Origin of the sequence: Sodalis ligni, from assembly GCF_016865525.2 — a bacterium.
In the GTDB taxonomy this organism is placed as follows: domain Bacteria; phylum Pseudomonadota; class Gammaproteobacteria; order Enterobacterales; family Enterobacteriaceae; genus Acerihabitans; species Acerihabitans ligni.
The window spans coordinates 4324642-4439984 of sequence record NZ_CP075169.1; the positions used below are offsets into that span (position 1 = coordinate 4324642).

Here is a 115343-nt window from a genome sequence, read left to right on the forward strand (position 1 = left end):
GGAAAACTACGATTACCTCAGTACCTATAACGGCATGCCCGCCGCCGGCATGGGGGTGAAACTGGCCTCCGGCGCCAATGAGCTGGAAACCAACGTCAATGTCAAAAAGCGGCTGGCGGAGCTGGCTCCCTACTTTCCACGCGGTCTGAAAGCCGAAATCGCTTATGAAACCGCCCCCTTCGTCACCGCCTCCATTGAAGATGTGGTGAAAACCTTGCTGGAAGCCATTCTGCTGGTATTCCTGGTCATGTACCTGTTCCTGCAGAATTTCCGCGCCACGCTAATTCCCACCATCGCCGTGCCGGTGGTGCTGCTGGGCACCTTTGCCATACTGGCCTCCTTCGGTTTTACCATCAATACCCTGACCATGTTCGCCGTGGTATTGGCCATCGGCCTGCTGGTGGACGATGCCATCGTGGTGGTGGAAAACGTGGAACGGGTAATGAGCGAGGAATATTTATCGCCGCGGGACGCCACCCGAAAATCCATGGGACAAATCCAGGGCGCCCTGGTGGGTATCGCCTTGGTGCTGTCGGCGGTGTTTGTGCCCATGGCGTTTTTCGGCGGCACCACCGGGGCGATTTACCGGCAATTCTCCGTGACCATCGTCTCGGCGATGGTGCTCTCGGTTTTGGTGGCCCTGATTTTAACCCCCGCCCTGTGCGCCACGTTGCTAAAACCGGTGAAAAAAGAGGATCACCACGAGAAGAAGGGCTTCTTCGGCTGGTTTAACCGCTGGTTCGACAAAGGGGCCAACCGTTACCAGCGCGGCGTTACCAATATCCTCCAGCGCAGCGCCCGCTGGCTGCTGCTGTATGCCCTGTTGCTCGGCGGCATGGTGCTGCTGTTCCTGCACCTGCCCACCTCGTTTCTGCCCACGGAAGACCTCGGGGTATTAATGGCCCAGGTGCAGCTTCCCACCCAGGCCACCCAGCAACAGACGTTAAAAGTGGTGGGCAAGGTAGAACAGTATTTCCTGACCAAGGAAAAGGACAACGTCCTGTCGGTATATTCCACTATCGGCACCGCGCCCGGGGGCAATGGACAAAACGTCGCGCGGATGTTTATCCGGCTAAAACCCTGGGATGAGCGGGCCAGCAGTTCGACGCGCTCCGCCGCCGCCATCATCGAACGGGCCACCAAGGCCTTCGCCAAAATCCCGGAAGCCCAGGTGCTGGCCAACAACCCGCCGGCCATCTCCGGTCTGGGCAATGCCGCCGGCTTTGATATGGAACTGGAAGATCATGCCGGCCTGGGGCACGCTCAGCTGATGGCGGCTCGGGATGAGCTGCTGGCCAAGGCCAACGCCTCGCCTCTGCTTACCCGTATGCGGCATAACGGTCTGGATGACAGCCCCCAGCTGCAAATCGATATCGATCAGCGCAAAGCGCAGACATTGGGCGTTTCCATTGATGATATTAACGACACGCTGCAAACCGCCTGGGGGTCGACCTACGTTAATGACTTTATCGATCGTGGGCGTATCAAACGCGTTTATGTGCAGGCGGCGGCGGAATACCGGATGTTGCCCGGCGATATCAACCACTGGTATGTCCGCAATGGCAGCGGCACCATGGTGCCCTTTTCCGCCTTTGCCACCTCACATTGGGAATATGGTTCACCTCGTCTGGAACGCTATAACGGCCTCTCCTCGCTGGAAATCGTCGGTGAGGCCGCCGCGGGCGTCAGTAACGGTACGGCGATGGATCTGATGGAAAAACTGGTGGCGCAATTGCCCACCGGCTTTGGACTGGAGTGGACGGCAATGTCCTACCAGGAACGCCTCTCCGGATCGCAGGCGCCGGCGCTGTACGCCATCTCCCTGCTGGTGGTATTTCTGAGCCTGGCGGCGCTGTATGAAAGCTGGTCCATTCCTTTCTCGGTCATGCTGGTGGTGCCGTTGGGGGTAATCGGCGCGCTGCTGGCCACCTGGCTGCGCGGTCTGGAAAACGATGTTTATTTCCAGGTAGGATTACTCACCGTTATCGGCCTGTCGGCGAAAAACGCCATATTGATTGTCGAGTTCGCCAATGAGCTGCATATCAGAGGCCAGGGGCTGGTGGAAGCAACGCTGCACGCTTCGCGCATGCGCCTAAGACCCATCCTGATGACCTCGATGGCTTTTGTCTTCGGGGTCATGCCGATGGCGCTCAGCACCGGCGCGGGGTCCGGCAGTCAGCACGCGGTGGGGACCGGGGTTATCGGCGGCATGCTTTCCGCCACCATCCTGGCCATCGTGTTTATCCCGCTGTTTTTCGTTTTGATTCGCCGGCGCTTCCCGTCCCATACGCAGCCGCATCCCGAGTCAAACATTCAGCTGTTAACGGAAAGCAGCGAGCATCCGGAGCCGTAAGCTGAAAAAGCGTGGACGTAGAAATGATAAAGGCCGCTCCGATGGGGCGGCCTTTATTCTAGAGATGTTATTTTCAAGGTGTTCAAAATTACATAAATATAAAATTGGGGCCTTGTTTTCGGCATATGTTTACTTGCGTAACATTGCTTCAATAAAATCTTACCAGTTACCTAACTCTGTATCAATCATCACTGCCTCTCTGTTCTTGTGCGCTTATTATACAAATGCGCCGTGAAAAGAGAAGAGCCGTCGGGATAATTTTAGTATATTTCTCGAGCTGCTTCACAAAACGAATTTGCATATTAGAATTAATGCACTATCCTGATGCATTTTCATCATCCAGGTTACAGAACATATCACTACGGGTTAAGACTATGCTGCCGCAAACCCCATTGGCCGGTCAGTGTCAGCACGCGTATGCCGGGCTTCGGACCGCGTTTCCCGATAAAAACAGAGGGAGTGTATACATTGGCCCGATGAATGTCAGGCATTTGCCCTAAGGCGGTTATATTAATATTTCTAATCGAATGCCAAATTTACGCGTTTTTATTAACAATAAACAGCATTAATGAAAGTTATTTCATCTCCGTTTGCCGCGGCGGCCGATTTATGCGAAAAGCGACAATTATATTCCCTTACCTTTTATTACCTGATTAATAACACCACCGCCTGGCGGGGAAATATCATTGTATTTAATAAGGTCATTAGCGGGATTATGCCTGATGTAGGAATTAAATCAGTTTAAAACCCTGGTTATGACTCTTAGCGAAAGGCTATTGTCCTGAGAAAGACTTCTCCCCATTGACCGTCGAAAGCCGAGAGGTTCACCCTTGTCTGGATTCATACTCCGTTTTCACGCATTATGAAGGTCATTCTGATAAAGGTAGCCTTTCCCCATGCATGAGCAAGATGTCTCATTAACGATCTACGGAATTAAAAACTGCGATACGATGAAAAAGGCCCGACGCTGGCTCGACGAGGCGCAGCTTCCCTACCGGTTTCATGATTACCGGGCCGACGGCGTAACCGGCGAACTGCTGCAGGGCTTTATCCGGCGGACCGACTGGCGAGTGCTGTTGAATACCCGCGGCACCACCTGGCGCAAGCTCAGCGAGGAGCAGCGCAGGCAGGCCGAAGATGCCGCCGGGGCGTTGGCATTGATGTTAAGCCAGCCGGCCATTATCAAACGTCCGGTTTTGCAGCGGCAGGACGGCGCCCTGCTGGTGGGTTTTGACCCGGCGGAGTATCAGAAATTTACCGGCCGGGGGGTATAATATGGCCTGTCCGGTTCTGGAATTAACCCAACAGCTTATCAGGCGACCTTCCCTGAGTCCCGATGATGCGGGCTGCCAGGCGCTGCTGATATCCCGTCTTCAGGCTGCCGGTTTCACCGTTGAGCCGATGCCGTTCGGCGATACCCTGAACTTTTGGGCCTGGCGCGGCGAGGGGCGGACCCTGGCCTTTGCCGGCCATACCGACGTGGTTCCGGGCGGCAACGGGGAGCACTGGTTTACGCCTCCCTTCGAACCTGCCCTGCGCGACGGTATGCTATACGGCCGGGGCGCCGCCGATATGAAAGGTTCGCTGGCCGCCATGACCGTGGCCGCCGAGCGCTTTGTCGCCCAGCATCCGGATCATCGGGGACGGCTGGCGTTTCTTGTCACCTCCGATGAGGAAAGCACCGCCGTCAATGGCACGGTAAAGGTGGTGGAAGCACTGATGGCGCGCGGAGAACATCTGGATTATTGCCTGGTGGGAGAACCTTCAAGCCACCGGCATGTCGGGGATATCGTGAAAAACGGCCGGCGGGGTTCCCTGACCGCCAATCTGGTGGTCCAGGGTATCCAGGGCCATGTGGCCTATCCGCAATTGGCGGATAATCCGGTGCATCGCGCCATACCGGCGCTGAATGAACTGGTATCCACCGTTTGGGATCGGGGCAATGCGTTTTTCCCCCCCACCACGATGCAGATTGCCAATATCCAGGCCGGCAGCGGCAGCAATAACGTGATCCCCGGTGAGCTCAAGGTGCAGTTTAATTTCCGCTTCAGCACCGAGCTGACCGACGGACAAATCCGATCCCAGGTGGAGGCCTTGCTGCAGCGCCACGGCCTGCGCTACAGCCTTGACTGGTGGTTATCCGGCCAGCCTTTTCTTACCGCCCGCGGCGAACTGGTGGAGGCGGTGGTCAACGCGGTGGAGCATTACCAGGAATTCACCCCTTCCCTGGAAACCACCGGCGGCACGTCGGACGGCAGATTTATTGCCCGCCTGGGCGCCCAGGTGGTGGAGCTGGGGCCGGTGAACGCCACCATCCATAAAGTGAATGAGTGCGTCAGCGCCGCCGACCTGCAATTGCTGAGCCGAATGTATCAGCGCATTATGGAGCAATTGGTCCTATGATGACCCCGGATATGCTTACCGGCCAAACCGACCGGCATGTGATCCTCCTTTCCGAGGGGCATCGTCTGCAATCGGAGGCCGCGGCCGCGTTTAACGGCCTGCGGCAGGCCGGCAGATTGCAGGGATTCAATCTGCGGCCCGCCAGCAGCTTTCGCGATTTTGACCGGCAATTGGCTATCTGGAATGGAAAATTTCACGGTCGGCGACCATTATTAGATAAAGAGAGCCGTCCGCTGGACAGTCAAAGCCTGAGCGTACCGGAGCGTTGTGAAGCCATATTGCGCTGGTCGGCCCTGCCCGGCACCAGCCGCCACCATTGGGGCAGCGACGTTGACGTTTACGATCCCGATCTGCTGCCCGCCGGCCGCACATTGCAATTGACCCCGGCGGAGTATCAGCCCGGGGGCTATTTCGCCCCGTTGACCGAGTGGTTAACCGAACATATGGCGGACTATGGTTTTTATCGTCCTTACGCCCGCGATCGCGGCGGTGTCGCCATAGAACCCTGGCATCTGAGTTATCGTCCGCTGGCCTGCCAGGCCGAATGCTTGTTAACGCCGGACATTGTGTCGGCGTCATGGAAAGAGTATGAAGTGGCGGGGTCAACGTGGATTATTCCGCAGTTACCGGCCATTTTTCGCCGTTATATCGGCAATGTCGATAAGGAGTGATATCATGGAATGGTTGGCGAAATATTGGTGGATCATCTTGATTCTGCTGGCGGGCATGCTGATTTCCGGCATCAAGGAACTGCGCCGGGTGGATGTCAAGCGCTACCTTAAAGACAAGCCGGAGTTGCCGCCCCATCGGGACAATAACGCCAAATGGGATGAGGACGATGACTGGCCGAAAAAGAAATAGCCGCCGGCCGGGGAACCACCAGGACCTTTTAGATATCGCTTACGTCTGCCAGGTAGCCGCCGGGTTCACTTACCCGTCGCCAGATGCCGCAGGTTTTTTCATCCAGCGACAGCAGCGCCGCCGCGGTTTCCTCCCGCCGGCGGATCAATAACGCCTTTTTGCCGGTAACGCCGATGCGGGCCACCATCTCGGCGTCGCCGAGCCGCTGCTCCAACTCGCCGCGCAGGGCCGGCAGCGGCAGCGGGGAGAGCCGCAGCAGACGCAGCAACGCGGCCCGGCAGGCTTCCGGCGGCCGGTGGGCAAAGGCAAAACCGGCCAGATCCCGCCAGTCGCCATCATCCAGTTCCCATCCGCCATCATCAGTCGATAGCCTCTGTGCCCGGGCGAATCTCACCTCTGCCCGCTGCGTCATTCGCTGCCCGGCGGCGCTGAGGGGCAGCAGCGCCATGGCGCTATAGCATCCGCTGCTGGCCTCAAGACGGGATCCGATATGGACTAACCGAAATCCGGACGCCTGCCAGAATTGCCGCAACTCATCGGTGAGGCCGAAACTCACCGACAGGAAATCCAGGCCGTCTTCCGCCGCCCGCATACGCGCCTGGCGCAATAATTCCCGCCCCACGCCCCGGCGACGGTGAGCGGCGGCCACCGCGATCCGGCTTACCCGGCGGGATAGCAGCTGCGCCGCGGTCCGGATGCCGCCATGGGCCGCCAGGGACTGCGCCACCAGATTGCCCGGCGGGCGGCGTCGTCCCGCCCAAACCTCATGGGCCATCTCGGGCGTTAAACCGCCCTCGTCCACCGTCCATAGCCCGCCAATCACTGCATCCTGTCTACGTGCGACAATAAAATGCTGGCCGGGAGCATCCATCAGGCGGCGCAGATCCAGCGGCGAGGTGCGGTAGTGGGCGCCGGTAAGCAAATCGTAAAACGCCCTCAGGGCCTGCGGATGCCGCTCCCAGCTCTTCTGCCCCGGCTCGCTAAAAGACGGCGCGCCGCCATAATATCCGGATGAACGGTCTTGCGCCGGCTCGTCGCCATGATGATGTAGTGACGGGTCTTGCGCCGGCTCGACGCCACCAGGTTCCTGCGGAGTCGGGATGGGCACAGGTCCGGCGGAGTCCGGCGGGTTACACGATAAGAGAGGGTTGCCGCCGCCCCCGGATGAAACGGGATCCAGCAGCAGCGCCTCCGCCAGCCAGGATTCCAACGGATCGGCGGCGGCCCAGCGCAGCGGCTGTTGTAGTGTCAGACTGTGCCACTGCGGCAGCGAGGCGCAGAACTTCAGCAGAAACCCGCGGCCGGTGCCTTCGTAGCCCTGTACCGTGGTGGTCAGCAAGACCCGTGGAAAATAGCTTATCAGCTGCCGCAATAACGGCAGAGGAATGGCGGCGGCCTCATCCACCAGCAGCCAGTCCGCGGCCGGATGGGTGCGGCAGTGCTCCAGCAGCGCGTCGGGCGAGAAAAACCTGGCCCGGTTCGCCGCGTATTGCGCCAGCACATCGGCGGCCTGCCTGGCCGGGGCCGCCACCCAACAGCGTGCCTTGGTCCCGGCCGCCAGCATGCCGGCCAGGGTGGATTTGCCGCGCCCGCGCGGGGCGGTCAACACATAAATGCCGCTCTGCGCCGCCAGGAGCCGTTCCAGCAGGGCTTGTTGTTCAACCGTCGGTCCACCCTTGGGCGGCTGCCACCGGGGCCGCGCCGCCCACACCGGCAGCGAGGGGGTTTGATGCTGCCTAAACAGCGCCGTTTCATGGCAGTGCTGCAGGCTGTGCTGGAAATGATGAATAAATGAGGGGGTGGCGATAGGCTCGGGCTGTTCGCTCCAGCGCAGGGAATCCCGGTCGGGCAGAAAGGGCCAGTCATCCCAGGGGGGGGTGAGCAAAACCAGCCAGCTGCCGGCGGTGAGCATCCCGGCCAATGCCGCCAGGGCGTCCGCCGCCAGACCGGTGCGGGCGTCGAAGACCCCATGCTGAAACTCGCGTCCCAGCAGGGATTTAATGGCGGCCGGGGTAGCCGTGATACCGGCGCCGTCTTCCGCCCGGCCAACCCAAAGCCAATCGCCGGGCAACAGCAGGCGCAGCTCGCGGACCAGCGAAGCGCTCCAAAGCGGGTCGCCGCTTAATACCAGCAGCCGCCGGATGCCGGAACGGCGCATGGATGCCGCGGTCTCGGCCAACCAGTCCGCCATAGCAGGCGACAGGCCGGGCATATCAATGTTTGCCAATCACTAATGACAAAAGACCGGCGGCAATCAACGGGCCTACCGGCACGCCGCGCAGCAGCGCCACCCCAAGCACCGTGCCCACCAGCAGGCCGGCCACCACCGAAGGCTGGCTCGACATCAGGGAAACACCGCGGCCGCCCAGCCAGGAAACCAGCACCCCGATCAAAATGGCCAGCAGGGATTTCCAATGCAAAAAAGAGTGCATGACGCTGCTGGCGGAAATCGTGCCGCTGGCTATGGGGGCCATAACACCGATGGTCAGGATGATAATACCGAGGGTCAGTCCCTGCTTTTCCACCCAGGGAAAAAAATGGCTCAACGGGGTCAGACGGACGATAAGCAAGAACAGGATGGCCACTGTGACGGTGTTGTTATGGCTGATAATGCCCAGTGCCGCCAGCGCCAGTAAAATCAGTAGCGTCGGATCCAAAAAAGTCATGAGAATTTCATCCCGGATTATCATTCAGGGCAAAACGCCGCCAGCGCGGCGGCAACGGCCCGTCACTCTTGCTCTCCCGCCCGCCGGCGGGTCTGTTTATGCCGGTACCCGCCGGGGGAGCGCTGGGCTCAACGCGCCGGCGGTACCATTACGCCGCCTCACAGAGGGAGAGGGGAAAGAATGCGCGTCCGTCCCGCTCTACGCCGCTACGGTGTGCGACTTTCCCATAGGCTTCAATCACGCCGCCCAGACTTTGACGGAAACGATCCTTGTCCATCTTATTGAGAGTGGCTTTATCCCACAAACGGCTGCCGTCCGGTGAGAATTCATCACCGAGCACCACCTCACCCTGGAACAAACCGAATTCCAGCTTGAAATCCACCAGGATCAGGCCCGCATCGTCAAAAATCTTGCTTAAAACGTCATTGGCCTGATAGGTCAACTGCTTCATACGGGCCAGATGCGCTTCGCTCGCCCAGCCGAAGGTGGCGCAGTAAGATTCGTTAATCATCGGATCGTGCATGGCGTCGTTCTTCAAAAACATATCGAACAGCGGCGGATTGAGGATCTCGCCTTCTTTGATGCCCAGACGCTTCACCAGGGATCCGGCCGCGCGGTTGCGCACGACGCACTCTACCGGAATCATGGATAATTTTTTAACCAGTACCTCGGTATCCGACAATAGGCGGACCATTTGCGTGGGAATACCGGCTTCGGCGAGTTTGGTCATGATAAAATAGTTGAATTTATTATTAACCAAGCCCTTACGCTCGAATTGTTCAATACGTTGGCCATCCAATGCTGACGTATCATTGCGGAATTCTAAAATCAGCAAATCCGGATCCTGGGTGGTATAGACCGTTTTCGCCTTTCCGCGATACAACTCAGCTAACTTTTGCATCTTGATTCACTCCAATTGCAAATAACGCTTAACGATAAAAAAAGGGGCGCCGGCCCCTTTTTTGGATTAGTGGGTAGACGACTTGCTGAGAGCCGCCTGGAATACCTGCACCAGGGCGTCGTTTTGCGACTGGGTGAGGGTATGGCCTTTTGGATCGGTAAACTGCAGGGTGCTGCGGTTGCCCAGATCTCCCACCTGCAGCTTGTAATCGCCGTTAACCAGGCCGGGGTCTTTGGCGCCCAGGTCATCCCAGGTACCGCTGCTCGGAGAATCATAGGTGACGGAGATGGTCCCCAGCGGACGGCTGGTATCCTTCACCTTCATGCCGATCTTATCCAGCGCCGACGGCAGATGCTGCCACACCACCGCATAGGATGAGCGCACCACCAGCAGCGGCAGACCGGAGTCATCCGCCCCGCTTTCAACGCTTAAATCGGCGGTCTGGCCGGATATCCGGCTCTTGTCCTGATCCTCGTTGAGCTGTTCGAGCCCCTGCGCCACGCTGTTCAGCATCGACACGGTGTAACGCTGGACCATGGCCGGCGCCGCCACCGGGTTGTTTTGCTGTTCAAGCGCCAGTGATTTCACCATCAGCGAGGTTTGATAACCCTCGGTACGCAGGCTCACCTGGTAGCGGCCGCGATATTGCACATCCTCGTCGGCACGGGACCATTGCACCCAATCGGTGTTTAATGTCTGGTCGGCGTCCTGGCGGGAGGCGATGGTGTAGCCCTTGCTTTGCACCACACCCACGACCCGCGACCACAAATCACGGGCCTGCGCGCTGTTTTCAATCTGGATGACCGCGGTATCGCCGCTATACTGCGAACGGGAACCGTCCAACAAAGCCAATGGCTGCGCCGGCGGCCGGACATCCAGTTCCTTGCCTACCTGGCCTTTCAGCGATCCGGGGGGTACTTCGTAATCCCCGTTCTCAACGGGCAGAATCATACCGGATGGACTGTTAAGCGCGCTAAGTGCCGGTGCCTGCAGGTAATCTTCATTGCCGTTTACCTGACGTTTATAACGCTGATCGCTGGTACAGGCCGCAAGCAGCATGAACAACGACGCGCCCACCACTTTTGCCACCACCGACTTTTGTAATGAATAAGCCATCAATTCTCCCTAACAGAGTTACAGCAAACCGGCATCCGTTAACGCTTGTTCAACAACACGGCTATCATTCTCGGTCAGCGGCGTCATCGGCAAACGTAACGTATCGGTTGCCATTAATCCCAATGCTTTACAGGCCCACTTAACGGGAATTGGGTTGGATTCTATAAATAATTTCTGATGCAACGGCATCAGGCGCTGATTCAACCGGCGCGCTTCAAGAAAATTGCCCTGCGCCGCCAGCGCGCACATTTGCGCCATTTCGCGGGCGGCGACGTTCGCCGTGACGGAAATCACGCCCCTGCCGCCCAGTTGCATGAAGTCCAGCCCGGTGGAATCGTCCCCGCTGAGCAGGATAAAATCATCATCAACCAGCTCTTGGATCTGGCTGACACGGTTTAAGTTCCCCGTGGCTTCTTTTACCGCGACGATATTTTTAATTTTGGACAAACGCGCAATCGTGGGCGGCAACATATCACAACCGGTACGCGACGGCACATTATACAGGATTTGCGGCAAGTCTGTGTGTTCGGCGATCGCCTTGAAATGCTGGAACAGGCCTTCCTGGGTCGGTTTGTTGTAATAAGGCGTCACCGTCAGGCATCCCACCACGCCGCTGTTGTTAAAACGCTGCGTCAGGCAAATCGCTTCCGAGGTTGAATTGGCGCCGGTGCCGGCGATCACCGGGATACGGCCGTCGCTCAGTTCCAAGGTCCGCATCACCACTTCGCCATGCTCATCGTGGCTCAGGGTGGATGACTCGCCGGTGGTGCCGACTGAGACTATCGCCGACGTTCCGCTGGCGACATGATAATCGATTAATTTTTTTAAACTCGCCCAATCGACGGCACCCTTGTCATCCATTGGTGTAACCAGTGCAACTATGCTTCCCGTAAACATTGACCATCCCCTCCACAAACAGGTTATTCATGGTACTTTTGTCACCTATCCAAAAGCAAGCAAACATCGGTCATGTAAGCCCTTGGCAGCAGGTTTTTTTTAGGGTTACCATGTAAATCACATCTCGCTGGACAGGAAGCGCAATTTTGCCGCAGCAACAACAACATTATCTGGTCATCACCGCGCTGGGCACCGACCGTCCCGGTATTGTCAATACCATCACCCGGCATGTCAGCGGGTGTGGCTGTAATATTGAAGATAGCCGCCTCGCCATGCTGGGGGAAGAATTCACGCTGATCATGTTGTTATCCGGCAGTTGGAACGCCATCACGCTTATCGAATCCACCCTGCCCCTCCAGGGTGTCGACCTGGATTTGCTTATCGTGATGAAACGAACCGTCGCCAGTGAACAAAAAGAGACGCCCACCACGGTCTGGGTTAAGGTGGAAGTGGAGGATTCCCCCCACCTGATTGAGCGTTTTACCGATTTGTTCGACAGCCATCATATGAATATCGCCGAGCTGGTTTCCAAAACGCAGCCGGCTCAGGGTGAACATCCGCCGCGGCTTTATATCCAGATTACCGCCCATGGCTCGTCGGATCGGCCGGTGGGAGAGATCGAAGATACGTTTCATCAACTCTGTACAGAACTGAATGCGCAAGGCAGTATTAGTGTTGTGAATCATCCACAGAATTAATAGATAGATGGAGTATTGCAATGACGCCACTGAAAGCCGGTGATACTGCGCCGAAATTTAGCTTGCCCGATCAGGACGGTGAACAGGTTAGTCTGACCGACTTCCAGGGACAAAAAGTATTGGTTTACTTTTATCCCAAGGCCATGACTCCTGGCTGTACCGTGCAAGCCTGCGGGCTGCGTGATAATATGGACGAACTGCATAAATCGGGCGTGGAAGTTCTCGGCATCAGCACCGACAAACCGGAAAAGCTGTCGAAATTCGTTGAGAAAGAGCTGCTTAATTTCACCCTGTTGTCCGATGCCGATCACAGCGTGGCCGAAGAATTCGGCGTATGGGGTGAAAAATCCTTTATGGGTAAAACCTATGACGGCATACATCGCATTAGCTTCCTGATCGGACTCGACGGCAAGATTGAGAAGGTGTTCGACGACTTCAAAACCAGTAACCATCACGATATCGTGCTGGCCTACCTTAAAGGCGCCTGATTCATCATGCCGGCCATGATTGTCCGGCCTGCGGGCCGGTCGGTACTTGCCGGCGCGAAAAAAGCCAGAACGCTTAGTTGCCGTCGCTGTCAAAGACTGTATCGCTACGGCTCAGGTAGAGGATGGAGTTTATGCTACCAAGGATGAAAAACAGCCTTATCGCCGGCCTGCTGGCCGCCATGGCCCTGACCTATTGCCCGTTTCTGTTGGCTGATGATTCGGACCAGCTGCCCGATATGGGCACCACGGCCGGCAGCACGCTGAGCATCGGCCAGGAAATACAGATGGGGGATTTTTATGTCCGTCAGTTGCGCGGCAATTCGCCCCTGATTAACGACCCCCTGCTCGAGGCCTATATCAACCATCTGGGCAACATTCTGGTGTCCCATGCCCATTCGGTGAATTTCCCGTTTCACTTCTTCCTGATCCGCAACGACGAACTGAACGCCTTTGCCTTTTTCGGCGGCAACGTGGTGGTGCATTCGGCAATATTCCGCTATACCGATAACGAAAGCCAGCTAGCCTCGGTGCTGGCCCATGAAATATCCCATGTGACCCAGCGCCACCTGGCGCGCGCCATGGAAGATCAAAAACGCAGCGCGCCTCTGACCTGGGCCGGCGCGCTGGGGTCCATATTGCTGACCATGGCTAACCCGCAGATGGGCATGGCGGCGCTCAGCGGTACCCTCGCCGGGACGCAGCAGGGAATCATCAGCTTTACCCAGGGCAATGAGCAGGAAGCGGATCGCGTCGGCATTCAGGTGTTGCAGCGCTCCGGTTTTGATCCGCAGGCCATGCCTGATTTTTTGCAAAAGCTGGCGGACGATACCCATTATTCCACTACCCCGCCGGAAATGCTGTTGACCCACCCCCTGCCGATGAGCCGCCTGGCGGATATCCGCAACCGGGCCAACCAGATGCGGCATGTGGTGATGGATTCGTCACAGGACTTTTATCTGGCCAAGGCGCGGATTCTCGGCATGTACAGCACCACCAACAACGTCCTGGGGGACGACACCCTCACCCGCTGGAAAAAGGGCAACGCGCGTCAGCAAATCGCCGCGCAATATGGTGAAGCGGTGCTGTTTCTAGAGGCGAAAAAATACGACGATGCCCGCCGATCCCTGCAACCGCTGCTCAGCAAACAGCCGGCCAGTATCTGGTTCGTGGATTTGATGACCGATATCGACCTGGCGCAGCAGCGCGCGCCGCAGGCCATTGCCCGGCTGGAGGCGCTGGTAAAGGTACAGGACAATTCCGCCAATCCGGTTTTGCTGCTTAATCTGGCGAACGCTTACGTGGAAGGCCATCGTTATAATGATGCCATCCATCTTCTTAACCGTTACACCTTCAATCATCAAGACGATACCAACGGCTGGGATCTCCTGGCGCAAGCCTGCGCCGGCTTGGGAATGAGGGATCAGGAACTGGCGGCGCGCGCGGAAAGCCTGGCGCTGAACGGCCAGCTCGATCAGGCCGTCCGGGCATTAAGCAATGCCAGCTCGCTGGTGAAATTGGGCAGTCTGCAACAGGCCCGTTACGATGCCCGGATCGATCAACTGCGGGATTTGGAAAAACGCTTCAAGCCTTACCAGAAATCCTGAGCGCTGAACACGGCCTGAGCTTGCTGCAAAAGTGCTTGCACGGATCAGGCCGCCGGATCCTGGCCATACGGTAAACCTGCCGTGAACACGTCCCTGCCGGCTCGATCCGCGCCACGTTTACAAGTGAAGAATCTCTTTGACAAAGGGAATGGTCAGCTTGCGCTGGGCACTGATGGAGGCGTGATCGAGCTGATCCAGGGTTTGTGACAAGGTTCTCATATCCCGCTCCAGCCTTTTAAGCAGAAAACGGCTGACGTCTTCCGGCAGCTCGAAACCACGCAGTTTGGCCCGCAGCTGCAGGGCGGCGCCTTTCTCCTCGTCGGACAAAGGCTGAAGCCGGTAGATTTGTCCCCAATCCAGACGCGAGGCCAAATCCGGCAGGTTCAGTTTCAGCTGGCGCGGCGGGCAGTTGCCGCTGATGATGAGACGGGTTCGCCCGGTTTCCTGTATCCGGTTGTAGAGATTGAAAATAGCCATTTCCCAAGGCTCGTCACCGGCGATGCATTCAATATTATCGATGGTGACCAGCGCCAGTTGCTCCATGCCGTCCATTACCTCCGGCACGAACCAGGTCCGTTTATCCAGCGGCACATAGCCGACGGCTTCCCCGCGGCCGGAGAGTTCGGCGCAGGCGGCGTGCATCAAATGGCTGCGCCCGCCCCCCGTGCGGGACCAGAAGTAAAGATAACTCCCGTGCTCTTCGGTTAACATGCTGTGCAATGCCGCCAGCAGCGACAGATTTTCACCCGCATAAAAGCTGGCGAACGTTTCGTCATCTGGCAGATAAAGCGGTAAAGAGAGTTGTGCCGGCGTAGTCAGAATTACCTCAATGCAAACAGGCAGGATAACAGGTTTAGTTTAACATAAAATTCAAAAGGGGATAATATGGAAAGGACGGCTTGGCAAAGTTAATTTGCCTGATACATAATCCGTTTTTCCATAAGTAACTAGAAATCTTTTTTTATCATAACGCTCATTGGGAACGGCAAACCTCGTTTGTTCCGTGACAGGGGAGGCTTATCGTTCCCAGGGGATATAAATGTAATTGAAGTTTTTTAAAAACCATCCGATTAGCTATTTCAATGAATATTGCAGGGAGTGAAGAACATGAAACATCAGCCGTTGGAGTGCTCGAAAATCATAAATAACTAAAACAATCAGCCCACAGCGGCCGGCGCCCCGCCGTTATTAACGGTATTAATTATCCGGCTTGCCTACGTGAGCGGACATAGCAGGGAAGAGGTTGCCGCACTACTGCTTAAGCCGTATAAACAAGGGTTTATCAATACGAATGATGCTGAAAATATAACCCGGCATTTTCCGTTTTTAGAAAAGGTCGCCCTGAAACTGGATTTGATTAATTATACTATTACATTAATGGCCGCTTATATGGAAATAGAGGTGGCTTATGCCAAAGGAATAATCCTGCCAAGAAATATAGTGACGAATATTATGACAAGTTATCATTAATGGTCAGTCTGATAAAAGAATGAGTAATGTTTTATTCGACGACGGGCGAACGTAATGCCGTCAAGATACTGCATTCGTTCATGCGTTTTTGCCGGTAGCGGCGACGTAGCTCATAAAGCTTTATTTCCGGCACCGCCGGTGGGCTAATCCTTTCCTGCACCACGGCAAGATGCCGCTCCAGCGGAAAATCAATATCAGAACAGGCGCGCTCCCTTTAACATGTCCGCTTCACGCACGGTGATCGCGGGCCTACCGCGCCATGGGGCGCTCCGGCCGCCGCCGGACGGCGGCTTCGACCCCATTGTCACGGTCTCCCTTTAACACGTCCGCTTCACGCACGGTGATCGGGGGCCTACCGCGCCATGGGGCGCTCCGGCCACCGCCGGACGGCGGCTTCGACCCCATTGTCACGGTCTCCCTTTAACACGTCCGCTTCACGCACGGTAATCGGGGGCCTACCGCGCCATGGGGCGCTCCGGCCACCGCCGGACGGCGGCTTCGACCCCATTGTCACGGTCTCCCTTTAACACGTCCGCTTCACGCACGGTAATCGGGGGCCTACCGCGCCATGGGGCGCTCCGGCCACCGCCGGACGGCGGCTTCGGCCCCATTGTCACGGTCTCCCTTTAACATGTCCGCTTCACGCACGGTGATCGCGGGCCTACCGCGCCATGGGGCGCTCCGGCCGCCGCCGGTCGGCGGCTTCGACCCCATTGTCACGGTCTCCCTTTAACATGTCCGCTTCACGCACGGTGATCGGGGGCCTACCGCGCCATGGGGCGCTCCGGCCGCCGCCGGACGGCGGCTTCGGCCCCATTGTCACGGTCTCCCTTTAACACGTCCGCTTCACGCAGGGTGATCGGGGGTCTAGCGTTCCGGCTTTTCCAGATTGGCGGCGTCAAGGACCGGCGTGCTGTCAGCGTCGATTATCACTTCTTCACCGCGGACCAGGGTAATCACCTTGAATAGCAGGCTCAAGCCGATACCCACGACGGTAGCCAGGGCCATGCCCTTCAGTTCGGCGGCGCCGATATGTATTTTCGCGCCGCTGACGCCGATAATCAGGATGACCGAGGTCAGGATGAGATTTTGCGGCTTGTTATAATCCACCTTCGATTCAATCAGTACCCGGATCCCCGAGGCGGCAATCACCCCGTACAGCAGCAGCGAGACACCCCCCATCACCGGGACCGGCACCGCCTGGATCGCCGCAGCAAGCTTGCCGATACATGACAGTAGGATGGCGAATATCGCCGCGCCGCCGATTACCCAGGTGCTGTAAACCTTGGTGATGGCCATGACGCCGATATTCTCGCCGTAGGTGGTGTTGGGGGTGGAGCCGAAAAAGCCTGAAAGCATGGTGGAAACGCCATTGGCGAACATTGAACGATGCAGGCCGGGATCGCGCAGGAGATCGCGCTTGACGATATTGGCGGTGACCACCAGATGGCCGATATGCTCGGCAATCACCACCAGCGCCGCCGGCAGGATGGTCAGAAAGGCCACCCATTCAAAACGCGGTGTGTAAAAGGTCGGCATGGCAAACCAGTGCGCGGCCGCCACCGGCGATAAGTCTACCGCGCCCATAAACCAGGCCGGGGCATAACCCGCCAGTACCCCGATAAGGATCGGGATAATCGCCAGGAAACCGCGGAACAGTACGGACCCCAGCACCGTCACCGCCAGGGTCACCATGGAAATGATGACGGTGGAGTGATCAACGCTTGCCCCGTCGGCAGGCAGCAGCCCCGCCATATTGGCCGCAACGCCCGCCAGCTCCAGGCCGATAACCGATACGATGGCTCCCATCGCCGCCGGCGGGAATACCACCCCGATCCAGCCGGTGCCGGCCACTTTGACAATCCATGCCACGATGCAAAACAGCGCGCCGCAGGCGATAAAGCCCCCGAGGGCCGATTCGTATCCCATCGGCGGCAGCAGCAGCACCGGCGATATAAAGGCAAAGCTTGACCCCAGATAGGCCGGGATTTTTCCTTTGCAAATGAACAGATACAGCAGGGTGCCGATGCCGTTGAACAACAGCACGGTGGCGGGATTGATTTTGAATAAAATCGGAACCAGGACGGTGGCGCCGAACATGGCGAACAGGTGTTGTAAGCTCAATGGGATGGTTTGCAGTAACGGCGGGCGTTCATCCACTGCGATGGCGCGACGGGTCATGTGAGTTCCTCAATTTAAAATCAAAAACCGACCCTTCCGGTCGGCTTGATGTTATTTGGTACCGAATAACTTATCGCCCGCATCGCCGAGGCCCGGCATGATGTAGCCTTGCTCGTTGAGGCCCTCGTCAATGGCCGCCGTATAGAGTTCAATATCGGGATGCGCCGCTTCCAGCGCCGCCAGCCCTTCCGGCGCCGCCACCAGTACCAGCACCTTGATAGCTTTGCAGCCGGCCTTTTTCAGCAGATCGATAGTGGCAATCATCGAGCCGCCGGTGGCAAGCATAGGATCCACCACCAGGGCCATGCGCTCGTTGATATCCGACACCAGCTTTTGAAAATAGGGTACCGGTTTGAGCGTGGTCTCGTTGCGGTAGATGCCCACCACGCTGATACGCGCGCTGGGGACGTTTTCCAATACGCCGTCCATCATGCCCAGGCCGGCGCGGAGGATAGGCACGACGGTAATTTTTTTGCCCTTGATCTGATCGATTTCAACCGGACCGCACCAGCCCTCGATGGTGACTTTTTCAGTCTCGAGATCGGCGGTTGCCACATAGGTCAGTAAACTACCCACTTCCGATGCCAATTCGCGAAAACGCTTGGTGCTGATGTCATTTTCACGCATTAAAACAAGCTTGTGTTTAACGAGCGGGTGTTTTACTTCAACGATCTTCATCATTACTCTCCCCAGGAAGCATTGAACGGTCAAAAAAATCGCGAGATTATAACCCCTTTTTTTTGCCGCGCCCTATGAAAATAGCTGATCCCGATCAATGGATTATTAAAATTCACTATAGACAATGAAAAGCCAAATGGTTTGACAACACCACTCGCAAACGTTTGCCCGCGCTGTTAGAATTGCCGGCGCCCTATTTAAACCGCAACATATCATCTCCGTGGGGATCTTGCAGTGACCGAAAAACCTCTCTCAGCTATAAAGACGCAGGTGTGGATATCGATGCCGGCAACGCATTGGTAGACCGCATTAAAGGTGTGGTGAAACAGACGAAACGTCCCGAAGTCATGGGCGGGCTGGGTGGCTTCGGTGCGCTGTGCGCGATACCGCAGAAATACCGCGAGCCGATTCTGGTTTCCGGCACCGACGGTGTCGGCACGAAACTGCGTCTGGCGATGGATCTGCAACGTCACGATACCATAGGTATCGATCTGGTGGCGATGTGTGTGAATGATCTGGTGGTGCAGGGAGCCGAACCGCTGTTTTTCCTTGATTACTTCGCTACCGGAAAACTGGATGTGGATACCGCCGCCCAGGTCATCACCGGCATCGCGGAGGGCTGCAAGCAGGCCGGCTGCGCGCTGGTGGGGGGCGAAACGGCGGAAATGCCCGGCATGTACCACGGTGAGGATTATGATGTCGCCGGTTTCTGCGTCGGCGTGGTGGAGAAATCAGAGATCATCGACGGCAGTAAAGTCCGGGCGGGGGATACGCTGCTGGCTCTGGCTTCCAGCGGTCCGCACTCCAACGGCTACTCCCTGGTGCGTAAAATTCTGGAGTTCAGCCAGACCGATCCGCTGCAAACCCGGCTCGAGGGCGCGCCTTTGGCGGATCATCTGCTGCAGCCTACCCGCATCTACGTCAAGGCGCTGCTGCAGCTTATCGCCCAGACGGAAATCCATGCCATCGCCCATCTTACCGGCGGCGGTTTTTGGGAGAACATCCCCCGGGTATTGCCGGCGGATACCCGGGCGGTGATTAACGAAAGCAGCTGGCAGTGGCCGGCGGTATTCCATTGGCTGCAGCAGGCCGGCAACGTAAGCCGCCATGAAATGTACCGCACCTTTAACTGCGGCGTCGGCATGGTGATAGCGGTTCCGGCCGAGAGCGCGGACAGCGCGCTTGCTATGCTGGGCGCCCTGGGGGAAACCGCCTGGAAGCTGGGGGAGATCGAACCCCTTACCGGCGAGGACCGGGTGATCATCCGCTGATGAAAAAGATTGTCGTGCTTCTCTCCGGCGAAGGCAGCAATCTTCAGGCGGTAATGGATGCCTGCCGGGATGGTAAAATTCCGGCGCGGATCGCCGCGGTGTTCAGCAACCGCGCCGATGCCTACGGATTACAGCGCGCCGCCCAGGGAAGCCTGCCGGCCCATGCCCTTAATCCCGGCGATTATCCCCATCGGGCCGCCTTTGACCAGGCGTTGATGGAACGCATTGATGAACACCGGCCGGACGCGGTCATCCTGGCCGGTTATATGCGTATCCTGTCGCCGGCGTTTGTCAGCCATTATGCGGGCCGGCTGCTGAATATCCACCCTTCCCTGCTGCCGCGCTATCCCGGCCTGCACACCCACCGCCAGGTCTTGGCCAACGGTGATGATGAACACGGCACGTCAGTGCACTTCGTCACCGAGGAACTAGACGGCGGGCCGGTGATTTTGCAGGCGAAGGTGCCGGTGTTTCCGGACGATAATGAAGCGGAGCTGGTGGCGCGCGTCAAAACCCAGGAACACGCCATTTATCCCCTGGCTATCCGTTGGCTGCTGCAGGGCCGCCTGGAATTGCGGGGCGGCATGGCGCGGTTGGACGGACTGCCGTTGCCGCCGGCCGGCTACGCGGCGGAATAGGCCTAGCGCAGACGTCCGGTAATATACTCTTCGGTTTTACGTTCCGCCGGCGAGGTAAACAAACGATCTGTGGCGCTGAATTCCACCAGGCGGCCCTGGTGGATAAACGCGGTATAATCCGATACCCGCGCCGCCTGCTGCATGTTATGCGTCACCAGCACCAGGGTGAAATGCGCTTTCAGTGAGATCATCAGCTCCTCGATGGTCAGCGTGGTGATGGGATCAAGCGCCGATGTCGGTTCATCCAGCAATAAAATTTCCGGCTCGACGGCAATGGCCCGGGCGATGACCAGCCGCTGCTGCTGGCCGCTGGAGAGGCGGAAGGCGTTTTCCCGCAGACGATCCTTCACTTCATGCCACAGCGCGGCGGCGCGCAGCGCCTGTTCAGCCGCGATATCCAACGCCCGGCGATCGCGGATCCCCAGCAGCCGCAGGCCGTAGACCACGTTATCATAGATGGATTTCGGAAAAGGATTGGGGCGCTGGAATACCATGCCCACCCGCCGGCGCAAGGCCACCACGTCCTGCTGCGGATGATAGATATTTTCTCCTCCCAGACGGACCTCTCCCTCTACGCGGCAATCTTCGGTAAGATCGTTCATGCGGTTAAAACAGCGCAGCAACGTCGATTTGCCGCAGCCCGAGGGACCGATAAGCGATGTGATGTGCCGCTTGGGTATGCGCAGGCTGATATCCTCCAGCGCCGGCCGCCCGTTATAATACACCGCGAGGCTTTTCGCCTCCAGCGCCGTTTGCCCGACATCCAGCAGGCTGACATCCGGCACCGGCGGAAAAATATCCTGCTTTACCAATGACATGGCTTGTTCTCCATTAAAGCGTCAGCACGCGGTATTTTTCCCGCAGGCGGTGGCGCAGGCCGATGGCCGCCAGGTTCAGTCCGATGACAATAAGTATCAGCAACAGCGCCGTGGCAAACAGCAGCGGACGTGCGGCATCGCTGTCCGGGCTTTGAAACGCCATATCGTAGATCTGAAAGCCAAGATGCATAAATTTCCGTTCTGGATGTAGATAAGGAAAGACGCCGTCGATGGGCAGCATGGGGGCGGATTTTATCACGCCCACCAGCATCAGCGGAGCGGTTTCGCCCGCCGCCCTGGCCACCGCCAGAATCAGGCCGGTTATCATGGCGGGCGCCGCGCCGGGCAGCACCACGCGCCACAGGGTCTCCGCCCGGGTCGCTCCCAGGGCCAGCGATCCGTGGCGCAGTGAAGAGGGGATACGCTCCAGTCCCTCCTCGGTAGCGACGATAACCACCGGCAGCGTCAGCAATGCCAGGGTCAACGACGCCCACAGCAGGCCGGGGGTGCCGAAGGTGGGGTTGGGCAAGGCATCGGCATAAAACAGCTTATCCAGCGTCCCCCCCAGCACATACACAAAAAATCCCAGCCCGAAAACGCCGTATACGATGGACGGCACTCCCGCCAGATTACCCACCGAGATCCGTATCAGGCGGGTGAGCCAGTTTGAACGCGCATATTCATGCAGATAAATCGCCGCCATCACCCCCAGCGGCATCACCATCACCGACATCAGCATCACCAGCAACAGCGTGCCCACCATGGCCGGGAAAGCGCCGGCGCGGGCGTCGGCGTCTTCTCCCGAGCCACCGACAAACCGGCCCACCTGTCCGCTCCACAGCCGCACTTTTTCCAGGGTCGTCATATGGTTGGGATACCAGGCGCGTTCTATCTCCCGCAGCGGTATCATCCGCACGGCGCCCTCCACGTCCCGCAGCACCAGCTGATCCCGATCCAGCTCTTTCTCCACCGTCGCCAGTTGCCGGTCCACCTGGTCCATCCGGCGCGCAAGTTCAGTCTGCGCAGCGCCGAAGTCCGCCTGATTGCGGGCCGTCCATTGCCCGGCCTTTATCCATTGCCGCCGCTGGCTATCCAGGCGTTCCGCCCGCTGATCCAGTCCTGACCGTTCGACGCCGCGCAGTTCCCGTGCCAGCCGGCGCTGGGTCTCCATCAGCGCCAATCGTTGCCGCAGCGCGCGGGGCATATCGACGGCGGTCAGCGGCTGCCCGTCTTCCAGCATCCCTTGTAAATAACCATATTCCTTACTGTAAAAGCTCCGCTGCACCACCAGTACATCGGCAGGGCGTTGCCGTGCGCTCACCCGGTCAGCCGCCACGGTATAAAAGTCACGATCCGCATCCGTGCCGCCGATACGAATCACATATTTCCTCCCGTCCTCCGTCCGCGCCGCGCCGCTGCCGGCCGAAGCCCCTTGTCCCCTGACGGCGACTATTTCCCCCAGCAATCGGCCCGGTTGCCCGGCCATGGCGCTCAGCTGGAACTGGTAAACCGGCTGAGGCCAGAACAGCCGCATTGCCTGCCAGCTCAACAGCAGAACCAACGACAGCATGGCCAACAAACTGATACTGACCGAACCGGCGGTAAGCCAAATCCAGGGACGGCCGGAACGAAACCAGGCGTTCATCCGCTCTCTCCGTCCTGTTGCCGATAACGCTCGCGCAAACGCATTCGCAGCGCCTCCGCCAGGGTGTTAATCAGAAAAGTGAATACAAACAGCACCAGCGCGGTAAGCAGCAATATGCGGTAGTGGTCGCCGTTTTGCGCCGCTTCCGGGATTTCAATGGCGATATTGGCCGCCAGCGCCCGCAGCCCTTGAAACAGGCTGCCGTCAACCCGCGGCATATTGCCGCTGGCCATCAGCACAATCATGGTTTCGCCAATGGCGCGGCCCAGCCCCAGGATCAGCGCCGAAAACAGGCCGGCGCCGGCGGTGGGCAGGGTGACGCCCAACAAGGTCTGCCAGGGAGTGGCGCCCAGGGCCAGCGAGCCTTGAACCAGCCTCACCGGAACGTTGAACAAGGCATCCTCCGCCAGCGAGAACATCAACGGGATCAGGGCAAATCCCATGGCAATGCCCACCACCAGCGCATTCATCGGGTTGTAATGCTCACCCAGCCGCTCCGACAGGGGAACGCCGAACAGCACCCGGTCAATCCACGGCGATAAACGGCACATCAGGACGACGGTGAATGCCGCCAGGGGCAGCAATACCAGGCAATCCCAGCCAGGGGCAAACCGGTTGCGCCAACCGGCCGGCAGCCGGCTTATACCCCAGCCGGCGGCCAATATCACCGCCGGCAGCACCAGCGGCAGCAGCAAAACGCCGCTCAGCATCCGGGTAACATGGGGCGCCAGCCATACACCGGCAATCAGCCCGATAATCACGCTGGGCACCGCCCCCATGATTTCCATGGCGGGCTTGACCCAGCGCCTCAATACCGGCGCCATAAACCAGGCGGTATACATCGCCGCGGCCAGAGCCAGCGGGGTAGCGAACAGCATGGCGTAACCGGCGGCCTTCAGGGTGCCGGCCAGCAGCGGCACCAGGCTGAATTTACCGCTGTCACGGCCGTCTGCGGAGGTGGACTGCCAGGTCCAGGCCGGCGCGGGATAATGTCCGTACCAGACCTTTTGCGTCAGCGTGCGCCAGCTGACTTCAGGAGACCCCAGACTAAGGCGCCAGCTGTGCCATCCGTGGCCGTCCACCGCCACGATGCCGGCCTCCCGCGGCGCGAACGCGGCCTGTGCCCCGGCAAGAAGCCTGGCGGACCAGCGCCGGCTGCTTTCACGGGCGCTGAACAGCGAAAAGTCACCGTTGGGGGCCAGTACGCCAAACAGCGGCCGCTGCGGCGAAACCATGATTTGCGCGCCGGGCCGGATCGGGCCGGTAAAGCGCCGGATGGCGGTGAGGTAGTTCCCGCCGGGCGCCGGCACGTCGGACCATAACGTCAATTTCTCTTCACTGTCCCGCACCAGCAGCGAACCGTCTGCGGGCAAGGGCGTTATCTCCACCGGCCCGCCGGCCGCCAGCGCCACCTGCTCCCGCAGACGCGGCGTACCGTCATCCCCCCATTGATAAAGGCTCAGACGCGTGCCGGACACCACATAGAGCTGGCGTCCGTCGGCGGACAGGGATAATCCATCGACGGCGGCGTTAAGGGGCGGCGGCAGCCGGCGTATCATATACCGGGCGCCGATGCGGGCTAAGACAATTTCGCCGGAGGCCGATTGCGCCGCAATGGTCGCCGTATCGTCATCCGTTTGCGCCAGCGTCAAATGGCGCAGCGGCAGTCCGTCATCGCTGAGGGCGCGCAACCCCTCGCCGAAGGGGAAAGTCCATTGCGCCGTTTCGGCCGGATGAGGGCTGAACACCGGCCGCGTTACCCTGATATTGCCGCGGCGGTCGGCCATGATATACAGCGGCTGTCCGCCCGTGGCGGCCGCCAGGGAGGAAAAATCCGCCATCAGGGGCACCGCCGACGGCGTTTCTCCGTCCCGCAGCGGGATAAACCGCCCCAGGCCGCCTTTATCGATGCCATATCCCCAGGAAAGAGATTCATCGGCGCCCCATGCCAGTGGCGCCGATGACGCAGGCAACGCTACGCCGGACGCCGGTTCGATGGCCGGGGAGCGGAACAGGGGCAATACTGCATATAACAGATAGAAAAACATCAGCAGCAGCGCCAGCAGCACCAGTAAACCGCCGGCGCTGACAATACAAGGGTCAGACGGTCGTTTATGCGGCGATGGCGCGCTGTTTGCAGTGTGGAAAGCCGTTTTTCTGTCATATTATCCTGTTATATAGGAACAATCTCACCGATTAGGCGGATGAAGGAAGCCTATGTTGCCTGTAAGATATTATGATGACAATCTCTAGACAATTGTTGTTATGGACTTTACCCCTTAGGAGTCGATAATGATGACAACACAGGACCTTCCTTCCTGAACAAATTAACGGAGCGGCAATGGGTCAGGAAAAGCTATATAGCGAAAAAGAATTGAGTTGGTTATCTTTCAACGAGCGGGTACTGCAAGAAGCCGCAGACAAAACCAATCCCCTTATTGAACGCATGCGTTTTCTGGGCATTTACTCCAATAATCTTGATGAATTCTATAAAGTCCGGTTCGCCGAATTAAAGCGGCGGATTCTGATCAGCGAAGAACAGGGTTCGCAACTGGCGTCCCGTCATCTGCTTAATAAAATTCAGTCTAAAGTGCTCAATACCGAGCAGGAATTTGACAATCTTTATAATGATCTGCTGTTGGAAATGGCCCGCAACCAGATCTTTTGATTAACGAGCGCCAGCTTTCGCCGAACCAGCAGGAGTGGCTGCGTTCCCATTTCAAGCATCAGCTCCGCCAGCACATTACGCCCATATTAATCCAGCACGACACCAATCTGGTGGAATTCCTGAAGGATGATTACACCTACCTGGCGGTGGAAATCATCCGCGGACAGAAAACCAGCTATGCCCTGCTGGAAATACCGGCGGACAAGGTGCCCCGTTTTATCAATCTGCCTGCGGAACCGCCGCGCCGTCGCAAGCCGATGATCCTTTTGGACAATATACTGCGCTATTGCCTGGACGATATTTTCACCGGCTTTTTCGATTATGACACGCTCAACGCCTACTCGATGAAAATGACCCGCGACGCCGAGTATGATCTGGTGACGGAAATGGAATCCAGCCTGCTGGAGCTTATGTCCTCCAGTTTGAAACAGCGGCTGACCGCCGAGCCGGTGCGTTTTGTCTATCAGCGGGATATGCCCAACGACATGGTGGAAATGCTAAAAGACAAGCTCGGCATTTCCTCCTATGACTCGGTCATCCCCGGCGGGCGCTATCATAATTTCAAGGATTTCATTACCTTCCCCAATGTCGGCAAAGCCAACCTGGTGAATAAGCCCCTGCCCCGCCTGCGCCATAACTGGTTCGAGCATTTTCGCAACGGCTTTGACGCCATCCGCGAGCGCGATATCCTGCTGTATTATCCTTACCATACCTTTGAGCACGTGCTGGAATTGCTGCGCCAGTCTTCGTTTGACCCCAGCGTCATCTCCATCAAAATCAACATATACCGAGTCGCCAAGGATTCACGCATTATCGATGCGATGATCCACGCCGCCCACAACGGCAAGAAGGTGACGGTGGTGGTGGAACTGCAGGCGCGCTTCGACGAGGAGGCCAATATCCACTGGGCCAAGCGCCTCACCGAAGCGGGGGTGCACGTTATCTTCTCCGCGCCGGGGCTCAAGATCCATGCCAAGCTGTTTTTAATCAGCCGCCATGAAGGCGACGATATCGTGCGTTATGCCCATATCGGCACCGGGAATTTCAAAGAAAAACCCGCCCGGCTGTATACCGATTACTCCTTGATTACCGCCGATCCACGCATTACCAACGAAGTCCGCCGGGTATTCAACTTTATTGAAAATCCCTATCGCCCGGTGAGCTTCGATTATTTGCTGGTCTCGCCGCAGAATTCGCGACATATGCTGTACCAGATGGTGGATCAGGAAATCGCCAATGCCCAGGCCGGCATTCCATCAGGCATTATGCTAAAAATCAATAACCTGGTTGATCAGGGACTGATCGACCGCCTCTATGCCGCTTCCGGCGTCGGCGTACCTATCAATATCATGGTGCGCAGCATGTGTTCGTTAATTCCCGATTTACCCGGCATCAGTGAGAATATCCGCGTCATCAGCGTCGTTGACCGGTATCTGGAGCACGATAGGGTTTATGTCTTTGAAAACGGCGGCGATAAAAAGGTTTACCTCTCCTCGGCGGACTGGATGACCCGCAATATCGATTATCGGATTGAGGTGGCGGTGGGTTTGTTGGATCCCAGGCTGAAAAAACAGGTGCTGGATATCCTGGCATTGCTGTTCAGCGACACGGTGAAAGCACGATATATTGATGCCGAACTCAGTAACCGCTATGTCCCCCGCGGTAATCGGCGTAAGGTACGTGCGCAGACTGCCATCTATGATTATATTAAACGATTGGAACAATCCGGAGATCAGGCCTGACGTATGCCACTAAACAATTCAACCTCGTCCAAACCCGAAGAATTCGCGGCCATCGATCTGGGTTCGAACAGTTTCCATATGGTAGTCGCCCGGGTGGTAAACGGGGCGCTGCAGATTCTCAGCCGATTGAAACAGCGCGTGCATCTGGCGGACGGCCTCGATGCCGGCAATCGTCTGAACGAGGAAGCCATCGTTCGCGGTTTGAACTGTCTGGCGCTGTTCGCCGAGCGTTTGCAAGGTTTCCCGCCGCAGCGGGTTACCATGGTCGGCACCCACGCTCTGCGTGAAGCGGTTAACGCCGAGGAGTTTCTCAGCCGGGCGGCAAAAGTAATCCCCTACCCCATTGAAATCATTTCCGGCCATGAAGAAGCGCGGCTGATTTTCATGGGCGTGGAACACACCCAATCCGAGAAGGGCCGCAAGCTGGTCATCGACATCGGCGGCGGCTCCACTGAACTGGTGATTGGCGAAAATTTCGAACCGATACTGGTGGAAAGCCGCCGTATGGGTTGCGTCAGCTTCGGCAACCAGTTTTTTCCCGGCGGCGTCATCAGTCCGGTGCATTTCCGCCGCGCCCGGCTGGCGGCGGCGCAAAAACTGGAAACCCTGGCCTGGCAATACCGTCTGTTGGGGTGGCAGGTCGCCCTGGGCGCCTCGGGGACCATCAAGGCCGCCTGCGAGGTTTTGGCCGAGCTGGGGGAGAAGGACGGCGGCATCACCCCGGAACGCCTGCAGCTACTTTATGACAAAGTGATGAAATTCAAAAGTTTTAGCGCGCTTAATCTCCCCGGCCTGTCCGAAGAACGTAAAAGCGTTTTCGTGCCGGGGCTGGCTATCCTGTGCGGCGTGGTGGATACGCTGGCCATCAGCGAATTGCAGTTCTCCGATTGCGCCTTGCGCGAAGGCGTCCTGTATGAAATGGAAGGCAGGTTCCATCACCAGGATATCCGCAGCCGTACCGCGCGCAGCCTGGCTGAACATTATAATATCGACAGCGAACAGGCCAAACGGGTCAGCGATACCACCGATGAACTGTATCAGCAGTGGTACAACCAAAACGAAGATTTGCGCAACGAACAGTTGGAAGCCCTGCTGAAATGGGCGGCCCTGCTGCATGAAGTGGGTTTGGGCATAAACCACAGCGGGATGCAGCGTCATTCCGCGTATATCCTGCAGCAAACCAATATGCCGGGATTCAATCAGGAGCAGCAGCTATTGCTGGCCACCCTGGTGCGTTTTCACCGCAAGGCCATTAAGCTCGAGGAAATGCCCCGCCTGAATCTTTTCCGGAAAAAACATTTTTTGCCCTGTCTGCAGTTGCTCCGGCTGGCGGTTTTGCTCAATAATCAACGTCAGGCCACCACGCCCATGCAATTGCGGCTGACCACCGACCAGAATCATTGGACCTTGACGTTCCCGGCCGGCTTTTTTGCCCAGAACAACCTGGTGCAGCTGGATTTGGAACGTGAGCAGAGCTACTGGTCGGACGTTCCAGGCTGGCAACTGGACATTACAGAGGACACAGCACCCTGAGAGACAAAGACGGATTAATGAAGCTGGCTTATCCACGTAAACGGCGACGAACCTCGGTTCGGATGACCCGCTGGATTTTGCTTATCAGTTTTATTATATTATTCGGTCGCTTAATCTATGCCACCATCGGCGCTTGGCAGCATCAGCAGGATGGGACCGCGGAGCCGACGGAGCAAGTCGTTAATGACGATTCCCGGCCGGATAACTAAACCCTGGCATGAAATTTAACGTATGTGCCAGGGTTGTCGCGGCGAAAATTTCGTGTTTTGAGGCGCCCCTCCCCAAAGATAAAGGCGCCTTAAAATCAATTGATTATATCTTATCCGCTTGCATTGGTCCGCTGTAGGCAGGATTCAATATATCAAGTGGCAGAGAGTTCAGCTTGTTTTTTCAATTCTGCCCCGGTTAAAGCCCCCATTGCTTTAACAAGCGAATCATTTCCTCATTATTGTATCTTATAGCATTATCAAGCATAGTGTCTCCTCGGTTAGGACTTTCGAATATTTTGTTAACATCCACCAGCCCGCGCTCTAAGAAAGTCCTCAAAATCTCTGTATTTTCGGAAGGATAGCTAAGATCATATTCTATATCACGGAATTTGTTAGCTTTCATTTTTTAGATCTTCGGAAGAGAAATCCGTTTGTTTAAAAGTAAGTCGACAATGTCCTTTTGGATTTTTCAATTGCTGTGATCATAGCCTTACAGGCATCTTCCTTATTTTTAACCAGCTCACCCATTCTTTTAATATTTGACGCGATAACTGCATCTTTAAGGGGATATCCCTGAGCTTTTTCACTAAATTGAGGTGTAATTACCATCCGAGGCACATGAAATTCGGGTTCAAACACGAAATTAATCAGCCTGTCCAGTTCTTTATCCGTCATGTCCTTCTTCAGGCAGAATTCCTTAAAACCGCATCCTCGGAAGACCTGATGAAATTAATCAAGTGTAAACCTAATGCCAGCCTCATGTCTTTACTATTATACATCGGGACATCATGAACGCCTCTTTCACCATGAATAAGACGGAACGCTTCAAATTTGGCCTGCGGAAATTGTTGTACAAAATCTTGATGTTCATGTGTAGAAGGCGGAACCTGATGATTATGAAGGTGATCGGTTAATGTCATGTAACCATATGGAAAGCGCGCTTCCACCAGGTATGCATTCGCTCCAAAGTCACTATTTGAATGCAGTGTGTTTAGCGGGGCCTGAGACAGGTCTGCTGAAAATTCAACGCCGAGAAAAACAAAATCTTGGTTACTTAAGCATTCTTCATCTTCTGTTGTGGTGTTCTTCCCTGAGGATATACCTCGATTGAATAAGTAATCGTTGGAAAATATTTTAGCAATCCGCCTTCAGAAAGATTAGAGTTTGACTGATGTCTTAGAAGTATTTTTGCACTCAGCACTCTTTTTAGCAGCGCTTGTTCTTCGCTGCTTAAATCAGGCGTTTTGCTTTTATCTGTGCAAGATATTCCGCTGAGATCCTATCGAGATGCGTTAAAGAAGCAAAAGAAGATTGACCTGACACTTTTGGCAGCTCATTACCTATTTTCTTAAAATAGCTACCATTGGAAAACATGTTGTAATAGCTTCGAGCGGCTAGTACTCTTCGAAAGAATCGTTGAATTATTTTAGCGCTGTTTTCTTCACGTTCTATTTTATTGGGACAAATGGCCACATTGCCCATCATCTTTATATTACCAATTGCGTTTTCACTTTTTTATTCTCACATTGGGAAACAGATGGATGCGACTGCTGTAGCAAAAATTTTGCACAGCCAGTTGTCAATAGCGTGTCGGTTCTTTTCATAATGTCTTCTCTTGAAAATAAACACAATAATGCAGCGCCGGCTTAAGTTCTTTAAGAAATAGCTCTTTATGATTTAATGAGCTAAATAGGTGTGCCTATTAACGCTCCACTTTTGTTTGTCCATGTCCGTTGCCAGGAAATGGGGATGCTGCTTTCATAAACTGGGCCACATTTCTTAATAATTGCCACATGTATCGGCATTGATGATTGCGTGTCACCGTTTCATGAAGCGCCAGCCATAATAACTCTATCCGGTTTACCCAAGGTGAGTAAATAGGTTGATAAATAATGATAAATTTTGGATTTTCAGCCAGCCAATCCAGCGTTTTTGGCTCTTATGAATGACGTAATTATCAACGATTAGCGTGATAGTTTCGCGCTGCGGTAGGTACTTTTCAGGTGGCCCAGCATCTGGATAAATAAATCCGAGTTTTGCCTATGGCACTGACATAATCTACTCGCCCGGTTCCCGCGTGTAACGCCCCAGCCAGGTAATGTTTTCGTTTTACCCGGTGTCGGGATCCGCTTTTGGTGTCCTTTACATTGCCAGTCAGCGCCGATTTTGGATTAAGATCAATGTCCACTTCATCCTCATAAAGACCAGGTGGTCCGCGCAGTTCTTGGTCAACGCCTCTTCAATTGCAGCCATTTTTTCTTCTTTATGCGGATCCCTGATGTGCAGTGTCGGGGCAGACCTACGCCAGACCAGGCCGGCTTTCGGCAACCATTTACGCAGCGTTGCAGGATGGAGCGTAGAGTTGAATAGCTTATTGATTTCAATAGATAACAGTTCAGTACTCCAGCGTGAACGAAGATAACCAAAGTCTTGCGGGGAACGTTGAACCAGCAGGTTTAGCATGCGCATTATAGCTTCAACAGGCCAGCACTTTTGGCGTCCAGGCGGGAGACTTTTTAACCCCTCGACACCAAATAAAGTAAACCAGTTGATCCATCGACCTACCGATGAGCGCGCGGCACAAAGGCGACGGGCGACATCGGTAACTGAGTCGCCCTGATGCAGCATAAGCATGGCCATCAGCCGCCGGGCGTGATTTTTATCGCGCGTTTTATGTATCTCTTTTTGCATCTGGCGTCGTTCATTTCGGGGTATAAATGCTATGATCGGCATAACTCGTCCGGTTGGGTGAAAAGTTCTTTCTGGCGATTGATCAGATCGCTCAAACCGGATTGAGTTCCCTTCGGTGATCTACAATTTGGCACACCTATTTAGTTATGAAAATTGTATTTAAAATTTTTCCATACGAATGTGAATGTGCGGCCATGCGCCTTTCTTGGCGGGCGAGGCGGACCCAGCCTCCCGGTGTGATGACTTCCTGTTCGGAACCCATGGTTATGAAGCTCGGCATATTTACATTGCACGTTAGGCCAATAAATCCAAAATCATGACGGCGGCACTGGTATTATGTAAAACGGCAACCGGTCCGGCTTTATCATTTGGCGCGGGTTTGGCCGATGTTTGACGCCGAGTTTAGCCGTATCATTAGCCAATTTTGTCAACACCGTAACCTAAGGAATGTTGCCGTTATGCCCGTGGTGAAACATAATGCCTCGCAACCGGCGCAAGCAAGACATCAGGTCTTCTCGCTGTTACTGGACAACCGTCACCTGGTGGACAGCATCCTGGGCCGGCCCGGCGGCAAATCCACCGTTTCGCCGGCGAAACTTCTGGATCAAACCGCGCGGCTTGCCGATATACAACGACAACTGCGCGCGGCGGATGCGGCGGATATATTGGAAAGCCTGCCGCTGGACAAACGGTTGGCGTTCTGGCGTCTGATTGATAATGACAAACGCGGTAAAATCCTGGTGGAAATCTCGCCGGTCATCCGCCACCGCCTGATAGCCGACATGAACCCCGGCGATATTCTGAAAGCCGTCAGGCCGCTGGAGGTGGATGAGCAGGCCTGTCTGGCGCATTATTTGCCGCGGGACATCGTCAGCCGGATGCTCACCGCCCTGGAGCCCCGGCAACGGGCACAGGCGCGGGCGATGATGAATGCCGAGCGGGACAGCGTCGGCCGGTATATGGATGTCGAGCTGGCGACGGTTCGCCCCGATGTGACGCTGGCCGTGGTGCAACGCTATTTGCGCCGGCGCCGAACGCTGCCAAAGAACAGCGATAAACTGTTTGTGGTGGATCGGAAAAACCAGCTGGTGGGAGAACTGGCATTGACCGCGATTTTACTTAACCCGCCGGATAAACAGGTAGCCGAGGTCATGGAGGCCAACCCCGCCGCCTTCCTGCCGGATGATGCGGCCAGGGACGCGGCCGGCGCCTTCGAACGCTACGATCTCGTCACCGCCCCGGTGGTGGATATCAAGGGCAAGCTGGTAGGCCGGCTGGGTATCGAACACATGGTTGATGTGATTATTGCCGAAAACGACGAGACCCAGCGCCGTCTTGGCGGTATCAGCCCGGCTGCGGACATCTACGCCCCGATACGCAACACGCTGCGCGCCCGCTGGGGCTGGCTGGCGATAAATCTCGCCGCCGCGTTTATCACATCCCGCGTCATCGGCCTGTTTGAAGGCACGCTATCGGTCTTGGTGTCATTGGCCGCCCTGATGCCCATTGTGGCCGGTATCGGCGGCGCGGGGGGCAACCAGGCCATGACCATGATTGTGCGGGGACTGGCGCTCCGTCAATTGGCAAAGGGCAGCGCCGTTTTTCTGCTATTGCGCGAACTGGGCGCAGCCGTCATCAACGGCGTGTTATGGGGCGGCATCATGGGGTTGGCCACTTGGTTTTTATACCGTAATGCGGGGCTGGGAGGGGTAATAATGCTGGCTATGCTGTTTAACTTTATCCTGGCGGCGTTGATGGGGGTAATGATTCCCCTCGCCATGGCACGGCTGGGGCGCAATCCGGCGGCACGCTCCAGCGTCATGATTGCTGCGATAACCGATACCGGCGGTTATTTTATTTTTTTGGGACTGGCGACCGTTTTTTTAGCGCACCAAGCATAAGAGATAATCATCCTTTTCAGTAGTGAACTGCTATTCTAAATATAAGAATCCTCAGGATATAATTATGGGCGCCAGCAAAAAGCTCTCCATTAACCATAATAATTATTGGCCCATCATTACGGCAATCGCCCTGCTTGCTTTCATAATAACCCTGTGGTGTTTGTCCATGGGCAGCACGGACCTATCCGTTTCGCCATTGTGGTTTACCACGGCGATCCTGCTGGCGGCGCTATTCTCGCTGCCGTTGCGCCGCTGGGCAGCGCTGATACTCGCCAGCGCCCTGGCCCTGACGGCCGCAAATCTCCTGGCCGGCGCCGGCCCGGCCAGCGGCCTGCCGTTAACGGCGGCCACCCTGCTGGAAGCGGTATTCGGCGCCTGGCTGTTGAAATACGCACTGGATCCGCTGGACCCTTTAAACGGCATCGTCTCCTGGCTGAAGTTTTTCTTCATCGCCGTGGTATTGGTTCCCGCCATCGCCGCCGCAACCGCCGCGCTTTTTTTTCACGTTCCCCCGGCGCGCCTGGCGCCGTTTATTATGCATTGGCTTACCGCGGAAGGGGTGGGTATTCTCGCCCTGACTCCAGTGGGAATATTGTGCCGGCGGCCGGCCTTAATCCAGATGCTCAAGCAGAAAACCTGGATTGAAATGTTCATAACGGCGTTATTTACCCTTGCCGTGAGTTATCTGGCGATAAAATTACTGCCCTTCCCATTTACCTTCGCGGCCTTGCCGCTGTTCTTCGGCGCCATACGGTTGCCGCGTTTTGAAGCCTTCTGCCTGTTTCTTATCGTCACCCTGACGCTGTTTTTCGCCCTTATAACGGGTTTCCTGCATCTCAATATTCCACAAATTATCAATCCGGGATTATTACCGCAAATGCCCTTGTTGATAATATTGATTCCCGCCCACGCCATGGCCATGGTCATGTATGCCTTTCGGGTTGAACGCAGCAATATTTTGCAAAGCGAAACCCGCTTTCGCTATGCCATGGAATATTCCGCCATCGGCATGGCATTGGTATCCCTGGAGGGAACTTGGTTACAGGTAAATAAAGCCCTGTGCCGTTTTTTGAAATACAGCCCCCGGCAGTTGGAACAGCTCAGTTTTCAGGAGATTACCCACCCGGACGATTTGACCACCGATCTCGAGCAGCTCAATGACTTGATTAACGGGGTCATTGAGAGCTATACGCTGGAAAAACGCTATATCCGCAGCGACGGTGAAATTGTCTGGGCACTGCTGGCGGTTTCACTGGTGCGCGATCAGCATGAAGTACCGCTCTATTTTATCTCCCAGATTGAAGATATTACCGAAGTTAAACACAGCGAAATTGTCAACCGCCGCTTAATGGAGCGGATTACGCTGGCGAACGAGGCCGGCGGCGTGGGCATATGGGAATGGAATATTGTTTCCGATGATATGAACTGGGATAAGCGCATGGAGGAGATCTATTCCTTGCCGCCGGGCCAGAAAGCCACCTATGACTATTGGTTGGCCTGTATCATCGACGAAGACCGGGATATGGCGCTGCAGGTTTTCTATAAAGCGATGGACGAACGCAAACCCTTCTCCTTTGAATTTCGTATCCGCGGGCCTGATCAAGAATTGCGCCATATTCGCCTGTACGCCAATGTCCTGGCGGATGAAAACGATCGGGCCGTGCGTATGCTGGGCATCAGCCTTGATTTTACCAGTGAGGCCAGGCTCACCGACGCGCTGCATGAAGAAAAGGAACGGCTGCACATTACCCTGGACTCCATCGGCGACGCGGTCATTTCGATGGATAAACAGATGTGCATCAATTTCATGAATCCAGTGGCGGAAAAAATGACCGGCTGGCTGCAAAGGGAAGCCCACGGCAAACATATCGACAGTATCATACGGCTTACCCTGGGCCATGACGGACCGGCGCTGCCGACCTTATTGCAATCACAGATCGCGTCCAGGCAAAAGGGATCTTCCCTGCAACACTCCCTGGTGCTGCACAGCCGCGGCGGGCAGTTTTTCGATATCCAGCACAACTGCACGCCGCTGAAAAATATCAGCGGTTCCATATTGGGGGCGGTGCTGGTCATTAAGGATGTCAGCGAGTCCCGTCATTTGATGCAGCAACTGAGCTACAACGCGCTGCATGATGATTTAACCGGGCTGCCTAACCGCGCCAATTTCGCACAGCATCTGGACCAGGCGCTGCATACCGCCATTGCCCAAAAAAGGCGTCATGCGCTGGTATTCATCGATTTGGATCGTTTCAAGGAAATCAACGACCGGGCCGGACATGCGGCGGGGGATGCATTGCTACTGGAGCTGGGCCTGCTGATGCAGAAAAATATCCGGCAGTACGACTGCCTGGCCAGGCTCGGCGGGGACGAATTCGGCTTGATTCTGCCCGACTGTACCCAGGCGGATGCCAAAAAACAGGTCCAGCGCATCATAGATGCCATCAACAGCTATTCATTCCATTGGGAAGATAAATTATATTCTATCGGCGGCAGCGCGGGCATCACCGTGATAACGGAAGAGAATTTCCATACCAAGGAAGTGATGACCCAGGCCGATATCGCCTGTTATACCGCTAAACACAGCGGGCGCGGACAGGTCATCCTGTTCGAGCCGGAGCTCAAGCATCCCGGACTGGTCATGCAGACGCCGGCCATCAGCCGCGACCGGATTATGGCGATGATGAAAAACGGCGAGCTGGAAATTATGGCCGGTCCGGTGGCGCCGCCGGCGACGCCGCTCGCCGTCGGTTTTTACCAGCTCTCCGTCGCGGTGGGGCCGCAGGAGCATCGTTCATTGGCTCAGGATGTCTTTTATCAGTCGGCGCAGCAGCAGGATTTGCCGCTGCTGCTGGATCATTGGCTGGTGGATCAAATTATGGAGGTTTACGGCGCCGCCATCGCGCATAAAGGCATGGCCCTGGTCATTCCCCTCTCCCTGGCGGGTCTGAAGGACCAGGCACTGCTGGACAAACTGCTGTCCCGGTCGGGTTCAGGCACCAGCCCGGGGCCAAGCCCTTAATCATCAGCGTCAGCGGCGCGGCCTTCATGGAAAACTATCCGGCCATCCAAGCGCCATTGCAACGGCTGCGCCGTCAGGGTAATCAGCTTATGCTTGATCAATTCGGCGATAATTTCAGCGCCTTTAACAAATTACCCACCGGTACCATTGATTACATTAAACTGCCGAACCGGTTTGTCCACTCCCTGCACAATAGTCAAATGGACGAGATGATGGTGACCATCATCAATGGGCATATTCATCGCCTCAACGCCCGCTCCATTGCCGGGCCGGCCCATCTGCCGGCGGTACTGGAGAAGCTGTGCCTGCTGGGTATCGATATGGCGGAGGGGGACAGCATAAGCCGCGCCATACCCTTGACCGCCATGCTCGATAGCGGCTATGCCGCCATAGGCTGATGCCGCGCTCAAGTCGTCGCCATAATGTGCCGGGGACGCTCCCCCTAATAACATTGTTCACTTTCCACCCAGCAGAATTTACCGCTCGAGGCCGTTATCCGTTGCCTGCTTTGCTACATTATTGTAAAGTTTGCCGCCTCATTGGCATGGGGAGATGATAATGTTTATCGGATTCGATTACGGTACCGCCAATTGCTCAGTGGCGGTGATGGAGGGCACCCAGCCGCGCTTGCTGCCGCTGGAAGACACCTCGCCCTATATGGCGTCTATGTTATGCTCGCCGACGAGGGATGCGGTGAGTGAATACCTGCATCGCTTCTGGCAGGTGCCCGCCGGCAGCGACGAGAACCAGCAGCTGTTGCGCCGCGCCATCAACGCCAATCGCGAGGACGATATCATCCTCACGGATCAAAGCCTGCAATTCGGCCAGCGCGCCCTGGCCAACTACATCGCCGACCCGGAAGACGTCTACTTTGTGAAATCCCCGAAGTCTTTCCTGGGCGCCAACGGTCTGAAGCCGCAGCAAATCGCCCTGTTCGAGGATTTGGTCTGCGCCATGATGTGCCATATCAAAAGGCAGGCGGAAACGGCATTATCGGCTCCTATTACCCAGGCCATGATCGGCCGGCCGGTGAACTTCCAGGGCACCGGCGGGGAAGAGTCCAACCGGCAGGCGCAGAATATTTTGCAACGCGCCGCCACGCGCGCCGGCTTTTCAGACGTCGCTTTCCAGTTTGAACCGGTGGCGGCGGGTCTTGACTTCGAAGCCACCCTGCGGGAGGAAAAAATCGTCCTGGTGGTGGATATCGGCGGGGGCACCACCGACTGCTCCTTGCTACTGATGGGACCGGAGTGGCTCAAACAGCGTGATCGCCGGGCGAGCCTGCTGGGGCACAGCGGCTGCCGGGTCGGCGGTAACGATCTGGATATCATGCTGGCGTTTAAACAGCTGACGCCGAGCATCGGTATGGGAGGCATGACCAACAAGGGACTGGCGCTGCCGGCGCTGCCCTTTTGGCAAGCGGTGGCGATAAATGATATCCCGGCGCAAAGCGAGTTTTACAGTACCGCCAACGGACGCTTTTTGCGTGAGCTGATGCTGGGGGCCGCCGACCCCGATCGCCTGAGCGGACTGCTGCAGGTTTATCGGCAGCGATTGAGCTACCGGTTGGTGCGCAGCGCCGAACAGAGCAAAATCGCCCTCTCATCCGAATCGCGCACGGTTGCCCCGCTGGATTTTATCCGCAGCGGCATAGAGGTGCCCATCAGCCAGGCGGAACTGGAGGACGCCATCCGCCAGCCCATGAACCGGATTCAGCAGCAGGTGGACGAGGTCCTGGCGCAAAGCGGCGCCCCGCGCCCGGATGTGGTCTATCTCACGGGCGGCAGCGCGCGCTCCCCTTTGCTGCGAGCGACGGTGGAACGCAGTCTGCCGGGCATTCCCCTCACCGGCGGCGATGATTTCGGTTCGGTCACCGCCGGTTTGGCGCGCTGGGCGCAGCGGCAGTTCGCCGGATAACTCCGTACCGCATGGGCTTATAGCGAGGGGCTGTCGGCGAGCATTCCCTGTTTGAGGATAAAGGCTATCAGCGTTTCCAGCCCCTCGCCGGTTTTCAGGTTGGTAAAAGCCCAGGGCCGCTGCGGCCGCATCCGGTCGGTATCTGATTTCATTACCTCCAGGGAGGCGCCCACGTAAGGGGCCAAATCGATTTTGTTTATCACCAGGAAATCCGATTTGGTAATGCCCGGACCGCCTTTGCGGGGGATTTTTTCCCCTTCGGCGACATCAATAACGTATACCGTCAGGTCCGCCAGCTCAGGGCTGAAGGTGGCGCTGAGGTTATCGCCGCCGCTTTCCACAAAAATGATGTCCAGATTGCCGAATTTCCTCGCCAGATCGTCCACCGCCGCCAGATTCATCGATGCATCTTCACGGATGGCGGTATGAGGACAGCCGCCGGTTTCCACGCCGACGATACGCTCAGCCTCCAGGGCGCCGGCTTCGGTAAGAATGCGCTGGTCTTCCTTGGTATAGATATCATTGGTGACCACCGCCAGTTGATAGCGATGGCGCAGGGATTTGCACAACGCCTCCAGCAGCGCAGTTTTACCGGATCCCACCGGACCGCCCACACCTACACGTAACGGTTGTTTGTACTGTTGCATCATCTTTTCCTAAACGTTATTCGAACAATCAGCGGTCTTGCTCCTTCAGGAACGGAACAAGCGGGAATACTGGGTTTCATGGCAGGACGATGCAATAGCCTGCAGCGGAAAGCTGCCGCCCAATTCATCGTCCTCAAGGGTCATGGCCTTGGCAAACACCTCGGGCAGGGTGGCCGAAAGAACGCGCAGCAGGCTTTGGGCTTTCTGCTGGCCGAACGGCACCAGCTTGAGTCCCGCCATCACGCTGCTTTCCAGCCAGCTATAGCCATAACCCAGCGCCAACGCCCGTAGCGGAACGCCCCATTGCCATCCGAGCCAGGCGAACCCCGCCAACTGGCATTGGCGTACCGCCGGTTGCCACGGCGGGGTGAAAGGCAGGTCCGGCCATTCGGCGATTAACCGTGCCAAGGCTTGGCCCCGCTGCTTCTCTTCGTTGCGCAGCTCGCCGGTTTCCCGGTTCGCCAGCAAAAAATCGCTCCAGCAGGCAAACCCATGGCTATCGTTTTTTTCGCAGGCGCGATATAACCGCACCAGAACCGGCCAGTCTACGCCGCCGAGAGTATCCTCGATAATCCGCTGCTGCCAGCGGACAAAATCCGTATCCGAGGCGACCCAGCCCGCCTCCACCGCGTATTCAAGCCCCTGGGAGTAGGTGAATCCCCCCACCGGCAGGCTGGGACTGATTAACTGCAGCAGGCGCAGCAGCGCCAGATCAGGCATGTCAGTGATGATGATGGCCGTGCGGCGCGCTTTGGTACGCGCCGGCCTCCGGTTCAAAGGGCGCCTGTTCAGTGCTGACCTTCGCCCCCAATCCCCGCGCCATGTCATCCAGCACGTGATCGTGCTGATATCGTACCCAGCCCTGCTCGATTTGCAGAGGCACATGGCGGTTGCCCAGGTGATAACACAGGCGCGCCAGCAGCAGCGGGTTCGTGGCGTAGGCGGTGGAGACGGTTTCCACCGCGGCGATAATGCGCACCACCTCGGCGCCGTCCTCGGTGGACAGCAGCTCGCCGCCGCGCAGGATCTGCCCCCGTGGCAGCATCAAACCGGCCTCGCGGCCGTCATCGAGCATAACCTGCGCCCGGCTTTTCAACCGGGTATCCAAATCGATGGTCAGGGTAGCGGTGGTATCATGGGCATGATCGAGACGTTTTGTTAACACTATCATCCGGGTTCTCTGGCTCTGTTAAAAGTCGGGTATAAAAAGATCGAATCAACACGGTTTGCACAGGCAATCGCCGCACTCGAAAAAACGCATCAGAACAAAAAGTACCGTTGCGCCATGGGCAAAACGCTCGCCGGCTCACACACCAGCAGCTGTCCGTCGGCGCGCACCTGATAGGTTTGCGCATCCACATCGATGGTCGGCTGCCAATGATTATGGATCATATCGGCTTTCCTGACTTGCCGGCATGTCCGCACTTCCCCTATCAGGCTGGCCAGCCCCAGGCGACCGGCCAGTCCGTTGCCGCAGGCCGCCTGGGATAAAAAGGTCATGCGGGTGGCGTGGCGGGCATTGCCCAGCGTGCCGAACATCGGCCGGTAATGCACCGGCTGCGGCGTGGGGATGGAGGCGTTGGCATCCCCCATCGGCGCCATGGCAATCATGCCGCCTTTGATGATCAAAGCGGGCTTAACGCCGAAAAACGCCGGCGACCACAGCACCAGATCCGCCAGTTTCCCCGGTTCGATTGACCCCACCTCATGGGAGATGCCATGGGTAATGGCCGGGTTGATAGTGTACTTGGCGATATAGCGTTTTACCCGGAAATTGTCGTTACGCTCGGTATCCGGCGCCAGCGGGCCGCGCTGCACCTTCATCTTGTGTGCCGCCTGCCAGGTGCGCAGGATAACCTCCCCTACCCGGCCCATGGCCTGGGAATCAGACGACAGCATGGAAAAGGCGCCCAGGTCGTGCAGGATATCTTCCGCGGCAATGGTTTCCCGGCGGATGCGCGATTCGGCAAAGGCCACGTCTTCAGCGATGCCGGCGTCCAGATGATGGCAGACCATCAGCATATCCAGATGCTCGTCGATGGTATTGACGGTATAGGGCATGGTGGGGTTGGTGGAGGACGGCAGGATATTGCCGTAGCCGCACACCCGGATGATGTCGGGCGCATGCCCGCCCCCCGCCCCTTCGGTATGGTAGGTATGAATGGTGCGATCGCCGATGGCCGCCAGGGTATCTTCCACAAACCCCGCTTCATTCAGGGTATCGGTATGGATAGCCACCTGGACGTCGTATTCATCCGCTACCCCGAGGCAGCAATTGATGGCCGCCGGCGTTGATCCCCAGTCCTCATGCAGCTTCAGGCCGATGGCGCCGGCTTCCACCTGCTCCGCCAGGGCTTCCGGCCGGGAAGCGTTGCCCTTGCCGGTAAACCCGATGTTCACCGGCAAGGCGTCCGCCGCCTGCAGCATACGCGCCAGATACCATGGCCCCGGCGTACAGGTGGTGGCATTGGTGCCGGCCGCCGGCCCGGTGCCGCCGCCGATCATGGTGGTCACACCGGAACAAATGGCTTCTTCCACCTGCTGCGGACAAATAAAATGTATATGGCTGTCGATGCCGCCGGCGGTGACGATTTTGCCTTCCGCCGCCACCACTTCGGTACCCGGACCGATGGCAATGGTCACTCCCGGCTGTATATCGGGATTGCCGGCTTTGCCGATAGCCATAATACGGCCGTCTTTAACGCCGATATCCGCCTTGACGATGCCCCAATGATCGATGATAAGCGCGTTGGTCAGCACCAGATCGGCGCAAAACGCCGAGGTCATCTGGCCTTGTCCCATGCCGTCGCGAATCACCTTGCCGCCGCCGAACTTCACCTCTTCGCCGTAAACGGTGAAATCTTTTTCCACTTCAATCCACAGTTCGGTATCCGCCAGCCGCACCCTGTCGCCCTGGGTCGGACCGAACATTTCGGCATAAGCGCGCCGTGAGATTTTGCTCATGAGGATGGCTCCAGCTTGCCCATTATCTCGCCGCGAAAACCGTATACTTCGCGCCGGCCGTCATAGGCCACCAGTTCCACGTCCCGGGACTGGCCCGGTTCGAAGCGCACCGCGGTACCGGCGGCGATGTCCAGCCGGAAACCCCGAGTCGGCCCGCGATGGAAATGCAGCGCAGGATTGACTTCAAAAAAATGGTAATGGGAACCCACCTGCACCGGCCGATCGCCGTGATTGGCCACCGTTACCGAGATTCGCGGCCGGCCGGCATTCAGGTCGATGTCACCGGAGGCGATACGCATTTCACCTGGAATCATGATAAATATCCTGTCAGATAATGGGGTCGTGAACGGTCACCAGTTTGGTTCCGTCCGGAAAGGTGGCCTCAACCTGCACATCGGGGATCATTTCCGGCACCCCTTCCATCACATCGTCACGGGTCAAGACTTCACGGCCGGCGCTCATCAGCTCGGCCACCGTCAAACCATCGCGGGCCCCTTCCAGGATAGCCGCGCTTATAAGGGCCACCGCTTCCGGATAGTTGAGTTTCAAGCCGCGGGCGCGGCGGCGCTCCGCCAGCAGCGCCGCGGTAAACAGCAGCAATTTATCTTTCTCTCTCGGGGACAGCTCCATATCTTGCTCCTAAAGTCGCCCAATTGTTTTTTATGAGAAAAAACCTGTCGCGCCAGAACCCTGGCCAAAACCATAGCATTGCAAATATCACGCCAGCGATAACGGGCGGTTATCATCCCGCCAGGCACGATTTCAGGTCAGCCGCCGCACCATGGCGGCGCAGCGGCGACGATTTGCACCAGCCGGGGGCATATCACGCATTCAGGTGGACCAGATGCGCGGCGGCACCGCCTGCCGGTCCAGCATCAGCGGCCTTAGCAGGGCCCATATTCCGTGTAGAATTTCCTGCAAGCGCTGATTGTCATTATCCAGCAGCCGCACCATCAACAGCTGGTCCACCAGCGTGGCGCCCGCTGCCGGCAGCGCTGAGCGGGATAATAAAACGCGGACGTTATCCAGCATCTCACCGCTGGCGGGCGCGGCGAAAAAGGTACCGATCAGGGGATAACCGGCCAGTTTATCCAGTTTGCCCCCCTCGATGCCCAGCCGTTCATAAAGCCCCGCCGAACCGGGTAAGCGGATACGCAGCACGCTGTGGCATCGGCCGCGATGAAAACTTTCCCCCATCACCGGACGCCCCAGGCAAAAGGTCTCGAATCCCAGCAGACGCGCGCCGGCTTGCAGGGTAAATTCACTGTTTATCGCAACATTGGCGGCAGGAAATAGAATATTCCCCTGCGGCAGCCATTCCAGCACGCTGTCCTCTTCAAGGGAAAATTTTTGCGTCAGCCGTGCCTCGGCTCCGGCGCTGCGGTAAAATTTGGTCGCCCCCGGCATGGTCATCACGGCATGGCTGCGTTGTTCCAGGCGCACCGACAGCTCAAGCCGGTCGCCCCCCACCACTCCGCCCGGCGGATGCAGGAGATAGACATGGGGATGGTCCTCTTCCGGGTAAAACGCGCGCTGTACGGTGAAGGGGCCGCTATGGGCGCACCGGATCATCGCCGTACGCCGGCCGCGGCGAGCAAAGGTCAGATCCAACCGGCCAAGCCAGCCGGCCGCCTCGTCATCGGCCGTCTGATTCACCGGCATTTCATCATTTGCTGCGCCAGGGTGCATTTTGTCCTTAAGTCTCGCCTCGACTCTCGCCTCAACTCTTGTCTCAAAGAAAAGGTCTCAAAGAAGTCATCGCAAAAAGAGGGTTAATCATGTCCCCGGCAAACGGCCGGGGCTCGAGACACCGTACTCGCTGGGAAAGGGATTACCGCCAGGCGCTGGCCTGCTCCAGTAACGCATAGTCATCGTCACGCAGGGTCAGGGTCAAGGCATTCGCCACTTCCTCCAGCTGTTCGAGGGAGGTGGCGCTGACAATGGGCGCGGTGATGCCGGGCCGCTGTATCTGCCAGGCCAGGGCCACCTGGGTAGGCGTGGCCCGGTAGCGCTCGCTCACCGCATCCAGGGCGTGCAGGATACGCAGGCCGCGGGTATTGAGATAGGTGCTGATGACCTTCTCGCCCCGTTTGCTTTTTGCGGCGTCCTCTTTGGCGCGGTATTTGCCGGACAGAAAGCCGCTGGCCAGGGCGTAGTAGTTAATGACGCCGACGCCGTGGGCGGTGACAACGGGCTCCAAATCCTGCTCATACTCCTGCCGATCGTAGAGGTTATATTGCGGTTGCAGGGTTTCGTAGCGTGCCAGCCCGTTCTGTTCGCTGATGCGCAGCGCCTGCGCCAGCCGGGGGCCGGAATAATTGGATGCCCCGATGGCCCGCACCTTGCCCTCTTTGATTAACGCGTCGAACGCGCCCAGGGTTTCTTCCAAAGGCACGGATTCGTCATCGGAATGGGACTGGTACAAATCGATATAGTCGGTTTGCAGCCGGCGCAAAGAAGCCTCCACCGCCTGCTTGATATAGGCGGCCGACAGTCCTTCTTTACCCGCGCCCATCGGCTTGCCCACTTTGGTGGCGAGGATAATCCCGTCGCGCTTGCCGGTTTTCTTCAGCCAATTGCCGATGATAGTCTCCGATTCGCCGCCCTGGTTGCCGTCAACCCAGGCGGAATACACATCCGCGGTGTCGATGAAATTAAGTTCTCTTTCCGCCAAGGCATCGAGGATGCGAAAGGAGGCGGCCTGATCGATGGTCCAGCCGAAGACGTTGCCGCCGAAACAGAGTTTGGGAACGGCAATGCCTGAACGGCCCAGCGTTCTGGTTTTCATACTCTCTCCTTGATCTGTCATGTTGATATGGGAAGTGTAAAACGTTATTGCGCCCGCGGGTATTAATCTGTTTTACCAAGTATTACCGGCTATGGAAATGAGATTCTCGTCGTCCGACATATTATCCCGCTGGCGCTGCCGGCTGTGCAGCGCTTCCTGCTGCAGCCACTCCGTCAGCAGCCGCAACGCCGGCGATAGCGCGGATTGCTCGGGAAAGACCAGATAATAGGCCGCGCCGCTTCGCAGGCAGTGGGAAAATGGCGCGATTAAACGGCCGGCCTGCAGCTCATACTCAATCAGGCACAGATCGCCTATGGCGATGCCATAGCCTTGTATGGCCGCGGTCATAGCCAAATCAAGGGTATCGAAATGCTGCGCCTTGGCCGCCGGCAGGCCGTCCCGGCCGGCGGCCTTCAGCCACGCCAGCCAGTCGCGTCCGTCGCGGGTGGGATGCAGCAGGGTTTTATCCGCCAGTCCGTCCGCGATGGCGGCGTTTTCCCGCCAGAGTTCCGGCACGCACACCGGCGTCAGCACCTCGTCGAACAAATGGATGGCGCACAGCTGTTTATCCGCCGGCCGGCCATAGAGCACCGCCGCATCAAAATGCTCATGGCGAAAATCCACGCCGTGGGTGATGGAGGTGGTCAGCGCGATGTCGATTTCCGGATGCCCTGCCTGCAGTTGGATTACCCGCGGCAGCAGCCAGCGCATGACGCAGGTGGGACATTTAACCCGCAGCGTATCCGGCTTGGCGTTGAACCCGTCCAGGGCGGTATCGATTTGTTCCATAGCCTGCTGCAGCGGGGCCAATAATTCGGCGCCTCGCGCGGTTAACACCAGCCCGCGGGCCCGCCGGATAAACAGCGCGGCCCCCAGATGCTGCTCCAGGCCGGCAATCTGCCGGCTGACCGCCCCCTGGGTAATATGCAGCCGCTGCGCCGCATGGGTGAAGTTCAGCTGTTCCGCCACAATCACAAAGGTTTTCAATACATCCAGTGAAGGAAGTGCGCCCATGACCCTACCCGCTATAATTTTTCCATGACAATAAAGATCACCTCGGTCCAAGGCCATACTGCCATTGGAGCCATGATCCCGCAACATGGCAACCATGATGAATTATCCATTGTCCGCCGGTGGGATCTGTTGCTTAATCGTTGAACATTGTCCATTACACAACTTTACCCCCGGTATTTTGCCCCCGGCCGGTATCCATAGAGGGACCATTCCATGCAGAGCGTTATTCCCGCCCGCTCTAAGCTGCCTGACGTCGGCACCACCATATTTACCACCATCGGCCAGTTGAGCGCCGAACACCATGCCGTGAATCTCGCCGCGGGCTCGCCGAGTTTCGATTGCGATCCCCAACTGGTGGACTACACCGCCGAAGCCATGCGCGCCGGACATAATCAGTATTCGGCGATGACCGGCCTGCCGGCGCTGCGCGAAGCCTTGGCGGAAAAGGTGGCGAGACTATACGGCAGTCATTACGACCCCGCACGGGAGGTCACCATTATCGCCAGCGCCAGCCAGGGACTGTACAGCGCCATAAGCGCCCTGGTCCATCCGGGGGATGAAGTCATCTATTTCGAGCCGGCCTTCGACAGCTACGCGCCCATCACCCGCCTGCAGGGGGCGGTGCCGGTACCGGTGAAAATCTCCCTTGACGACCTGCGTATCGATTGGGACGCGGTGTCCGCGGCCGTTACGTCCCGCACCCGGATGATCATCGTCAACAGTCCCCACAATCCCACCGGCATGGCTTTTAGCGAAGAGGATATCCGTCGGCTCACCGCCTTGACCGAGAATACGGATATCCTGATTCTCTCCGATGAAGTGTACGAGCATATGGTATTCGACGGCCAGCCCCACCGGAGCATGGCCGCCTACCCGGCTCTCGCCGCGCGCAGCGTGGTGGTGTCGTCCTTCGGCAAGACCTACGGCGTCACCGGCTGGCGGGTGGGTTACTGCCTGGCGCCGGCGGAGCTCATGTGGGAGATCCGCAAAGTGCATCAGTTCATGGTATTCGCCGCCGACACGCCGATGCAATACGCCTTCGCCACTGCACTGGAAAACCCCGACAGCTATTTGCGCCTGCCGGCATTTTACCAGCACAAACGCGACCTGCTGACGCAGGCGCTGGCGTCCTCGCCTTTCCATGTGATGCCAAGCGCAGGGAGTTTTTTCCTATTGGCGCGCTTTCGCCATTTTTCCTCTATGAGTGATAATGACATGGCCGTGGGATTGATACGGGACGCGAAAGTCTCTTCCATACCCTTGTCGGCGTTTTACAATGACGGCACCGAAACCGGCATGATAAGGCTCAGCTTTGCCAAGGACGACGAGACATTGCTCGAAGGCGCGCGCCGGCTGTGCGCCTGGGGCACCGTCTGAGGAATCGCGATCTTTATCCAGAAGCATCGTATTTACCTTTGACCATTGACCTTTAACAGGACTTAAAATGAATAAATTTTCCGCCTTAGTGCTCATTACCTGTGGATTGGCCGTTTTGCCGGCGCTGGCCGCTGAAGGAACGATCCGTTTTGGCCTCGAAGCGCTTTATCCCCCCTTTGAATCGAAATCCCCCACCGGCGAACTGCAAGGTTTCGATATCGATTTAGGCAATGCCGTCTGCCAGGCCGCCAAGGCAAAGTGCCAATGGCTGGATACCTCATTTGACGGCCTGATCCCGGCGCTGCAGGGCCGCAAATTCGATGCCATCAATTCGGCGATGAACGTCACGGAGAAACGCAGACAGGCCATCGATTTCACCGATGTGATATATCGCGTGCCGACAAAACTCATTGCCCGCGCCGACAGCGGATTAACCGCCACCCCAGAGGCGCTGAAAGGCAAAAACGTCGGCGTCCTGCAGGGCTCCATTCAGGAATCCTATGCCAATGCCCATTGGGCAAGCCAGGGCGTCCATGTGGTGTCCTACCAGGATCAAAACCAGGTCTATATGGATCTGGCTTCCGGCCGCCTGGATAGCACGCTGGTACTGGCGCCGGCCGGCCAGTCCGGTTTCCTGGCCCAGCCGCAGGGCAAAGGTTTCGCTTTTGTCGGCGATGCGGTCAGCGACGATAACATTCTCGGCAGCGGCATCGCTTTTGGTATCCGTAAAGGCGATGATGCCTTGAAACGGCAGTTGAACGCGGCTATCGCCAAGGTAAAAGCCCAGGGTACGATTAAAATCCTGGCGCATAAATATTTCGGCGATATCGACGTTTCGGCGCCGCAATAATATTCCATCACTATCGCTTGGTCCCCATTGCCAACCCTTGCCAGAGGAATGGGGACACTACCGCCATGGAAATCGAATTTACTGAAAATAAATAAATTTTAAAGAGACACACTAATATTATTCATTTTCCAAGAAAATCGACCTTCATTTGAAAACCGTTAATCCCATACCCTGCGAAATAGCCCGCCGTCAATGAAGCGCGGCAGGTCAACCGGTTTTCCGAGCCCTTATCGTAATATTTCAGCAATCGATTCTATTTGTATAACCAGTTGGTAAAAATGCTGTTACTCCTACATTGGTCCCAGAGCGAGAGGGAATACACCGTCAATCCTGCCTTATAGGAAAAGGCGTTTCAGGATGGGCGAATGTGGTTCGGCAGTTAACCGTAAATGGTCAATGTTGGCATATATAATCGAGTTCATTTATAACTAACTGAACATTCTGACAAATATTAATAAGGACTGGTATATGTATACATTCTCTCGTTATCAGGCAAAAGAGCTGGCTTTAGCCTATATGAGCAGTAAACAGCATGTTCTGTCCCCAACTGAATTTTTACAGCAAATGAAAAAAATCGAGAGATTATTTGATGATTTACTCAAACAAAAGAGTGAAAGCATCAGCGCATAGCCACGGGCGACGACAATGTCATTATACTGAACGCAGCGTCCTCTGCCAAAACATCACTACCGGTTCGGCTGAAGCCGCCGCGCCGTTCCGGTAATAAACGCTTTTGTCAGCGCTTTCGGCGCGCCGCTGACAGATTCACGGCCTACCCTGACGGTACCTCCATACTTCCTCCATATTTACCGGCCCATTTCTGACTAAAATAACTATAGGAATTTCCCTTTTCGCAGGGACATGCGATCCTTGTGCCCTGCTCGCATGACGTGAAGGTAAAGATATCAATGAAGGGTAAACGCATTGGACGCTTACTTGGCTTAACAGTAGTGCTATTGATTATTGTCATTGGCGCCGTGGTGGTCTGGCGTCATTTCCATCAGCCGTCCATACCCGCGACGGCGGAAGGCGGACGCCATCACGGCGGCGAACGGCAACACGCCGCCCAGCAGGGCGGCGGACGGCGTCAGCAGCAGGCTTTGCCGCCGGTTCAGGCGGCGCAGGCGCAGCAAAAGTCAGTGCCCTATTATCTCTCCGGCCTGGGCACGGTTACCGCCGCCGCAACCGTGACGGTGCGCAGCCGCGTGGACGGCCAGCTTATGGCGCTGCATTTTGACGAAGGGCAGTGGGTGAAGGCCGGAACCTTGCTGGCTGAAATCGATCCCCGGCCGTTCGACGTGGCGTTGCAGCAGGCTAGGGGGCAGTTGGCCAAAGATCAGGCCACCCTCGCCAACGCGCGGCAGGACTTGACCCGCTACCGGAATCTGGTGAAAACCAGTATGGTCTCCCGCCAGCAGATGGATACCCAGCAATCCACGGTGAATGAATATGAAGGCCAGATCCAGGTAGACCAAGGGGCGGTGGCCAGCGCCGAGCTGCAGCTGGCTTACAGCCGCATTACCGCGCCTATCGACGGACGCGTGGGTCTGCGACAGGTGGATGTGGGCAATTATATTACCAGCGCCGATACCACCGGCATTGTGATAATAACCCAAACCCGGCCCATCGACGTGGTGTTCACTCTGCCAGAAAACGATATCCCTACGGTTATCAAGGGGCAAAAAAACGGCGTACTGCCGGCACAAGCCTGGGATCGCACCAATAAGCAAAAGCTCACCGACGGTAAATTACTGAGCCTGGATAACCAGATTGATACCGCCACCGGCACGGTGAAACTGAAAGCGCGTTTCGACAATACCGACGACAGCCTGTTCCCCAATCAATTCGTCAATATACGGATGAAAGTGGATACCCTGCAAAATGCGGTGGTGGTTCCTCCTGCCGCGGTGCAAATGAATAACGACGGGCATTTCGTTTGGGTGTTGAATGATGATAATCAGGTCAGCCAGCATCGCGTCACCACCGGTATGGAGGACAGCCGGCAGGTGGTGATTACCGCCGGACTGGAAGCGGGACAGCGGGTGGTTACCGATGGCATCGATCGCCTGACCGAAGGCGCCAAAGTTGAAGTGGTATCCCCGGTCAATACGGAAACATCCCCGGTTTATATACCGAAACACCGGGGAGAAAAGTCCTGATGGAGGTTTTGCCCAGCCACAACGGCGGTCCCTCAAGGCTGTTTATACTCAGGCCGGTGGCCACTACGCTGCTCATGATAGCCATTCTGCTGGCCGGCATCATCGGTTATCGGACGCTGCCGGTATCGGCGCTGCCGGAAGTGGATTACCCCACCATCCAGGTGGTCACGCTGTACCCCGGCGCCAGTCCGGATGTCGTGACCTCCGCCATCACCGCGCCGCTGGAACGCCAGTTCGGCCAGATGTCGGGACTGCAGCAGATGTCATCCCGAAGCTCCGGCGGCGCGTCGGTCATCGTCCTGCAATTCCAGCTGTCGCTGCCGCTGGACGTGGCCGAACAGGAAGTGCAGGCGGCAATCAATAACGCCACCAACCTGCTGCCGTCCGATTTGCCCAATCCGCCGGTGTACAGCAAGGTCAACCCGGCCGACCCGCCCATCATGACCCTGGCGGTCACCTCCACCTCCATGTCGATGATCCAGGTGGAAGACATGGTGGAGACCCGGGTGGCGCAAAAGATTTCCCAGGTTACCGGCGTCGGCCTGGTGTCCATATCCGGCGGGCAGCGTCCGGCGGTACGGGTAAAGCTGAACGCCCAGGCGCTGGCGGCCTATGGCCTGGACAGTGAAACGGTGCGCACCGCCATCGCGGCCGCCAACGTCAACACGCCTAAAGGCAGTCTGGACGGGCCTGAGCGGTCGGTGACCCTGTCCGCCAACGATCAGATGAAATCCGCCGATGATTACCGCCGGCTGATTATCAGCTGGCAGAACGGCGCCCCGGTCAGGTTAGGGGATGTGGCCACCATCGAACAGGGGGCGGAAAACGTCTATCTGGGCGCCTGGGCCAATCGCCAGCCGGCCATCGTAATGAATATCCAGCGTCAGCCCGGCGCCAACGTCATCACCACCGCCGACAATATCCGCGCTTTATTGCCGGCCCTTACCGCCAGCCTGCCCAAATCCGTTACCGTATCGCTGCTGGCGGATCGTACCGTCAATATCCGCGCATCGGTCAGCGACGTACAGTTTGAACTGCTGCTGTCCATTGCCCTGGTGGTCATGGTGATCTACCTGTTTTTGCGCAACGCCGCGGCAACGGTTATCCCGGCGGTGGCCGTGCCGCTCTCCCTGGTGGGAACCTTTGCGGTGATGTATATGCTGGGCTTCTCCATCAATAACCTGACGCTGATGGCGCTCACCATTGCCACCGGGTTTGTGGTGGATGACGCCATCGTGGTAATTGAAAATATCTCCCGCTACATCGAACAGGGGGAAAAGCCCCTGGCGGCGGCGCTGAAAGGCGCCGGGGAAATCGGATTTACCATTATTTCATTAACGGTTTCCCTGATCGCGGTGCTGATTCCGCTGCTCTTCATGGGCGATATCGTCGGTCGGCTGTTCCGGGAATTCGCCGTCACCCTGGCCATCGCCATCCTGATTTCCGCCGTTGTATCGCTGACGCTGACGCCGATGATGTGCGCTCGCATGCTGAGCTACGAATCGCTGCGCAGGCAGAATCGGTTTACCCGCGCCAGCGAGCGGCTGTTTGAACGGGTGGTGGCCGGTTACGGCCGCGCCCTGGAAAAGGTGCTTCGCCATCCCTGGCAAACGCTGGTGGTGGCCCTGAGCATGCTGGCCCTGACGATTTTGCTCTATCTGTTCATTCCGAAAGGCTTCTTCCCCACCCAGGACAACGGCGTCATCCAGGGAACGGTCCAGGCCGCGCAGAGCGTTTCGTTCAGCAACATGGCCCGGCGCCAGCAGGCCGTGGTATCCACCATCATGCGCGACCCGGCGGTTGAAAGCGTCTCTTCCCTTATCGGCGTGGACGGCACCAACGCCACGTTGAACAGCGGCCGGCTGCAGATCAATCTCAAACCCCTGGGACAACGGGCCGATCGTGTGGATGTGGTTATCGCCAGGCTGCAGCGGGCCGTCGACGGATTAACCGGTATCCGGCTCTATTTGCAGCCGATACAGGATCTCACCATCGATACCCAGCTCAGCTATACCCAATATCAGTTTACCCTCCAGTCCCTGTCCCTGGAGGATTTGAATAAATGGGTGCCGCGGCTGCTGGAACGCCTGCAGGCCCTGCCGCAGCTAAGGGATGTGGGCAGCGATTTGCAAGACCAGGGCCTGGAAGCCTATATCAGGGTGGATCGCGACAGCGCCAGCCGCCTGGGCATCAGCATGACGGATGTGGACAATGCCTTGTACAACGCGTTCGGCCAGCGATTGATTTCAACGATTTATACCCAGGCCAGCCAGTACCGGGTGGTGCTGCAACATGACACAGACGCCAGCCCCGGCCTGGCGGCGCTGGGGGATATCCGCCTGAAAGGCAGCGATGGCAATATTGTCCCCTTGAGCGCCATCACCAGCGTGCAGCAGCGCCTGGGGCCGCTGTCGATAAACCATCAGGAGCAGTTCCCTTCCGCCACCGTCTCGTTCAACCTGGCGCCGGGCTACTCGCTGGGAGAAGCGGTATCCGCCATCAAACAGGCCGAGCAGTCGCTGGAGCTCCCCGCCACCATCAGCACCCGCTTCCAGGGCAGCACCATGGCGTTCCAAGCGGCGCTGAACAGCACCGTCTGGCTGATTGTGGCGGCCATCGTGGCGGTGTATATCGTGCTCGGGGTGCTGTATGAGAGCTTTATCCACCCGGTTACCATCCTCTCCACCCTGCCCACCGCGGGGGTGGGCGCACTGCTGGCGCTGATTATCTCCGGCCACGAACTGGACGTCATCGCCATCATCGGCATTATCCTCCTGATCGGTATCGTCAAAAAGAACGCCATCATGATGATAGACTTCGCGCTGGCCGCCGAGCGGGAAAAGGGCATGACGCCTTACGATGCCATCTATCAGGCCAGTTTGCTGCGCTTCCGGCCGATTCTGATGACCACCCTGGCGGCGCTGTTCGGCGCCCTGCCGCTGATGTTCAGCACCGGGGTCGGCGCCGAGCTGCGCCGTCCGCTGGGAATCTGCATGGTAGGCGGCCTGGTGGTCAGCCAGGTGCTGACGCTGTTTACCACGCCGGTGATTTATCTGCTGTTTGATCGCCTGTCGCGCAACCGCCCCCAGGTGGAAGAAACGCCGGAGTCGGTATGAAATTTCTCGCCCTGTTCATCTACCGCCCGGTGGCCACGTTATTGCTGATGCTGGCCATTGCGTTATGCGGCGTGCTGGGTTTCAGGCTATTGCCGGTGGCGCCGCTGCCCCAGGTGGATTTTCCGGTGATTGTGGTATCGGCCTCGCTGCCGGGCGCATCCCCCGATACCATGGCCTCCTCGGTGGCCACGCCGCTGGAGCGGGCGCTGGGCCATGTGGCCGGGGTGAACGAAATGACCTCCAACAGCACCCTTGGCTCGACCCGCGTTATTCTGCAATTCGATCTGGATCGTGATATCAACGGCGCCGCACGCGACGTGCAGGCGGCCATCAACGCCGCGCAGAACCTGCTGCCAAGCGGCATGCCCGGCCGGCCGCAGTACCGTAAGGTCAATCCCTCCGACGCCCCCATCATGATCCTGACCCTCACCTCGGATACCTACAGCCAGGGTCAATTGTATGATATCGCCTCCACCGAGCTGGCGCAGAACATCTCGCAGATGGAGGGCGTCGGCGATGTCACGGTGGGCGGGGGTTCGCTGCCGGCGGTGCGGGTGGAGCTAAACCCTCTGGCGCTGTTCAACCAGGGTGTTACCCTTGACCAGGTGCGCGACGCCATTAGCCAGGCCAACGTCCGGCTCCCGCAGGGGGTGGTGGAAGACCGGCAGTCCCGCTGGCAAATCCGCACCAACGATGCCCTGCATACCGCCAAGGAGTATCAGCCGCTTATCGTGCATTACAGCGACAATAGCGCCGTGCGGCTGCAGGATGTGGCCCAGGTGAAAGACTCCGTGCAGGACGTGCGCAACGCCGGCATGGCCGGCGGCAAGCCGGCGATATTGATTGCCATCCAGCGTTCGCCGGATGCCAATATCATCTCGACGGTGAAAACCATCCGCGACTCACTGCCCGCGCTGCGGGCCTCCATTCCCGCCGGTATCGATCTGGCCGTCGCCCAGGACAGATCCCCCACCATCCGCGCGTCCCTGGCGGAAGTGGAACAATCATTGGTAATAGCGGTGGTGCTGGTTGTCCTGGTGGTGCTGCTGTTCCTGCGCTCCTGGCGCGCCACGCTGATACCGGCGCTGGCGGTGCCGGTATCGCTGATCGGGACCTTCGCCGCCATGTACCTGTGCGGTTTCAGCCTGAATAATATTTCGCTGATGGCGCTGACCATCGCCACCGGTTTTGTGGTGGACGACGCCATTGTGGTGATGGAAAATATCACCCGCCACGTGGAAAACGGCATAAAGCCTCTGTCGGCGGCGCTGCTGGGGGTGCGCGAAGTGGGGTTCACCGTCTTGTCCATGAGCCTGTCGCTGATTGCGGTATTTATTCCCCTGTTATTGATGGGCGGCTTACCGGGCCGGCTGTTTCGGGAATTTGCCGTGACCCTGTCCGTGGCCATCGTCATTTCCCTGGCGGTATCGCTGACGCTGACGCCTATGCTGTGCGCCCGGTTATTGCGCAGCCGTCCCCACGCCGCGGCCCGCCGCTACAGTTTCGCCGCTTTGCTGCAAGCCTTGCAGCTGCGCTATGCCCGCTCGCTGCAATGGGTACTGACCCACGCCCGCTGGGTATTGCTGCTGTTTATCGCCACCCTGGCGCTGAATATCTGGCTCTATATCGCCATACCCAAAACCTTTTTGCCGGAGCAGGACACCGGCCGGGTGCTGGGTTTTATCCAGGCCGACCAGAGCATATCGTTCCAGGCCATGCGCGGCAAGCTGCAGGATTTCATGCGCATCGTCCGGGAGGATCCGGCGGTGGACAACGTTACCGGTTATACCGGCGGTTCACGCCCCCACAGCGGCTCGATGTATATTTCACTGAAACCGCTGTCCGAACGCAAGGACAGCGCGCAGCAGATTATCGACCGCCTGCGGCTCAAGCTGGCAAAAGAGCCCGGCGCCAGCCTGTTCCTCATGGCGGTGCAGGACGTCCGTATCGGCGGGCGCCAGGCCAACGCCAGCTATCAATACAGTTTACTGGCCGACAATATCGAGGATTTGCGCGAATGGGAGCCGAAAGTGCGTAAGGCGTTGATGGCGCTGCCGCAGTTGGCGGATATCAGCTCCGACCAGCAGGATAAGGGCTCGGAGCTGGATCTGGTTTACGATCGCGATGTGCTGGCGCGGCTGGGGCTGTCAGTCTCCGATGTGAACAATCTGCTGAACAATGCGTTCGGCCAACGGCAGATCTCCACCATTTATCAACCCCTCAATCAATATAAGGTGGTGATGGAAGTGGCCTCGCCCTATACACAGGACCCTAGTACGCTGGAACATATGTTTTTGAATAACAGCGAAGGCCAGCCGATTCCCCTGTCGTCCTTCGCCCATTGGCAGCCGGCCAATGCGCCGCTGGCGGTGAACCATCAAGGACTGTCCGCCTCGTCCACTATCGCCTTCAATCTGCCGGACGGCGTGGCGCTGTCGGACGCGACGGCGGCCATCGAGCGGACCATGACGCAGTTGGGCGTGCCCCCCAGCGTGCGCGGCGGTTTTTCCGGCACCGCCCAGGCTTACGAGCAGAGCGAGCAAACCCAGCTGCTGCTGATTCTGGCGGCGGTGGCGACGGTCTATATTGTCCTCGGCATTCTGTATGAAAGCTATGTCCACCCGCTGACCATACTGTCGACGCTGCCCTCGGCCGGAATCGGCGCGCTGCTGGCCCTGGAGCTTTTTAACGCGCCGTTCAGTTTAATCGCCCTGATAGGCATTCTGCTGCTGATAGGCATTGTGAAGAAAAACGCCATCATGATGGTGGATTTCGCCCTCACCGCCCAACGGCAAAGCGGCATCAGCGCCCATGACGCCATTTTCCAGGCCTGCCAACTGCGCTTTAGGCCCATCATCATGACCACGCTGGCCGCGCTGTTCGGCGCGCTGCCGCTGGTTCTGAGCCGGGGCGACGGCGCTGAGCTGCGCGAGCCCCTGGGCATTACCATTGTCGGCGGATTAATCGTCAGCCAGCTGATGACGCTGTATACCACCCCCGTCATTTACCTGTTTTTCGATAAATTACGGATCAAGCGCCGTACGGTTCCTCATTTCTCAACCCCCAAAGAAGAGTAACGATCGCATGAGATGGCATCCTTTCCAACACCACGTAGCGACCGCCGATCCCCGCCCTTCCGCGTCGGTACACTGGCAACTTTGGACAGTCGCATTCGGCTTTTTTATGCAGACGCTGGACACCACCATCGTCAATACCGCCCTGCCCTCCATGGCGAAAAGCCTGCATGAAAATCCGCTGCATATGCATTCGGTAATCGTCTCTTATGTGCTGACGGTGGCCATGATGCTGCCGGCCAGCGGCTGGCTGGCGGACCGTTTCGGGGTCAAAAAGGTCTTCTTCAGCGCGATTTTACTGTTTACCCTGGGGTCGCTGCTGTGCGCCCGTTCCTCCACCCTGCATGAACTGGAGATTTCCCGGGTTATCCAGGGTATCGGCGGGGCGATGATGGTGCCGGTGGGGCGTCTGACGGTGATGAAAATCGTGCCCCGATCCCAGTATATGGCGGCGATGGCCTTTGTTACCATGCCCGGGCAGGTCGGCCCGCTGCTGGGACCGGCCCTGGGCGGTTTTCTGGTGGAATATGCCAGCTGGCATTGGATATTTTTGATCAACCTACCGGTGGGTGCCGTCGGCGCGGTGATAACCTGGCTGCTGATGCCCAATTATACCATGCAGACCCGTGGCTTCGATTTTTTCGGGTTTGTGCTGCTGGCGGTGGGCATGGCCACCCTGACCCTGGCCCTGGGAGGAAGCCGGAGTCTGGAGCTCGGCCCGCGGTATATCGCCCTGCTGGCGGTGGTGGGCGTTCTGGCGCTGCTGGGCTACTGGCTGCACGCCAGGCGTAACGAAGATGCCCTGTTCAATCTCAAGCTGTTTGAAACCCCCACCTTCTCTCTGGGTCTGCTGGGCAGCCTGCTGGGGAGAATCGGTAGCGGGATGCTGCCGTTCATGACGCCGCTGTTTTTACAGTTGGGAGTGGGTTTCGCCCCGTTTCACGCGGGGCTGATGATGATTCCCATGGTGATAGGCAGCATGGGCACCAAGCGCATGATCGTGCAGATCGTTAACCGCTTCGGTTACCGTGCCGTGCTGACCGGGGCGACGCTGGCGCTGGCGGCCGTCAACCTGGTTTTCCCGCTGGTGGCGCTGATGGGCTGGATTTATGCCATACCGGTGGTGCTGTTTTTCCAGGGCGTGGTTAACGCCATGCGTTTTACCTCCATGAACACCTTAACGCTGAAAGATTTGCCGGACACCCTGGCCAGCGGCGGCAACAGCTTGTTGTCCATGGTCATGCAGCTGTCCATGAGCCTGGGAGTCACCACCGCGGGGATTCTGCTCGGCCTGTTTGTCGCCTCGCACGCTCCCTCCACCAGCCCCGCCAATATGCACGGGGTGTTTATCGCCACCTACCTCTGTATGGCGGTGGTTATCGCCCTGCCGGCGCTGGTTTTTCTCAGGGTACCGCCGGATACCGTGAAAAATGCCGTACTGACGGAACAGGAAGACAAAAGCTAACGAGGTCATCATGAAATTCGGCGTTACCGCTAAATTGTTCCTTGCTATTTTCGCCACGTGCATGCTGGTGGTGATCACTATGCATTGGGGCGTAAGGCTGAGTTTCGAACGGGGCTTTATCGATTATATCAAACGCACCAATAACCAGCGGATTGCGCTGTTGGACAATGCCTTGACCGAGCAATATCAATTGCACGGCAACTGGGGTTTCCTGCGCAATAATGAGCGGTTCGTCTACCAATTGCTGCGTTCTTTTGAACAAAACCCCGATGAGGGGAGAAATTATCCCCCCCACGGCCTGCGCACCCAAATCTGGGTAGTTGACGGGGAATTGCACAAGCTGGTGGGTCCCGACGGCCCCCTGCCCGACGAAGGACCGCGCCTGCCCATTACCGTCAACGATGAAGTGGTGGGCTGGGTGATGTCGACCCCGGTGGAGCGGCTGACGCGGGAGGCGGATATCAGTTTTGACAAACAGCAGCAGCGCACCAGCTGGCTAATTGTCGCCCTGGCCGGCCTGTTGGCGGCAGCGGTGGCCTGGCTCACCGCCCGCGGTCTGCTGGCGCCCGTCAAACGGCTGGTAAAGGGCACCCACCAGTTGGCCGCCGGCAACTTTTCCGCCCGCGTCATGGCCGATACCCAGGATGAACTGGGGCGATTGGCCAGCGATTTTAATCAGTTGGCGGTATCGCTGGAAAAAAATGACGCCATGCGGCGGGAATTCATGGCCGACATCTCACATGAATTACGCACTCCGCTGGCGATATTGCGCGGCGAACTGGAAGCGCTGCAGGACGGCGTCAGAAAACCTACCGCCGACTCCCTGTCCTCGCTCCAGGGAGAGGTGTTGATCCTGACGAAGCTGGTGGACGATTTGCACCAATTATCACTGTCGGATTCGGGTGCGCTGGCCTACCGCAAAAGCCGGGTCGACGTCATACATCTTCTGCAGATTGCCGTGGCGGCCTGCCGGGAAAGGTTTAGTCTCAAGGGGCTGGATATTTCCCTGTCGCTGCCCGAACAGGCCTTGGTATTCGGCGATCCGGACCGCTTGACCCAACTGTTCCATAACCTGCTGGAAAACAGCCTGCGTTATACCGACCCGCCGGGACGACTGGTTATCAACGGTCTTATCCAGGGTGATTCACTGACCCTGCGCTGGCAAGACAGCGCGCCGGGGGTGGCGGAGTCGCAGCTATCGCAGATTTTCGAACGTTTTTACCGCGCCGAAGGCTCGCGCAATCGCTCCAGCGGCGGATCCGGCCTGGGACTGCCCATTTGCCAAAACATTGTTGAGGCCCACGGCGGCAATCTGAGCGCAGCACATTCAACTTTAGGCGGTCTGCAAATAGCGGTAGTATTACCTCTGGATTCCAGAACGGCCAGGATCTTATGACTGAACATGACGCCCAACCGTTGACCATTTTAATTGTGGAAGATGAGCCCAAACTGGGACAGCTGCTGGTGGATTACCTGCAGGCGGCCGATTTTCATACCCACTGGCTGACCCGCGGCGATAAGGTGGTGGATTATCTGCACCAGTCGCCGCCGGCGCTGATATTGCTGGATCTTATGCTGCCCGGCCGCGACGGCCTCTCCCTGTGCCGCGATATCCGGCATTTTTCCGATGTACCCATTGTCATGATGACCGCAAAAACCGAAGAAATCGATCGGCTGCTGGGGCTTGAGATCGGCGCGGATGATTACATCTGCAAACCCTATAGCCCGCGGGAAGTGGTGGCCCGGGTTAAGGCCATTATCCGCCGCAGCTACCGCCCCCTTGCCGCGTTACCCGTCCCCAGTCCATTGCTGATTGATGAAAACAGGTTCAAAGCCAGCTACCGCGCCATGCCGCTGGACTTGACCCCGGCGGAATTCCGGCTGCTGAAAATCCTGGCCAGCGAACCGGGCAAGGTTTTTTCGCGGGAAACCCTGCTCAACCAGTTGTACGATGATTATCGCGTGGTCACCGACCGCACCATTGACAGCCATATCAAAAACTTGCGCCGCAAGCTTGAAAGCCTGACGGAAGATGTCCCCTTCATACGTGCGGTTTACGGTATGGGATACCGTTGGGAAGCAGAGCCCTGTGAATTAATTTAACCGATTCAGCCACGGTATATTGTCGGACTTCTCCTATACTGATAAGTGAGCGCAAGTGCGTTCAGGCGGTTTAAAAGGAGGCCCGCTATGGCTACCGTGCATTATGAGCTGCAAAAAGTAAGGAACGGACACTATCTTTTCAAACTTAAAGGAAAAAATGGTGAAATCATTCTTGCCAGCGAAACGTTTTGCAGCAAAGCGTCCGCGGAGAATGCCATCACCTTCGCCCGCTATAACGCTCCGGACGAACACAATTACGAGCTTAAAAAGAGCACCGACGAGCACCCCTATTTTATATTACGGGGCAAAAATGAACAGATTCTCGGATTAGGCGGCCCCTACAGCAGCGAATCCGATGCTCGCCTAGGTATCAAAGCGGCCATGGAATGCGCCGCCACGGAAGAGATTATGGATTTGACTCATTGAGGGTATTTTGACGTTATGAGCATAGCTTCGCCGGGGCTCTCCTTGTGACTCCGGCGATATAACCTCCGTCTGCCGTTGTACTCTCTCGCCTCATCAGCGGAAAAACGCCCGGAAAGCTCAAGATCAGGGCGGTCAATGCATTTTTTGCTGATTTTTTCCCCTTCCGGGTCTAAAATCGCGTCCTTCCCACAGGCGCCCGGTCTTTCACCGGGCGCCGGGCAAACTGACTTGACATCAGACGAGATTAGACATGTTTATTCCGGAACTCCTCTCCCCCGCCGGCTCATTGAAAAATATGCGCTACGCCTTTGCCTATGGCGCCGACGCCGTATATGCCGGCCAGCCGCGCTACAGCCTGCGGGTGCGCAATAATGAATTTAACCACGAGAACCTGGCCATCGGCATCGCTGAAGCCCATAGCCTGGGGAAACAATTTTACGTTGTGGTAAATATCGCGCCCCATAACGCCAAACTGAAGACCTTTATCCGCGATCTGCAGCCGGTGGTGGCGATGGGCCCCGATGCGCTGATCATGTCCGATCCCGGCCTTATCATGATGGTGCGCCAGGCTTTTCCGGCAATGCCTATCCACCTGTCGGTGCAGGCTAACGCAGTAAACTGGGCAACGGTGAAATTCTGGCGGCAGGCCGGTTTAACGCGGGTGATCCTGTCTCGTGAACTGTCATTGGAAGAGATTGCCGAAATACGCCGGGAAGTGCCGGATATCGAACTGGAAGTGTTTGTCCACGGCGCGCTGTGCATGGCTTATTCCGGCCGCTGCCTGCTGTCCGGTTATATCAATAAACGGGATCCGAACCAGGGCGCCTGCACCAACGCCTGCCGCTGGGAATATAACGTCCGGGAAGGCAAAGAAGATGATATCGGCAATATTGTCCATCAATATGAGCCCATTCCGGTCACCGCCGTCGAGCCTACCCTTGGCATCGGAGCTCCCACCGACAAGGTCTTCATGCTGGAAGAAAAGCAGCGTCCCGGGGAATACATGACCGCCTTCGAGGATGAGCACGGAACCTACATCATGAACTCGAAAGATCTGCGGGCCATCGCCCATGTGGAACGGCTGACGGCGATGGGGGTGCATTCGCTGAAGATCGAGGGCCGCACCAAATCCTTCTATTATTGCGCCCGGACCGCCCAGGTCTATCGCCGGGCGATTGATGATGCGGCCGCCGGCAAACCCTTTGACCCGACACTGCTGCGCACCCTTGAAGGCCTGGCGCATCGCGGCTACACCGAAGGTTTTCTTCGCCGCCATGTCCATGAGGACCAGCAAAATTACGATTACGGTTATTCGGTATCCGACACTCAGCAGTTCGTGGGAGAATTTACCGGCCACCGCCGCGACGGCCTGGCGGAAGTGGCGGTGAAAAATAAATTCTCCCTGGGGGACAGCGTCGAATTGATGACCCCCCAGGGCAATATCACGTTTACCCTCGAACAGATTACCGATATTAAAGGAAACGCCGCCCAGGTCGCTCCCGGCAACGGCCATACCGTCTTTTTACCGGTGCCTGAAGCGCTGGATATCCGTTTCGCATTACTGCTGAGGAACCTGGACGGCACCACCACCCGCGATCCGCACGGTAAATCCGCTGCCCTGCCGCTTAAGGATCGTGAAATATCCGGAAGTTAGAATTGTGTCACAATACGCCTAGCCGGCAACGCGTATGATGCGCTTGCTGAAACCAAACGGATAATAACGACCCAGCTACACCAGGAACCACCTCTTTCGCCAGCTCATCCTCCCTTGAGCTGGCTTTTTATTTTGCATTGCCGTTCCTTTACGGTTTTGACCCGCCCGCGGCAAAACGCGTTTTGTTCCTCGACTTTCCCGACGCCGACGTTAGTATCTAAACTAGATAAAGGCACTACGCCCGCCGTTGAACATCGTGCCGGGCGGGGACCACATCTCTCCCGCCCTAAGATCAACAGACAGGATTAATGGAATCAGCCATGCCACCCGTACCCGCTTCATTGATTATTTTAAACGGCAAGAGCGCTGGCAACGAAGAGCTCCGGCAAGCCGTGCAGCAGCAGCGGCACGACGGCTATCCGCTGTATGTCCGCGTAACCTGGGAACACGGCGATGTGCATCGTTATGTGGAAGAAGCCGTCAAGCTGGGAGTGCAAACGGTGATTGCCGGCGGCGGCGACGGCACTATCAATGAAGTGGCGTGCGCGCTGGCGTTGTTGCCGGCGAAAGGCCGCCCAAGCCTCGGCATCCTGCCGCTGGGCACCGCCAACGACTTTGCCCAAAGCTGCGCCATCCCGGCGGAGCTGGATAAAGCGCTGGCGCTGGCCGTGCTGGGCAAAGCGACGGATATCGATCTCGCCCAGGTCAATCAGGATCGTTTTTTCATCAATATGGCCACCGGCGGCTTCGGTACCCGTATCACCAGCGAAACACCGGCGAAATTAAAATCGGTGCTGGGGGGCGCATCCTATTTCATCCACGGTTTGCTGCGCATGGACACCTTGAAAGCCGATAGCTGCGAAATCCGCGGGCCCGGCTTCAGCTGGACCGGCGACGCCCTGGTGATCGGTATCGGTAACGGCCGGCAGGCCGGCGGCGGCCAGGTATTATGTCCGGGAGCGCTTATCAATGACGGTAAGCTGCAGTTGCGTATCTTCGCCGTGGAAGAGTGGTTGCCTATATTGCTCAATAGCCTCTCCACCGACACCGAGAATCCGCATATCGTTTCCGCCACTCTGCCCTGGCTGGAGATAATCGCGCCCCATGAGGTCACCTTCAATCTGGACGGTGAACCGCTGAGAGGAAAAAAATTCCGGATTAAAGTGCTGCCGGCGGCGCTCTCATGCCGTTTGCCGCCGCAATGCCCGTTGTTGGCATAAAGATTTTGATCTTACGCACAATATTGGCCGTCAAAGGCGCTTGGGTAAAGAATTTGTATAACAACTTAAGGTAATCTATACGCAATAGATTTCGAGTTGCAGCTGTGCTGGCTGCAACTTGAAAGATGAAGGTTATATGGCATATCGCTGATCCAGGAAATTATAATGCAAGCTTTTTCACCCGACCTACCCATGCCAGAAAGCCTTTATTACAGCGCCAAAGAGACACATCCCCTGTCGACGTTAGACGAAAAGAACATTTGCTCCATGGTGGATGACCTGAAACTCACCGACAGCGATAAAGAACATTACGTCACCGGATGGATGGGTGAAGACAGCGTGGTGGTGATTCACAATTATCGCGAAAAGCGCGGTACCTCCAACGGCTTCGTGCTGTCCAAGGAGAATCAATACCGTCTTAGCGTGCAGTCCATCGCCTTTCGCATCCCCAAAATCTTTCTCTGGTTATCGCTGCGCCGCAAGCCGCGCAATGCCACCTTGATTACCTATGACACCATCGGTGAGCTGCGCAGTCCCATCGTCCAATACCGCAACCTGTTCGACAAGTCGTTGAAACTTAAATTGGAACAGGATTGGCAGGCGCTGAACGACTATATCGGCTTAGCCTGCTGGCAATTGGAAAACGGCTGCCCGCTGTGGAAACAGCTGGAACAGGCCATTACTCCTGCGGCATTGACCGCATGGGTCAACGCACCGGTTTTCGAAGAGAAGCGCCTGCAAAAGGACGGACCGTTCGAGGGCTTTTGGTCCGGCAACGTTTTTATCGCCCGTTCCAAACCCCCCTATCCATCATTGCAGTTATTATGGCGCGATGAAGACAACCGCCTGCAGCCGGGATATATCTTTACCGCGGTACCGGATAAAAAGCAGGACAAACTCGTACCTTCGCTGCGCATTCGTCCCCACCGCGCCGAGAAACACTATCCGCTTAACGTCTTCGACGCCCGCCATCTGCAATATGCCCGCTCGCTGCTGAGCTACGCCGAAGGTGTGTTAACCGGCATGTCACCACCACTGGTGGAAATGATGAACGGGTCCAATCCCCTGCCCGACCTCTAAATCATCGGCATGCAGCAACGCCTGCTGCAAATAGGCTTTCGCCGCCCGCAGGGTTTGCTCCCAGTCGTCATATTGCGGGCGCAACGCCGCCAACGCGGCGGACAGCGTACAGCCGGTGCCGTGGGTATGGCGGGTATTGACCCGCAGGGCATCGAACCGCAGCTCCCCGTCGGCGGTAATCAGCCAATCGGGGCTGGATTCTCCATGCAGATGGCCGCCTTTCATCACCACCGCCCGGCAACCCAACGCCAGCAGCGCCCGGCCCTGCTCACGCATGCCGCTTTCATCGTCTGCCGGCGGGCAGTTCAATAATGCCGCCGCCTCCGGCAGGTTGGGGGTGATGATGGATGCCAGCGGCAACAGTTCATCCCTTAGCGCCGACACCGCATCCGGCGCCAGCAGGAAATCACCGCTTTTTGCCACCATAACCGTGTCCAGCACCACGAAGGGGATGGGATATTGCCGGAGTTTTTCCGCCACTACCCGGACGATATCCCCCTGCCCCAGCATGCCGATTTTGGCGCTGTCGATACGCACATCGCTGAGCACCGAGTCCAGCTGTTCACCTACAAACTCAGGAGTGATGGGATAAATGGATTGCACGCCGCGGGTATTTTGCGCCACCAGGGCGGTAATTACCGTGGTGCCGTAAGCGCCGAGGGCCGAAAAGGTTTTCATATCGGCCTGGATGCCGGCCCCGCCGCTGGGATCGGTACCGGCGATGGTCAAGAGATTCCGGATGCGGCTCATTGCAGCTGCTCTCCCTGGAGAGTATAGAGTCTATCAAGGAAATCCACGGCAAAACTGCCGGGCCCCTTGACGTCAGCCGCGGTGAGCCGGCCGGCGCGGGCCATGACTTTGCAGGCGGCGGCCACGTGCGACAAACGATCCCCCGGCAGCGCGCAAAAGGCCGCCACCACCGCCGATAACGCGCAGCCGGTCCCCGTCACCCGGGTCATCAGCGGATGGCCGTCATTGATGGACCATATCCGCTCCCCGTCGGTGACAAAATCCACCCGTCCCGTTACCGCCACCAGCGTGTGATGGTCCGTGGCCAGCTTCCGGGCGGCGGACAGGGCCAGGCTGGAATCATCGGCACTGTCCACGCCGCGTCCCAGAGCGCTCTCGCCGGCCAAGGCCAGGATCTCGGAGGCATTGCCGCGGATGGCGGCCGGGCGCAGCGGCAGGAGACTATGGGCGAACCCGGTTCGATAGGCAAGAGGTCCCGCCGCCACCGGATCGAGTACCCACGGAGTGCCGGCCTCGTTAGCGGCCTGGACGGCGGCCAGCATGGCCTCCGCCTGGCGGCGGCGCAGCGTGCCGATATTCACCAGCAGGGCATCGGCCATGGCGCTGAATTGCGCCGCCTCTTCCGGATCGACCACCATTGCCGGCGCGGCGCCGAGCGCCAGCAGGGTATTGGCGGTAAAAGCCTGCACCACGTCATTGGTCAAGCAATGCACCAGCGGCGCATGCTGCCGAAGCAAATCAAGGGAGGCGGCCGCGGTCAGGCCGGGAAATTCCATAGGTTGTACAGTCATATTGCTCCCAGCCGGCGTTAAAGAAGACGGGATCCGGAGGAAGGGACGCCGTGACTTCCCTACGCTGGCATTATCCAGATCAGGTTATGCGGGTTAAATCTCAGTCCGCTGCGTAACAACGGACACCCCGAGTCAAGTCTGTTGATTATCCGGGTGCGGGAAGAAAAGATCAACGATCGCAGGGGACTTCTTGCAAGCCATGCCGCAACAGCATCCGGCCGATGCACCCATCGCCGGAGCGGGGCGAGGAAACTGCGCCGGTGGGGGTCAGCAGCCAGACGGGGCGATTATCAAGCCAGGCCGGCTGAACCAGCCCCGACTCGGCCAAGGCCTCGAGACGGCCCAAGAGCCAGGGATCGTTATCCACCGGCAGGGAGATTGGCCAGGCCGGATTGCCAAGGCACTCATGGGAAACGTTATTCAAAATGCGTTGCAGCACCTCTTTATCAACAACATTGGAGGCGAAGGCCATCAATGGGAATAAAAAAAGCAGATAAGGGGCAATAATTTTACACATGTAATATAATCAATCCTATTTGCTTCCTGCTATATTTTCAATGTCTACTACCGACACTGTCTACAACTTCGCGGCGCCGGTATCCCGTCCGATTAGATTAAAAGAGAGGGTATAAACGCAGCTACAATCAACATCAGGTTTTAGCTTTCCGAGGTGAAACCCTGAGAAAATGAATGTAATTAGTACATCAATATATGGATCTGGTTTAATAAAACAGAACACACAAGACCAGCGAAGATAATTTTATCCAACCTTATCGTTCATAAAGCATTAACTGAAAAGCTTGAGCTCCATGGCACGGCTAATGGCATGTTTAGCATTGACAACGCCAAGCTTATCAATAATATTTCTTATGTGAAATTTTACCGTTCCTTCTCTGATGGTAAGAATAGTGGCCACCTCGCCATAGGTTTTACCCGCGCTGGCCCAGAATAATACTTCTTTTTCCCTGGGCGATAGCAGCGCATGGGTGGGTGGGCCGCTGTAAGGCTGCATAGCGCGCGTTTCGGCGCGCATAAAATTGATCACTTTTTCATGAGTGGTAATCAACAGCATCTGGAATTTTTCCTTATTTTGCTCGATGATACGATAAAAATCCGAGCTGCCGGTGCGATTGGTGAGGCTCAGCGTCGCCAGGTTGTCGTCGCCGTCATGCAACGTGAAGGTATAACCGCTGTTCAGACGATAAAATTTCGACAGATTGAAAAACTGTGCTGATGGATTATCGCCAGATTGTCAGGCCAAATAAATGGCGAAAATTTCCGACATGCGATGATCATGACCGGATCAATTTTTGATAGCCATGGTTTTATATTGATTAATCCAGCCCGCCGGATAATCGGATATTATAGAGGCAGGAAAACTGTGTGATTTGTTCATCATTAAGTAAGCAAAACAAAAACATGAGTATTCTTGAAAATCTGGATAAGATAGAGCTTAAGTTCTTTTTCATGGCTGTGATAAAAACATCTTGGCTGTTTTCAACTGATTTTTCCATAATCTATGCCTGCAATATTAACTAATACTCATCATTTAATATTCCCGCCAGGTAATTAATGACTGGCTGAAAGGTTAATTTCAAGAGGATTTTCGATAATATAAGAGGCCAGGTATTGATGCAACTACTAATAGAACAAGGGATATCCTTATCTGTTAGGAAAATTGACCCACTGATACCTTAATGCCGTCGCCGCCGCCCGGCGGTCCGTTTTAACCGGCCGAAACCGCGGATTCGGTCCGGAAGGGCCACAACCATCAAAGTATTGACAAATTGTCTGATATAATTAAGCACCGAGTGCTTTCCCTAGAATCCATCCACTGCACCGGGTAGTTGCAGTAAGGAGAAGCTGTGCTTGTCAGGACTTATCGAGAATCGGACCGACCCTTTTTACGCACCCTGTACCTCTCTTCCCGCAAAAAATGCTGGACCTGGCTGGACGGCAGACAGTGGCATCTGGAGGATTTCGACGGTGCGACCTTTGGCGAAAAGATTTTGGTGGCCGAAGAGCAAAATCACCTTGTCGGCTTTGCCTCCCTTTGGCTGCCGGACAGCTTTTTGCACAATCTATTTGTTGATCCTGCCTGGCAGCGGCAGGGGGTGGCCACCGCGCTGCTGGAAGCCTGCTATCCGCTGTGCGGCGATAAGATGGCCCTGAAGTGCCTGACCAAAAATCGCCGAGCCCTGGCGTTTTACCAGCGTCACGGCTGGAAGATCATCTCATCGGGCATCGCAGAACACGGGGAATATTTCCTCATGCACCGCGCCATAGAGCAACACAAATTATTCTTTCGCTAAACAAAAGGGTAATTATTCAATATGTGCTCTATACCGCTTTGCGAAGCCGGGCAGCCAGTCCTTTAAGAAAGTAACGCAGGACCTGATCGCCGCATACCCGATAATTTTTATGCCCCGGAGACCGCAGCATGGCGGTCACCTCCGGCAGGGAGAGGCGAAAGTCCTGGGACTGGAGAATGTCCTGCAGGTCGTTGGTTTTCAGTGAAAAGGCAACACGCAGCTTTTTCAGGATAATATTATTGGTGATTTTTCGTTCAATTTTAGCTTCCGGCATCGATTCATCCCGGCCGCGTTTATGAATCACCAGGCCATGAAGAAAACAGCCCATCACCATGTCCGGACAGGGCGCATAGCCCTCTTCCTCTTCTTTTTTAACGAAGCCGGCCATCTGTTGCGGCGTAATGACGCACTCCGCTAACGCCAATATGCCCAGGAGCTGTTCATTATGCAGATTCAGCATATAGCGTACGCTGCGCAGCACATCGTTATTCATCATGACCCCGGTCCCTTATCGCGCAATTATCTTTATGGCCGGACAGTATAATGATATCCGGCGTTAAACATAGGGCTGATGAATACAACCGCCCGGCTTTTTATCCCGGGCGGTCATTCTCGTCCTCAAAACCAGTGTTCATGTTCCAGCCTGGCTTATGAGAAACCTACCACGCTATGGGGAACATACGGCGCCTCGAGCCGGGCTATCTCTTCGGCGCTCAATACCAGATCCAGGGCGGCGATGGCGTCGTCAAGATGACCCGGCTTGGAGGCTCCGACAATGGGAGCGGACACCGCTGATTTAGCCAGTACCCAGGCAAGGGCTACCTGCGCGCGGGGGACGTGGCGTTCCTCCGCCACCGCCGCCACCGCTTCGACGACCCGGCGATCGGCATCGGCGGTATGTTCATAAAGCGTCTTGCCGAACTTGTCGGTCTCGGATCGCTTAGTACTGTCATCCCATGGCCTCGTCAGCCGGCCGCGCGCCAGGGGGCTCCACGGGATCACGCCAATGCCCTTGGCCTCGCACAGCGGGAGCATTTCGCGTTCTTCCTCGCGATAGAGCAAATTGACATAGTTCTGCATCGTGGAGAACTTCGTCCAGCCATGGGCTTCGGCGACATGGAGCATGGTGGCGAATTGCCAGGCATACATGGAGGAAGCGCCGATATAACGGGCCTTGCCTGCTTTTACGACATCATGAAGCGCTTCCAGCGTCTCTTCGATGGGCACGCTGTAGTCGAAGCGATGAATCTGATAAAGATCGACATAATCGGTACCAAGCCGGCGCAGTGAATTGTCGATTTCCTGCATGATGGCCTTGCGGCTGAGACCCGCGCCGTTCGGTCCCGGATGCATGCGGCCGTGCACTTTGGTGGCAATCACTATCTCTTCGCGGCGCGCGAACTCTTTAAGCAGCCGGCCGACGATTTCCTCGGAAGTGCCGTCGGAATAAACGTTGGCAGTGTCGAAGAAGTTAATGCCCGCTTCCACCGCGCGGCGAATAAGCGGACGGCTCTTTTCCTCATCCAGCGTCCATTCGTGACCGCCACGGTCAGGCACGCCGTAGGTCATGCAGCCAAGACACAGCCGCGACACGTCGAGGCCGGTTCGGCCGAGTTTTATGTAATCCATGGTCTTCTCCTGAGAGCGTTGAATAATCCTGCCGGGTCGGCACCGGGCGCCCACCCAACAGAACCGGCCACACGGCCTTAACTGCGAGAACTGTAGGATAGTCCCTTCCGTTATGAATAATAATCCGCTATTTTTGAGAAACATATTCTCTGTGAATGGAATAATGGATGGACAAGCTCGAGGCGATGGCGATTTTCGTCGAAGTGGTGGATCGCGGAACGCTGTCCGCGGCGGCCCGTTACCTGCACATTCCGCTGCCGACCCTGAGCCGAAAACTGGGGGAGCTGGAGAATCACCTGGGAACGCGCCTGCTGGTTCGCACTACCCGACGCCTTGAGCTCACCGATGCCGGCGCCGACTACCTTCAGGCCGCCAAGCGCATACTTGAGCAGGTGAACGAGGCCGATCGCGGCGCCGTCGGCGAGTACGTCACCCCCAAGGGCGAGCTGTTGATCACGGCGCCGCTGACCTTCGGCCGTCTGCACGTGCTGCCCATCATCAACGCATTCCTGGCGCAGTATCCTGACGTGAACGTGCGCCTTGCCCTGTCGGACGCCCGGCTGGAACTTATCAGCGAACATATCGACGTGGCGGTACGCATAGGTCCGCCGGGGAATGGCAACCTCTCTTCAACGCGCATCGGCGAGCTGCGCTGGATGGTGGTGGCCAGCCCGGATTTTCTCAAGAAGCACGGCGCGCCCAAGACCCCGGCGGACCTGGCGGCGCGCCCTTGCGTGGGAGTGGATCACGTCAATTTGTCCACCCATTGGCGGTTTCGATCCCCCGCCTCCGGCGCAGTTGTCAACACCCCCATCCGTGCCCGCCTGTCGCCCACCTCGGCGGAAGCCGCGGTGGATGCCGCCATCGCCGGCGTCGGATTGACACAGGTGCTTCATTACCAGGCCGCCGACGGCCTGGCGGCCGGTAAGCTTTGCGTGGTGCTGGCGGAGTATGAGGCCGAACCGATGCCGCTGTGGCTGGTTTATACCGGACAATCGCGCCTGCCGCTGAAGGTGCGCAGCTTTCTCGATTTCGCCACGCCCAGGCTCAAGGAGACCATCCGGTTTACCGGCCGCTAGCGTTGGCCGGCAAGCTTATCCTGGGTTTTGGTCTCAAAATCGGCGGCGTCATGACGTTCGTGCAGTTGGCTTGACGGCTCGCCAAAGACTCGATTGACCATCCGCCCGCGCTGCACGGCCGGCCGTTGTCCGATGGTGTCGGCCCAGCGCTGGAGATGCTTATAGTCCTGAACGGCCAGAAATTCCGCCGCGTCGTATATCCAGCCCTTCACCAGGCCGCCATACCACGGCCAAATAGCCATATCGGCGATGGTATATTCACTGCCCGCAATATACTCATTGTCCGCCAGCCGCTTGTCGAGCACGTCGAGCTGGCGTTTTGCTTCCATCGCGAACCGGTCGATGGCATAGGCAATCTTGGTGGGGGCGTAGGCATAAAAATGGCCGAAGCCTCCGCCTATATAGGGCGCGCTTCCCATTTGCCAGAACAGCCATGACAGGCATTCGGTGCGCGCGCCGATCTCTTTTGGCAGAAATGCGCCGAACTTTTCGGCCAGGTATAACAGTATCGAGCCGGACTCGAATACCCTGATTGGCTCGGGGCCGCTGCGATCCATCAGAGCCGGGATCTTGGAGTTCGGATTTACCGCCACGAAGCCGCTGCCGAACTGGTCGCCGTCGCCGATCCTGATAAGCCAGGCGTCATATTCCGCGCCGCTGTGGCCAAGAGCCAGCAGTTCCTCCAGCATCACCGTCACCTTCACGCCGTTCGGTGTCGCCAGCGAATAGAGCTGAAGGGGATGGCGTCCCACCGGCAGCTCTTTGTCGTGGGTCGGCCCGGAAACCGGGCGGTTGATATTCGCAAAGCGGCCGTTGCTATCCTTGTTCCAGGTCCATACCTTCGGCGGCACGTAATCGGATTGATTGCTCATGCTCAATGCTCCTTTCGCTTTAGTTTTGGGAGATCGTGGTAAAAGTCATCATACCGTTCCTTGATCCGCGGCGATAGAAAAACAAAATGTCGATATATTAACCTGATGCCGGCATAGCGCCATGGCACTAAAGAGACGGACGACGGGCGTGGCCCGTTTCATCATAGGCTCAGGCGGTAAAACCACCGTTTACGTCCACAACCGAGCCGGTAATATACCCGGCGTCGGGTCCGGCGATGAAAGCGATCACCGCGGCTACCTCCTCCACGGTCGCAATGCGCCCAATGGCGTGAGTGTCCATAAACGAAGCAGGAAGATTGCCCGCCGAACCGGCCGCCATATCCGTGGCCATGACGCCGGGCTGGACAACATTGACGGTAATGTTGCGCCGGCCTAGGTCACGCGCGGCGCCCTTGGTATAACCCACAATGGCGGCCTTGCTCGCCGCGTAGTCGGCCGTCCCGGAGAATCCGACCCGGGTGCCCAGCCCGGAGCCGACCGAAATAATTCGGCCGCCGTCGGTGAGCACCGGCGCCGCGGCTCGAATGGTCGCCACCACCCCCGACACGTTAACCCTCCATTGCCGGTCAAGGGCCGCATTGTCTATCTGCGGATCGTCGATACGTTTGCCCTGGATGGCGAGGGCCGCGTTGTTCACCAGAATATCAAGCCGGCCGAAGCTGGACATCACTTCCTCAACAAGAGACCCGGCCGAGGTCAGATCACCCTGATCGCTCCTTAAGGCCAGCGCCCGTACGCCCTTTGTCTCAAGGGCGGCCACCACCGCGTCAGCCTTCTGCGCCGATGCCACATAGGTGATAATCACGTCCGCCCCCTGCTCGGCCAATTCCGCCGCTATCGCCGCCCCCAGGCCACGGGAACCCCCGGTAACCAAGGCAACCTTTCCTGTCAAACGCTTGCTCATTATCGACTCCTTAACCCATGGGAAGATGTATGGAATAATCTGTTACGCCCCCCTACCAGGGCAGCCGTTCCTCTAGGTAAAAGAAGCCCCCGGTGGGCCCCTCTTCCCCTAAGGTGGCATAACGGATCGCGGTGCGGGCGCCGTCTTCGAGACTCAGTTCGGCATGCTCGCTGCCCATCGCGGTGCGTACCCAGCCGGGATGAATGGCATTGATTTTGATGGGGCCGCCGCGAAGCTCTTCGGCCAGCAGGATGGTAAAAGCGTTCAGCGCCGCTTTGGATGTGTCGTAGGCCAGCGCCTTGATGGGGTAGACCGGAGAGGCGGGATCGGACAGATGCGCCAGAGAGCCGCGGATGCTTGATACATTAACAATGCGTCCGGCCGGTGAACGCCGCAGCAGCGGCAGCAAGCGCTGCGTCAGCAATAGCGGCGCGAAAAAATTGGCTTCGAACGTGCCGCGGATATCCTTCTCCAACGCCTGGCTTGGCGGCCTGTCTGGCGGCGTGGCGGCATTCGCGCTGTCCAGCCAGACGCCGGCGTTGTTGATAAGAATATCCAGCACGCCGTGCCTGCCGGACAGGTACGCATCGGCGGCTTCCCGATCCCTCTTCAATGTCACGTCAAGCCGCAGGGCCATGGCTTGATACCCTTGCTTTCGCAGCTCCTTGGCGGCGGCCTCCGCCTTTGTTTCGTCGCGGGCGGCGACAATGACCTGCGCGCCGAGTACCGCCAACTGCCGGCAAATCTCCAGACCGACCCCGCGCGCCCCGCCGGTCACCAAGGCAACTTTGCCGGTGAGGGTTCGTTTCACTTCTGCTGTCTTGTCACCCATGACGGCGCTCCTTTTCGAGTTTGATGGATTCATTAAAGCAGTTGTCACCGACCCGCGAAGTGATTCCCGAGCGGCTATAACCGGCCTTATCATGGTCTAAGGTTTAATTTAAGAATGATCGTTACTGTAATGAACGGTATTGTATTGAGTTCCCTGCGTCAAGGGTTTTATACTGAGCGTTACCGAATTTCAGAATCCACCAGGATGTGCTATGGGCCGTCACAGAGAGTTTGATGCGGAAGAGGCGCTGGAAGCGGCCTTATCCGTCTTTTGGCAAAAGGGATATGAGGGAACCTCGTTCGAGGACCTGACGCAGGCCACGGGCGTCGCCCGTCCCGGCCTCTATGCAGCCTTTGGCAACAAAGAGGCATTATTTTTTCAGGCGCTGGATCTTTACGATAAAAGATATTTGGGTTTTATGGCCCAAGCGCTTGATGAGCCGACGTCCTATAAGGTCGTGGAACGCATCTTGCGCGGCTGCGCCGTCCTGCATACCCTGTCCCCCAGCCACCCCGGCTGCCTGGGATTGAACGGCGCCCTGGCATGTTCCGACGGGGCGGAGTCCGTCAGGCAAGAGCTTATCAGGCGCCGCGCCGCTTCACAGCTTGCGCTTTGCCGCCGGTTGGAGCGGGCGCAACGGGAAGGAGATCTCTTGCCGTCGGCTGGCTGCGACACCCTGGCCGAGTACGTGATGACCGTGTCGCAAGGCATGGCGGTGCAGGCCAAAGCCGGGGTATCCCGGCAATCGCTGGAAAAACTTGCCGAGCATGTGTTGAGCACCTGGCCCGCGTCGCCCAGCAGGTAAAGGAGGACGGGCGGGGTAATTCCCCCGCACTCCGGCACTCCGGCACTCCGGCACTCCGGCACTCCGGCACTCCGGGACCAGATTCGCACATTCCCATGAGATCAAAACTCAGGTTTTATCCCTTGCCACCTTCTCATAGCCAAGCCGGCCGATAAAAGGCAAACGCAGCGCCGGGGACATCACATCAACGCCCATATTAAATCCCAAAATATTGACCTCGACCCCCTCTTCCACCCCCAGCGTCAATCCCAGCACGCCCAGTAACGACACCTGCACGCCCCGGCCTGACGGGGATAATCCAATGGGATGCAGCAACGTCCGATAATCCTTGCCGATGGCGTTGGCCGGCAGATCCAGCCCCAGTTCAGGCACTTCTCTGCCGATATGGGCCATAAAGGTATTGCTGTTGGGGCCGGGCCAGGCATGGTAGGTATGCGGATAGGGATAGCTGCCGATGGCGGCCTCAATACGCGGGATCATGGCTTCGGCGCGGGGCCCGCGATGATCCACCAACAGCTTGGGCCGGGAGCCGTACCAGTATCCGTCGGGGAGGGCGAAGTCACGGCGAACCACGTCATCACTGCCCCAACTGATGACATCATACCGGCTGAAGCGGGTTTCCCCCGCTTTTTTAAAGATGATCCAGGGATGAACCGCTACCAGGCCTCGCCATCCATAGGTGGGCGCGGCATAGATCTGCACTATCGCCAAATCGCGCAACTGCGCCGGATTCGGCGCAATGCCGGCGGAATCGCGCCGGGCCGTCCACCAATGCTGACCGGTAAATACCTCCCCGCCCTGCTTTGCCTTGGACCAGCTTTGCCCGAATGATAAAACCATGACGCAGATAAAACCGATAAAGAACGCTTTCAGGTAGGTCATATAAGCTTAGCCTGCTGGTTTACAATGGATTGACGGATATCCAGCAGCGTAATCCCCCCGGCAGACTTTGCTGTAGAGACTTTACAAAAGTAGACTCTCACGAAACCGCCGGCGACCCTGCTTTCACATCTGGGTCCGCTGTGAAGCAGGATAGCACCGGGCCGGATTTAGCGAGACAACGCGGTCTGCTTGGCAATGTCGTTAAAGATCTGCCACGCCGCCCGGGCTCGCTCGGTATTCGGATAGTTGCGGTTGGCAAGCATGACGATGCCGATTTTTTTCTCCGGAATAAACGCCACATAGGCGCCAAAGCCACCGGTAGCGCCGGTTTTATTGAGCAAAACGGCTTGCTGCGGGGTCTTGGGAGGGGTGATGGCTTTAACCGGATTGACTTTATAAGTCATGTCATTCGAGTTGCCCGCCATCACCGCGCTGAGCGCCACCGGCCAGGAATATTGTTCCCAGAGCATGTCCTGGGTGTAGAGCGCCGTGGAGAAATAACCCCGGTGTGTTTCAATAACGGCTTTCTGCACATCCGATCCCTCCCCCGCCTGCTTCATATTGGCTTCCACAAACCGAATCATATCAGCGGAGGTGGATTTAACGCCATAGGCTTCATCGCTCAATATGCCGGCACTGACGCGTACCGGCTCATCCTTGTTATCCCGTTCATCCCGCTTATATCCCCACGCATAGTTTTTCATCTCTTCATCAGGCACATTGATCCAGGTATGGTTCATGCCCAGCTCCGGCAGGATAACCTTCTGCAGCAAATTGGCATAGCTATCCCCCATTGTCCTGGCGGCGATAAGCCCCAGTGTGCCGATGCTGATATTGGAGTACGAACGCCCCTGGCCGGCCTTTTCCCGGGGATGCCACGCGCGCAGGTAGTCCATCAGTTTCGCCTCGGTGTTCACCTGGTCCGGAGCCTGCAGCGGCATTCCACCCGTGGTATGGGTAGCCAGATTGATAAGGGACAACTCGCCGAAAGAGGTATCCTTCAAAGAAGGCAGGTAATGACTGACTTTTTCCACCAGGGATAATTTTTTTTGCGCATCGGCATAGGCGGCCAGCGTCACGTTTAAGGTTTTGCTCACCGAACCCAGTTCAAACAATGTATCGGCCGTGACTTCCCTCTGAGGGGTTATAGAAGCCAGCCCGTAGTTATAAAAATACTGCCGGCCGTCAACCGTTAAAGCAACAGCCATCCCGGGGATATTATGCGCCTTTATTAAGGGAAGGATTGAACGGTCCACCTCGGCGCGATAAGCATCCGGCCCTTGGGTAGCAGCACACTGGGCGCCTGTTGCCGCGAGCAGCATGGATAGGGCAGCCAAGGGGACTGCCATTGTTTTATTCATAAATTTCTCAAAATTTTGTAAAAAAGATCGCTATTAATGGATTAGTAATAACCATCTTGGATTTTGGTTTCCAAAGAGAGATAGAGTTAACTACAATGGCGGTCGAGTCAAAATATTTTTTCTATGGGTTATGAATAAACATTCTGAAAATGATTATTTTGTAATTAATAAACTCAATAGAATATATGATAAGCATATATAATATAATTTCATCAACTAAAAAGCATCGTTACGTGAGGCGTGGCGGCTAATCTTTACCGATCGCTAAACACTCCAGTCTGATAACGGATAATTACTTTTTTAATTTCACAACGCCAAGTAAACCGCTCTTAACTTCCTCCCCATTTCAGAGGGAATTATCATGAGAAATATTGTTTATAGATTTTTATCGAGCTAACCTTTAACGGAAGTTCAAGAAGGCTAGAGTAAGTTTTGGTGATAGCAATGGAGGGCGAAATGAACATTAACCTTTCTACATTATTGAAAGCCATCATAGGTGGCGCTGGATTTGCCCTTTCCGGTGGACTTTCCTTGGCTGATCCCAACGCTTACTGCAACGGCGACTATCACAGATATCTTTGCTGCCCTTGGCGGCACAACCGTAAGTGCTTTGGCCGTAAAGGGAACAGTAAGCTAAAGTGCGGGAACAGCGTCAGCCAAGTTGGCTTTACGCAGTGAATTACGGGCCCCTTTCCTATTCCATGTTCTCCCGGTAACGAAAGCAAGCGGGATCGTGGTCGTTGACGATGCCCACCGCCTGCATCCAGGCATAGACAATCGTCGGCCCGACGAATTTGAAGCCCCTCCGCTTTAAATCCTTTGAAATCCTGGCGGACAGCTCCGTTTCCGTGGCAAAGCCCTTGCCCATCAGCGGCACGCCGTTGGTGTAAGACCAGCAATATTCCGCGAAGTCCTCGCCGTTTGCCTGCATCTCATTGAAGATCTGCGCGCCGCGAATCGTCGCCTGGATCTTTGCACGGGCCCGCACGATCCCCGAATTGCCCAGCAGGCGCTCGATGTCGTCGGCGCCATAAACCGCCACAGCCCGAGGATCAAAACCGTCAAAGGCCAGGCGGAAAGCGTCCCGCTTGCGCAGAATGATGTCCCATGACAGACCGGCCTGGAACCCCTCCAGCATCAGCGTCTCCCACAGCCTGCGCGGATCGCGTTCCGGGATGCCCCATTCCGTATCGTGATAATGCCGCATCAACGGGCCTGAATCAGCCCAGCTGCAGCGATGCTGTTTTTCCGACATCCGCGTCCTCCTGGATGATTACATTTCGTTGACTGCCGTGCTTTAATCATCATGCTATGGCGTTAACGTCCTGAGGCCGCAAGAGACGTGCCGATGTGGCGGGAACGCCCTGCCAATGAGCCGAATAGCGCCATAAGGACGGAAAGAACAACACCGATGGCCAGCGGAATATGCCAGTTTCCGGTAATATCGTGAGCCTTACCGGCAAGCGTTGGCCCGCAGGCCGCCAAGAGATAACCGATGCACTGCGCCATGCCGGAAAGCGCAGCCGATTGATGAACATCCCTCGCGCGCATACTCATGAACATCAGCGCTAGAATAATGGCGGCCCCCGATCCGAAACCAAATAGGGCCGACCAAAGCAGCGCCCAGGCCGGCGCAAACAGCAGGCCCAGTAGCGATATGCCCAGCATAAAACCGGTACCGGCGGCTATCAGCCGCTGATCTTTCAATCGGCCGACTACCAGGCTCAAGACCAATCCCGGCACAGCGCAGGAGAGCTGCATAACCCCATGTATCGAGCCCGCGGCGGCAGGGGTAAAGCCCGCATTGGTCAAAATGGTCGGCAGCCAGGCGACCATAATATAATACAACGTCGAATTCGCCCCCATGAACAGCGTAACCTGCCAAGCGATCATTGAACGCCAGACACCTCCACCATGGACAGGCGCCGCGGTTCCGTTTACCGGTGTTTCTGTTACGGGAATTCCTTTTAAGGGAGTTCCTTTTGGAGGAGTTCCTTTTAAGGGAACAATACGTCCGCCAAGTTCACAAGTCCAAACAGCAATGGCCGCCAAAGGAAAAACAATCACCATCCCTAACGCTATGCGCCAGCCAAACACGTCGGCCAAGGGGACCACGCTCATGGAAACCATCGCTGCGGCCACCCCCATCGTCACCGCGCAGACGCTGGTGATGACCGGCACCCTGCTGGGAAAATCACGCTTGATAAGGCCTGGCAGCAGCACATTGCCAAGGGCAATGCCGGTGCCGACGGTCGCGGTACCCAGGTAGAGGCCCACGACAGTCCCCGTCGAGCGAACAACCACCCCCGCCGCAATAAGCAATAATGCGCCGAATAAGCAGCGCTCAATCCCGTATTTCCGGGCAAACAGCGCCGCGAACGGCGATATGGCGGCAAAAGCGACAAGCGGCAACGTCGTCAATAAGCCCGCATCGGTGGGAGATAATCCCAGATGCGAACGGAGCAGGTCTAATACTGGCGCCACGCCGGTGACAGGACCCCGTAGCGTGGCCGCTACCAGCAGCAAGCCTGCGACAAGCAGGAACGAACGCGACGCGGTTGCGGTATGTCTGGCCATGAATAATATCCCGAAGAGCAATAAAGCAGAGCGACAATCTTACCCCTTTCGCGAATGCCGGAATTTGGATATATTGACAATAAATACTCAAAAACTGACAACCTGCATTGATGCTATCCCTTGAAGACTCGCTTCGCTACTTCGATCAAGACCAGCCTTACGGACTGGTGGCCGGCCTAAAGACGCATTCACCTGGCGCCAGTGAAGTGCCTGTCCACCAACATCGGCAAGGACAGCTGCTTTTTGCGGTCAAAGGCGGCATAACATGCGAAGTCGACGACGCCATTTGGATGGTGCCCCCCAACAGCGCCGTGTGGATACCCGGCCAAACCCGCCACAGCGTTCGCGCAACGGCGAACGCCGAGATAAGCTTTCTCTTCATCCAGCCGGGCGCCGCGCCGCTTCCCGCCACCTGCTGTACGCTCTTCATCTCCCCCTTGGTGCGCGAGCTCATTCTTCATATGGCGGGCCAGCCGCCGAAATATGCGCCGGACAGCCCCATCGGACGCAAGGCCGTCGTGCTGCTGGAGGAGCTTGCTCATATGCCGGTAGAGCGGCTGCATCTGCCTATCTCGGAAGAACCCCGTATGAGAAAGATTGCGAAAATACTCTCAGACGATCCGGCGGATCGCCGTACGCTTGCGCAATGGGGAAACATGGTGGCCATGAGCGAGCGTTCGCTGGCTCGCCTTGTGCGTCAGGAAACGGGATTGACTTTTGGCCGGTGGCGCCGGCAACTGCATTTGATCGTTGCCCTGCGCGAACTCGCCGCCGGCCAAAACGTACAGAACATTGCTGAAATTCTCGGCTATGAATCGGTGTCGGCGTTTATCATCATGTTCAAGAAATCCTTAGGGGAAACGCCGGCGAAATACTTTTCCTCCATTGCTCAGACGGCGGAACCTTGATCCGCGATCGGCGGCATTAACGATCCCCTTGCCGCCCGCCTCGGCTTGGCCAACCCTTGTCAGGCCCCCTTTAACGGCAGAGCGAGACGGGACGGGTCTTTGCCTCCGCAATGCACGGCGATCGTGGTTTTTCTCGATCTCGTCGCCATGGACATGCGCTCACCCAGCCCGAGGTTACGGGCATAGCGCGGAAAAGCACCGCCCGCGATAAGCAGTTGGAGCCGATGGCCGGCGGCGACGCGCCAATAGGCCGGCAGCAGCGGCAGCGTAACCGTGCGGCGCGTATCCGCAGCAAAGCCCGGCAGACGCTGATAGCCATCGGTTATGTTGGTCGCCCGGCCGTTTTCATCCACATCGCACAGGCAAATAAACAGGTCGTGTTCGGGCCCGTCAGCCGAAACGTTAATCGTCAAGACTGGCCGGCCGGCTATCTCGGTATCCTGGTCCAGGACCGGCCCGATAAAGCTAAGCACATCGGCGCGCGCCGCAAGGGGCCTCATGTCGCCACGCCCGGTGGCGTCGGACAATGTAGGACCGGCCAAACTCGGCGTAGGGTCTTTCGGATCGTAGACGAATCTTCGCTCGGCCTCGGCGATCTCTCCTTCGCCCAGCCCGCCGCTGCCGGTAAGCTGCAACGCGCGCGACACGCTACCGGCCGGCGGCCATGCGGTCTCGTTGCGCCATTCGTTAGCACCAACCACCCAGAGCTTGACGCGTTTTAACGCGTCCTTACCGGATTCCCGACCTTTGAGATGAATATCGAACCAGTCAAATGCATCGGCCATCGCGCCGGCCAGGCTTTTGAGAGAGGTGTGCGTCCACGGATCCACGGTAAGCCTTACCGTTTTGCCGCAGGCCTGCAGCTCGGCATAGTCGTGAAGCTGATGGCCAATAAAAGATCGGACCAACCCGCCACCATTGATACGGGGCGGTCACCCGCGCAAGCGTACGGCGGTCGCGGATCGGCTGCCAGAACGGATCGGCGGGATGGTCATGGGCCATCCACTCCCGCCAGCAGTCAATGGCGGCGCCGGACACCTGCTCATCCAACGTCTCAAGCGGCAAGGCGGCATAATGCCGGGCATGAGCATCGCCGAAAAAACGGCGCCTGAGGGCCTGGACGATAGCGTTGCTCTTCTCCTGGGCCTCCAACAGGCAGATCCAGCTAAGGAAATCCTCCAGCCGCAGGCCGTCGCCGCCCCAGATGGCGGCGGCGAAATCCGACGTACTGCGCACGATGGCGATGGCGGCGACCCGTTCCCCCAGTTCGGCGGCCATGGCCCAGTGCACCTGACCCATATAGCTCGCCCCCCAAAGCCCCAAGCGGCCGCCGTACCACGGCTGGCGCTCGATCCAGCCGACGGCGTCCAGCCCGTCGTCACGCTCCTGGAAGAACGGATGGAAACGCCCGCCTGAGCCGAATGTACCGCGCACGCTCTGGACCACCGCCGTGTAGCCGCGTTCGGCAAAAAGACGCGCGCACAAACCGACGATGTTTTTGCGCCCGTAGGGTGAACGCAGCAGCACGATGGGTGGCCGATCGATACCGATCGGATGATAGACATCGGTCATCAGCGCGACACCGTCCCGCGCGGTCACGGCAATGTCCCGCTCCACACGCACGGCGTTTTCCGCCGGCGGCAGCCGCCACAGGCGCCCGGCGAGGCGCGTCATTATCGTCATGGGCCGTAAACCTCCTGGACTATGCCGGTGAGGGCATCAGCGGTCTACATGATACGATATTTTTTTACTCATGGGCTTGGCCGGTAGCATCAGATCGTTAGGGGCGGCAATCGGCGAGTTTCTTTTGCCACATTGACCTGCATCGCTACCTCCGCCAGTTCCAGCATATCTTGCGCCAAGCGGTAGTTTCCCCTGCCCTGCAACCAAGACAAAATATCCGCCAGGTGCCAAATCGATGCGCTGCCTTCATGGACCGGCGCCGGAAAATTACCCGGATGGGCCAGCATCAGCTTGCGCATATTCTGCCTCGACACACCTACAATCTCCGCCGCATCTGTCAGTCCCACCAGATCCGGCGCCGCTTCGATAAGCGTCGCCGAGGGTACGGCGCGACGAACATCCGTCAGCGCACTGCGTACGGCGGCCTCGGCATTCCCGGCTTCTCGTGTGAATTCCAGCGCCAGCCTGCCCGGCAACCCTATACCCACCAGAGCATCGTCGCAACCGGCTTCCCCCAGACGTTCGACAATCGCATCCGTTTCGCAGTCTTCAGCGGCAAGCTGGTATTTTAAGGTAAAGGTATATTCCATCATTTCTCCTTGTCGTCAGGATCACGCTATTTGCGATGCTTTGTGCAGTTATCCACAACCCTGCGCAGGGCGCGAGCATGGTTGCCGGGATTCTTCGGCGTGCTCCAGACGCTGGTAATGCAAAACTCTCCGCAGCGACACTCATTTTCATTATAAGGGCAGTAGATCTTCCCCCATGCATGACTGCCGCCAACATCGATTCGCCAACGTTGTTCTTCAGCATATCTGAGCGCCTCTTCCACCTCTTTCTTCGAATGCGAGGGACGGGTCATCATTGACCTCCAAAATAGATTTTGCCGTTGAGTTGTCAAGTGACAACTCGATTATCTGGACTTGCCTATAAAGACGTCTCAGCACGAGTCCGTAATAATCTCCGGCAACGGCGTTTACCATGAGTTCCGGCAGCCGATTCGGTCTTTAGCAATGCTGGAAACACTGTTGCAAAATTTTCCCGCGGCTGGGCAGAAAGTGAGATTGTTTAACCAGATGACGATAAGCATGGGGGATTTTCATTCAGGGCTTGGTGGATTGTATGCAGACCAGCGGGGCTATTTGATGCTTAGGGTAGCCTGCACTTTACCGGAAATCGGCGATAGCTCATATTGATGCAAAATGATTCCCGGTTCGTTCATAGCGTGGCCTCCGGCATTTCTCTCTGGTACGCATGAGCCTCCGCCACCGTGGCCTCAATGGAAGGCCGCATCAGAACCCGCTTCATCCACCGTTGTGGAGATAAAGGGTCTATTTCTCTCACGCAATAGCAGCCGAACCTTTTGCGCATACGACGAGCGCGGGTACTCCAACAACACGATCTCGTTCATGACGAACCTTTTCCCCATGATATTGCTAGCGGGGTAACTCTATTCGTCGTCATCTTTGCCGAGCGCTAATCGACGTGGAGCGGCGGCGGCGCCCGGTCATCCCAATCGGCGCCGATGCGCGGATATAACCAGGCAAGGCAGATGCCGCGCGCCACCATGAACAACAGGAAAGCGCCCCAAAGCCCATTATTGTGCGCGACCGGGATCAGGAGCCAAGCCGCGGCCAGGAACACGGCGAGCGACAGAATCATGCTGTTGCGCAGTTCGCGCGCGCGCGTGGCGCCGATAAAGATGCCGTCAAACTGGAAGCCCCAGACCGAAGCGACCGGCAGCGCGATCACCCAGGGTAGGTAGGCCTTGGCCACGGCGCGCACCGGCTCTTGGTTGGTCAGCCCGTCAATCATCATCGGTCCGACCGCGACATAGGCGAGCGAAAATCCGAGCGCCCCAATCGCGGCCCACAACATGGAAATGCGGCTCGCCGCCCTAAGCGACGCCCGGTCGCGGGCACCGACCGCGAGTCCCACCAGCGCCTCCGCCGCATAGGCGAAGCCGTCGAGCCCGAAGGCGGTGAAAGTCTGGAAGTTAAGCAGCACGGCATTGCCGGCCAGCACTTTGTCGCCGAGCCCGGCGCCGAGGCGCGCGAAAAGCGCGGTGACGCCGATGATGCAGATGGTGCGCAGGAAAATGTCACGGTTGATGCCGAACAGCCTGAGCAGGGGTTCTCGCGCCCAGAGCGCCGCCTGAACGAGCCGCGGTAGCCCGCGCGGGCTGAGGCGCTTGAGCACAAGGAGGCCCAGGACCAGTCCTATGCCGTCGGCGAGCGCCGTCGCCGCCCCGATGCCGCCGACACTGAGGTGTGCGCCATAGACCAGGCCGATGGCAAAGCCCATGTTGAGGAAGTTCAGCACCAGTTGCAGGACGAATCCCAGCCTGGCTCGCTGGCGACCGATCAGGTAGCCCAGCACGACCGTATTGCCGAGCGCCGCCGGAGCCGACCAGATGCGTGCGTCGCAGTAGATGCGCGCCGCACGCTGCACCTCGGCACCACCGCCGAGCAGGTGGAGCGCGCCCGTGAGCAGCGGCCGCTGCACCGCCAGGATGACGAGGCCCAGCAACACCGCCAGCAACAGCGCCCGTACTTGCACGATCCGGGCCTCAGTATCGTCTCCGGCGCCTACCGACTGGCCGACCAGCCCGGTGGTCGCCATGCGCAGAAAGCTCAGGCCCCAGATCATGGCATTAAAGACCAGCCCCCCCAGCGCTACGCCGCCAAGCGCCGCCTGGTCGGGGAGATGACCGGCGACGGCAGTGTCCACCGCGGACAGCAGCGGCACCGACAGATTAGCCAGCATTATCGGCACGGCCAGGGCCACAATCCGCCGGTGCCAACCGGGTGTCGCTCCAGCTATGCCGCCGTTATCATTGATTCGCGCCACTGTTTTCACCATCATTCTGCCCGGCGGACATGAGCTTATTGTCCTCAAATGCAGACCGCACAGCCTCCACGACATGCTGCGCCGTGAGCTCATCCTCCAATCGCGGATACTCCGCTTTCAATTTACCGGATACGTGCCAGCCGTTTTGTTTGATAGAACGGATAATCCTGTTCGCGTCTTGGGTTGGCATTTCAATGACATCCTTAAGGCTTTCCTGCGCGAGCTGAAAGGTGGCCAATTCCCTGGCCTCGTCTGCCATCTCATATTTTACCGTATGCTCAATCACCCGCGCGGTGAACAGCACATGTTCGGTCAGATCCGGATAGCGCCAGGCAAAACAAGCGTCATCATAGTCATCAAAAATAAAGTTGCTGCGGCTACCATCGTCATATGCCACCACTTCACCAAACCGGTAAGCCGTTGCATAGCGCCGCATAAACGGGCGGGAAAACACCTCGAGCGTACGATTGTAAGCCGCGCGGAAATGGGGAGAACTAATGATAGTGGCCGATACAGGCAGAATGATGCCGTCAGGGACCGCCCTGTCGCGTACCAAGGTGTCATTTATCAGAAAACGGTGGATCCGGCCATTGCCGTCTCTCATTGGATGGATATAGACAAAAGCAAAGGCCAACGCCCCGGCACGCACCACAGGCTCGGCCCCTCGGGTCGCAACTTCAAATGCTTTGAGGCCCTCCCGCATGACCCCCGCTTCCTCGAAGTGGGGAGCAATATAGTGGACAATGTTTTGACGCAGGGTGGACTGCCCGACAAAAACCGGCGAGCGACGCAGGCCCAGCCCCACGGCATCTCGACCCAAAATGCCGGCTTGCAAGGTATATAAACTGTCGCTACCCAGCGGGTCTTCAATGCGGCCGCAATACTGTTCAATAACATGAGCGAACCGCTGGATCCGATCGGTCTGGCCAGACTCCTTTTCGATCAAAAAGCTTGCACGAGACTCATTAAACGTCAGCCAGCCGGCGGTACGCATCAACATATCGGCGCCAAATGCTTTGTCAAATTCAGCCAGCGCAGCAGCGAGATCAAAATCCAACGCATTTTGGAGCGCTGTAGTACGACGAATCAAAGGGCAGAACGCAGCTGTCCCCGGCAGATTATTATTGATTCGCCAGCGCCGCTCGCGCAGCGGTTCGACCCTGGTGAGATAGTCCTGACCGGAGATGGCATCGATATATTTGCCGTTGGTCAGGTCCGGCACATCCAGCCGCGTTCCGGTCAGCCACTCGTACAGAAAACCCGCACGGCGCGCGTACTGGCCGAAAGGCTCGCGTCGGCACCATGCCGCGATAGGCTCGGGGCCGATGGCGGCAAACAGGCGGGCAAAGAACTCCAAATGGATCTCTTCGTATTTGAGCCCGAATTCGAAATGCCCCGCGAAGTCATCCGCCGGCCGGTAGCTGGCCGGATACTGATTTTTTATCAGTCCGCCCTCATCCTGATGGACGCGCCCCGTGCCAATAGTTGACTCGACACGCAGCGGCTGCGCCAACATGATGCCGTAAAGGCGTTCTAATACCTTTAAGCCAACCTGCATAAGGTAAAATCCTGTATTGGGGCCGCGAAAATGATACTTAAATCATAAAATCTTGGAAAAACGATAACATGAGGGCATTTAAAAGGCTATCGAAACAACGGAAATGATACTAGATGATAAATTTTAAGCGAAAATGATACTTCCCGCGCCCTCGCTGTCAGGTTAAACACCGTGGGATAAGGATTCCGATGTAGAGATTAAACGTTCAATTAGGCCGGTGTCGTTTAAGCGAATTCATCAAGATTGAATAAACCAGCAGATTATATGAAGTAAAATAAATTTTTAAGACCTACACAGAGTTTCAAGACTATTTATGAAACGTATAGGATCAGATCTGTAATGTGAAATTTCGCACCTTTTTTCAGTAGACTAAATAACTGCGCCTAATAGTAGATCACCGAAGGGAACTCAATCCGGTTTGAGCGATCTGATCAATCGCCAAACATCACAAATCACCAACCGGACTGAGTTATGCCGATCATAGCACCCATACCCAGAAATGAACGACGCCAGATGCAAAAAATTGTCCAGAAAACGGCAGATAAGAATCATGCCAGACGCCTTATCGCCATGTTGATGTTGCACCGGGGTGAATCGCTGACTTGCGTTGCTAAAACCCTATGTGCCGCCCGTTCTTCCGTCGGACGCTGGATTAATTGGTTCACGTTATTTGGTATTGAAGGCCTGAAAAGTCTGCCACCGGGCCGTCAAAAAAAATGGCCTGTCGACGCCATGCTGCGAATGCTCAATTTGCTTGTTCAGCGCTCCCCGCAAGATTTTGGCTATCTGCGCTCACGCTGGAGTACCGAGATGTTAACGATTGAAATTAATAAGTTATTTAACTCTACGTTGCATCCTGGCTCACTTCGCCGTTGGTTGCCAGGAGCCGGCATTGTCTGGCGCAGAGCAGCTCCGACCTTGCATATTCGGGATCCTCACAGGGAAGAAAAGCTGGCTACAATTGATGAGGCATTGGCAAAGAACAGTGCTGAACATCCCGTGTTTTACGAGGATGAAGTTGATATCGATCTCAACCCAAAATCGGCGCGGACTGGCAGAAAAAGGTCAGCAGAAACGCATCCCTACGCCGGGTAAAATGAAAACATTACCTTGCAGGTGCGCTGCATGCTGGAACGGGCAGAGTGGATTACGTGAGTGGAACACGTAAAAACTCAGGCTTGTTCATCGATATGCTATGCCAGCTGAAAAGCACGTATCGCAGCGCCAAAACGATCACCCTTATTGTCGATAATTACATCATTCACAAAAGTAAAAAGACATTGAAGTGGTTGAAGAAGAATCCAAAATTTATTCTTACTTATCAGCCGATTTACTCGCCATGGGTGAACAAAATAGAGCTCTTATGGTTAGCATTACACGAAACGGTGACCCGCAATCATCACTGTAAAACAATGTGGGAGTTACTAAAAAATGTCAGACAATTTATGAAAACCGCATCACCTTTCCCAGGCAACAAACCTGGACTAACAAAAGTGGAGCGGTAATAGGCGCAGTTATTTAGAAAGGATTTGGGATGTCATTACAGGGAAAGTTTATTGTTAATAATTCTAGTTTTTCCCCACTAACTATTTTGGAGTCGGAACATTCCTTGCTTTCTCAGGAAATAAAGGATATCGGAATCAAGGGGATGTGTGAGGGTTCCAGAAGCCGGGCCTATACCCTCGGGACGCTATTGGATAGTTGACCGACCAACTGGCGGTATACGATCACAAGCGATAACGCACTTTAAAGACACATGGAACACGGTGGTAAGAGGCAACGCTTCAAATCATGCAGAGTGGTTTGCCTTGTATCGAGACGATGGAAAAATTGATGATTATACTTGGATTGACGGCGTAAGAAGAGGCAATTTCCGTTTGCATCCAATAGGGGGCGGTGGGATTTCTCTTGGATGTATTACGCTACAACATAAATCTGATTTTGCGACAATACGTTCGGCCCTATTGAGGACCAAAAGAGTTCCCGTCTACAGCACAGGAATCGATGCTTATGGAATGATTGAGGTAATAGTTTATGGTGGCATTTGCCCGATCGATGGTTAATTTAATAATATTTTTGTGGTATTTTTGGCTATTGGGCGTTCAATTCCTTATCCGGATGACCTAACGGCAGCACAGCAAAATATTCTTTTACAGGCAACCCATTTTTTGGTTCAAGAGATCCAGAATTAATTTTGATTGCTATCTATTTTACATTCAACACACTTTCAGCCATAATAATCTATAATCTTTTAAAAGAGTGCGGAATTGGTCTCAAAGACAAAATCCGGGCACACTCTCCGAATGACAAGCTATCGTTCATTCCAGTCATCGGTATAACGAATATTTCCATCAACATAACACCAAGTAATTCGGTTATACATCAATGAAACGGATTCCATATGATTGACCGTGGACATACCAGCCAATTTAGTGTTAGGCATCCCAGGATTGACTCCTGTCACTTTTACACCTTCCAATAACATTATAAAGTAAGACTCTTCCTGACCTGCAGAATTTATCCGATACCAGCGGAGCTCTGCAGATTGTAGAGTTTGTCCTTTGCGACAGCTTTATAGAGATACGGGCTTGACGAATCAAATTCCTTTTCAATCATTATGGGTGAATGTGATCGAGTTCCTGTGATTTTACCACTATTTCTATCTGCTGGGATATTCAAGCCGTGGCTAAAACCAATAACTTCAATACTTTCCTCCCTATCTTGCACATCTACTGACCCCTTGATATCTGCACCGCCATCATCTTTAAGCCATAGGTATGCGGGAATAGGCATAACGATACTCCTTTTGAAAAGAGTAAGTTTATCAGAACAATCATAGATAAAACTGGCTAAATCATAAACATTTCATCAATATATATGTTATTAGCGCTTTCCATATTCTCGTTGCTTTGCTTAAAGGGCGTATTGCCATTCATCCCTGGTAGTTGCCATGGCGTGATTTAAAACAGCTTCTCGCTGACGCAAAGGCAGGATCGGGCATAGGTCCTTGGTCAACGTAAGTGTCGTAATCCGATCCTTGGGTCTTACCCTCAACCTCGCCGAAAATCCCCACACTCACTCGCAGACCAACCAATAGATGAAGTTTCTTTATCCACGCTACGCGCTGCCCTTCACACTTACGCTGAAACCGCGTGCGGCTGTCTGGGAGACAAAATCTCAGTGAGCAGTTACACTTATAGAAACCGCATTTAAGGGAGGTATTATGAAACTTGGATTCGCCTGCAAATATTTTTATTCAGAAACAACACAGCCATTCCCTTTAAATCGCCAACGCGTAAACGATTTCTGACGTTAGACAATGATAAAAGCTCGATTTACTTTGGGAATCTTCGAGAGAAAACTTAACCAACCTTCTGTTGATTTTCGAACAATTGGCTTTACTACCAAAAATTTGAGAATGATGAGGATTGGAAGCGATCTACTGCCATTGTATACCGTCCCCGCCGCCATAATCCTGTACCAGGAAATTTTACCCGATTTATACCCTCTGTTGAAAAACTGCGGGGATTTTGCAAAGCAGAACGATATAAGATTATCCTTTCACCCCGGACAATACACCGTTCTGGCATCAGACAACCCATCGGTAGTGGAAAGGTCTATTGAAGACATCGAATACCACGCGCTGTGCGCGAAATCGATGGGATATGGCAAACGTTTCCAGGACTTTAAAATAAATATTCATATGAACGGGAAGAAAGGATATGCCGGTTTCAAAGACGCTTTCCTAAAGCTCAGCCCCGAAGCGAGGCTGATGTTGACCCTTGAAAATGACGAGATTTCCTGTTCAGTGGATGACGTATTGCAAGCAAAATTCTTATGCCCGATCGTGTTAGATATTCATCATCATTGGGTGAAGGAAAATGAATTTATCAAACCTAACGATGACCGTATTAAATTAATAAAAGAATCATGGCGAGGAGTAAAGCCTGTGTTGCATTATTCTGTCTCTCAGGAAGGTTTGATCCCTAAGCGTGGTTTTCCGAATCAAGATATATTGTGCCTGTCAAAATCAGCATTACGCGCTCATTCAAATTACTATTTTAATGATACGCTGAATGACTGGGCTTTATCCTTTGACGATTTCGATATTATGTGTGAAGTGAAAATGAAAAATCTCGCCAGGGAAAAATTGTATCAGTACGCAATGCTGAATAAAACAATGCCGGCAAATTCATCCGTAGGCTTATAGCGTACCGGGCACTGGTTTATGACGCGTCCCCTCATCGTGATGGACGAGCATTGACACGCCCGTTGCCCCGATGCGCAACGGCTGTACCGGCATGATGCCGTAAACAACGTACAGCCGACCTGTAATAGAGGGAATGATTTACGTGGCAGTATTGTGACCTTCCGGCGCGGCCACACTGGCCTGTTTATCTTTTTTCATTTGATAGCTGTCAACATCGTGAAGTGGTGGCCCCTTTTCAACGTTTCCGTTGTCCACTGTTTATCGTTTTAACGTCCGCTCATTATCGCGTCATCTGACGCACTCTTTGCCGATAACATTCCTGCCTTGCGTTTATCTTTCAGCCGGTAACTTTGCCCCTTTATATTGACCGTGGTTGAGTGGTGCAGTAAGCGGTCCAGGATCGCCGATGCCAGCACGTTATCGCCGAACACTTCTCCCCAGTCCACGAAGCTTTTATTCGAGGTCAGTATGATGCTCGCTTTTTCATAACGCCGATTCAGTAGCCGGAAGAACAGGCTCGCCTCTTCCCGCGTCATCGGCAGATAGCCGATTTCATCCAGGATCAACACCCGGCTATAGCTTAACAGTTGGATCTGCCTCTCCAGGCGGTTTTCTTGTTTGGCCTTGAGCAGCGTTGCCATCAGTTTATCCAGCGGCGTGAACAGCACCCGGTGACCGCCATCCGCTGCTTTGACGCCCAGGGCCACCGCCAGATGGGTTTTCCCACCCCGGCGGACCCAGCAAGATAACATTTTCATTGCGCTCCACGAACGCCAGTCCCGCCAACTCGCGGATCACTTTGCGATCTATTCCCGGCTGGAAGGTGAAGTCGAACTGCTCCAGCGTTTTTATCCAGGGTAACCGGGCCTGCTTGAGCCGTGATTCCAGGCCCCGGCTACGGCGCCCGTTCCATTCCTGTGACAAGGCGCGGATCAAGAACTCCCGGTAGTTCAGTTCTTCTTTCGTGGCCTGCTCCAGCAGGTTTTCCACCGCGCCGCTCAGATGGTCCATTTTCAGCCGGGTCAGTAGGTTTTCCAGTTCGTTCATCACTGTAGTCCCTCATAGGCATCCAGCGGTCGTTGCTCTACCTGGCAGGTCCGCTGCCACAGCGCCTGGTGATGTTCCGGCACCGTCTGCCATCCGGCGGTGGCCGGTGACAACGGATGGCGGGCGATAAGCTCGTCATTGCCGTAGACGCGTAACTCGTCGTCCAGGGTAATGCGTACCGTAACCTGGCGCCCGCACCAGGCTTCGGGCAGGCTGTAGCGGTTGCCCCGCACGTCGATGTAGCCATCCCAGGCCGCTTGGCGGATATCGTGATAACTCGTATCGAACGGACCGGCGGGCAACGGTTGCAGGGCGGTTTTTTCCGCCTCGAACCGTTCTGCCGGTGTCTGATGGAACTGGCGCAGGTCGCGTTGATCGGCCTCTTGCGCCAGCCACTGGGTCAGGAGCTGATTGACGTGCGCAAAACTGTCGAACCGGCGATAGTGAACGAAGAAGTTGTGTTTCACATAACCCACCATGCGCTCCACTTTCCCTTTGGTCCTGGGCCGGTGAGGCCGGCAGGCGCGGGGGATAAAGCCGTAGTGCTTCGCCAGCGACTGGAAGCCGGCGTTGAAGATAACCTCGCCGGTATTATCGTGTTTGAGCACCGCCGCCTTCTGGTTATCAACCAGCACGGTTTTCACGCAGCCGCCGAAGTAACCGAACGCCTGCACCAGCGATTCGTAAGTGTGCTCCGCATCCTGGCAGGGCGCGGCGAAGACATGAAAGCGGCGCGAGTAGCCCAGCGTATTGACGGCGAAGTTGATTTTACATGGCAGGCCCGCCACTTCTGCTTCCACTTCACCCCAGTCGTGCTGCAACTGATAACCGGGCTGCGTTTCGAAGCGGACGGTTTCACGACCATGCCGGAGTCGGCGTTTGGGCTGGATATATTCCCGCAGCACGGTGGTCCCGCCACCATAGCCTTGCGCCTTGATTTCCTGGAAAATCACTTGCGCGTTCCAGACATGTTCACTCAGGCGCATATCGATAAAAGCCATGTAAGGTTCAAGTTTGCTCATACGCCGTCGTGAAGACGTCCGGCGAGGACGTTCAGGCTCGGACAGGTGCCGCCTGACCGTGCGTTCTGAGCAGCCAATCTGACGGGCAATGTCGATAATATAAGCGCCATGAATGCGCATTTGTTTTATCATTAGGTGGTCCTCTCTGCTTAACATGGCGCTTCCTCTTTCGGTGTCGGAACCTTAAAGAAAGACCATGTTGGGTGGAGTGGACAACTTTTCCGATGAATTACGACCTTATATCAGCGATGCCGACAATAGCGGGAAGGCCAGATCTCTTCCGGTCGTTTGCCTATCACACCTGCAATAAGGCGTTCCCCCTTTGGCCAGTGTCTGGTCAACGTATTCGCCAGCGTAGACGAAGCCAGCCCCGCCGAGCGCGAAATCGCAGCCATCGTCGTCCCTTTCTTCTTTATTCCTGCAACAATATCAGCTGGGTGCCAGTCTTGGTCGTTCATGTGATCTCTCTTCGTCATGTTGACTATGAGTCACAATGATACCACAAGAATTTACGGTTGTGACTAATAATCCGTGGACTGATAGGCATCAAAATACAATGCTTATCCCATGAAAAGATCTGACCCAACAAGAGTCCTGCTAGGACGACATGTCAAAAAACTCAGATTACAAGCTGGTCTGTCTCAGGAAGCCTTTGCGGATCTATGCGGGCTCGATCGCACCTACATCAGCGGTATTGAACGCGGTGTAAGAAACCCCACGCTGGAAGTCCTCGCTATCATTGCTGCCGCATTACATATCGATTTGATTACGCTGTTCAATTTTGATGGTTGCGACTGAATTCACGCCATTAGCTGTCTATTGTTAAACCATCTTCATTTGTGACTCATCGTCCGTGGTCTGATAAGCAACAAAAGATAATGCTTAACGGCATGGAAAAATCTAAAGACATTACTGCCCTCTTCGGGCAACGTATTAAAGCACTTCGCTTGCAGGCGGGACTTTCGCAGGAAGCCTTCGCCGACAAGTGCGGGCTTGATCGCACTTATATCAGCGGGATTGAGCGGGGTGTGAGAAACCCGACGCTGGAGGGGATAGTTGTGATTGCTGGCGGACTGGGTATTGAATTGGTAACGCTGTTCGATTACTGAATTTGTACCGTTTCCTTACATTGAGCCTTGAGCCGGCTATTTTGTAATCGAACTGATGTGCCGCTCTGATTCATTCAAACACGACGCCGGTCAACTCCTCGGAAACTTTCCACAAGCGTGCTGCGGTCTCGACGTCCAGCGCCTGACGCGGAATCTTCGCTACCGCCGGAAATCCGCGCATTTCATTCATCTTGTCCGGTCCGTAGTACACGCCGCCCTTGGCGGCGGGCGCCGTAGCCGCATAAAGCGTCGGCAGCGCGCCTTGGGCCGCAGGCTGGAACATGAACCACAGGTACTTGCGCATCAGGCCGAAGACGCTGTTCGCCCCGGCCCCATTGGGAAGCAGATCCGTGCGCGAGATGCCAGGGTGCGCGGGGATGCTGGCGATGCCCCAGCCGGCCGAATCACTCTGCCGCTGGAGTTCCAGGGCAAACATGAGGCAGGCAAGCTTGGACTGGCTGTAGATCCGCATAGGCTTGTAGTCCCGCTCGGCCTGCAGGTCGTCGAAATTGATCGCGCCATCGCGCGCGGCGATGCTCGAGAGCGTCACGACGCGCGGGCTTTTTCCTTTGCGCAATAGAGGCAGCAAGTGCGCGGTCAGCGCAAAATGACCGAGATAATTGGTGCCGAATTGCAATTCGATATTATCCTCGGTGACCCTGCGCTGCGGCGGGGTCATGACGCCTGCATTGTTGATAAGGATGTCCACGCTGCCAAGGGTGGAGCGCAGACGCGAACCAAAGGCGGCCACCGACTTGAGGCTGGCCAGATCAAGTTCTTCAAAGCGCACGGTGGCGTCGGACACAGCCTGGCGAATACGCTCAACCGCGTCCCTGCCTTTGGAAAGATTGCGACCGGCGATAATGACATCCGCACCGGCGCGAGCAAGCGCAAGAGCGTCTTCGAAGCCGAGGCCCCCGGCACCGGTGATGATTGCCGTGCGGCCATGCTGAGAAGGAATATCCGATGCAGTCCAGTTGCTCATGTTTCTTGCCCTTACAATTGTTTTTTAGTACACTTGGTGCATAAATTAATGCACTAAGTGCAATATTGCAAGGCAATTTTAAGTGACGTTGAAAAACACAGGAGGCCAGCCTGTGCGCCCAGGCCTGCGCGAACAAAAACAGCGTGAAACCCGATTACGCATCGCAAACACAGGCCTGAAGCTATTTCTGGCCAACGGCTACGAGGGGACGACGCTCGATGCCATTGCCGAGGAGTCCGGCATCTCGCGCCGCACGTTCTTCTCCTATTTCAAGTCGAAGGAGGACATCTTGCTGACGTGGCAGGAAGGCGCATGGGATGCAATGCGAGCGGAACTGCTGAAAGTCTCACCTGACGAAACACCGTTGGATGCCGTGCGCAAAACGCTGATAACCGATGTCTCGCGCTACGAATCAGATCAAATGATCGCCATCGATCGGGTGATGCGCGCGAGCGAAACACTCAAGGTCCGTAAACAAGCTGCCTACGCGGCGCAGGAAAATGCGCTCTATACCACGCTGTGCGAGGTCTGGCGACAACCGCAACGCCGCCAGGCGCTGCGCGTCGTCGCAATGTTATCCGTCGGTGCTATGCGGCTGGCCATTGAGGCTTGGGCAAATCAGCGCGGCGAGCGGCCGGTGGCGGAATTTCTCGAGGAAGCTTTCGCGAATGTGAAGGCGGTGGTGAGATAAGAAAGCGGATTTAGCACACATCAGTTCTCCGGCATCGCAGAGTCGAAATATTTAATGCCGATTACCGCACTCACCAGTTTCACCCTCAGAATCAACGCGATATAGTCAGGCCAGCGGGCAAGACCGGCACAAATTCGTCAGGTTTGCCGATCATAACATTATGATGGCAAAAGTCTGGCCTGAACCGCCCCAAGAAAGCGAGGCAAAAATAACCGCATATTTCATGTGCCGCTGCGTGTCGATAAGCGACTTGCACCCTGCACCGTTTTTCAAGTGGGGCAAGATCATCCGGTTGCGCGTGCCTGCGCTGTTTTAATCCGACAGCGACCGGGACCACTGTAATCACTGTGATGAGTACATCCGCGGCCACCCACGCGGTTGAGACAGACGCGTTTCACGGCGATGTCGAGCCGCTGGATTTACTGCGCGTCCTTTCGGGGGTAGCGACGATCAGAGTGAGCGAAAACTGGAAGCGCTCGGCGGTTCGGATGGTTGACCTTTTGCTCGCAGGCATGTCTGCAAAGGCTCCCGGCCCCGGCGATTAAGCCAATGATAATGGCGAACCGACCCGGTCAAGCTGACCGTCCGGCACGGCGACGCGGTCGGATCGGTTACAGCTCTGATCCGTATACGTCAGACTGTGACGACGATCTTACCCACTTGATTGTTCGCTTCCATATAGCGATGGGCTTCAACGATTTCATCAAAGCGAAACGTCCTATCGATAAGGGGCTTGAAAGCGCCGGATGAAAGATGATCGAAAATATACTGCTTCGCTTCTTGAAGATCTTTATGCTGCGCCAGTTCCACAACCACATAGGCCCGGACGGTAAGGTACTTGGCAAGGGCCGTGGACAGCGGATAAAGGGTTTGCTCAGATGCCAGCGCCCCGTATTCGACGATGAGTCCCTTATGGGCTGCGGCCTCGGCGAGCGACGCCAGCATCTTGCCTCCGATGGGATCGAAGCTGACGCGTGCGCCTTTGCCGCCGGCGATTTCATTGACTCTACCGGCCAGGTCTTCTTCATCAGTTATAATGACGTGATCGGCGCCCAGTTCGAGGAGCCGGGCTTTCTTGGCTGCAGTACGGGTGACGGCGATGCTGGTGCCGCCCTGCGCTTTAACCATCTGGATGGCGGCCACCCCTACGCTGCTGCTGGCTGCGGTGATGATGACAAAGTCCCCTTTACTTACCCGGCCTAGCCAGATAAGCGCACCATACGCAGTTAAATACTGCATCCAGATGGATGCTCCTTCTTCGTACGAGAGCGTGGCCGGGTAGACAGCAATTGAACGAAAGGGAACGACGGCAACTTCGCCATAGACGCCATATCCGTTCAGGCTGCAGGTTCCCGGGACAGTGCTGACGGTTTTACCTATCCAGCTCGAATCGACGCCTGGTCCCACGGCTTCAATGATGCCGGAAGCCTCGTAGCCGTTTTTGGAAGGAAGAATCGGCGTTTCCATATATTGCCCGGATCGGTACATGACCTCCGCGCGATTCAGTCCAAGCGCTTTAACTCGCAGACGCACTTCGTTTTGACCGGGTTCAGGCAGGGGGAGCTCGTCAAACTGCAGGACTTCAGCGCCTCCGGTCTTGTGAAATCGAACGATCTTGGCAGTAGTAGGCATGGGAGTACTCCTGGGTTCAAGAATTCTTTTTGGATGGGTTCGGCCTGAACGTTCTTTTGTCAGCTCCAATCATTGTGTCACCTGTTCACGTACTGAGGTGTGACGGTATCACCTCTATTCAGGTGGCCGAATTCACTGCGTGCTACTTCAGTTCAACATCTCCACTCTATTATCAATAAACTTCACAAGCCCCCGTGATTGACGGTTTTTTGGTGATTGATCTGAGTTAGTTTAAAATAATTAACAAACTGATACTTTAAGTGAATATATCGCTATTTTTGTAAACTACTTCAGCCAGTCCCTAAGTACCGTTTCCAGCTTATCCAGCGCCTCGGCGCGCTTACTTTCTGACATCCGACCGATGTTCTGTAGCTTCCATTTTACTGCGGGCAGGGTTGAATCTGGCTTTCTGGCGCTAGCGACCAATCCGGCGTACCGCGCTTGAAGAACATCAAAAGTCAAAATCCTGCTGAGTGAACTGTGCCTTGAGCGCGGCCAGCATCTGTTTAGGAACAGCGATCAGCTCTTCCAGTGATACATCATTAAATGTCATTCCGCTGAATTCTTGGTTATAAATAGCGGAAATATCTTTCCAGCGTGGATTCATCACCTTAGCTAATGGCCGGGAATGGCTGAGCAGATAAGTTATAAAACCGTTGAAGATAAAACGATCTATGCCCTGTGTTTCAAGCAACATTTTAACATCGTAAAAATCACGGGGATGCTGGCGATCCAAGGCGGCGCAAAGCTTGCCATCATAAAGATCGGCCAGGGAAACCATCTGAATGGAGGCAAAACCAAACTCATCCTGTACCGCTTCGACTGTGTCGCGATCTATAGGCCAAATCGATATCCACCGAAAGACGGGGGAAGTCGCGTACAAACAAATTGATTGCGGTCCCCCCTTTTAGCGCAAAACAGCGCTCCTTTGCCACTGCCGGTAGCGCACTTATCAATAGCGCGACCTGTTGGTAATAGGGTGATTGCTTATCCATGCGATGATTCTCCGTTGATATATTTTTCAGGTACGGTGATCTGGTATTGTTTATCCAGTTTACCGCCTGATACCACCTGCCGTTTTCCTGACCCTAGGTCGATATTGGTTTTATCGATCCGTTTAGCCCAGGCATGGGCAGAATAGTCGGCTAAAAATAGATATAAGCGGTTCGTTTGCACCGCACCGCTGGCGTTAAGTAACTTCTCCACTTTACGCGGATTCAGGTTAACCAATCCCTGAAACAGCTCGGCCGCATGCTCAAAAGCAATCTCCGCCGGCACCGCATTAACCAGTTCGTAGGCCGCTAACTCAGGCACACTGGCTTTTAACGTATCTCCTTTTATCTCGATATCCGTCAGATACTTCTCGTCAAGGGGGGATAGCTTATGATGAGAACAAAAAAGCCAGTCAACGCCGGGAAATTCTTTAAACCACTTTGGCAACGCCGCTTTGTCTTCTACATACAGCCAGACGCTCTTGCGGGTTAGCTGGAGATAATGAGCGCGGCCCTGGTAGGTCAAGCTGGTAAGTCCTGCCAGATGAACCGGCACAGATAACTGGTTTTGCAGGCATAACACCGCATCATGCCAATCAGGCTCACGACCGGTGCGAGCGTATATTCCCGCACGCAATTTATGCAGCCAGTTGCTCTGCTCATACCTGTGCGCCAAAGAAGGACTGATATTATGGCTAGTCAGCCAAGACTGCGCCACCAGAGAACCAGGAGCTGTGTTTTGTAAAAGCCAGTTTATTTTTGACGACATACATTCACTATTAGTGAAACTATTTCATTAATAGTAAACCGCGAAATGATGAAGGTGTCAATACAGGGTAGATATGCCTCGTCGACCATCTCATGCGGCGACGTATGCTCCAGGTTTATTACCGATCAAACTCATCAGTTCAGTCGGCAACATCAAAGACGCAGTCAGGAGTTCGATGTATGCGCCAAATCCCCCGCACGTCCTGACCCGCGTAGCGCTATAAAGATGACAATAGCGGTGATTGCCGTTACTGCCGAAAGCACTTCGAGCAGGATGCTGAACGCGCTCTGGTAAATTCCGGTCAGCACGTTAAGCGAGGAAGCCCCGAGAATGGCCCCTGCCCCCGCCAGATCGCCGCCAACCAGGTGCTGTGCGGCCTCACTTGCTGACGAAGAAGCGTCCGGTAGGATGTTAAGCTGCGAGATAAGCAGTGCAACGAGTAACGCGTTCACAATGGCAAGTGCGACGCCTTCACCCGCTACGCGGGTCGTGTTAAAAATCCCCGTTGCCATGCCGGCGCGTTCGCGAGGTACGACACTGATGGCGAGCCCGTCCATCAGTCCCCATGGAAGACTGATACCCATGCCGATTATCAGAAGCGGAGAGACGAGCGCCAAACCGGCCTCGCCGTCCTCCCAGCGGCTGAGCCATAAGAGGCCACAAGCCGATACCAGCAGCCCTGCTCCGCAGAGCGTGGCGGAGGAGAGCCATCGCGTGAGGAAGCTTGCGACCAGCGGAAGGACCAGCAGCGGACTGCAGAGCGCCATCATGATCCATCCGACCTTCAGTTCAGTCATGCCATTGATGCCGACGAGCCTGACGGGAAGAAGCACCAGCAGGACGACAAAGGCATAGGCGGGCGCCGAGGCCAGCAGTTGTACAGCCACGAAGCGCGGAATGCGAAAGAGCGAGAGGTCGAGCATTGGCCGACTTGCATTGCTTTCAACGAAGACGAAAACGGCACCCAGAATCAGTGCTCCAACCAAAGAAACAACCACCGGCGTACCCATCCAGCCCACCGTCGGCGCAACCAGTATCCCGTTCGTAAGGAAGGCCAACGCGGCGGTAAAGGTGAGCGCACCTTTCCAATCGAGGCCGGCGGCGTTGGGATCACGGGAGTCCCGCACCACGCTTGAGCCGAGAACGAACGCCGCCCCGGCGATGATTGCCACCAGAAAAAAGATTGAGCGCCACCCGAAGGCTTCAATCAGCAGTCCTGAACTTACCGGCCCGAAGGCCAAACCGATACCAAAGCTCGTGCCGACAAGACTGAAAGCCCTCATGGCGGATGGGCCGTGGAACTCCTGCGCAAGCGCCGCCATCACGCCGGAGAATGCCAGCGCCGACGCGACGCCTTGGGCTGCGCGCAACACATCGACGACGAGTAGGCTTGGCGAGAAGGCAAGCGCGACCGAGAAAATACATAGGGCGCAGGCTCCGAAAAGGAAGATCTTCTTCCGTCCGAAGGTGTCGGCGAGCGCTCCGGCGGCCATCAGGCAACTGCCGAAAGTAAGCATGAAAGCATTGGAGATCCAGGCCAGTTCAATAGAACTGCCTGCCAGCGCTCGGCCTATCGCCGGAATGGCCACGGCCGGCCCCGTGAAAGCGAGAGGGTTGGCCACCGCAATCAGGCAGGCGGCCAGGAGTACCAAGGCCTTTTGAAGCGCGCCTCGTGAAGTCCGGTTAGTGTTCAAAGAAACCTCGTTGATGATACTAATGTGCATTCATTGAGCTAAGTTGCCCAATATGATTCAATGGGGAGTTTAATCGAAACATTGGCGAATAGGCGTCGCCATAGCGGCGACGCCTATGATGCGAGGATATGGGATGAGAGGCACCAACACCGGAGATATCGTCGCCTTCACGACGGCAGTCAAAACCGGCAGCTTCGCCGATGCCGGCCGCGGGCTGGGTCTGTCCCGTTCCGCGGTAGCGAAGGCTGTCGGCCGTTTGGAAGCGAGGCTGGGTGTCCGGCTTCTCAACCGGACCACGCGGGCCTTCAGCGTTACCGAGGAAGGCCAGCGATTCTACGAGCAGTGTATTGCCATCCTTGACGATCTTGAAGCCGCCGAGAACAACGCCGCAGGACGCGATGCCAAGCCGAAAGGAACCTTGCGAATCACGGCGCCTGGCGCCTACGGTCAATTACACGTGATGCCTGTCATACGACGCTTCCTCGCGGATTGGCCCGAAGTCTCCGTCGAACTGAGCCTGACAGACCGCGTCGTGGATATCGTGGAGGATGGATTCGACCTGGCCATCCGGATCGGCGGCCTTGAAAACACCCCGCAAGATCTGATCTCGCGCGGCATAAAGCGCTATCCGACGATCTTCTGTGCCTCGCCTGAATACCTGGCCTTGCGCGGCGCGCCGGAAACGATTGAGTCCTTGCGCGATCATACATGCTTGTTCTACTTCGCTTCGAAGGCCCGAGCCACCAGCCAGCACTCTTGGCGTGTAAGGGGCCCGGACGGATCGTGGCAATCGATCTCCGGCAGGCAACGTTTCGTGTCGGATCGGGGCGAAGCGCTGCTGGAGGCGGCCCTGTTTGGAATGGGCATCGCTTATCTGCCTGCATTTCTTTTCGAACCTCATGTCGAAGCAGGACGGCTCATAAGGGTGTTGCCCCAGTACCAAACAGAGGAAGTGCCAATCTCGGTTCTATATCCCTCGAAGCGCTACCTACCCGCGAAAGTGCGCGCCTTCATCGATGCGTTGGTGGATTCATTTGAATCATCCTAACGTCCGCTCCCGCCGCTAAGCCCTCGTTGATATACTGGCAGCGCCAAAACATATCATTTACAATCCGAAGAATATGGCAATCAACTTTTTTGGCTTTATGCCTGCATTACTGCCTGTCGCCCTCTCCCCCGGGGCAAGCTTCACTCTTGTCATGAGCGGCGCTCTCGCCGGCGGACGCAGTGGGCTTTTTAGGACGCTGGCCGGAACGGCTTTGGGCATATACACACACGCGCTTCTTATCGGGCTCGGAATAACCGCTGTCATTGTCTCGTCTCCAGCGATTTTTGGTGCACTGAAAATTGCCGGGACAGTCTATCTCCTTTGGTTAGGATTAATGCTCATCGTCAGCGGCATTAAATCAAAGCGTACCGAACTCACCATCAAAATCACTTCGATTACAATAAAACAGGCCTGGCTGGCTAACGTACTGAATCCTAAGGCCATCATGTTCTATCTGACAGTGGTTTCACAATTTGCCGGAATAGATGGCGGCATCAGCAACTATCTGACTCTTGCTTCCGTGCATGTGGGGTTATGAGCATCTGGCTTATTGCCATCAGTCATGCACTCATTTTCTCAGCTAAAAACCAATCCACTACTGCTGAAAAATACGTCAACATCGCAGGCGGTCTGCTACTGATTATTTTTCATTACACAGCATAATAAGATGAGGGTTCGGGCCGGGAACAAGGAATGCTTGACGAGTAACGCTTTTATTCAAAACAGGACCAACCAGCAGATGCAAAATAGGTTATATTGCCTGTTATTCAAATAAGAGATTTGCCTGCATGTTAAATGATATTCTCACACCATTAATGTTTGTACTTATCGCTCTTATTATCAGTATTAAAAAGTGGCATCAATAAAAGAACTTATTATATAGTTATCGCACTTTCGCTCTTGGGTCATTTTCTTACTTTATTGTCGATTGAAAGCTTAAGTGCTGTTAATATTACATTCCATGGCATTATTGATTATTTTATCTCTACGGCCATAACGCTGATTATTTCGCTAATAATCTTATTGATATTTCAATTAATTAAAAAGGTAAATGAAAATTATGAATAATGGTAATATTCCACCCAGCGATTAAAAAATCATGAACAACCTCAGGCGCGATATAGCTTTTGGCGCGCTTGGCGGCGCGTTGACCGGTGGCCCGTCTGGCGCGGTAATGGGAGCCGGACTTGCCGCCGCGCAAAATGTCACTATTGGCCTGATGGATCATGGGCCGGTCAATGTACAGATGCCACAGGTGCCGATGAGGCCAACCCAGCTACATCAAGTCCCTTCGCTCAATATTCCTGGGGGAATGCCTTCTGAACAATGGAGGAATAATTTAAGGCCTTAATTTATACTTTATACCAATAGTAACAGGAACATTATTTTATGATCCCATGGCAATGGACTATCAAGATATCCAGCAGTTTCATAATCGCCAAAGGGATCAAAACTCATATGCTGATTTTTTTCTTGGAATCTCTTTTCTCCTGAAGGCACCCCCCCTGGAGGGTCAGGATCTCAGACTTGCTCAGCACACCTTTTCTTTTGAGATTGACGAGTAATTGCTCGACGTTATCCAACTCGACTGCATCACCAGCCATACGGGTAATAGCTACGGCCATACGGCTCATGCCGTCACGTTCAGCGGTGACTTTGTGGGATTTAGCAAGCCTGCGGACTTGAGTTGCAACACTTACAGCGGCTATTTTAGTCATCGAAAACCCCCAATTTGCATCCAAAGTATAGCAAGATGCTGGCTTGTTGTCTCCACCTAGCGATTCAACTGCATGTTTCGCCCCATTCCGATCACCGCCCATCATGGTATCGGAACATATTGCCAAATTATGCTTTTCACATACAATGAAAAATGCCATTAATGATGTGAAAAAATCATTAATGGCATTGTTTTTATTTAATCAAATCATTTGATTGAAAATCAATCTCACTCCCACTCAATCGTCGCCGGCGGCTTCCCGGAAATATCGTAAACCACCCGTGAAATCCCATCGATTTCATTAATGATCCGATTGGACACCCGGCCCAAAAACTCATACGGCAGATGCGCCCAATGGGCGGTCATAAAATCGATGGTTTCCACCGCGCGCAGGGAGACCACCCAGTCATACTTGCGGCCGTCGCCCATCACGCCCACCGAACGCACCGGCAGGAACACGGTAAACGCCTGGCTGACCTTATTGTAGAGGTCCGCTTTATGCAGCTCTTCGATAAAAATCGCATCGGCGCGGCGCAAAAGGTCGCAGTATTCTTTTTTCACCTCCCCGAGCACCCGCACGCCGAGGCCCGGACCAGGGAACGGGTGGCGATAAAGCATATCGTAGGGCAGTCCCAGCTCAAGGCCTATGCGGCGTACCTCGTCCTTGAACAGCTCTTTGAGCGGTTCCACCAGCCCCAGCTTCATCTCTTTCGGCAGGCCGCCGACATTGTGGTGGGATTTGATGACATGGGCCTTGCCGGTGGCGGAGGCGGCGGATTCAATCACGTCGGGATAGATAGTGCCCTGGGCCAGCCATTTGACGTCGGTCTGTTTGCCGGCTTCCTCATCGAACACTTCCACAAACACCCGGCCGATTGTTTTGCGTTTGGTTTCCGGATCGGCGATACCGGACAGGGCGCTGAGAAAACGCTCCTCCGCCGGGACATGGATAATATTCAGGCCATACTTCTCGCCGAACATCTCCAATACCTGGGCGGCCTCGTTCAGCCGCAGCAGTCCGTTATCCACAAATACGCAGCTCAGGCGATTGCCGATGGCGCGGTGCAGCAGCATGGCGGTGACGGACGAATCCACACCGCCGGACAGTCCCAGAATCACATGGTCGTCGCCGATTTGCTGGCGTAGGCGGCTGACGGCATCTTCGATAATCTTGTCCGGCGTCCACAACGCCTCGCAGCGGCAGATATCCTTGATAAAACGTTCCAGGATCCGCTGGCCCTGGCGGGTATGGGTGACTTCGGGATGGAACTGCACGCCGTAGAACCTTTTTTCCTCGTCGGCCATGATGGCAAACCGGCAGCTCTCCGTGCTGGCGACGGTGACGAATCCCGCCGGGATGTCGGTGACCTTGTCGCCGTGGCTCATCCAGACATCCAGCAGCGGCTTGCCGTTGACGCTGAGGGAATCCTTGATGTCCCTGACCAGGGCGCTGTCGTTTAACACCTCAACCTGGGCATAGCCGAATTCGCGCTCATGGGAACCTTCCACCCGGCCCCCCAGCTGCATGGCCATGGTCTGCATGCCATAGCAAACGCCCAGCACCGGGACGCCGGCCTGGTAAACATACTCCGGCGCAACCGGGCTGTTATGTTCGGTGGTGCTTTCAGGGCCGCCGGAAAGAATAATGCCGCTGGGTTCGAAGGCGCGGATTTGCGCTTCCGTCACGTCCCAGGCCCAGAGTTCGCAATAGACGCCCAGTTCGCGCACGCGGCGGGCGATAAGTTGCGTGTACTGCGAACCGAAGTCCAGAATCAGAATGCGATGTTTATGGATATTATCTGTCATAGAAGGCGTATTCCAAGAGCGGTGGTCAAAATACAACACCACCCGGCCGCGGCCGGGAAGAAAAAATCAGGGATGGCCAATCCTCGGCCATCCGACGCAACGGGCGGCGCACCAGGGAGATAATGCACTATTACCGCCCGCAGCGCACCGTCCGGCGCGTTTAGCCCATGCGGTAATTCGGCGATTCTTTGGTGATGGCGACGTCGTGGACATGGCTTTCCTGAATGCCGGCGCCGCTGATGCGGACAAATTCAGCCTTGGTGCGCAGTTCGTCGATGGTGGCGCAGCCGGTGAGTCCCATGCAGGAGCGCAACCCGCCCATCTGCTGATGCACTATCTCTTTCAGGCGGCCTTTGTAAGCCACCCGCCCTTCTATGCCTTCCGGCACCAGTTTATCGGCGGCGTTGTCGGTCTGGAAATAGCGGTCGGAGGAACCTTTGGACATGGCGCCCAGGGATCCCATGCCGCGATAGGATTTAAACGAACGGCCCTGGTAGAGTTCGATTTCGCCGGGGGATTCCTCGGTACCGGCCAGCAGCGAGCCCACCATGACGCATGAGGCGCCGGCGGCAATGGCTTTGGCGATATCGCCGGAGTAACGGATGCCGCCGTCGGCGATAACCGGAATACCGGTGCCTTCCAGCGCTTCCACCGCATCGGATATGGCGGTGATTTGCGGTACGCCGACGCCGGTAACGATACGGGTGGTGCAGATGGACCCCGGCCCGATACCCACTTTAACCGCGCTTACGCCCGCTTCCACCAGCGCGATGGCGCCGGCGCCGGTGGCGATATTGCCGCCGATAATCTGCAAATCGGGATATTTTTCACGGGTGGCGCGAATGCGCTGCAATACGCCTTCGGAATGGCCGTGGGAGGAATCGATGAGCAGCACGTCGACACCGGCGGCCACCAGCGCGTCGATACGCTCTTCATTACCCGCGCCCGCGCCCACCGCCGCGCCTACGCGCAGCCGGCCGTGCTCATCTTTGCAGGCATTGGGCTTGCGTTCCGCTTTCTGGAAATCTTTTACCGTGATCATGCCCAGCAGATGGAATTGTCCGTCCACTACCAGCGCTTTTTCTACACGCTTCTCGTGCATTTTTTGCAGCACGACTTCGCGGGCTTCGCCCTCTTTCACCGTGACCAGACGTTCCTTGGGCGTCATGACCGCGGTGACCGGCTGGGAAAGATCGGTGACGAACCGCACATCGCGGCCGGTGATGATGCCCACCAGTTCGTTGTCATCGGTGACCACCGGATAACCGGCGAAACCGTTGCGGGCGGTCATTTCCTTGACCTGGGACAGGGTGGTTGACGGGGTGACGGTCTTGGGATCGGTCACCACGCCGCTTTCATGTTTTTTCACCCGGCTGACTTCTTCGGCCTGGCGCTCGATGGACATGTTTTTATGGATAAAGCCGATACCGCCCTCTTGGGCCAGTGCGATAGCCAGGGGGGCTTCGGTAACGGTATCCATGGCCGCGGAGAGCAGCGGAATGTTGAGACGGATTTTTTTGGTCAGTTGAGTTCCCAGCTCGGCGGTGTTGGGCAGAACCGTGGAATGTGCAGGTAAAAGGAGGAGATCGTCGAAAGTCAGGGCTTCTTTTGCGATACGTAACATAGCAATATCTCACCAGGGTGGATGTATAAAATATTGCCGTGGCATTATACAGAACGTAAACGGTTGCCTCCAGCTATTTTTTAAAAAAAACCTTGATAACCGGCCAGCGTTAAGTAATATCAACCGATTAAGTCTTTTTTAACAAAGTTGATCCAGCTCACATGTCTGCACCCACCTCGTCAACGATTTTTACCGTTTCCCGCCTGAATCAACAGGTGCGTGAACTGCTGGAAAGCGGGATGGGCCAGATCTGGCTAACCGGCGAGATATCCAACTTTTCCCAGCCCGCCTCCGGCCATTGGTATTTTACCCTGAAAGACGATCGCGCCCAGGTGCGTTGCGCTATGTTCCGCAACGGCAACCGGCGGGTGACCTTCGCCCCGCGCAACGGGCAGCAGGTATTGGTGCGGGCTTCGTTGACGCTGTATGAACCCCGCGGCGACTACCAGCTGATTGCCGAGAGCATGCAGCCGGCCGGCGACGGTTTGCTGCAGCAGCAGTTCGAACAGCTCAAGCAGCGGTTATCGGCGGAAGGACTGTTCGATCAGATCCATAAACAGCCGTTGCCCAGCCCGTCCCGGCGGGTTGGCGTCATCACCTCCGCCAGCGGCGCGGCGCTGCACGATATTCTGAACGTCCTGCGCCGGCGGGATCCGTCGCTGCCGGTGGTGATCTACCCAACGCCGGTACAGGGACAGGACGCGCCCGCGCAGATCGTCCGGGCCATTGAAACCGCCAACCGCCGGCAGGAGTGCGATGTGCTTATCGTCGGCCGCGGCGGCGGTTCGCTGGAAGATTTATGGAGTTTTAACGACGAACGGGTGGCGCGGGCCATTTTTGCCAGCATATTGCCGGTGGTGAGCGCCGTCGGACACGAAACCGATGTGACCATTACCGATTTTGTCGCCGATCTTCGTGCGCCCACCCCGTCGGCGGCGGCTGAGCTGGTGAGCCGCAATCAGTTGGAGCTGGTGCGCCAGTTGCAGTCGCAGCAGCAGCGGCTGGAAATGGCGATGGATTATTATCTGGCCCAGCGCCAGCAGATTTTTACCCGCCTGCAGCACCGCCTGCAGCAGCAGCATCCCCATTTGCGGCTGGCACGCCAGCAAACCACGCTGGTCAAACTGCGCCGCCGGCTGGACGACGGCGTACAGGCGCAGCTGCGGCTGGCGCAGCGCCGCCATGAGCGGGTGCAGCAGCGGCTGGGCCAGCAATCGCCGCTGCCGCGCATCGGCCGGGTGCAGCAGCAATTGCAGGCGCTGCAATATCAGCTGCAGCAGGCCATGACCCGCCGGTTGAATCAGCAGCAGCAAAAATTCGGCATGTTATGCTCGCGGTTGGAAGGCGTCAGCCCGCTGAATACGCTGGCGCGCGGTTTCAGCGTTACCACCGGCGCCGATGGGGCGCTGATTAAACGCACCGGGCAGTTACAGCCCGGCGATGCCCTGACCACCCGTCTGCAGGATGGCTGGGTGGATAGCCAGGTGGTTCGCATTACGCCGTCGAAGAAGACCGCCGGAAAAAACCGCTAGCCGCCGACACCTGCCGGCCAATGTCCCGGAGATTGCCGGAAGGGACGCGATTAGCATGTTCCGGCTTCGGGACGCATCCTTACTGCTCGGGAGCTGACCGTGCCGCCGATCGGGCAAAAACGTTATACAACGCCCCGATAAACAGCAATACGCAGGTGCCGAGAAATACCGGCCGCATGCCGAAATGGCCGCCGACAACGCCCCCCAGCAGCGGGCCCGCCACCTGGCCGACATATTGCGACGAGGTGGAATACCCCAGGATTTTGCCGGCAATCCTGTCCGGCACATTGTGGCGAATGACGCTGGCGATACAGGGCAACAGCCCTCCTAATGCCAGTCCCATGAAAAACCTCAGCACCACCAGTTGCCAGCCCCGGCTGACAAATGCCTGGGGAATCAGCAAAACCGCCGCCGCCAGCAGGCAGCCGATGATCACATTCCAATGACCGCTGCGGTCGGCCAGCTTGCCCAGCCAGGACGCTGACAGAATGCTGCCCAGGGCCGCAGCGGACATGGCGAATCCCGCCACCAGGGTCACCTGTGAAAATGGCACCAACTGCCCCACGTAAAGGGTAATGATCGGCTCGATGGACATATTGGCGATCATCAGCAGCGCACCGGTAATCAGCATGGCGATAACGGGTTTGCTCATGCGCGCCGCGCCGGCGGGCGCCGGTTCGGCAGCCCGTTTCTTCGCCGCGCCCGGCTCCTCCTTTAATAAAAAAGTGGTGGCAAGGAAAGCGATGAATATTGCCGCCCCGGCGGCGATAAACGTCCCGCGGATGCCAATCAGCGGCGGCAGGGTGCCCCCTATCAGCGGGCCGGCGAAATTACCGGCCATGATGCCGGATGACATTATCCCCAGCGCCCAGCCGGTGCGGGCTTTGGGCGTTTGGGTCGCCACCAGGATCATCGAACCCGAGGCATAGCCGCCCAGCAAGCCGGCGAGCAAACGCAGCGCCACCAGCTGCCAGACGCTTTGCGCCATGCCCAGCAACGTCATGGCGACGGCCATCCCGAGGCTCGCCCGGATCAGCATCAGTTTACGCCCGTATCGATCACCCAGGCGGCCCCACAGCGGCGCGGTAAACGCCGCGCTGAAAAATGTGGCGCCATAGGCTACCCCGGACCATTGGCTGATGGCCGCATGTCCCGATGCCCCTAGTTGCTCCACGTACAAAGGCAGGAAAGGCAGCAATAGCGTCATGGCGATAATGGTGGTAAAGGAGCCGAAAACACAAACAAATAAATTACGCTGCCAGTAGCGACTACCGTCAGCGATATCCACCGAGGCATTAACCATGATAATTCCTTTAACCGCCAAAATACTCAGGCAATATCCGCTTATTCATAAGCGATTTATAGCCATTAGAAGCAAAAATAATACCAACCAAATACCAATGAAAACAACTTCTACCGTCGGGGTAAAAATCACAAAAGACGAGCTGCTCTTTATTTGCGGATTAGAGACGATACGGTTGCTCATTGTATATTCTGCGGCAGATTCATCCTAAAACGCTTTTAATCATCATAAAAGAGAGTAACGATTTGTTAATAAAAGGTTATATTTTGCGAAATTATCAATATTACTCTTTAAAACAACTAGATAACAAGCATAAGTGTTAATTATCTTAACCAGGCGATAACATCACTTTTGGTTTACATGCGGATGTCCGACTAATAGAATCAGGTTTGAATAGCAGACAGTATTGGGCCAAAAGCAACCTCAATAATATTGCCCTGCCGTATACTTACTTTTATATATAGAGACACTGCGCATGAAAGAGCATTTCGTCGCGGGCCTTTGCATGAATTTGTTGGCGTCTGCCCAACGGCAAAAGGCTGCGAACAACGCCCCGGTGGATGTTGTCCTTATCGGCGGCGGCGTCATGAGCGCCACCCTGGGCACGCTTATCAGGGAACTTGAGCCGGACTGGTCTATTCATCTGTACGAGCGCCTGGATAAACTCGCCCAAGAGAGCTCAGACGGCTGGAATAATGCCGGCACCGGCCATGCGGCATACTGCGAATTGAATTACACGCCGGAACAGGCAGACGGATCTATTGATATTTCCAAAGCTGTTTCCGTCAACGAATCATTTGAAATTTCCCGGCAATTCTGGGCTTATCTGGTTAAAAACCAGCGGGTGGGCGCGCCGGAAACCTTCATTAATAATGTCCCGCATATAAGTTTTGTCTGGGGCGAGGAAGATGTGAATTTCCTGCGCAAACGCTATGAGACATTACAGCAAAGCACCCTGTTTAAAGGCATGGAATATACCGAAGACAGCCATGTCATCAAGCAATGGGCGCCCGCGATTATGGAAGGCCGCGATCCCTTTCAGAAAGTGGCGGCTACCCGGATGGTGATGGGGACCGACGTCAATTTCGGCGAACTGACCCGCCAGATGCTGGCGTCGCTGGCGCAACGGGGCGGATTTGATTTGCACCTTAAGCATGAGGTGGTGAACATAACGCGCCGGGAGGATGCGACCTGGGAGATATCCGTCGCCGATTTGAACAATGGCGGCAAACGCTCCAGCGTCCGCGCCCGCCACGTATTTATCGGCGCCGGCGGCGCGGCACTTACGCTGCTGCAAAAATCGGGCGTTCCGGCGGCAAGGGGTTATGCCGGATTTCCGGTGGGGGGCAAATTCCTGGTGACCACCCGGCCCGATATCGTCAATCAACATCAGGCAAAAGTTTATGGCAAAGCCTCGGTGGGCGCCCCGCCGATGTCGGTGCCGCATATCGATACCCGCATGCTGGACGGGCAACGTTCCCTTTTGTTTGGGCCTTATGCCACCTTCAGCAGTAAATTTCTAAAGCAGGGGTCGTGGTTCGATCTGTTTTCGTCGCTGAACCGGCATAATCTGCTGCCCATGCTCCGCGTCGGCTGGGATAATCTGAACCTGCTGCGCTATCTGATAAGCCAGGTACTGATGTCGGATACCAAACGCCTGGAGGCATTGCAAGCCTATTATCCCGGGGCCCGGCTGGAGGACTGGCAATTAATCGATGCCGGCCAGCGGGTACAGATCATCAAAAAAGACCCGGTCAAGGGCGGTATTCTGCAGTTCGGCACCGAGATGGTCAGCGCGGACGACGGATCGCTGTCGGCGCTGCTCGGGGCATCGCCAGGGGCGTCTACCGCCGCGCCAATCATGCTGGAACTGCTGAACAGCATGTTTAAATCCAGGGCGGCTTCGCCGGCCTGGCGCGACCGGCTGCAAGAGATCATTCCCTCCTATGGCCGGCCTCTGAACGGCGATGGGGAGTTGACCGATCGGATCCATGCCTATACCAGCCGCGTTTTACAACTGCACTTTGCAAAAAACCGGCCGCAAGCCGAGCAGGCGCCGGCCGAGGCATGGGAAGCGTTGCCCAAGGTCATCTGAACCGGCCGCTGATTTAACCGGCGGCTGTACGGTTCAGATTGCGATCGCCGCCGAGAGTTTGAGAATTCAAGGTTTATCTTGCTATAACATTGTTTATTATCTGCATAGCGTTCCACGTTGCGACGCGATAAAACGATGAAGGCATACCATGAATACTACCCGTTCGGCGCACCAGGAAGATTTGTTTTCATCTCTGGCCATCGTTTTATCCCGGCGGGACTGGGAAAATCCCGCCAGCACGCATTACCGGCGATTACCCGCGCATCCTCCGTTCAACAGCTGGCGCGACGAAGACGACGCACGGCGGGATCTGGATTCCCCCAGCCGCCTCACCCTCGACGGCGAATGGTTTTTCAGCTATTTCAAGGAGCCGCAGGCCGTACCGGAGAGCTGGCTGCGGGAGGATTTGCCCGATGCCAGGGGAATAGCCGTCCCCTCCAACTGGCAGATGGCGGGCTACGACCTGCCCATCTACACCAATGTAAAATACCCCTTTCCAGTGGATCCGCCGCGAGTGCCTGAGCACAATCCCACCGGCTGTTATTCCCGCGATATCACCATACCCGATGGGTGGCTGAACCAAGGGCGGACCCGCATTATCTTCAACGGGGTGAATTCGGCGTTCTATCTCTGGTGCAACGGCCTGTGGATAGGATATTCCCAGGACAGCCGGCTGCCGGCGGAATTCGATCTCAGCGGCTACCTGCATAGCGGGCAAAACCGCCTGTGCGTCATGGTGCTGCGCTGGTGCGACGGCAGCTATCTGGAAGATCAGGATATGTGGCGCATGAGCGGCATTTTCCGGTCCGTATCCCTGTTGCACAAACCGGCGGTGGGGTTTCATGACATCCGCATCCGCACCCGGCTGGACGCGTTATATACTGACGGCGTGCTGGATGTCTGCGTTGCGCTCGCGTCGCCGGAGGCCGGGTTAAGCGATTACAGCCTCGTGGTTTCCTTGTGGCGGGAGGATGAACGCATCGCCGAGCACCGTATGCCGTTCGGTTCCGCGATTATCGATGAACGGGGTCGTTACCCGGAACGCGCGGATATGCGGATTGCCGTGGCGGCGCCGCGCTTATGGAGCGCTGAAACGCCGCATCTTTACCGGGCGGTGGTGGCGTTACGGGACAGCGAGGACGCTATCCTGGAGGTGGAGGCCTACGACGTGGGGTTCCGGCAGGTGGAAATCAAAGACGGGCTGTTGCAGCTCAACGGCAAACCCCTGCTGATTCGCGGCGTTAATCGCCATGAGCATCACCCGGCCCGGGGACAGGTCATGGATGTCGAGAGCATGCGGCAGGATATCATGCTGATGAAACAGAATAACTTCAACGCGGTACGCTGTTCCCACTATCCCAATACGCCGTTATGGTATCGCCTGTGCGATCGCTACGGCCTGTATGTGGTGGACGAAGCCAATATTGAAACCCACGGGATGGAGCCCATGAACCGGCTGTCGGACGACCCGGTCTGGTTCCCGGCTTTCAGCGAACGGGTAAGCCGCATGGTGCAGTGCAACGGCAACCACGCCAGCATTATTATCTGGTCCCTGGGCAATGAATCAGGCCACGGCGCAACCCACGATGCCCTCTATCACTGGGTCAAGTCCAGGGATCCCGGCCGCCCGGTGCAGTATGAGGGGGGCGGCGCCGATACCCCGGCCACGGATATCATCTGCCCGATGTATGCGCGGGTGGACGAGGATCAGCCCTTTCCGGCGGTACCTAAATGGTCGATAAAAAAATGGCTGAGCCTGCCCGGCGAGCGCCGCCCGCTGATTTTGTGCGAATACGCCCACGCCATGGGCAACAGTCTGGGCAACTTTGCCGACTATTGGCGGGCTTTTCGTCAATATCCCCGCCTACAGGGCGGATTTATCTGGGACTGGGCGGATCAGGCCCTTGAGCGCGTTGACAACCAGGGCCGGACCTATTGGGCCTACGGAGGCGATTTCGGCGACCGGCCCAACGATCGTCAATTCTGCCTCAATGGTGTGGTTTTCCCCGATCGCACGCCGCATCCGGCACTGTTCGAAGTAAAAAAACAGCAGCAGTTTTTTCAGTTCCGCCTGCTGGAAACCCAGCCGCTACGTATCGAGGTGGAGAGCGAGTATCTGTTCCGTCCCAGCGATAACGAAATTTTACACTGGTCTCTGGAGCTGGAGGGGACGCCCCTGCGGCACGGGGAATTACCCCTCGGGCTTGCCCCCGGGCAGACAGCCGCGCTGACGCTGGCCGAGAGCCTGCCGCCGTTGCACAGCGAGGGCCGGCTCTATTTACAGGTGCGCATCCTGCAGCCGGCCGAAACGCCCTGGTCTCCCGCCGGTCACTGCGTCGCCTGGGAGCAATGGCCGCTGGCCTGCGGCCGTTTGCCGCTCACGGAGCCGGATAGCTCGGCGGGCGATGTTCCGCGCCTGCATGAAAAAAAGGGGGAATTTGTTGTCTGCCGCCGGCGGCAGCGCTGGACGCTGGATAAAAACAGCGGCTGGCTGAGCCAATGGTTTGACGATGAACGGCCGGCTTTACTGGCGCCGCTGACGGATCAATTCATACGCGCGCCGCTGGATAATGATATCGGCGTCAGCGAAGCGGACCATATCGATCCCCGCGCCTGGGTAGAACGCTGGAAAGCCGCCGGCCTGTTTGATCTTGAACACCGCTGCCTGTCCATTGAGGCCGAACAGCTGTCGAATCGGGTCATTTTCCGCGCCGTGCACGGCTATTTCCGCCAAAACAGTCTTTTAATACAAAGCGTCTGGCATATCACCCTTGATAACAGCGGACAGCTGGAAACCGACATCCGGGTGACGGTGTCCCCGAGCCTGCCTCCCCTGCCGCGGGTCGGCGCGGTCTGCCAGTTGAACGGCGTGGAGAAGGAGGTGGACTGGCTGGGGCTTGGGCCCCATGAAAACTATCCGGACCGGTGCGATGGGGCGCGTTTTTCCCGGTGGCGCCTGCCCTTCGAACAGATGCACACCCCCTATATCTTTCCCAGTGAAAACGGCTTGCGCTGTTTTACCCGCCGGCTGGAACTTGGGGAGTGGCAAATCAGCGGGAATTTTCATTTTTCCGTCAGTCGCTACAGCACCGGGCAATTGACCCGCGCCACGCACCGGCATCTGCTGGAACCGGAACCGGGAATGTGGCTGAACCTGGACTACCGGCATATGGGGGTGGGCGGCGATGATTCCTGGAGTCCGAGCGTACACGAAAAGTATCTGCTGAACGACGGGGAATACCGCTATACCTTACGCTTCCGGCGGGAGGAGGCCCCACGCCAGGCTTCGAATGCAACCGGCGGCTAACGCATCTGCCCTTGTACAGGTTAACGATTGACATGGAGACCGGTTTGTCGCTACCGTCTCTCTACGTCCATTGCCGGTATGGCAATGGCGTCCGAACCACTGGCACAGGCTTTCAACCGGAGAGGTTTATACATGCCGGCCAACAACGTCACGATTATCCGGTCTATCGAGCTTAAAGATAAAGACAAGTGGAAACAGCTTTGGCGTCGTTATCTCAGCTTCTACTCCACCATCCTCGATGACGCGTTATACGATTTTACCTTCCGGCGCCTGGTAAACGGCGGCCATCCGGCCATGTTCGCCTTCGTGGCGGAAAGCCAGGGCCAGATCGTGGGGCTGGTGAATTGTGTCGTGCATGAAAGCAGTTGGTGCCAGGAACCGGTGGTTTATCTGCAGGATCTTTATGTGGATGAGAGCATGCGCGGCAAGGGAATCGGCCGCTTATTGATTGAAAAAGTCTATGCCCATGCGGATAAAACCGGCAAGGCCGGCGTTTACTGGCTGACCCAAACCAATAATCAAATCGCCATGGCGTTGTACGATAAAATAGCCAGGAAGACTGCTTTCATTCAATATCAGCGTTAGCGCGCGACATCCGGTCCTTGCCCGTTTTACCCCGAGGCTTTCCCCCTTTGCGC

The 115343-nt window shown here is 56.4% G+C and carries 93 protein-coding genes, 10 pseudogenes and 1 riboswitch (1 of these 104 running past the window's edge); of the genes and pseudogenes, 48 read left to right on the forward strand and 55 right to left on the reverse strand.

From position 1 onward, the window contains the following. From acrD to GTU79_RS20250, 5 genes are all read left to right on the forward strand, one after another. Positions 1-2353, forward strand: the 3' portion of a protein-coding gene (acrD, locus tag GTU79_RS20230) for a multidrug efflux RND transporter permease AcrD (protein ID WP_203523648.1). Its footprint begins 815 nt before the window's first position; only the last 2353 of its 3168 coding nucleotides appear in the window; its start codon lies off the left edge, out of view; the stop codon is at positions 2351-2353. Between the two features lie 896 nt (positions 2354-3249). Beyond that, complete coding sequence (locus GTU79_RS20235; protein WP_203523649.1) at positions 3250-3627, forward strand: ArsC family reductase; 378 nt, start codon at positions 3250-3252, stop codon at positions 3625-3627. A 1-nt stretch (position 3628) separates the two neighbouring features. Beyond that, on the forward strand, positions 3629-4756 hold the full coding sequence (gene dapE / locus GTU79_RS20240) for a succinyl-diaminopimelate desuccinylase (RefSeq protein WP_132926992.1): 1128 nt from the start codon (positions 3629-3631) through the stop codon (positions 4754-4756). Continuing rightward, positions 4753-5427 (forward strand): M15 family metallopeptidase, encoded by a 675-nt coding sequence (locus GTU79_RS20245; RefSeq protein ID WP_203523650.1) that lies wholly within the window; start codon positions 4753-4755, stop codon positions 5425-5427. Before dapE ends, GTU79_RS20245 begins: the two co-directional genes overlap by 4 nt. Before the next feature lie 4 nt (positions 5428-5431). Beyond that, positions 5432-5617 carry a YpfN family protein gene (locus GTU79_RS20250; RefSeq protein ID WP_132926988.1) on the forward strand — a complete coding sequence of 62 codons (186 nt, stop codon included), beginning with the start codon at positions 5432-5434 and terminating at the stop codon, positions 5615-5617. Positions 5618-5645: 28 nt separating this feature from the next. Here GTU79_RS20250 and GTU79_RS20255 read toward each other — a convergent pair whose 3' ends face one another. The 5 genes from GTU79_RS20255 to dapA form a co-directional block, all read right to left on the reverse strand. Continuing rightward, complete coding sequence (locus tag GTU79_RS20255; RefSeq protein ID WP_253073382.1) at positions 5646-7808, reverse strand: tRNA(Met) cytidine acetyltransferase TmcA; 2163 nt, start codon at positions 7806-7808, stop codon at positions 5646-5648. 22 nt (positions 7809-7830) lie between these two features. Next, entirely contained in the window at positions 7831-8283 is a 453-nt protein-coding gene (locus GTU79_RS20260; protein ID WP_132926985.1) for a DUF441 domain-containing protein, read from the reverse strand. Positions 8284-8431: 148 nt separating this feature from the next. Continuing rightward, positions 8432-9184, reverse strand: coding sequence for a phosphoribosylaminoimidazolesuccinocarboxamide synthase (gene purC, locus GTU79_RS20265; protein ID WP_214513313.1), 753 nt, complete (start codon positions 9182-9184; stop codon positions 8432-8434). A gap of 66 nt (positions 9185-9250) precedes the next feature. Then, positions 9251-10300 (reverse strand): outer membrane protein assembly factor BamC, encoded by a 1050-nt coding sequence (gene bamC / locus GTU79_RS20270; RefSeq protein WP_132926981.1) that lies wholly within the window; start codon positions 10298-10300, stop codon positions 9251-9253. Between the two features lie 18 nt (positions 10301-10318). Continuing rightward, positions 10319-11197: a 4-hydroxy-tetrahydrodipicolinate synthase gene (dapA, locus tag GTU79_RS20275; RefSeq protein WP_132926980.1), complete on the reverse strand. Its 879-nt coding sequence runs from the start codon at positions 11195-11197 to the stop codon at positions 10319-10321. 146 nt (positions 11198-11343) lie between these two features. On the opposite strand from dapA, the gene GTU79_RS20280 reads away from it, so the two are divergent. The 3 genes from GTU79_RS20280 to bepA all read left to right on the forward strand — a co-directional run bounded on the left by GTU79_RS20280 (position 11344) and on the right by bepA (position 13987). Then, a complete protein-coding gene (locus GTU79_RS20280) occupies positions 11344-11895 on the forward strand; it encodes a glycine cleavage system transcriptional repressor (protein ID WP_132926978.1) in 552 nt (183 codons plus the stop codon). A gap of 20 nt (positions 11896-11915) precedes the next feature. Beyond that, on the forward strand, positions 11916-12383 hold the full coding sequence (gene bcp, locus GTU79_RS20285; protein WP_132926976.1) for a thioredoxin-dependent thiol peroxidase: 468 nt from the start codon (positions 11916-11918) through the stop codon (positions 12381-12383). A gap of 131 nt (positions 12384-12514) precedes the next feature. Next, positions 12515-13987, forward strand: a complete 1473-nt coding sequence (bepA, locus tag GTU79_RS20290; protein WP_203523652.1) for a beta-barrel assembly-enhancing protease — start codon at positions 12515-12517, stop codon at positions 13985-13987. 117 nt (positions 13988-14104) lie between these two features. On the opposite strand, the gene hda is transcribed toward bepA, so the two are convergent. After that, the gene (gene hda / locus GTU79_RS20295; RefSeq protein ID WP_413726985.1) at positions 14105-14818 is read right to left on the reverse strand and encodes a DnaA inactivator Hda; all 714 of its coding nucleotides are present in this window, start codon (positions 14816-14818) and stop codon (positions 14105-14107) included. Positions 14819-15205: 387 nt separating this feature from the next. Between hda and GTU79_RS20300 the strand changes: the two genes are divergently transcribed. Next, complete coding sequence (locus GTU79_RS20300; protein WP_214513314.1) at positions 15206-15457, forward strand: hypothetical protein; 252 nt, start codon at positions 15206-15208, stop codon at positions 15455-15457. Positions 15458-16324: 867 nt separating this feature from the next. Here the strand turns inward: GTU79_RS20300 and uraA are convergent. Together uraA and upp are read right to left on the reverse strand one after the other, a co-directional pair. Continuing rightward, positions 16325-17638 carry a uracil permease gene (gene uraA, locus GTU79_RS20305; RefSeq protein ID WP_214513315.1) on the reverse strand — a complete coding sequence of 438 codons (1314 nt, stop codon included), beginning with the start codon at positions 17636-17638 and terminating at the stop codon, positions 16325-16327. 51 nt (positions 17639-17689) lie between these two features. Next, positions 17690-18316 (reverse strand): uracil phosphoribosyltransferase, encoded by a 627-nt coding sequence (gene upp, locus GTU79_RS20310; protein WP_214514173.1) that lies wholly within the window; start codon positions 18314-18316, stop codon positions 17690-17692. 209 nt (positions 18317-18525) lie between these two features. Here upp and purM point away from each other — a divergent pair, with 209 nt between their 5' ends. Beyond that, positions 18526-19587 carry a phosphoribosylformylglycinamidine cyclo-ligase gene (purM, locus tag GTU79_RS20315; protein ID WP_214514174.1) on the forward strand — a complete coding sequence of 354 codons (1062 nt, stop codon included), beginning with the start codon at positions 18526-18528 and terminating at the stop codon, positions 19585-19587. Beyond that, complete coding sequence (gene purN, locus GTU79_RS20320) at positions 19587-20225, forward strand: phosphoribosylglycinamide formyltransferase (protein WP_203523654.1); 639 nt, start codon at positions 19587-19589, stop codon at positions 20223-20225. The genes purM and purN overlap by 1 nt, the downstream gene beginning before the upstream one ends. A 2-nt stretch (positions 20226-20227) precedes the next feature. On the opposite strand, the gene pstB is transcribed toward purN, so the two are convergent. From pstB to GTU79_RS20335, 3 genes are read right to left on the reverse strand one after another with little or no spacing between them, the layout of a single operon-like run. Continuing rightward, positions 20228-21043 (reverse strand): phosphate ABC transporter ATP-binding protein PstB, encoded by an 816-nt coding sequence (gene pstB, locus GTU79_RS20325; RefSeq protein ID WP_203523655.1) that lies wholly within the window; start codon positions 21041-21043, stop codon positions 20228-20230. Between the two features lie 13 nt (positions 21044-21056). Next, on the reverse strand, positions 21057-22688 hold the full coding sequence (gene pstA, locus GTU79_RS20330) for a phosphate ABC transporter permease PstA (RefSeq protein ID WP_203523656.1): 1632 nt from the start codon (positions 22686-22688) through the stop codon (positions 21057-21059). Beyond that, complete coding sequence (locus GTU79_RS20335) at positions 22685-24757, reverse strand: ABC transporter permease subunit (protein WP_214513316.1); 2073 nt, start codon at positions 24755-24757, stop codon at positions 22685-22687. The genes pstA and GTU79_RS20335 overlap by 4 nt, the downstream gene beginning before the upstream one ends. Positions 24758-25029: 272 nt before the next feature. Here GTU79_RS20335 and ppk1 point away from each other — a divergent pair. From ppk1 to GTU79_RS20350, 3 genes and pseudogenes are all read left to right on the forward strand, one after another. Beyond that, positions 25030-27098: pseudogene (gene ppk1, locus GTU79_RS20340) on the forward strand (polyphosphate kinase 1). Between the two features lie 3 nt (positions 27099-27101). Further along, positions 27102-28631 carry an exopolyphosphatase gene (gene ppx / locus GTU79_RS20345; RefSeq protein ID WP_132926955.1) on the forward strand — a complete coding sequence of 510 codons (1530 nt, stop codon included), beginning with the start codon at positions 27102-27104 and terminating at the stop codon, positions 28629-28631. Positions 28632-28648: 17 nt separating this feature from the next. Then, positions 28649-28840 carry a YfgG family protein gene (locus tag GTU79_RS20350; RefSeq protein ID WP_203523659.1) on the forward strand — a complete coding sequence of 64 codons (192 nt, stop codon included), beginning with the start codon at positions 28649-28651 and terminating at the stop codon, positions 28838-28840. Positions 28841-29036: 196 nt separating this feature from the next. On the opposite strand, the gene GTU79_RS20355 is transcribed toward GTU79_RS20350, so the two are convergent. The 4 genes and pseudogenes from GTU79_RS20355 to GTU79_RS20375 all read right to left on the reverse strand — a co-directional run bounded on the left by GTU79_RS20355 (position 29037) and on the right by GTU79_RS20375 (position 31573). Next, positions 29037-29243 carry an ankyrin repeat domain-containing protein gene (locus GTU79_RS20355; protein WP_203523660.1) on the reverse strand — a complete coding sequence of 69 codons (207 nt, stop codon included), beginning with the start codon at positions 29241-29243 and terminating at the stop codon, positions 29037-29039. Between the two features lie 32 nt (positions 29244-29275). Beyond that, positions 29276-29982 (reverse strand): annotated as a pseudogene (locus tag GTU79_RS31545) (T3SS effector OspC family protein). A gap of 88 nt (positions 29983-30070) precedes the next feature. Continuing rightward, positions 30071-30325: a hypothetical protein gene (locus GTU79_RS20370; protein ID WP_214513318.1), complete on the reverse strand. Its 255-nt coding sequence runs from the start codon at positions 30323-30325 to the stop codon at positions 30071-30073. A gap of 217 nt (positions 30326-30542) precedes the next feature. Next, a pseudogene (locus GTU79_RS20375) lies at positions 30543-31573 on the reverse strand (IS630 family transposase). Positions 31574-31989: 416 nt separating this feature from the next. On the opposite strand from GTU79_RS20375, the gene GTU79_RS20380 reads away from it, so the two are divergent. From GTU79_RS20380 to yegD, 4 genes are all read left to right on the forward strand, one after another. Then, positions 31990-33432: a magnesium transporter gene (locus GTU79_RS20380; RefSeq protein ID WP_203523663.1), complete on the forward strand. Its 1443-nt coding sequence runs from the start codon at positions 31990-31992 to the stop codon at positions 33430-33432. A gap of 64 nt (positions 33433-33496) precedes the next feature. Then, positions 33497-36454: a diguanylate cyclase gene (locus GTU79_RS20385; RefSeq protein WP_214513319.1), complete on the forward strand. Its 2958-nt coding sequence runs from the start codon at positions 33497-33499 to the stop codon at positions 36452-36454. A 26-nt stretch (positions 36455-36480) separates the two neighbouring features. Continuing rightward, positions 36481-36852, forward strand: a complete 372-nt coding sequence (locus tag GTU79_RS20390; protein WP_253073383.1) for an EAL domain-containing protein — start codon at positions 36481-36483, stop codon at positions 36850-36852. Positions 36853-37012: 160 nt separating this feature from the next. Then, entirely contained in the window at positions 37013-38371 is a 1359-nt protein-coding gene (gene yegD, locus GTU79_RS20395; RefSeq protein WP_203523665.1) for a molecular chaperone, read from the forward strand. A 17-nt stretch (positions 38372-38388) separates the two neighbouring features. On the opposite strand, the gene ureG is transcribed toward yegD, so the two are convergent. From ureG to GTU79_RS20440, 9 genes are all read right to left on the reverse strand, one after another. Further along, complete coding sequence (ureG, locus tag GTU79_RS20400) at positions 38389-39018, reverse strand: urease accessory protein UreG (RefSeq protein WP_203523666.1); 630 nt, start codon at positions 39016-39018, stop codon at positions 38389-38391. Positions 39019-39063: 45 nt separating this feature from the next. After that, positions 39064-39738 carry an urease accessory protein UreF gene (locus GTU79_RS20405; protein WP_203523801.1) on the reverse strand — a complete coding sequence of 225 codons (675 nt, stop codon included), beginning with the start codon at positions 39736-39738 and terminating at the stop codon, positions 39064-39066. A gap of 1 nt (position 39739) precedes the next feature. Next, a complete protein-coding gene (gene ureE, locus GTU79_RS20410) occupies positions 39740-40189 on the reverse strand; it encodes an urease accessory protein UreE (protein ID WP_203523667.1) in 450 nt (149 codons plus the stop codon). A gap of 89 nt (positions 40190-40278) precedes the next feature. Beyond that, positions 40279-41982 (reverse strand): urease subunit alpha, encoded by a 1704-nt coding sequence (gene ureC, locus GTU79_RS20415; RefSeq protein WP_203523668.1) that lies wholly within the window; start codon positions 41980-41982, stop codon positions 40279-40281. Beyond that, complete coding sequence (locus GTU79_RS20420; RefSeq protein WP_132926940.1) at positions 41979-42296, reverse strand: urease subunit beta; 318 nt, start codon at positions 42294-42296, stop codon at positions 41979-41981. The genes ureC and GTU79_RS20420 overlap by 4 nt, the downstream gene beginning before the upstream one ends. A 13-nt stretch (positions 42297-42309) precedes the next feature. Then, positions 42310-42612 carry an urease subunit gamma gene (locus GTU79_RS20425; RefSeq protein ID WP_132926938.1) on the reverse strand — a complete coding sequence of 101 codons (303 nt, stop codon included), beginning with the start codon at positions 42610-42612 and terminating at the stop codon, positions 42310-42312. A gap of 201 nt (positions 42613-42813) precedes the next feature. Next, positions 42814-43638, reverse strand: coding sequence for an urease accessory protein UreD (locus GTU79_RS20430; protein ID WP_203523669.1), 825 nt, complete (start codon positions 43636-43638; stop codon positions 42814-42816). A 175-nt stretch (positions 43639-43813) separates the two neighbouring features. After that, entirely contained in the window at positions 43814-44770 is a 957-nt protein-coding gene (locus GTU79_RS20435) for an aldo/keto reductase (RefSeq protein ID WP_203523670.1), read from the reverse strand. Between the two features lie 72 nt (positions 44771-44842). Next, positions 44843-45784, reverse strand: a complete 942-nt coding sequence (locus GTU79_RS20440; RefSeq protein ID WP_253073384.1) for a LysR substrate-binding domain-containing protein — start codon at positions 45782-45784, stop codon at positions 44843-44845. Between the two features lie 213 nt (positions 45785-45997). Here GTU79_RS20440 and GTU79_RS20445 point away from each other — a divergent pair, with 213 nt between their 5' ends. The 13 genes from GTU79_RS20445 to GTU79_RS20505 all read left to right on the forward strand — a co-directional run bounded on the left by GTU79_RS20445 (position 45998) and on the right by GTU79_RS20505 (position 64308). Continuing rightward, a complete protein-coding gene (locus GTU79_RS20445; protein WP_203523671.1) occupies positions 45998-47161 on the forward strand; it encodes a methionine aminotransferase in 1164 nt (387 codons plus the stop codon). 67 nt (positions 47162-47228) lie between these two features. Then, positions 47229-48011, forward strand: a complete 783-nt coding sequence (locus GTU79_RS20450; protein WP_203523672.1) for an ABC transporter substrate-binding protein — start codon at positions 47229-47231, stop codon at positions 48009-48011. Positions 48012-48479: 468 nt separating this feature from the next. Beyond that, complete coding sequence (locus GTU79_RS20455; RefSeq protein ID WP_165934259.1) at positions 48480-48641, forward strand: hypothetical protein; 162 nt, start codon at positions 48480-48482, stop codon at positions 48639-48641. A 272-nt stretch (positions 48642-48913) separates the two neighbouring features. After that, positions 48914-50170, forward strand: a complete 1257-nt coding sequence (locus GTU79_RS20460; protein WP_413726989.1) for an MdtA/MuxA family multidrug efflux RND transporter periplasmic adaptor subunit — start codon at positions 48914-48916, stop codon at positions 50168-50170. Next, complete coding sequence (locus GTU79_RS20465) at positions 50170-53286, forward strand: MdtB/MuxB family multidrug efflux RND transporter permease subunit (RefSeq protein ID WP_203523673.1); 3117 nt, start codon at positions 50170-50172, stop codon at positions 53284-53286. The genes GTU79_RS20460 and GTU79_RS20465 overlap by 1 nt, the downstream gene beginning before the upstream one ends. Then, positions 53283-56363, forward strand: coding sequence for a multidrug efflux RND transporter permease subunit MdtC (mdtC, locus tag GTU79_RS20470; protein WP_214513320.1), 3081 nt, complete (start codon positions 53283-53285; stop codon positions 56361-56363). The genes GTU79_RS20465 and mdtC overlap by 4 nt, the downstream gene beginning before the upstream one ends. Positions 56364-56370: 7 nt before the next feature. Then, positions 56371-57825: a multidrug transporter subunit MdtD gene (mdtD, locus tag GTU79_RS20475; RefSeq protein WP_132926922.1), complete on the forward strand. Its 1455-nt coding sequence runs from the start codon at positions 56371-56373 to the stop codon at positions 57823-57825. 10 nt (positions 57826-57835) lie between these two features. Continuing rightward, positions 57836-59221, forward strand: a complete 1386-nt coding sequence (baeS, locus tag GTU79_RS20480) for an envelope stress sensor histidine kinase BaeS (protein WP_203523675.1) — start codon at positions 57836-57838, stop codon at positions 59219-59221. Continuing rightward, positions 59218-59928, forward strand: coding sequence for an envelope stress response regulator BaeR (baeR, locus tag GTU79_RS20485; RefSeq protein WP_132926918.1), 711 nt, complete (start codon positions 59218-59220; stop codon positions 59926-59928). Before baeS ends, baeR begins: the two co-directional genes overlap by 4 nt. An 87-nt stretch (positions 59929-60015) precedes the next feature. Beyond that, positions 60016-60354, forward strand: coding sequence for a YegP family protein (locus GTU79_RS20490; RefSeq protein WP_132926916.1), 339 nt, complete (start codon positions 60016-60018; stop codon positions 60352-60354). A 250-nt stretch (positions 60355-60604) separates the two neighbouring features. Continuing rightward, positions 60605-62008 carry a prephenate-dependent tRNA uridine(34) hydroxylase TrhP gene (gene trhP / locus GTU79_RS20495; protein WP_203523676.1) on the forward strand — a complete coding sequence of 468 codons (1404 nt, stop codon included), beginning with the start codon at positions 60605-60607 and terminating at the stop codon, positions 62006-62008. 320 nt (positions 62009-62328) lie between these two features. Then, a complete protein-coding gene (gene yegS / locus GTU79_RS20500) occupies positions 62329-63228 on the forward strand; it encodes a lipid kinase YegS (protein ID WP_132926903.1) in 900 nt (299 codons plus the stop codon). Between the two features lie 165 nt (positions 63229-63393). Continuing rightward, a complete protein-coding gene (locus tag GTU79_RS20505) occupies positions 63394-64308 on the forward strand; it encodes a hypothetical protein (RefSeq protein WP_203523677.1) in 915 nt (304 codons plus the stop codon). Here the strand turns inward: GTU79_RS20505 and thiD are convergent. The 4 genes from thiD to GTU79_RS20525 all read right to left on the reverse strand — a co-directional run bounded on the left by thiD (position 64255) and on the right by GTU79_RS20525 (position 67065). Further along, entirely contained in the window at positions 64255-65058 is an 804-nt protein-coding gene (gene thiD, locus GTU79_RS20510) for a bifunctional hydroxymethylpyrimidine kinase/phosphomethylpyrimidine kinase (RefSeq protein ID WP_203523678.1), read from the reverse strand. The genes GTU79_RS20505 and thiD overlap by 54 nt on opposite strands. Beyond that, positions 65055-65849: a hydroxyethylthiazole kinase gene (gene thiM / locus GTU79_RS20515; protein ID WP_203523679.1), complete on the reverse strand. Its 795-nt coding sequence runs from the start codon at positions 65847-65849 to the stop codon at positions 65055-65057. Before thiM ends, thiD begins: the two co-directional genes overlap by 4 nt. Positions 65850-65888: 39 nt before the next feature. After that, a riboswitch (TPP riboswitch) is annotated at positions 65889-65989 on the reverse strand. A gap of 29 nt (positions 65990-66018) precedes the next feature. Beyond that, a complete protein-coding gene (locus GTU79_RS20520; protein WP_203523680.1) occupies positions 66019-66366 on the reverse strand; it encodes a hypothetical protein in 348 nt (115 codons plus the stop codon). 270 nt (positions 66367-66636) lie between these two features. Beyond that, entirely contained in the window at positions 66637-67065 is a 429-nt protein-coding gene (locus tag GTU79_RS20525) for a helix-turn-helix transcriptional regulator (protein ID WP_338091501.1), read from the reverse strand. A gap of 649 nt (positions 67066-67714) precedes the next feature. On the opposite strand from GTU79_RS20525, the gene GTU79_RS20530 reads away from it, so the two are divergent. Further along, positions 67715-68161 carry a GNAT family N-acetyltransferase gene (locus GTU79_RS20530; protein ID WP_203524553.1) on the forward strand — a complete coding sequence of 149 codons (447 nt, stop codon included), beginning with the start codon at positions 67715-67717 and terminating at the stop codon, positions 68159-68161. Positions 68162-68189: 28 nt separating this feature from the next. Here GTU79_RS20530 and GTU79_RS20535 read toward each other — a convergent pair whose 3' ends face one another. Beyond that, on the reverse strand, positions 68190-68657 hold the full coding sequence (locus GTU79_RS20535; RefSeq protein ID WP_203524554.1) for a YehS family protein: 468 nt from the start codon (positions 68655-68657) through the stop codon (positions 68190-68192). 152 nt (positions 68658-68809) lie between these two features. Continuing rightward, positions 68810-69790, reverse strand: a complete 981-nt coding sequence (locus GTU79_RS20540; RefSeq protein WP_203524555.1) for an aldo/keto reductase — start codon at positions 69788-69790, stop codon at positions 68810-68812. 167 nt (positions 69791-69957) lie between these two features. Between GTU79_RS20540 and GTU79_RS20545 the strand changes: the two genes are divergently transcribed. Beyond that, a complete protein-coding gene (locus GTU79_RS20545) occupies positions 69958-70869 on the forward strand; it encodes a LysR family transcriptional regulator (RefSeq protein ID WP_132926886.1) in 912 nt (303 codons plus the stop codon). Here GTU79_RS20545 and yghU read toward each other — a convergent pair. The 3 genes from yghU to GTU79_RS20560 all read right to left on the reverse strand — a co-directional run bounded on the left by yghU (position 70866) and on the right by GTU79_RS20560 (position 73498). Then, positions 70866-71741 carry a glutathione-dependent disulfide-bond oxidoreductase gene (gene yghU, locus GTU79_RS20550; protein WP_132926884.1) on the reverse strand — a complete coding sequence of 292 codons (876 nt, stop codon included), beginning with the start codon at positions 71739-71741 and terminating at the stop codon, positions 70866-70868. The two genes, GTU79_RS20545 and yghU, sit on opposite strands and share 4 nt — an antisense overlap. Positions 71742-71910: 169 nt before the next feature. Continuing rightward, entirely contained in the window at positions 71911-72666 is a 756-nt protein-coding gene (locus GTU79_RS20555; RefSeq protein WP_132926882.1) for an SDR family NAD(P)-dependent oxidoreductase, read from the reverse strand. Positions 72667-72718: 52 nt separating this feature from the next. Next, positions 72719-73498 carry an SDR family NAD(P)-dependent oxidoreductase gene (locus GTU79_RS20560; RefSeq protein ID WP_203524556.1) on the reverse strand — a complete coding sequence of 260 codons (780 nt, stop codon included), beginning with the start codon at positions 73496-73498 and terminating at the stop codon, positions 72719-72721. A 211-nt stretch (positions 73499-73709) separates the two neighbouring features. Here GTU79_RS20560 and GTU79_RS20565 point away from each other — a divergent pair, with 211 nt between their 5' ends. Continuing rightward, positions 73710-74303: a TetR/AcrR family transcriptional regulator gene (locus tag GTU79_RS20565; protein WP_203524557.1), complete on the forward strand. Its 594-nt coding sequence runs from the start codon at positions 73710-73712 to the stop codon at positions 74301-74303. A gap of 108 nt (positions 74304-74411) precedes the next feature. Here GTU79_RS20565 and GTU79_RS20570 read toward each other — a convergent pair whose 3' ends face one another. The 4 genes from GTU79_RS20570 to GTU79_RS20585 form a co-directional block, all read right to left on the reverse strand. Continuing rightward, positions 74412-75185 carry a DUF3750 domain-containing protein gene (locus GTU79_RS20570; RefSeq protein WP_203524558.1) on the reverse strand — a complete coding sequence of 258 codons (774 nt, stop codon included), beginning with the start codon at positions 75183-75185 and terminating at the stop codon, positions 74412-74414. 167 nt (positions 75186-75352) lie between these two features. Continuing rightward, positions 75353-76546: a class C beta-lactamase gene (gene ampC, locus GTU79_RS20575; RefSeq protein WP_203524559.1), complete on the reverse strand. Its 1194-nt coding sequence runs from the start codon at positions 76544-76546 to the stop codon at positions 75353-75355. Between the two features lie 694 nt (positions 76547-77240). After that, complete coding sequence (locus tag GTU79_RS20580; protein WP_203524560.1) at positions 77241-77801, reverse strand: DNA-3-methyladenine glycosylase I; 561 nt, start codon at positions 77799-77801, stop codon at positions 77241-77243. Positions 77802-77863: 62 nt separating this feature from the next. Then, a complete protein-coding gene (locus GTU79_RS20585) occupies positions 77864-79123 on the reverse strand; it encodes an MFS transporter (protein WP_214513322.1) in 1260 nt (419 codons plus the stop codon). A gap of 110 nt (positions 79124-79233) precedes the next feature. Here GTU79_RS20585 and GTU79_RS20590 point away from each other — a divergent pair, with 110 nt between their 5' ends. Next, positions 79234-80031: an AraC family transcriptional regulator gene (locus GTU79_RS20590; RefSeq protein WP_203524562.1), complete on the forward strand. Its 798-nt coding sequence runs from the start codon at positions 79234-79236 to the stop codon at positions 80029-80031. A gap of 59 nt (positions 80032-80090) precedes the next feature. Here GTU79_RS20590 and GTU79_RS20595 read toward each other — a convergent pair whose 3' ends face one another. From GTU79_RS20595 to GTU79_RS20615, 5 genes are all read right to left on the reverse strand, one after another. Further along, complete coding sequence (locus tag GTU79_RS20595; protein ID WP_253073683.1) at positions 80091-80894, reverse strand: CocE/NonD family hydrolase; 804 nt, start codon at positions 80892-80894, stop codon at positions 80091-80093. Then, complete coding sequence (locus GTU79_RS20600; RefSeq protein WP_214513323.1) at positions 80800-81714, reverse strand: CocE/NonD family hydrolase; 915 nt, start codon at positions 81712-81714, stop codon at positions 80800-80802. Before GTU79_RS20600 ends, GTU79_RS20595 begins: the two co-directional genes overlap by 95 nt. An 89-nt stretch (positions 81715-81803) precedes the next feature. Then, a complete protein-coding gene (locus GTU79_RS20605; RefSeq protein ID WP_203524564.1) occupies positions 81804-82304 on the reverse strand; it encodes a helix-turn-helix transcriptional regulator in 501 nt (166 codons plus the stop codon). Between the two features lie 886 nt (positions 82305-83190). Beyond that, positions 83191-84480 carry an MATE family efflux transporter gene (locus GTU79_RS20610; protein ID WP_203524565.1) on the reverse strand — a complete coding sequence of 430 codons (1290 nt, stop codon included), beginning with the start codon at positions 84478-84480 and terminating at the stop codon, positions 83191-83193. Between the two features lie 67 nt (positions 84481-84547). After that, the gene (locus GTU79_RS20615) at positions 84548-86122 is read right to left on the reverse strand and encodes a Fic family protein (protein WP_203524566.1); all 1575 of its coding nucleotides are present in this window, start codon (positions 86120-86122) and stop codon (positions 84548-84550) included. A 471-nt stretch (positions 86123-86593) separates the two neighbouring features. On the opposite strand from GTU79_RS20615, the pseudogene GTU79_RS20620 reads away from it, so the two are divergent. After that, positions 86594-87627, forward strand: a pseudogene (locus GTU79_RS20620) (IS630 family transposase). A gap of 29 nt (positions 87628-87656) precedes the next feature. Next, positions 87657-88185, forward strand: a pseudogene (locus GTU79_RS20625) (DUF2778 domain-containing protein). Positions 88186-88433: 248 nt separating this feature from the next. Here the strand turns inward: GTU79_RS20625 and GTU79_RS20630 are convergent. Then, a pseudogene (locus GTU79_RS20630) lies at positions 88434-88915 on the reverse strand (Hcp family type VI secretion system effector). 430 nt (positions 88916-89345) lie between these two features. Here GTU79_RS20630 and GTU79_RS20635 point away from each other — a divergent pair. Further along, positions 89346-90332: pseudogene (locus GTU79_RS20635) on the forward strand (apurinic/apyrimidinic endonuclease family protein). Between the two features lie 266 nt (positions 90333-90598). On the opposite strand, the pseudogene istB reads toward GTU79_RS20635, so the two are convergent. The 3 genes and pseudogenes from istB to GTU79_RS20650 form a co-directional block, all read right to left on the reverse strand. Beyond that, positions 90599-91379: pseudogene (istB, locus tag GTU79_RS20640) on the reverse strand (IS21-like element helper ATPase IstB). Beyond that, positions 91379-92557, reverse strand: coding sequence for an IS21 family transposase (gene istA, locus GTU79_RS20645; RefSeq protein ID WP_203524015.1), 1179 nt, complete (start codon positions 92555-92557; stop codon positions 91379-91381). Before istA ends, istB begins: the two are co-directional and overlap by 1 nt. 86 nt (positions 92558-92643) lie before the next feature. After that, a complete protein-coding gene (locus tag GTU79_RS20650; RefSeq protein WP_214513324.1) occupies positions 92644-92859 on the reverse strand; it encodes a helix-turn-helix domain-containing protein in 216 nt (71 codons plus the stop codon). A 109-nt stretch (positions 92860-92968) separates the two neighbouring features. Between GTU79_RS20650 and GTU79_RS20655 the strand changes: the two genes are divergently transcribed. Both GTU79_RS20655 and GTU79_RS20660 read left to right on the forward strand, forming a co-directional pair. Further along, the gene (locus GTU79_RS20655) at positions 92969-93199 is read left to right on the forward strand and encodes a helix-turn-helix domain-containing protein (RefSeq protein WP_132926860.1); all 231 of its coding nucleotides are present in this window, start codon (positions 92969-92971) and stop codon (positions 93197-93199) included. 80 nt (positions 93200-93279) lie between these two features. Continuing rightward, the gene (locus GTU79_RS20660) at positions 93280-93510 is read left to right on the forward strand and encodes a helix-turn-helix domain-containing protein (protein WP_253073385.1); all 231 of its coding nucleotides are present in this window, start codon (positions 93280-93282) and stop codon (positions 93508-93510) included. Between the two features lie 70 nt (positions 93511-93580). On the opposite strand, the gene GTU79_RS20665 is transcribed toward GTU79_RS20660, so the two are convergent. Then, positions 93581-94495, reverse strand: a complete 915-nt coding sequence (locus GTU79_RS20665) for an SDR family oxidoreductase (RefSeq protein WP_203524568.1) — start codon at positions 94493-94495, stop codon at positions 93581-93583. An 82-nt stretch (positions 94496-94577) separates the two neighbouring features. On the opposite strand from GTU79_RS20665, the gene GTU79_RS20670 reads away from it, so the two are divergent. Beyond that, the gene (locus GTU79_RS20670; RefSeq protein ID WP_203524569.1) at positions 94578-95186 is read left to right on the forward strand and encodes a TetR/AcrR family transcriptional regulator; all 609 of its coding nucleotides are present in this window, start codon (positions 94578-94580) and stop codon (positions 95184-95186) included. A 633-nt stretch (positions 95187-95819) separates the two neighbouring features. Here GTU79_RS20670 and GTU79_RS20675 read toward each other — a convergent pair. The 4 genes and pseudogenes from GTU79_RS20675 to GTU79_RS20690 form a co-directional block, all read right to left on the reverse strand. Next, a complete protein-coding gene (locus GTU79_RS20675) occupies positions 95820-96818 on the reverse strand; it encodes a zinc-dependent alcohol dehydrogenase family protein (RefSeq protein ID WP_203524570.1) in 999 nt (332 codons plus the stop codon). A gap of 285 nt (positions 96819-97103) precedes the next feature. Then, positions 97104-97813: pseudogene (locus GTU79_RS20680) on the reverse strand (nucleotidyl transferase AbiEii/AbiGii toxin family protein). Then, positions 97806-98579, reverse strand: coding sequence for a type IV toxin-antitoxin system AbiEi family antitoxin (locus GTU79_RS20685; protein WP_203524571.1), 774 nt, complete (start codon positions 98577-98579; stop codon positions 97806-97808). The pseudogene GTU79_RS20680 and the gene GTU79_RS20685 overlap by 8 nt, the downstream one beginning before the upstream one ends. 164 nt (positions 98580-98743) lie before the next feature. Then, the gene (locus GTU79_RS20690) at positions 98744-100273 is read right to left on the reverse strand and encodes an MFS transporter (RefSeq protein ID WP_253073386.1); all 1530 of its coding nucleotides are present in this window, start codon (positions 100271-100273) and stop codon (positions 98744-98746) included. Between the two features lie 133 nt (positions 100274-100406). Between GTU79_RS20690 and GTU79_RS20695 the strand changes: the two genes are divergently transcribed. From GTU79_RS20695 to GTU79_RS31870, 3 genes and pseudogenes are all read left to right on the forward strand, one after another. Further along, a complete protein-coding gene (locus tag GTU79_RS20695) occupies positions 100407-101321 on the forward strand; it encodes a LysR family transcriptional regulator (protein ID WP_203524573.1) in 915 nt (304 codons plus the stop codon). Positions 101322-101394: 73 nt separating this feature from the next. Then, positions 101395-101984, forward strand: a pseudogene (locus GTU79_RS20700) (LysE family translocator). 436 nt (positions 101985-102420) lie between these two features. Beyond that, positions 102421-102672, forward strand: coding sequence for an E492 group microcin (locus GTU79_RS31870; RefSeq protein WP_476749678.1), 252 nt, complete (start codon positions 102421-102423; stop codon positions 102670-102672). A 103-nt stretch (positions 102673-102775) separates the two neighbouring features. Here the strand turns inward: GTU79_RS31870 and GTU79_RS20705 are convergent, their stop codons facing one another. From GTU79_RS20705 to guaB, 3 genes are all read right to left on the reverse strand, one after another. After that, positions 102776-103039: a hypothetical protein gene (locus GTU79_RS20705; protein WP_203524779.1), complete on the reverse strand. Its 264-nt coding sequence runs from the start codon at positions 103037-103039 to the stop codon at positions 102776-102778. A 227-nt stretch (positions 103040-103266) separates the two neighbouring features. After that, entirely contained in the window at positions 103267-104844 is a 1578-nt protein-coding gene (gene guaA / locus GTU79_RS20710) for a glutamine-hydrolyzing GMP synthase (RefSeq protein ID WP_203524575.1), read from the reverse strand. Between the two features lie 160 nt (positions 104845-105004). After that, on the reverse strand, positions 105005-106468 hold the full coding sequence (gene guaB / locus GTU79_RS20715; RefSeq protein WP_132926789.1) for an IMP dehydrogenase: 1464 nt from the start codon (positions 106466-106468) through the stop codon (positions 105005-105007). Positions 106469-106629: 161 nt separating this feature from the next. On the opposite strand from guaB, the gene xseA reads away from it, so the two are divergent. Next, positions 106630-108000 carry an exodeoxyribonuclease VII large subunit gene (gene xseA, locus GTU79_RS20720; RefSeq protein ID WP_203524576.1) on the forward strand — a complete coding sequence of 457 codons (1371 nt, stop codon included), beginning with the start codon at positions 106630-106632 and terminating at the stop codon, positions 107998-108000. Between the two features lie 79 nt (positions 108001-108079). Here xseA and GTU79_RS20725 read toward each other — a convergent pair whose 3' ends face one another. After that, positions 108080-109303 carry an MFS transporter gene (locus GTU79_RS20725; RefSeq protein WP_132926785.1) on the reverse strand — a complete coding sequence of 408 codons (1224 nt, stop codon included), beginning with the start codon at positions 109301-109303 and terminating at the stop codon, positions 108080-108082. Between the two features lie 475 nt (positions 109304-109778). On the opposite strand from GTU79_RS20725, the gene mqo reads away from it, so the two are divergent. The 3 genes from mqo (at position 109779) to GTU79_RS20740 (ending at position 115290) form a co-directional block, all read left to right on the forward strand. Beyond that, entirely contained in the window at positions 109779-111398 is a 1620-nt protein-coding gene (gene mqo / locus GTU79_RS20730; RefSeq protein WP_203524577.1) for a malate dehydrogenase (quinone), read from the forward strand. Positions 111399-111546: 148 nt separating this feature from the next. Next, positions 111547-114705, forward strand: a complete 3159-nt coding sequence (locus GTU79_RS20735; RefSeq protein ID WP_203524578.1) for a beta-galactosidase — start codon at positions 111547-111549, stop codon at positions 114703-114705. A 132-nt stretch (positions 114706-114837) separates the two neighbouring features. Continuing rightward, entirely contained in the window at positions 114838-115290 is a 453-nt protein-coding gene (locus tag GTU79_RS20740; RefSeq protein ID WP_203524579.1) for a GNAT family N-acetyltransferase, read from the forward strand. The last annotated feature ends 53 nt before the right edge of the window (positions 115291-115343 follow it).

Bases quoted from the DNA above. Each gene is read 5' to 3' on its own strand.
- GTU79_RS20250 (WP_132926988.1), top strand. From the start codon at position 5,432: ATGGAATGGTTGGCGAAATATTGGTGGATCATCTTGATTCTGCTGGCG.
- yegD (WP_203523665.1), top strand. From the start codon at position 37,013: ATGTTTATCGGATTCGATTACGGTACCGCCAATTGCTCAGTGGCGGTG.
- istA (WP_203524015.1), bottom strand. From the start codon at position 92,557: ATGTTAAGCAGAGAGGACCACCTAATGATAAAACAAATGCGCATTCAT.
- GTU79_RS20535 (WP_203524554.1), bottom strand. From the start codon at position 68,657: ATGATGAATAACGATGTGCTGCGCAGCGTACGCTATATGCTGAATCTG.
- xseA (WP_203524576.1), top strand. From the start codon at position 106,630: ATGTCTGCACCCACCTCGTCAACGATTTTTACCGTTTCCCGCCTGAAT.
- purN (WP_203523654.1), top strand. From the start codon at position 19,587: ATGAAAAAGATTGTCGTGCTTCTCTCCGGCGAAGGCAGCAATCTTCAG.
- dapA (WP_132926980.1), bottom strand. From the start codon at position 11,197: ATGTTTACGGGAAGCATAGTTGCACTGGTTACACCAATGGATGACAAG.
- GTU79_RS20425 (WP_132926938.1), bottom strand. From the start codon at position 42,612: ATGGAGCTGTCCCCGAGAGAGAAAGATAAATTGCTGCTGTTTACCGCG.
- GTU79_RS20455 (WP_165934259.1), top strand. From the start codon at position 48,480: ATGTATACATTCTCTCGTTATCAGGCAAAAGAGCTGGCTTTAGCCTAT.
- guaB (WP_132926789.1), bottom strand. From the start codon at position 106,468: ATGTTACGTATCGCAAAAGAAGCCCTGACTTTCGACGATCTCCTCCTT.
- mqo (WP_203524577.1), top strand. From the start codon at position 109,779: ATGAAAGAGCATTTCGTCGCGGGCCTTTGCATGAATTTGTTGGCGTCT.
- GTU79_RS20465 (WP_203523673.1), top strand. From the start codon at position 50,170: ATGGAGGTTTTGCCCAGCCACAACGGCGGTCCCTCAAGGCTGTTTATA.
- GTU79_RS20685 (WP_203524571.1), bottom strand. From the start codon at position 98,579: ATGTCGTCAAAAATAAACTGGCTTTTACAAAACACAGCTCCTGGTTCT.
- thiM (WP_203523679.1), bottom strand. From the start codon at position 65,849: ATGACTGTACAACCTATGGAATTTCCCGGCCTGACCGCGGCCGCCTCC.
- GTU79_RS20540 (WP_203524555.1), bottom strand. From the start codon at position 69,790: ATGGATTACATAAAACTCGGCCGAACCGGCCTCGACGTGTCGCGGCTG.
- GTU79_RS20605 (WP_203524564.1), bottom strand. From the start codon at position 82,304: ATGGAATATACCTTTACCTTAAAATACCAGCTTGCCGCTGAAGACTGC.
- GTU79_RS20235 (WP_203523649.1), top strand. From the start codon at position 3,250: ATGCATGAGCAAGATGTCTCATTAACGATCTACGGAATTAAAAACTGC.
- baeR (WP_132926918.1), top strand. From the start codon at position 59,218: ATGACTGAACATGACGCCCAACCGTTGACCATTTTAATTGTGGAAGAT.
- GTU79_RS20600 (WP_214513323.1), bottom strand. From the start codon at position 81,714: ATGACGATAATGACGCGCCTCGCCGGGCGCCTGTGGCGGCTGCCGCCG.
- ppx (WP_132926955.1), top strand. From the start codon at position 27,102: ATGCCACTAAACAATTCAACCTCGTCCAAACCCGAAGAATTCGCGGCC.
- GTU79_RS20355 (WP_203523660.1), bottom strand. From the start codon at position 29,243: ATGAAAGCTAACAAATTCCGTGATATAGAATATGATCTTAGCTATCCT.
- GTU79_RS20260 (WP_132926985.1), bottom strand. From the start codon at position 8,283: ATGACTTTTTTGGATCCGACGCTACTGATTTTACTGGCGCTGGCGGCA.
- GTU79_RS20390 (WP_253073383.1), top strand. From the start codon at position 36,481: ATGGAAAACTATCCGGCCATCCAAGCGCCATTGCAACGGCTGCGCCGT.
- GTU79_RS20380 (WP_203523663.1), top strand. From the start codon at position 31,990: ATGCCCGTGGTGAAACATAATGCCTCGCAACCGGCGCAAGCAAGACAT.
- ampC (WP_203524559.1), bottom strand. From the start codon at position 76,546: ATGAATAAAACAATGGCAGTCCCCTTGGCTGCCCTATCCATGCTGCTC.
- GTU79_RS20735 (WP_203524578.1), top strand. From the start codon at position 111,547: ATGAATACTACCCGTTCGGCGCACCAGGAAGATTTGTTTTCATCTCTG.
- GTU79_RS20350 (WP_203523659.1), top strand. From the start codon at position 28,649: ATGAAGCTGGCTTATCCACGTAAACGGCGACGAACCTCGGTTCGGATG.
- yghU (WP_132926884.1), bottom strand. From the start codon at position 71,741: ATGAGCAATCAATCCGATTACGTGCCGCCGAAGGTATGGACCTGGAAC.
- yegS (WP_132926903.1), top strand. From the start codon at position 62,329: ATGCCACCCGTACCCGCTTCATTGATTATTTTAAACGGCAAGAGCGCT.
- bcp (WP_132926976.1), top strand. From the start codon at position 11,916: ATGACGCCACTGAAAGCCGGTGATACTGCGCCGAAATTTAGCTTGCCC.
- GTU79_RS20560 (WP_203524556.1), bottom strand. From the start codon at position 73,498: ATGGGTGACAAGACAGCAGAAGTGAAACGAACCCTCACCGGCAAAGTT.
- GTU79_RS20440 (WP_253073384.1), bottom strand. From the start codon at position 45,784: ATGGGCGCACTTCCTTCACTGGATGTATTGAAAACCTTTGTGATTGTG.
- GTU79_RS20740 (WP_203524579.1), top strand. From the start codon at position 114,838: ATGCCGGCCAACAACGTCACGATTATCCGGTCTATCGAGCTTAAAGAT.
- ureE (WP_203523667.1), bottom strand. From the start codon at position 40,189: ATGATAGTGTTAACAAAACGTCTCGATCATGCCCATGATACCACCGCT.
- GTU79_RS20245 (WP_203523650.1), top strand. From the start codon at position 4,753: ATGATGACCCCGGATATGCTTACCGGCCAAACCGACCGGCATGTGATC.
- GTU79_RS20655 (WP_132926860.1), top strand. From the start codon at position 92,969: ATGAAAAGATCTGACCCAACAAGAGTCCTGCTAGGACGACATGTCAAA.
- GTU79_RS20385 (WP_214513319.1), top strand. From the start codon at position 33,497: ATGGGCGCCAGCAAAAAGCTCTCCATTAACCATAATAATTATTGGCCC.
- GTU79_RS20695 (WP_203524573.1), top strand. From the start codon at position 100,407: ATGAGAGGCACCAACACCGGAGATATCGTCGCCTTCACGACGGCAGTC.
- GTU79_RS20450 (WP_203523672.1), top strand. From the start codon at position 47,229: ATGAATAAATTTTCCGCCTTAGTGCTCATTACCTGTGGATTGGCCGTT.
- GTU79_RS20650 (WP_214513324.1), bottom strand. From the start codon at position 92,859: ATGAACGACCAAGACTGGCACCCAGCTGATATTGTTGCAGGAATAAAG.
- GTU79_RS20445 (WP_203523671.1), top strand. From the start codon at position 45,998: ATGCAGAGCGTTATTCCCGCCCGCTCTAAGCTGCCTGACGTCGGCACC.
- GTU79_RS20705 (WP_203524779.1), bottom strand. From the start codon at position 103,039: ATGACTAAAATAGCCGCTGTAAGTGTTGCAACTCAAGTCCGCAGGCTT.
- trhP (WP_203523676.1), top strand. From the start codon at position 60,605: ATGTTTATTCCGGAACTCCTCTCCCCCGCCGGCTCATTGAAAAATATG.
- GTU79_RS20545 (WP_132926886.1), top strand. From the start codon at position 69,958: ATGGACAAGCTCGAGGCGATGGCGATTTTCGTCGAAGTGGTGGATCGC.
- GTU79_RS20370 (WP_214513318.1), bottom strand. From the start codon at position 30,325: ATGATGGGCAATGTGGCCATTTGTCCCAATAAAATAGAACGTGAAGAA.
- GTU79_RS20420 (WP_132926940.1), bottom strand. From the start codon at position 42,296: ATGATTCCAGGTGAAATGCGTATCGCCTCCGGTGACATCGACCTGAAT.
- GTU79_RS20675 (WP_203524570.1), bottom strand. From the start codon at position 96,818: ATGCCTACTACTGCCAAGATCGTTCGATTTCACAAGACCGGAGGCGCT.
- ureG (WP_203523666.1), bottom strand. From the start codon at position 39,018: ATGCAACAGTACAAACAACCGTTACGTGTAGGTGTGGGCGGTCCGGTG.
- GTU79_RS20570 (WP_203524558.1), bottom strand. From the start codon at position 75,185: ATGACCTACCTGAAAGCGTTCTTTATCGGTTTTATCTGCGTCATGGTT.
- GTU79_RS20435 (WP_203523670.1), bottom strand. From the start codon at position 44,770: ATGAAAACCAGAACGCTGGGCCGTTCAGGCATTGCCGTTCCCAAACTC.
- GTU79_RS20590 (WP_203524562.1), top strand. From the start codon at position 79,234: ATGCTATCCCTTGAAGACTCGCTTCGCTACTTCGATCAAGACCAGCCT.
- mdtD (WP_132926922.1), top strand. From the start codon at position 56,371: ATGAGATGGCATCCTTTCCAACACCACGTAGCGACCGCCGATCCCCGC.
- mdtC (WP_214513320.1), top strand. From the start codon at position 53,283: ATGAAATTTCTCGCCCTGTTCATCTACCGCCCGGTGGCCACGTTATTG.
- GTU79_RS20615 (WP_203524566.1), bottom strand. From the start codon at position 86,122: ATGCAGGTTGGCTTAAAGGTATTAGAACGCCTTTACGGCATCATGTTG.
- upp (WP_214514173.1), bottom strand. From the start codon at position 18,316: ATGAAGATCGTTGAAGTAAAACACCCGCTCGTTAAACACAAGCTTGTT.
- GTU79_RS20580 (WP_203524560.1), bottom strand. From the start codon at position 77,801: ATGTCGGAAAAACAGCATCGCTGCAGCTGGGCTGATTCAGGCCCGTTG.
- uraA (WP_214513315.1), bottom strand. From the start codon at position 17,638: ATGACCCGTCGCGCCATCGCAGTGGATGAACGCCCGCCGTTACTGCAA.
- GTU79_RS20565 (WP_203524557.1), top strand. From the start codon at position 73,710: ATGGGCCGTCACAGAGAGTTTGATGCGGAAGAGGCGCTGGAAGCGGCC.
- bepA (WP_203523652.1), top strand. From the start codon at position 12,515: ATGCTACCAAGGATGAAAAACAGCCTTATCGCCGGCCTGCTGGCCGCC.
- GTU79_RS31870 (WP_476749678.1), top strand. From the start codon at position 102,421: ATGAACAACCTCAGGCGCGATATAGCTTTTGGCGCGCTTGGCGGCGCG.
- GTU79_RS20585 (WP_214513322.1), bottom strand. From the start codon at position 79,123: ATGGCCAGACATACCGCAACCGCGTCGCGTTCGTTCCTGCTTGTCGCA.
- guaA (WP_203524575.1), bottom strand. From the start codon at position 104,844: ATGACAGATAATATCCATAAACATCGCATTCTGATTCTGGACTTCGGT.
- dapE (WP_132926992.1), top strand. From the start codon at position 3,629: ATGGCCTGTCCGGTTCTGGAATTAACCCAACAGCTTATCAGGCGACCT.
- pstA (WP_203523656.1), bottom strand. From the start codon at position 22,688: ATGAACGCCTGGTTTCGTTCCGGCCGTCCCTGGATTTGGCTTACCGCC.
- GTU79_RS20490 (WP_132926916.1), top strand. From the start codon at position 60,016: ATGGCTACCGTGCATTATGAGCTGCAAAAAGTAAGGAACGGACACTAT.
- baeS (WP_203523675.1), top strand. From the start codon at position 57,836: ATGAAATTCGGCGTTACCGCTAAATTGTTCCTTGCTATTTTCGCCACG.
- ureC (WP_203523668.1), bottom strand. From the start codon at position 41,982: ATGAGCAAAATCTCACGGCGCGCTTATGCCGAAATGTTCGGTCCGACC.
- bamC (WP_132926981.1), bottom strand. From the start codon at position 10,300: ATGGCTTATTCATTACAAAAGTCGGTGGTGGCAAAAGTGGTGGGCGCG.
- GTU79_RS20255 (WP_253073382.1), bottom strand. From the start codon at position 7,808: ATGGCGGACTGGTTGGCCGAGACCGCGGCATCCATGCGCCGTTCCGGC.
- GTU79_RS20520 (WP_203523680.1), bottom strand. From the start codon at position 66,366: ATGTGTAAAATTATTGCCCCTTATCTGCTTTTTTTATTCCCATTGATG.
- GTU79_RS20405 (WP_203523801.1), bottom strand. From the start codon at position 39,738: ATGCCTGATCTGGCGCTGCTGCGCCTGCTGCAGTTAATCAGTCCCAGC.
- GTU79_RS20660 (WP_253073385.1), top strand. From the start codon at position 93,280: ATGCTTAACGGCATGGAAAAATCTAAAGACATTACTGCCCTCTTCGGG.
- GTU79_RS20555 (WP_132926882.1), bottom strand. From the start codon at position 72,666: ATGAGCAAGCGTTTGACAGGAAAGGTTGCCTTGGTTACCGGGGGTTCC.
- pstB (WP_203523655.1), bottom strand. From the start codon at position 21,043: ATGTCATTGGTAAAGCAGGATATTTTTCCGCCGGTGCCGGATGTCAGC.
- thiD (WP_203523678.1), bottom strand. From the start codon at position 65,058: ATGAGCCGCATCCGGAATCTCTTGACCATCGCCGGTACCGATCCCAGC.
- GTU79_RS20665 (WP_203524568.1), bottom strand. From the start codon at position 94,495: ATGAGCAACTGGACTGCATCGGATATTCCTTCTCAGCATGGCCGCACG.
- purC (WP_214513313.1), bottom strand. From the start codon at position 9,184: ATGCAAAAGTTAGCTGAGTTGTATCGCGGAAAGGCGAAAACGGTCTAT.
- GTU79_RS20505 (WP_203523677.1), top strand. From the start codon at position 63,394: ATGCAAGCTTTTTCACCCGACCTACCCATGCCAGAAAGCCTTTATTAC.
- GTU79_RS20725 (WP_132926785.1), bottom strand. From the start codon at position 109,303: ATGGTTAATGCCTCGGTGGATATCGCTGACGGTAGTCGCTACTGGCAG.
- GTU79_RS20610 (WP_203524565.1), bottom strand. From the start codon at position 84,480: ATGCTGGCTAATCTGTCGGTGCCGCTGCTGTCCGCGGTGGACACTGCC.